At 72.4% G+C, this 114729-nt stretch carries 90 protein-coding genes, 1 tRNA gene and 2 pseudogenes (1 of these 93 only partly in view); 39 read left to right on the top strand and 54 right to left on the bottom strand.

Annotated elements, in window-relative coordinates:
- The 8 genes from ACZ7MG_RS36940 to ACZ7MG_RS36905 form a co-directional block, all read left to right on the top strand.
- Nucleotides 1-2233: the 3' portion of a S9 family peptidase gene (locus ACZ7MG_RS36940; RefSeq protein ID WP_471384030.1), read on the top strand. 626 nt of this gene lie to the left of the window's left edge; 2233 of the gene's 2859 nt are visible here — the last part of the coding sequence; its start codon lies off the left edge, out of view; the stop codon is at nucleotides 2231-2233.
- A gap of 199 nt (nucleotides 2234-2432) precedes the next feature.
- Nucleotides 2433-5327: an AAA family ATPase gene (locus ACZ7MG_RS36935; RefSeq protein ID WP_471383736.1), complete on the top strand. Its 2895-nt coding sequence runs from the start codon at nucleotides 2433-2435 to the stop codon at nucleotides 5325-5327.
- Nucleotides 5320-6639: a serine/threonine-protein kinase gene (locus ACZ7MG_RS36930; protein WP_471383739.1), complete on the top strand. Its 1320-nt coding sequence runs from the start codon at nucleotides 5320-5322 to the stop codon at nucleotides 6637-6639. Before ACZ7MG_RS36935 ends, ACZ7MG_RS36930 begins: the two co-directional genes overlap by 8 nt.
- Before the next feature lie 10 nt (nucleotides 6640-6649).
- The gene (locus tag ACZ7MG_RS36925) at nucleotides 6650-11275 is read left to right on the top strand and encodes a hypothetical protein (RefSeq protein WP_471383742.1); all 4626 of its coding nucleotides are present in this window, start codon (nucleotides 6650-6652) and stop codon (nucleotides 11273-11275) included.
- A 42-nt stretch (nucleotides 11276-11317) separates the two neighbouring features.
- Nucleotides 11318-11761, top strand: coding sequence for a hypothetical protein (locus ACZ7MG_RS36920; protein ID WP_471383745.1), 444 nt, complete (start codon nucleotides 11318-11320; stop codon nucleotides 11759-11761).
- Entirely contained in the window at nucleotides 11745-12317 is a 573-nt protein-coding gene (locus ACZ7MG_RS36915) for a hypothetical protein (RefSeq protein WP_471383748.1), read from the top strand. Before ACZ7MG_RS36920 ends, ACZ7MG_RS36915 begins: the two co-directional genes overlap by 17 nt.
- Nucleotides 12314-14956, top strand: coding sequence for an Hsp70 family protein (locus tag ACZ7MG_RS36910; protein ID WP_471383751.1), 2643 nt, complete (start codon nucleotides 12314-12316; stop codon nucleotides 14954-14956). Before ACZ7MG_RS36915 ends, ACZ7MG_RS36910 begins: the two co-directional genes overlap by 4 nt.
- Entirely contained in the window at nucleotides 14956-15453 is a 498-nt protein-coding gene (locus ACZ7MG_RS36905; RefSeq protein WP_471383754.1) for a hypothetical protein, read from the top strand. Before ACZ7MG_RS36910 ends, ACZ7MG_RS36905 begins: the two co-directional genes overlap by 1 nt.
- Here ACZ7MG_RS36905 and ACZ7MG_RS36900 read toward each other — a convergent pair.
- Nucleotides 15376-17532, bottom strand: a complete 2157-nt coding sequence (locus ACZ7MG_RS36900) for a CHAT domain-containing protein (protein ID WP_471383757.1) — start codon at nucleotides 17530-17532, stop codon at nucleotides 15376-15378. The genes ACZ7MG_RS36905 and ACZ7MG_RS36900 overlap by 78 nt on opposite strands.
- Nucleotides 17529-17945 carry an effector-associated constant component EACC1 gene (locus ACZ7MG_RS36895; RefSeq protein WP_471946557.1) on the bottom strand — a complete coding sequence of 139 codons (417 nt, stop codon included), beginning with the start codon at nucleotides 17943-17945 and terminating at the stop codon, nucleotides 17529-17531. Before ACZ7MG_RS36895 ends, ACZ7MG_RS36900 begins: the two co-directional genes overlap by 4 nt.
- Before the next feature lie 376 nt (nucleotides 17946-18321).
- Between ACZ7MG_RS36895 and ACZ7MG_RS36890 the strand changes: the two genes are divergently transcribed.
- On the top strand, nucleotides 18322-19110 hold the full coding sequence (locus tag ACZ7MG_RS36890) for an MBL fold metallo-hydrolase (RefSeq protein WP_471383763.1): 789 nt from the start codon (nucleotides 18322-18324) through the stop codon (nucleotides 19108-19110).
- A 98-nt stretch (nucleotides 19111-19208) separates the two neighbouring features.
- Here the strand turns inward: ACZ7MG_RS36890 and ACZ7MG_RS36885 are convergent.
- The 4 genes and pseudogenes from ACZ7MG_RS36885 to ACZ7MG_RS36870 all read right to left on the bottom strand — a co-directional run.
- Nucleotides 19209-19454 (bottom strand): annotated as a pseudogene (locus ACZ7MG_RS36885) (alpha/beta fold hydrolase); the annotation flags it as partial.
- 32 nt (nucleotides 19455-19486) lie between these two features.
- Entirely contained in the window at nucleotides 19487-20404 is a 918-nt protein-coding gene (locus ACZ7MG_RS36880; protein WP_471383766.1) for an alpha/beta hydrolase, read from the bottom strand.
- Between the two features lie 164 nt (nucleotides 20405-20568).
- The gene (locus tag ACZ7MG_RS36875; RefSeq protein WP_471383769.1) at nucleotides 20569-21402 is read right to left on the bottom strand and encodes a VOC family protein; all 834 of its coding nucleotides are present in this window, start codon (nucleotides 21400-21402) and stop codon (nucleotides 20569-20571) included.
- Between the two features lie 86 nt (nucleotides 21403-21488).
- Nucleotides 21489-22154, bottom strand: a complete 666-nt coding sequence (locus ACZ7MG_RS36870) for an SDR family NAD(P)-dependent oxidoreductase (RefSeq protein WP_471384032.1) — start codon at nucleotides 22152-22154, stop codon at nucleotides 21489-21491.
- 213 nt (nucleotides 22155-22367) lie between these two features.
- Between ACZ7MG_RS36870 and ACZ7MG_RS36865 the strand changes: the two genes are divergently transcribed.
- Complete coding sequence (locus tag ACZ7MG_RS36865; RefSeq protein WP_471383772.1) at nucleotides 22368-23243, top strand: PaaX family transcriptional regulator; 876 nt, start codon at nucleotides 22368-22370, stop codon at nucleotides 23241-23243.
- Here ACZ7MG_RS36865 and ACZ7MG_RS36860 read toward each other — a convergent pair.
- The 3 genes from ACZ7MG_RS36860 to ACZ7MG_RS36850 form a co-directional block, all read right to left on the bottom strand.
- Complete coding sequence (locus ACZ7MG_RS36860; protein WP_471383775.1) at nucleotides 23240-23875, bottom strand: TetR/AcrR family transcriptional regulator; 636 nt, start codon at nucleotides 23873-23875, stop codon at nucleotides 23240-23242. The two genes, ACZ7MG_RS36865 and ACZ7MG_RS36860, sit on opposite strands and share 4 nt — an antisense overlap.
- A 211-nt stretch (nucleotides 23876-24086) precedes the next feature.
- Nucleotides 24087-26696 carry a SpoIIE family protein phosphatase gene (locus tag ACZ7MG_RS36855; RefSeq protein ID WP_471383778.1) on the bottom strand — a complete coding sequence of 870 codons (2610 nt, stop codon included), beginning with the start codon at nucleotides 26694-26696 and terminating at the stop codon, nucleotides 24087-24089.
- A gap of 84 nt (nucleotides 26697-26780) precedes the next feature.
- Entirely contained in the window at nucleotides 26781-27212 is a 432-nt protein-coding gene (locus tag ACZ7MG_RS36850; RefSeq protein ID WP_471383781.1) for a PPOX class F420-dependent oxidoreductase, read from the bottom strand.
- On the opposite strand from ACZ7MG_RS36850, the pseudogene ACZ7MG_RS36845 reads away from it, so the two are divergent.
- Nucleotides 27148-27402: pseudogene (locus tag ACZ7MG_RS36845) on the top strand (MerR family transcriptional regulator); the annotation flags it as partial. The gene ACZ7MG_RS36850 and the pseudogene ACZ7MG_RS36845 overlap by 65 nt on opposite strands.
- A gap of 62 nt (nucleotides 27403-27464) precedes the next feature.
- Here ACZ7MG_RS36845 and ACZ7MG_RS36840 read toward each other — a convergent pair.
- On the bottom strand, nucleotides 27465-28757 hold the full coding sequence (locus tag ACZ7MG_RS36840; protein ID WP_471383784.1) for an MFS transporter: 1293 nt from the start codon (nucleotides 28755-28757) through the stop codon (nucleotides 27465-27467).
- A gap of 521 nt (nucleotides 28758-29278) precedes the next feature.
- On the bottom strand, nucleotides 29279-30349 hold the full coding sequence (locus ACZ7MG_RS36835; RefSeq protein WP_471383787.1) for a LysR family transcriptional regulator: 1071 nt from the start codon (nucleotides 30347-30349) through the stop codon (nucleotides 29279-29281).
- Nucleotides 30350-30458: 109 nt separating this feature from the next.
- Here ACZ7MG_RS36835 and ACZ7MG_RS36830 point away from each other — a divergent pair, with 109 nt between their 5' ends.
- The 6 genes from ACZ7MG_RS36830 (at nucleotide 30459) to ACZ7MG_RS36805 (ending at nucleotide 37412) form a co-directional block, all read left to right on the top strand.
- Nucleotides 30459-31484, top strand: coding sequence for a fumarylacetoacetate hydrolase family protein (locus ACZ7MG_RS36830; RefSeq protein WP_471383790.1), 1026 nt, complete (start codon nucleotides 30459-30461; stop codon nucleotides 31482-31484).
- On the top strand, nucleotides 31481-32512 hold the full coding sequence (locus ACZ7MG_RS36825) for a cyclase family protein (RefSeq protein WP_471383793.1): 1032 nt from the start codon (nucleotides 31481-31483) through the stop codon (nucleotides 32510-32512). The genes ACZ7MG_RS36830 and ACZ7MG_RS36825 overlap by 4 nt, the downstream gene beginning before the upstream one ends.
- A gap of 23 nt (nucleotides 32513-32535) precedes the next feature.
- Nucleotides 32536-33666, top strand: a complete 1131-nt coding sequence (locus tag ACZ7MG_RS36820) for an FAD-dependent oxidoreductase (RefSeq protein ID WP_471383796.1) — start codon at nucleotides 32536-32538, stop codon at nucleotides 33664-33666.
- A complete protein-coding gene (locus ACZ7MG_RS36815; RefSeq protein WP_471383799.1) occupies nucleotides 33663-34661 on the top strand; it encodes an amidohydrolase family protein in 999 nt (332 codons plus the stop codon). Before ACZ7MG_RS36820 ends, ACZ7MG_RS36815 begins: the two co-directional genes overlap by 4 nt.
- Nucleotides 34662-34669: 8 nt before the next feature.
- Complete coding sequence (locus ACZ7MG_RS36810) at nucleotides 34670-35602, top strand: VOC family protein (RefSeq protein WP_471383802.1); 933 nt, start codon at nucleotides 34670-34672, stop codon at nucleotides 35600-35602.
- Between the two features lie 112 nt (nucleotides 35603-35714).
- Nucleotides 35715-37412 (top strand): serine/threonine-protein kinase, encoded by a 1698-nt coding sequence (locus ACZ7MG_RS36805; protein WP_471383805.1) that lies wholly within the window; start codon nucleotides 35715-35717, stop codon nucleotides 37410-37412.
- A 12-nt stretch (nucleotides 37413-37424) separates the two neighbouring features.
- Here the strand turns inward: ACZ7MG_RS36805 and ACZ7MG_RS36800 are convergent, their stop codons facing one another.
- On the bottom strand, nucleotides 37425-38912 hold the full coding sequence (locus tag ACZ7MG_RS36800) for a hypothetical protein (RefSeq protein WP_471383808.1): 1488 nt from the start codon (nucleotides 38910-38912) through the stop codon (nucleotides 37425-37427).
- 217 nt (nucleotides 38913-39129) lie between these two features.
- Between ACZ7MG_RS36800 and ACZ7MG_RS36795 the strand changes: the two genes are divergently transcribed.
- Entirely contained in the window at nucleotides 39130-40863 is a 1734-nt protein-coding gene (locus ACZ7MG_RS36795) for an acyltransferase (protein ID WP_471383811.1), read from the top strand.
- A gap of 118 nt (nucleotides 40864-40981) precedes the next feature.
- Here the strand turns inward: ACZ7MG_RS36795 and ACZ7MG_RS36790 are convergent, their stop codons facing one another.
- Genes ACZ7MG_RS36790 through ACZ7MG_RS36780 form a run of 3 tightly spaced genes read right to left on the bottom strand, consistent with a single transcriptional unit; the run spans nucleotide 40982 to nucleotide 43989 of the window.
- Nucleotides 40982-41878: an ATP-binding cassette domain-containing protein gene (locus ACZ7MG_RS36790; protein ID WP_471383813.1), complete on the bottom strand. Its 897-nt coding sequence runs from the start codon at nucleotides 41876-41878 to the stop codon at nucleotides 40982-40984.
- Between the two features lie 7 nt (nucleotides 41879-41885).
- A complete protein-coding gene (locus ACZ7MG_RS36785; protein WP_471383816.1) occupies nucleotides 41886-42962 on the bottom strand; it encodes an ABC transporter permease in 1077 nt (358 codons plus the stop codon).
- 7 nt (nucleotides 42963-42969) lie between these two features.
- Entirely contained in the window at nucleotides 42970-43989 is a 1020-nt protein-coding gene (locus ACZ7MG_RS36780) for a sugar ABC transporter substrate-binding protein (protein ID WP_471383818.1), read from the bottom strand.
- Between the two features lie 642 nt (nucleotides 43990-44631).
- Here ACZ7MG_RS36780 and iolD point away from each other — a divergent pair.
- Nucleotides 44632-46509, top strand: a complete 1878-nt coding sequence (gene iolD / locus ACZ7MG_RS36775; protein ID WP_471383820.1) for a 3D-(3,5/4)-trihydroxycyclohexane-1,2-dione acylhydrolase (decyclizing) — start codon at nucleotides 44632-44634, stop codon at nucleotides 46507-46509.
- An 87-nt stretch (nucleotides 46510-46596) separates the two neighbouring features.
- Complete coding sequence (locus ACZ7MG_RS36770) at nucleotides 46597-47367, top strand: GntR family transcriptional regulator (RefSeq protein ID WP_471383823.1); 771 nt, start codon at nucleotides 46597-46599, stop codon at nucleotides 47365-47367.
- A 28-nt stretch (nucleotides 47368-47395) separates the two neighbouring features.
- On the opposite strand, the gene ACZ7MG_RS36765 is transcribed toward ACZ7MG_RS36770, so the two are convergent.
- The gene (locus ACZ7MG_RS36765; RefSeq protein ID WP_471383826.1) at nucleotides 47396-48547 is read right to left on the bottom strand and encodes a Gfo/Idh/MocA family protein; all 1152 of its coding nucleotides are present in this window, start codon (nucleotides 48545-48547) and stop codon (nucleotides 47396-47398) included.
- Nucleotides 48548-48658: 111 nt separating this feature from the next.
- On the opposite strand from ACZ7MG_RS36765, the gene ACZ7MG_RS36760 reads away from it, so the two are divergent.
- On the top strand, nucleotides 48659-49684 hold the full coding sequence (locus ACZ7MG_RS36760) for a LacI family DNA-binding transcriptional regulator (protein ID WP_471383829.1): 1026 nt from the start codon (nucleotides 48659-48661) through the stop codon (nucleotides 49682-49684).
- Between the two features lie 41 nt (nucleotides 49685-49725).
- Here ACZ7MG_RS36760 and ACZ7MG_RS36755 read toward each other — a convergent pair whose 3' ends face one another.
- A complete protein-coding gene (locus ACZ7MG_RS36755) occupies nucleotides 49726-50226 on the bottom strand; it encodes a MarR family winged helix-turn-helix transcriptional regulator (RefSeq protein ID WP_471383832.1) in 501 nt (166 codons plus the stop codon).
- 127 nt (nucleotides 50227-50353) lie between these two features.
- Between ACZ7MG_RS36755 and ACZ7MG_RS36750 the strand changes: the two genes are divergently transcribed.
- Complete coding sequence (locus ACZ7MG_RS36750) at nucleotides 50354-50728, top strand: DoxX family protein (protein ID WP_471383834.1); 375 nt, start codon at nucleotides 50354-50356, stop codon at nucleotides 50726-50728.
- A gap of 307 nt (nucleotides 50729-51035) precedes the next feature.
- Here ACZ7MG_RS36750 and ACZ7MG_RS36745 read toward each other — a convergent pair whose 3' ends face one another.
- The 4 genes from ACZ7MG_RS36745 to ACZ7MG_RS36730 are packed head-to-tail and all read right to left on the bottom strand — an operon-like array spanning nucleotide 51036 to nucleotide 54746.
- Nucleotides 51036-51638: a hypothetical protein gene (locus tag ACZ7MG_RS36745; RefSeq protein ID WP_471383836.1), complete on the bottom strand. Its 603-nt coding sequence runs from the start codon at nucleotides 51636-51638 to the stop codon at nucleotides 51036-51038.
- A 5-nt stretch (nucleotides 51639-51643) separates the two neighbouring features.
- Nucleotides 51644-52516: a carbohydrate ABC transporter permease gene (locus ACZ7MG_RS36740; protein WP_471383838.1), complete on the bottom strand. Its 873-nt coding sequence runs from the start codon at nucleotides 52514-52516 to the stop codon at nucleotides 51644-51646.
- A complete protein-coding gene (locus ACZ7MG_RS36735) occupies nucleotides 52513-53454 on the bottom strand; it encodes a carbohydrate ABC transporter permease (protein ID WP_471383840.1) in 942 nt (313 codons plus the stop codon). Before ACZ7MG_RS36735 ends, ACZ7MG_RS36740 begins: the two co-directional genes overlap by 4 nt.
- Nucleotides 53451-54746 (bottom strand): ABC transporter substrate-binding protein, encoded by a 1296-nt coding sequence (locus ACZ7MG_RS36730; RefSeq protein WP_471383842.1) that lies wholly within the window; start codon nucleotides 54744-54746, stop codon nucleotides 53451-53453. The genes ACZ7MG_RS36735 and ACZ7MG_RS36730 overlap by 4 nt, the downstream gene beginning before the upstream one ends.
- A gap of 65 nt (nucleotides 54747-54811) precedes the next feature.
- On the opposite strand from ACZ7MG_RS36730, the gene ACZ7MG_RS36725 reads away from it, so the two are divergent.
- On the top strand, nucleotides 54812-56161 hold the full coding sequence (locus ACZ7MG_RS36725; protein WP_471383845.1) for a Gfo/Idh/MocA family protein: 1350 nt from the start codon (nucleotides 54812-54814) through the stop codon (nucleotides 56159-56161).
- 56 nt (nucleotides 56162-56217) lie between these two features.
- On the opposite strand, the gene ACZ7MG_RS36720 is transcribed toward ACZ7MG_RS36725, so the two are convergent.
- Complete coding sequence (locus ACZ7MG_RS36720; RefSeq protein WP_471383848.1) at nucleotides 56218-57480, bottom strand: cytochrome P450; 1263 nt, start codon at nucleotides 57478-57480, stop codon at nucleotides 56218-56220.
- A 159-nt stretch (nucleotides 57481-57639) separates the two neighbouring features.
- Between ACZ7MG_RS36720 and ACZ7MG_RS36715 the strand changes: the two genes are divergently transcribed.
- Together ACZ7MG_RS36715 and ACZ7MG_RS36710 are read left to right on the top strand one after the other, a co-directional pair.
- Nucleotides 57640-58113, top strand: coding sequence for an SRPBCC family protein (locus tag ACZ7MG_RS36715; protein WP_471383850.1), 474 nt, complete (start codon nucleotides 57640-57642; stop codon nucleotides 58111-58113).
- Between the two features lie 69 nt (nucleotides 58114-58182).
- Complete coding sequence (locus ACZ7MG_RS36710) at nucleotides 58183-58836, top strand: class I SAM-dependent DNA methyltransferase (protein WP_471383853.1); 654 nt, start codon at nucleotides 58183-58185, stop codon at nucleotides 58834-58836.
- A 38-nt stretch (nucleotides 58837-58874) separates the two neighbouring features.
- On the opposite strand, the gene ACZ7MG_RS36705 is transcribed toward ACZ7MG_RS36710, so the two are convergent.
- From ACZ7MG_RS36705 to ACZ7MG_RS36680, 6 genes are all read right to left on the bottom strand, one after another.
- Nucleotides 58875-59915 (bottom strand): hypothetical protein, encoded by a 1041-nt coding sequence (locus ACZ7MG_RS36705; protein WP_471383856.1) that lies wholly within the window; start codon nucleotides 59913-59915, stop codon nucleotides 58875-58877.
- A gap of 374 nt (nucleotides 59916-60289) precedes the next feature.
- The gene (locus tag ACZ7MG_RS36700; protein ID WP_471383859.1) at nucleotides 60290-61453 is read right to left on the bottom strand and encodes an XdhC family protein; all 1164 of its coding nucleotides are present in this window, start codon (nucleotides 61451-61453) and stop codon (nucleotides 60290-60292) included.
- Between the two features lie 54 nt (nucleotides 61454-61507).
- A complete protein-coding gene (locus ACZ7MG_RS36695; protein WP_471383862.1) occupies nucleotides 61508-62953 on the bottom strand; it encodes an NCS2 family permease in 1446 nt (481 codons plus the stop codon).
- Between the two features lie 387 nt (nucleotides 62954-63340).
- Nucleotides 63341-65728, bottom strand: coding sequence for a xanthine dehydrogenase family protein molybdopterin-binding subunit (locus ACZ7MG_RS36690; RefSeq protein ID WP_471383865.1), 2388 nt, complete (start codon nucleotides 65726-65728; stop codon nucleotides 63341-63343).
- Between the two features lie 2 nt (nucleotides 65729-65730).
- Entirely contained in the window at nucleotides 65731-66333 is a 603-nt protein-coding gene (locus ACZ7MG_RS36685; protein WP_471383866.1) for a (2Fe-2S)-binding protein, read from the bottom strand.
- Nucleotides 66333-67223 (bottom strand): FAD binding domain-containing protein, encoded by an 891-nt coding sequence (locus ACZ7MG_RS36680; protein ID WP_471383869.1) that lies wholly within the window; start codon nucleotides 67221-67223, stop codon nucleotides 66333-66335. The genes ACZ7MG_RS36685 and ACZ7MG_RS36680 overlap by 1 nt, the downstream gene beginning before the upstream one ends.
- Before the next feature lie 264 nt (nucleotides 67224-67487).
- On the opposite strand from ACZ7MG_RS36680, the gene ACZ7MG_RS36675 reads away from it, so the two are divergent.
- Nucleotides 67488-69173, top strand: coding sequence for a PucR family transcriptional regulator (locus tag ACZ7MG_RS36675; protein ID WP_471383871.1), 1686 nt, complete (start codon nucleotides 67488-67490; stop codon nucleotides 69171-69173).
- A 161-nt stretch (nucleotides 69174-69334) separates the two neighbouring features.
- Nucleotides 69335-70111 carry a hypothetical protein gene (locus ACZ7MG_RS36670; RefSeq protein ID WP_471383874.1) on the top strand — a complete coding sequence of 259 codons (777 nt, stop codon included), beginning with the start codon at nucleotides 69335-69337 and terminating at the stop codon, nucleotides 70109-70111.
- 309 nt (nucleotides 70112-70420) lie between these two features.
- Here the strand turns inward: ACZ7MG_RS36670 and ACZ7MG_RS36665 are convergent, their stop codons facing one another.
- The 8 genes from ACZ7MG_RS36665 to ACZ7MG_RS36630 all read right to left on the bottom strand — a co-directional run bounded on the left by ACZ7MG_RS36665 (nucleotide 70421) and on the right by ACZ7MG_RS36630 (nucleotide 79130).
- Nucleotides 70421-71284, bottom strand: a complete 864-nt coding sequence (locus tag ACZ7MG_RS36665) for a GntR family transcriptional regulator (RefSeq protein ID WP_471383876.1) — start codon at nucleotides 71282-71284, stop codon at nucleotides 70421-70423.
- A 319-nt stretch (nucleotides 71285-71603) separates the two neighbouring features.
- Entirely contained in the window at nucleotides 71604-72611 is a 1008-nt protein-coding gene (locus ACZ7MG_RS36660; protein ID WP_471383879.1) for an NADP-dependent oxidoreductase, read from the bottom strand.
- Between the two features lie 60 nt (nucleotides 72612-72671).
- The gene (locus ACZ7MG_RS36655; RefSeq protein WP_471383881.1) at nucleotides 72672-73418 is read right to left on the bottom strand and encodes an SDR family NAD(P)-dependent oxidoreductase; all 747 of its coding nucleotides are present in this window, start codon (nucleotides 73416-73418) and stop codon (nucleotides 72672-72674) included.
- Nucleotides 73419-73457: 39 nt separating this feature from the next.
- A complete protein-coding gene (locus ACZ7MG_RS36650) occupies nucleotides 73458-74636 on the bottom strand; it encodes a cytochrome P450 (RefSeq protein WP_471383884.1) in 1179 nt (392 codons plus the stop codon).
- A gap of 13 nt (nucleotides 74637-74649) precedes the next feature.
- A complete protein-coding gene (locus ACZ7MG_RS36645) occupies nucleotides 74650-75801 on the bottom strand; it encodes a serine hydrolase domain-containing protein (protein ID WP_471383887.1) in 1152 nt (383 codons plus the stop codon).
- A 30-nt stretch (nucleotides 75802-75831) separates the two neighbouring features.
- The gene (locus ACZ7MG_RS36640; protein WP_471383890.1) at nucleotides 75832-76776 is read right to left on the bottom strand and encodes a PDR/VanB family oxidoreductase; all 945 of its coding nucleotides are present in this window, start codon (nucleotides 76774-76776) and stop codon (nucleotides 75832-75834) included.
- On the bottom strand, nucleotides 76773-77612 hold the full coding sequence (locus tag ACZ7MG_RS36635; protein ID WP_471383893.1) for an SDR family NAD(P)-dependent oxidoreductase: 840 nt from the start codon (nucleotides 77610-77612) through the stop codon (nucleotides 76773-76775). The genes ACZ7MG_RS36640 and ACZ7MG_RS36635 overlap by 4 nt, the downstream gene beginning before the upstream one ends.
- A gap of 72 nt (nucleotides 77613-77684) precedes the next feature.
- Nucleotides 77685-79130, bottom strand: coding sequence for an aminomethyl transferase family protein (locus tag ACZ7MG_RS36630; protein WP_471383894.1), 1446 nt, complete (start codon nucleotides 79128-79130; stop codon nucleotides 77685-77687).
- Nucleotides 79131-79382: 252 nt separating this feature from the next.
- Between ACZ7MG_RS36630 and folD the strand changes: the two genes are divergently transcribed.
- The 3 genes from folD to ACZ7MG_RS36615 are packed head-to-tail and all read left to right on the top strand — an operon-like array spanning nucleotide 79383 to nucleotide 82182.
- Nucleotides 79383-80246, top strand: a complete 864-nt coding sequence (gene folD, locus ACZ7MG_RS36625; protein WP_471383897.1) for a bifunctional methylenetetrahydrofolate dehydrogenase/methenyltetrahydrofolate cyclohydrolase FolD — start codon at nucleotides 79383-79385, stop codon at nucleotides 80244-80246.
- Complete coding sequence (locus tag ACZ7MG_RS36620) at nucleotides 80243-81115, top strand: dioxygenase family protein (protein WP_471383900.1); 873 nt, start codon at nucleotides 80243-80245, stop codon at nucleotides 81113-81115. Before folD ends, ACZ7MG_RS36620 begins: the two co-directional genes overlap by 4 nt.
- On the top strand, nucleotides 81112-82182 hold the full coding sequence (locus ACZ7MG_RS36615) for a maleylacetate reductase (protein ID WP_471383903.1): 1071 nt from the start codon (nucleotides 81112-81114) through the stop codon (nucleotides 82180-82182). The genes ACZ7MG_RS36620 and ACZ7MG_RS36615 overlap by 4 nt, the downstream gene beginning before the upstream one ends.
- 98 nt (nucleotides 82183-82280) lie before the next feature.
- On the opposite strand, the gene ACZ7MG_RS36610 is transcribed toward ACZ7MG_RS36615, so the two are convergent.
- From ACZ7MG_RS36610 to ACZ7MG_RS36575, 8 genes are read right to left on the bottom strand one after another with little or no spacing between them, the layout of a single operon-like run.
- Complete coding sequence (locus ACZ7MG_RS36610) at nucleotides 82281-83369, bottom strand: NADP-dependent oxidoreductase (protein WP_471383905.1); 1089 nt, start codon at nucleotides 83367-83369, stop codon at nucleotides 82281-82283.
- A gap of 1 nt (nucleotide 83370) precedes the next feature.
- Complete coding sequence (locus ACZ7MG_RS36605) at nucleotides 83371-83703, bottom strand: nuclear transport factor 2 family protein (protein WP_471383908.1); 333 nt, start codon at nucleotides 83701-83703, stop codon at nucleotides 83371-83373.
- Nucleotides 83700-84596 (bottom strand): LLM class F420-dependent oxidoreductase, encoded by an 897-nt coding sequence (locus ACZ7MG_RS36600; RefSeq protein WP_471383911.1) that lies wholly within the window; start codon nucleotides 84594-84596, stop codon nucleotides 83700-83702. The genes ACZ7MG_RS36605 and ACZ7MG_RS36600 overlap by 4 nt, the downstream gene beginning before the upstream one ends.
- A 36-nt stretch (nucleotides 84597-84632) precedes the next feature.
- Entirely contained in the window at nucleotides 84633-85391 is a 759-nt protein-coding gene (locus ACZ7MG_RS36595; RefSeq protein ID WP_471383913.1) for an SDR family NAD(P)-dependent oxidoreductase, read from the bottom strand.
- Nucleotides 85388-86341 (bottom strand): alpha/beta fold hydrolase, encoded by a 954-nt coding sequence (locus ACZ7MG_RS36590; protein WP_471383916.1) that lies wholly within the window; start codon nucleotides 86339-86341, stop codon nucleotides 85388-85390. The genes ACZ7MG_RS36595 and ACZ7MG_RS36590 overlap by 4 nt, the downstream gene beginning before the upstream one ends.
- Nucleotides 86338-87549, bottom strand: coding sequence for an FAD-dependent oxidoreductase (locus ACZ7MG_RS36585; RefSeq protein WP_471383919.1), 1212 nt, complete (start codon nucleotides 87547-87549; stop codon nucleotides 86338-86340). Before ACZ7MG_RS36585 ends, ACZ7MG_RS36590 begins: the two co-directional genes overlap by 4 nt.
- Before the next feature lie 22 nt (nucleotides 87550-87571).
- Complete coding sequence (gene purU, locus ACZ7MG_RS36580) at nucleotides 87572-88477, bottom strand: formyltetrahydrofolate deformylase (RefSeq protein ID WP_471383922.1); 906 nt, start codon at nucleotides 88475-88477, stop codon at nucleotides 87572-87574.
- A 47-nt stretch (nucleotides 88478-88524) separates the two neighbouring features.
- A complete protein-coding gene (locus ACZ7MG_RS36575) occupies nucleotides 88525-90042 on the bottom strand; it encodes an FAD-binding oxidoreductase (RefSeq protein ID WP_471383925.1) in 1518 nt (505 codons plus the stop codon).
- A 157-nt stretch (nucleotides 90043-90199) separates the two neighbouring features.
- Here ACZ7MG_RS36575 and ACZ7MG_RS36570 point away from each other — a divergent pair, with 157 nt between their 5' ends.
- Nucleotides 90200-92539: an ATP-binding protein gene (locus ACZ7MG_RS36570; protein WP_471383928.1), complete on the top strand. Its 2340-nt coding sequence runs from the start codon at nucleotides 90200-90202 to the stop codon at nucleotides 92537-92539.
- A 261-nt stretch (nucleotides 92540-92800) separates the two neighbouring features.
- On the opposite strand, the gene ACZ7MG_RS36565 is transcribed toward ACZ7MG_RS36570, so the two are convergent.
- On the bottom strand, nucleotides 92801-94084 hold the full coding sequence (locus tag ACZ7MG_RS36565; RefSeq protein WP_471383930.1) for an aminomethyl transferase family protein: 1284 nt from the start codon (nucleotides 94082-94084) through the stop codon (nucleotides 92801-92803).
- A 136-nt stretch (nucleotides 94085-94220) separates the two neighbouring features.
- Nucleotides 94221-94895 carry a GntR family transcriptional regulator gene (locus tag ACZ7MG_RS36560; protein ID WP_471383933.1) on the bottom strand — a complete coding sequence of 225 codons (675 nt, stop codon included), beginning with the start codon at nucleotides 94893-94895 and terminating at the stop codon, nucleotides 94221-94223.
- A 214-nt stretch (nucleotides 94896-95109) separates the two neighbouring features.
- Between ACZ7MG_RS36560 and ACZ7MG_RS36555 the strand changes: the two genes are divergently transcribed.
- From ACZ7MG_RS36555 to ACZ7MG_RS36540, 4 genes are all read left to right on the top strand, one after another.
- Nucleotides 95110-95457, top strand: a complete 348-nt coding sequence (locus ACZ7MG_RS36555; protein ID WP_471383935.1) for a carboxymuconolactone decarboxylase family protein — start codon at nucleotides 95110-95112, stop codon at nucleotides 95455-95457.
- Nucleotides 95450-96385 (top strand): NAD(P)-dependent oxidoreductase, encoded by a 936-nt coding sequence (locus tag ACZ7MG_RS36550; RefSeq protein WP_471383938.1) that lies wholly within the window; start codon nucleotides 95450-95452, stop codon nucleotides 96383-96385. Before ACZ7MG_RS36555 ends, ACZ7MG_RS36550 begins: the two co-directional genes overlap by 8 nt.
- Entirely contained in the window at nucleotides 96378-97157 is a 780-nt protein-coding gene (locus tag ACZ7MG_RS36545; protein ID WP_471383940.1) for an N-acyl homoserine lactonase family protein, read from the top strand. The genes ACZ7MG_RS36550 and ACZ7MG_RS36545 overlap by 8 nt, the downstream gene beginning before the upstream one ends.
- A 78-nt stretch (nucleotides 97158-97235) precedes the next feature.
- On the top strand, nucleotides 97236-99299 hold the full coding sequence (locus ACZ7MG_RS36540; RefSeq protein WP_471383943.1) for a hypothetical protein: 2064 nt from the start codon (nucleotides 97236-97238) through the stop codon (nucleotides 99297-99299).
- 7 nt (nucleotides 99300-99306) lie between these two features.
- Here the strand turns inward: ACZ7MG_RS36540 and ACZ7MG_RS36535 are convergent.
- Nucleotides 99307-99380, bottom strand: a tRNA-Trp gene (locus ACZ7MG_RS36535).
- Between the two features lie 122 nt (nucleotides 99381-99502).
- Here ACZ7MG_RS36535 and ACZ7MG_RS36530 point away from each other — a divergent pair.
- Nucleotides 99503-100372, top strand: a complete 870-nt coding sequence (locus ACZ7MG_RS36530; protein WP_471383946.1) for a (2Fe-2S)-binding protein — start codon at nucleotides 99503-99505, stop codon at nucleotides 100370-100372.
- 355 nt (nucleotides 100373-100727) lie between these two features.
- A complete protein-coding gene (locus ACZ7MG_RS36525; protein WP_471383949.1) occupies nucleotides 100728-101786 on the top strand; it encodes a DUF2637 domain-containing protein in 1059 nt (352 codons plus the stop codon).
- Between the two features lie 155 nt (nucleotides 101787-101941).
- Here the strand turns inward: ACZ7MG_RS36525 and ACZ7MG_RS36520 are convergent, their stop codons facing one another.
- Together ACZ7MG_RS36520 and ACZ7MG_RS36515 are read right to left on the bottom strand one after the other, a co-directional pair.
- On the bottom strand, nucleotides 101942-102388 hold the full coding sequence (locus ACZ7MG_RS36520; protein WP_471383952.1) for an ATP-binding protein: 447 nt from the start codon (nucleotides 102386-102388) through the stop codon (nucleotides 101942-101944).
- A gap of 474 nt (nucleotides 102389-102862) precedes the next feature.
- Nucleotides 102863-104473, bottom strand: coding sequence for a protein phosphatase 2C domain-containing protein (locus ACZ7MG_RS36515; RefSeq protein ID WP_471383955.1), 1611 nt, complete (start codon nucleotides 104471-104473; stop codon nucleotides 102863-102865).
- 1814 nt (nucleotides 104474-106287) lie between these two features.
- Here ACZ7MG_RS36515 and ACZ7MG_RS36510 point away from each other — a divergent pair.
- Together ACZ7MG_RS36510 and ACZ7MG_RS36505 are read left to right on the top strand one after the other, a co-directional pair.
- A complete protein-coding gene (locus ACZ7MG_RS36510; protein WP_471383958.1) occupies nucleotides 106288-107271 on the top strand; it encodes a winged helix-turn-helix transcriptional regulator in 984 nt (327 codons plus the stop codon).
- A 78-nt stretch (nucleotides 107272-107349) separates the two neighbouring features.
- A complete protein-coding gene (locus ACZ7MG_RS36505; RefSeq protein ID WP_471383961.1) occupies nucleotides 107350-107832 on the top strand; it encodes a DUF456 domain-containing protein in 483 nt (160 codons plus the stop codon).
- Nucleotides 107833-107988: 156 nt separating this feature from the next.
- Here ACZ7MG_RS36505 and ACZ7MG_RS36500 read toward each other — a convergent pair whose 3' ends face one another.
- From ACZ7MG_RS36500 to ACZ7MG_RS36480, 5 genes are all read right to left on the bottom strand, one after another.
- Entirely contained in the window at nucleotides 107989-108483 is a 495-nt protein-coding gene (locus ACZ7MG_RS36500) for a methylated-DNA--[protein]-cysteine S-methyltransferase (RefSeq protein ID WP_471383964.1), read from the bottom strand.
- Nucleotides 108480-109871, bottom strand: a complete 1392-nt coding sequence (locus ACZ7MG_RS36495; protein WP_471383967.1) for a DNA-3-methyladenine glycosylase 2 family protein — start codon at nucleotides 109869-109871, stop codon at nucleotides 108480-108482. The genes ACZ7MG_RS36500 and ACZ7MG_RS36495 overlap by 4 nt, the downstream gene beginning before the upstream one ends.
- Nucleotides 109872-110016: 145 nt before the next feature.
- Nucleotides 110017-111144 (bottom strand): ribosome small subunit-dependent GTPase A, encoded by a 1128-nt coding sequence (gene rsgA, locus ACZ7MG_RS36490; protein WP_471383970.1) that lies wholly within the window; start codon nucleotides 111142-111144, stop codon nucleotides 110017-110019.
- A 290-nt stretch (nucleotides 111145-111434) separates the two neighbouring features.
- A complete protein-coding gene (locus ACZ7MG_RS36485) occupies nucleotides 111435-112949 on the bottom strand; it encodes a cellulose binding domain-containing protein (RefSeq protein WP_471383973.1) in 1515 nt (504 codons plus the stop codon).
- Between the two features lie 226 nt (nucleotides 112950-113175).
- Nucleotides 113176-114501: a radical SAM protein gene (locus ACZ7MG_RS36480; protein ID WP_471383976.1), complete on the bottom strand. Its 1326-nt coding sequence runs from the start codon at nucleotides 114499-114501 to the stop codon at nucleotides 113176-113178.
- Between the last annotated feature and the right edge of the window lie 228 nt (nucleotides 114502-114729).

Below are 114729 nucleotides of genomic sequence, written 5' to 3'. Positions count from 1 at the left end.
GGCGGGCTGGACCACCCGGGACGGCCGCGCCGTACTGCTGGGCGGCCCCCGCCACGGCGACGCGGCCCCGACGGGCCGCGCACGAGGAGAAACCGGCCCCGGGAACGAGCCCCCGCACCCTCCGGCCGGCACCCCACCCACCGAGCCCGGCGGCGCGGACCACGGCTACGGCCGAGAGCCGGTCCCGCCCGGAGCCCGCGAGGACGAGGGCGCCTGGGCGGTCCCGGACGGAACCGACGTGCCGCTGCCGAAGGACGCCCCCGCGAGAGACAGCGGCACGGACGAGAGCCACAGCCAGGTCGGCAAGGCACCCAGCACCCACGACCGGACAAGCGACCAGGCGCCCCCCGAGGCCCCCCTCGGCGAACCGCCACCGGACGCACCCGCCGAGCGAAGCAGCGCCGACACGCCCGGCACCTACGACTCAAGCCCCAAAGCAACCCCCGACCCACAGCCGCCAGCCGCACCCCCCGAGCGAAGCGGCGCGGACCACGGCTACGGCCGACCTGCCGAAACGCCCCGCACCTACGACGCACCCCCCGAAACAACCCCCGACCCACAGCCACCAGCCGCACCCCCCGAGCGAAGCAGCGCGGACCACGGATACGGTCGGCGGGCCGGGACGGCCGGGGCCTATGGCGTGCCCCCCGCAGCAACCCCCGGCGGACGGCTGACGGACGTGCCCGGGGTGCGCGGCATGACGGTGAGCGAGGGCGCGCCCAGGCGGTCCCGGGCGGGCGCGGCAGGTGGGCAGGCGGCGCATGAGGGGCGGGGGGAGGGTGGGCTCGCTGCGTACCTCGTTGATCCGGTGGGCGTCGCGGCGCCCGTTCTCGTGGCGGTCGAGCGGGGCGCCGCCACGCTGCGGGTGTGTGACATCAGCCGGGACGGGCGGCTGGCGCTGGTGCGGCGGGGGCCGCGGGGGCGGCGGGAGGGGCTGGTCGTGCGGACGGCCGATCTGCGGACCACGGTCGCGCTGCATGTCGCCGACGGGGATCCGTGGATCGGCCGGTTCTCGCCCGACGGCACGACCGTGTGGCTGCGCAGCGACGCGGCACGCGAGTTCGCCGCGCTGTTCGCCATAGGGCTGGACGAGGAAGGGGAGCAGCAGGGCCTGACCGTGGCCGCGGAGCGGGCGGACTGCGGGCTGGAGCTGCTGGCCTTCGGGCACGACGGCCGCACCGCCGCCCTGTCCTGGAACGTGCGCGGAGCCACCGAGCTGGAGGTCGTCGCCGTCACGACGGAGGACGGCGAGCCCCGGGTGGGGCCCCAGCAGACCGTGCCGCTGCCGCACGAGGTGGTGACCCGTATCCCCCGGGTCGGCGGCCGCGCCGGACTCGTGCTGGCGCTGTCCGGCTCGCAGCGCCGCCCCGGGGTGTGGTGGTGGTCCGAGGGCACCGCGCGGCGCACCGAGTGGTCGTCGCGGGACGAGGACGCGGTCCCGCCGGGCCGCCCGCCCGTGCGCCCCGTGCCGCAGCGGCTGACGGCCCGCGACGGCCTGCCGCTGAGCGGCTGGTACTACCGGGCGCCGGGCCGGCCCCCCGGAGTGCCCGCGCCCTGTGTGATCCATCTGCACGGCGGCCCGGAGGAACAGGAGCGGCCGGTGTTCAACCCGCTCTACCACGAGCTGCTGGGCCGGGGCCTGGACGTCTTCGCCCCGGATGTGCGCGGCTCGTCGGGGCACGGCCGGTCGTTCGTCGACGCCGACCTCGGCACGGGACGGTTCGCCGCGATCGAGGACGTCGCCGACTGCGCGGCCCACGCCGTCGTGGCCGGTCTCGCCGATCCGCGGCGGCTGGCCGTCATGGGCCGCTCGTACGGCGGCTACCTGGTGATGGCCTCCCTCGTGTGGCACCCGGACCTCTTCCGCACCGGGGTCGCGGCCTGCGGGATGTCCGACTTCGCGACCTTCTACGCCGGCACCGAGCCGTGGATCGCGGAGTCTGCGGCGCACAAGTACGGGCACCCGGAACGCGACCGTGACCTGCTGCGGGCGCTGTCCCCGATGACCCGCGTCGACGCGCTGCGCGTGCCCGTCCTCACGGTCCACGGCGAGCACGACACCAATGTGCCGCTCGGCGAGTCCGAGCAGTTCGTCCGGGCGGCCCGCGAACGCGGGCTGCAGGCCGCGCTGTTGATGCTGCGCGACGAGGGCCACGACTTCCTGCGCGCGGACAGCCGGAAGATCTTCCGCCGGACCGCCGCCGACTGGATCGAACGCCATGTGGCCGGCTGACCCCCTGGCACGGGCGGGGCGTGGACCGTAACGGCCGGGCGGTACCGGGGTGTTGTGAACCTATCGAGGTGATGTCCGGCATTGGCCATTGGTGTCGTCGTGCCGCGTGCCAGACTGTGAGGGCAACGGGGAAACTGCCACTGGCTCCGGCCGGCTCCGCGAAGGCGGACGCGCCGGGAACGGGTACGGGGATGCTGTCGTGCTGTCGCTCTTCTCGGAGGGGATCTTCACTCCGCACACCCTGCTGGACGAACGGGTGATCGATGTCCTGTCGGCGGCGACGCAGCGCTGCGCGAAGACGGTCCGCCCGAGCGACATCCTCTCCTGCGCGATCGACTCCGGCGACCAGGCGGTGCTGTCGGGCCTCGCGCTCGCGCTCACCGAGGGCGCCCGGCCGCGGCATCTGCTGGAGACCATCGCCGCGTACAACCCGCCGAACCCCGACGGCCAGGACTTCGACTTCGACGGGCGGCGGGAGCGGTTCGCCCCCGAGACACTGGCCGCCCTCGACGCCTTCGCCACGGAGTTCGGCCAGGACGTCGACCGGCTACGGCCCGTCTGCCTCGAACTGCTCGTCGCCCATGTCCTGGACCATCCCGACGCCGGTGACCGGCGGTTCCTGCGGCTCCTCGACACGACCACCGCCGCGCGCACCCTGCGGGAGCAGGTGCGCGTCGCGACGGAGCCGCCCCCCTCGCTGCTGGACGACGCCGGGCGGCTGCGCTCCGAGGAGTTCTCGGCGGACGCCTGGGCCGTTCTGGAGCAGGCCGCGGAGCGCGCGGGCGAGCTGGGCTACGACCGGCTGCTGCCCCCGCACTGCTTCCTGGCGCTGCTGAGCGAGACGGAAGGGCTGACCGAGCGGCTCTTACGGCTGCAGCTCCCGCCCCAACTGGGCCTGGCAAAGGTCGCGGAGCTGCTCGGCGGCGCCTTCCGGCTCTCCCAGCACGGCAAGGAGGCACCCCCGCTGCACCGGGACGGTCTGGGCGAGCCGATGCTCGACCTGCTGCTGCGGGCCCGGCGCGCCGCGACTGTCGGGGCCGCCGAACAGGTCGACACACCCCATCTCCTGGACGCCCTGCTGGCGGACCCGCCGCCACGGCTCGCCTCGGTGTTCCGGACGGATCCGCTGCGGGTGGACCTGGCGCGGATGCGGGAGTTACTGGCCCAGTCCGTCAGGGAGACCCGTACCTCGGGGCCGCGCGAGATCGCGTTCCGGTTGCCGGCCGACTCGCCCCCCGCCGAGGACCTGACGTGGCTGGCCCGGACCCAGGGCATCCCCGCCGCCCGGCATCTGGAGCGCTACTTCGACGCCCTGGGCCGCGCCCTGCACCGTACGACCGACAACCATGTGCTGATCACCGGCCCCGCCGGAGTCGGCACCACCACGCTGGTCCGTGAACTGGCCAGACGTGCGGCGGCCGGAGAGCTGCCCTTCCTGCGGCGCAAGCGGCTGCTGCGCGTCGACTGCCGTGACGTACCGGCCTCCGACAGCGGCGCGAAACTCGCCCGGATCATCGCCCACGTGGCCGGCCGTACCGATCTCATCGTCTGCCTGGACGGGCTCGGGGCGATGCTCCGCGGCCCCCACGGCACCGACCACGTACAGGCCCTGCGCAGCGCGCTCAAGGAGCGCCGGATCCATCTCATCGGGATCCTCTCCGTGCAGGAGTACGACGATCTGCTGGCCGCCGACCACGCGCTGCGGGAACTGACCACCCGTATCGACATGACCGAGCCGGACCGGGCCACGGCCCGGGACATGGTCCGGCAGGCGGCGGACGCGCTGGAGGCGGAGTTCGGCGCCGAGGTCTCCGACCGGGTCGTCGACCGGGCGGTCGTCCTGTCCGGGGACTACATCCTCAGCCGGCGGCTGCCGCTGGCCGCCGTCAAGGTGCTCCGCCGGGCCTGCGAGGACCTGGACTACCGCCGTACGCAGCTCGGGGAGACCCGGGCCGTCGTGGACACCGAGGACGTGGTGCGGGTCATCGCCGAGGTGTCGGGCGTGCCCGCCGGGCAGATCGGCGGGACGGGCGACGACGGGATCGACTACGAACAGGCGCTGGGCGGTTCGGTGTTCGGGCAGCGGGAAGCGCTGGAGGTGGTCGCGAACGAGCTGCGCCGGATCAAGGCGGGTGTGGCCGGGGCGAGCGGCGGCCCGGCCTCGGTGATGCTCTTCGCCGGGCTGACCGGGACGGGCAAGACCGAACTGGCGAAGACCGTCGCCGGGTTCTACTCCTCCTCCAAACGCCTGCAGACCTACCCCATGGAGAACTTCTCCGAGGCACACAGCGTGGCCGGGATCATCGGCTCCCCACCGGGATACATCGGCTTCGAGCGCGGCGGCCGGCTCATCAACGAGCTGAACGCTGACCCGTACTGCGTCTTCCTGCTCGACGAGGCGGAGAAGGCGCACTCCGAGGTCTGGCGGCCCTTCCTCAACCTCTTCGACGAGGGCTGGATCATCGACCAGCGCGGGGTCAAGGCCCATGGCGACCGGGCGATCTTCATCCTCACCACCAACGCGGGCCAGGAGATCATCTCCCGGATGAGCCGGGAGGGACGGCCCGAGGAGGAGATCGTCGCCCGGGTGAAGGAGGCGCTGCTCCAGGTCGGCAAGGGCGCGCACGGCGGGCCGGTCTTCTCCCCCGAGTTCCTGGCGCGGATCCGCCGGATCATCGTGTTCCGGCCACTGGACCTGGACGCCATGACCGCGATCTGCCGCAAACTCGTCGACCGGCAGCGGGCGTTCTGGCGGGACAAGCGGGAGAAGGAGCTGGTCGTCCCGGAGGAACTGATCCACTACGCCGCCGGGCAGGGGCATCTGCGGAACGAGAGGTCGGGCGGCAAGGAGGGCGGCCGTATCGTCGCGAAGATCCTGTCGGACCTGATCGAGAGCCCGGTCCTGCTCGAACAGCAGCGCCGGAAGGACGAGTTCCGGCAGTGCGCCCGTATCGAGCTGGACTTCCGTCCCGAGGGCGGCGGTACCGACGGACGCGCGCCCCGGACGGACGTCCGTTTCGTCGCCGCCGATGACGCCCTCGCCGACCCCGCCGACCCCGCTGCCGACGACTCCACCGGAGCGGGCCATGGGTGACGGTGGAGGCGGGGCCCCGGCGCCGCAGCCGGTGACGGGGGCGGACCTGCGGTCGTTCGAGGGGCGGGTGATCGACGACCGGTATCTGCTCACGGAGTTCGTCGGCGGCGGCGCGTTCGGCGCGGTGTTCCTCAGCGAGCAGCGCATCCTCGGCCGGCCCGTCCGGCGGGTCGCCTGCAAGATCTCCCGGGAGACGGGGATGACCGAGGAGGACGCGCGGCACCGGTTCTCCGACGTCCTGCGGCTGGCCGAGGCGATGGACGGCATGACCGACGCCGAGGCCCGCCGCCACCTCGTCCACGTCTACGACGGCGGGCTGGCCCACGACGCCGGGGGCCGGGCGTTCCTGGTGATGGAGTACGTGCAGGGCACCACGCTCGCCGATGAGTTCCGCAGCCGGCGGACGGTCGCCGCGAAGCAACTGTTCCTCTGGGCACGGCAGATCTGTGTGGCGCTGCGCGGACTGCACGCCCTGGACGTGCCGTTGCTGCACCGCGACCTGAAACCGGACAACGTCCTGCTGGGCACGGACCTGACCGTACGGCTGATCGACTTCGGTCTCGCCGCCAGACTGGTGGAGTCCGGGACCGTACCGGGCGTCGCCGGCACCCTCACCTACATGGCACCGGAGACCTCGCAGGGCGAGAGCGTGCCCGCCTCCGACCTGTACTCCCTCGGGGTGCTGATGTACGAGGGGCTCACCGGCCGGCTCCCCTACGAGCACCTGGTGCCGCCCCACGACCTGCCCGACGCCCTGCACGGCGACTGGCTGTACCGGCGGAAGAAGGAGGGCCGCGCGCCGGCCCCGCCGTCCCGGCTGAACAACACCGTGACCCGCGAGATCGACGCCGTCGTGCTGCGCTGTCTGGAGTTCGATCCCGCGCGGCGCTTCCGCAGCGCCACGGAACTCCTGGGCGCGCTGGCCGAGGCCGAGGCCGGGCCCCGCCGTCCGCCGCCCGGCACGAGCGCGCTGGACCGGGCCCGTGAGCAGGCCGCCGAAGGGGACACGGCCGGGGCCTGCGAGACCCTGCGCGTCTGTCTGGACTCCGGTGCGGAGACCCCGTCGCCCGCCGTCCGGCTGGCGCTGCTGACCGAACTGGCCGGGCTGCTCGACACACTCGGCGACCCGGCCGGCGCGGCACGGCGGCTGGCCGAGTCCTGGCAACTGGTGCGCGACAGCGCGCTGCTGCGCACCCGCAAGGAGCGGTGCGCCCTGCTGGCACGAACGGCCGACACCTACCGACGGGCCGGAAACGCCTACCAGGCCCGGCACTTCGAGGATCTGCTGCGACGCGAGAGCGACAGGGGGTGAGTACGGCGGCATGAGTGCGCCCGCGTCCTTCGGTGACTTCTTCTCGTCCTCCGGGCGACTGCGCAGACAGTGGCAGACGGCTCTCCAGGACCCCGATCCGCACAGTGGTCTGACGAAGCTGCGCAGGATCTGGGCGCAGTGGGAGAAACGTCCCGAGACGGCCGCTCCGTTCTACGTCGACTTCCTGCGGTCCGTGGCCGGGCCGCCGTACCGGCCGCTGCTCACCGAGGACGACTTCGCGGCACTGGAGGCGCTGTCCGGGCGGGTGGCGGAGGCCGCTGACGACGTCGCCCTCGACGAGGCCGTACGGCCGCTGGCCGCCGCGCGGTTCGGGCGCGGGGAGGAGTCACCGGCCTGCGAACTGCTGACCCGGCTGTACTGGACGGCCTCGCTGCGGGACACGGCGAGAGTCTCGGTGGCGGACGAGCTGGCCCGCTCCGGGCTGCGGGACGCGCCCCGGATCGAGGTCTGCGCGGACCTGCTGGGCCGCTCCGGGCCACGGCCCCCGGCGGTGCTGGCCCTCGCCGCCGAGGTGCTCCGGGTGGACCTCTCCTCGGACGCGGAGCGGTTACGGCAGGCGGCCGCCCTGTCCTCCACCGGGCTGCCGGGGGCGGACCGCGCGGCCGGGCTCCACGCTCTCCAGATCACCGGCGACCTCGACGCGGCCCTCGCGCACTTCCTCGCGGCCCGCACAGCCGACCCCCACGACACGACCGCCCTCCTGGGGCTCCTGCTCGCGTACATCCGGGCCGGTCGGGCCGCGGACATTCCGGGGTGGGCGTTCACCGCGGCCGAGGAGGGCGGCGCGGGGGGCCGTGGGGTGGGGGGCCATGTGGGGGCCGATGTCATGGGGTCCGGGGCCGATGTCACGGGGCCCGGTGCCGCCGCCGCATCCGGCCCCGCCGCGCCCGGGCTCGCCGCGACGGCTGCGCTCGGGCGGGTGCTGGCCTGGTTCGACGAGGGGTCCGACCGGCCGCCTCCCGTCCCGGTCGCCCGGCTGGCCGCGCTCGCCCCGCCCCGCCAGGTGGGGCCCTGGCTCGACTACGCCCGGGGCCGTCTGTTCCTGCTGGACGGTGACGCCGAGCGGGCCCGGGATCTGCTCGTCCCGATCGCCCGGGGCGAGTCTTCGGTCGCCGCCTGGCGTTACCACGCCGCCTGGTCGCTGTATCTGACCGGCGACCGCGGCGGACTCTGGCTGCTCATCGAGCGGATGACCCGGGACCCGGACGACTGGGCGCTGGCCTGTCTGCTGCTGGACACCGAGCCGCACGCGGTGACCGCCACCGCCGCCGAACACGCGGCAGCCGCCGTACCGCCCGGCTACGAGCGGATCGCCCGGGTCCGCCGTGACCTGGCCGAGGGCCGCCGGCGCCCCGACACCCCGGACCGGGGCGCGGCGGCGCTGCCCACGGCGGGCCGGGGTGCGCCGGAACGGCTGGAGGCGCTGCGTACGGCCCTGGGGGCGGCGTACGGCCGGTCGACGGGGGCGGCGGACATGGCCGGACTGCTCGCGGAGCCGCTGTACCGGCGGCTGCCACGGGCCGACCGGCTGCTGTGGTCGGGGCTGCTGGCCCTGCGCCGGGATCCGGAGGAGGGGCGACGGCTGCTGGAGGCCGCCCGCTCGCTCGGACACGGGCGGGCGGCGCTGGTGCTGGCGGCGCACCATCTGGAGGAGCTACGGCCGGCCAGGGCGGGGCGGTTGCTCGCCGAACTGAGCGGTGAGAAGGCCGAGTTGCTGCGGGTGTGGGCCGAGGCGGTCGGCGGTGCGGCGGACGAGGTGGTCGAGGAGGGGCTGGGGCGGCTGACGGCCCACCGGCTGCCGCAGGTGCCGTACGCGCTCGGCGCGCTGCGGCTGCACCTGTTCGCCGGGGAGGGCAGCACGCGGGATCCCGAGGACGCGGCGTACCACGCGCGGCGGGCGGCCAGGGAGCTGGGGCGGGCGCTCGCGACCGCGCCGGACGCGGTGCCGGCGGACGCGGCGGTGCTGGAGCGGGCCGCCAGGGCGGTCGCCCACGCCACCGCCGTCGGGTCCGGCGACGGGCCGGCCGTGCTGTCGCCCTCCGTGCGGCAACACCCCTGGGCGGAGTGGGTCCTTGGGCTGGCGCGGCTGGCCCAGGACCCCGGGTCCGCCGACCCGGAGCTGTGCCGGCGTCTGGTCGCGCTGCTGGAGGAGACCGACGACCCGCCCGCCGAAGCCGTGACCGTATTGGCCACCGCCCTCACCGCGGCGAGCATGCGCGGCACGACCCCCTACCACCGTGACACCCTGGCCCACCTGGTCCGCACCCTCGCCCACCGCCACCCCCGCCCCGAGCTCCACCCCCTCGCCGACCGAGCCACCGCCGCGGCCCTGGCCCACTCCCCCACCGGGCGCCCATCGATACCGGCGGCCCAACCGCCGGACGAGACGGTGCGATTCGACGACACGACACGCTTCGACGAGCCGGGACCATCCGGCACGGTACGGCCGACGGACGCGGCGCGGCCGACCGAAGGGGGTCGGCGGACAGCAGAGGAGCGGCCGTCCGCGGAGGGGCGACCGACCGGCGAGGTGCAGCCGTCCGACACGGGGCAGCCGCCCCCCGGCGAACAACCACCGCCTGACGAGCGGCCGTCGGCCGAAGGGGCGGTGGCGCGGCAAGGGCTGGGGCGTGGGGCGCAGCCGGTGTTGGCGCTTGCCTCGGCCGTGGGGGAGTTGGCGCGGGGTGATCGGGCCGCTGCCGTACGGGAGTTGAGGGCGGCGTCGGCCGGCGGTGATCTGTGTGGTCTGCTCGCCGACGCGCTGGAGGGGCGTCCGCCCTTGGCGCCGCCGCCGGTCGGGGCCGGGGAGCGTGCCGCGCTGGTCCGGGTGGTCCACGCGGCGGGCCTCGTCGAGAGCGACCCCCTGCGAGCCCTGGAACTGCTCTCCGCGGCGGCGCCCCACTACGACCTGTCCACGGTCACCGACCTCGCCCGCCTCCTGCCGGCGCTCTTCGCCCACGCCGGGGAACGCGGGGCGGGAGCGGGCAGGGCCGACGGTCGCGGCGTCGGCGGTCGCGGGGCCGGCCGCGCCACCCGACGACGCGGCACGACGCCGGGCGCCACGGCGGACGGCACCCCGGCGCGAGGCGGCGGCACCGCGGGGCGCGGCGCGGCCGGTCGTAGGGCCGGTGGTGCGGCGGGGCGGTCGCAGGGTGGTGGCGCGCGGCGGCGGGACGGGCGGGAGCAGGGGTTGATGGAGTGGGTGAAGGGGCTGGCGGGGGCCGAGCCGGCTCCGGTGGGCGCGGGGGTGTTGGGGGAATGCGCGGTGGCCGTCGGGGACTTGGCGACGGCGGCGGAGTTGTGGGAGCGGGCGTTGCGGGAGGCGGAGCGGGAGGGGCGGGACGACCGTGAGGTCCGGGCCCGGTACGCCCTGCTGCTCTGCCATCGCGCGGTGGCCGCCCACAAGGCCGGGGAGCTGTTGCGGAGCGCCGAGTTCCTGCACCGGGCCGCCGCCGTGCTGCCGGCGGCCGGGCCCGCGACACGTCGCCTCCCCTCCCGCGGCAGGACCGAGGCACTCGCGCGGGGCCTGGAGCTCGACACCCTCGTCCGCCGCCTCCTGGACCGGCTCTTCCCCGGCGGGGAACGGGAATCCGTCCCCTGGGAGCGCCCCGGCCGCTACGCGGCCCTGGAGGCGTCGGTCCGCGCGGACCCCGAACTGACCGACGCCCTGCGCACGGCCGACGCCCCGCGCGTCGAACGGCGCTGGGCGACCGGCCTGCGCACCTGGCCGTACGACGTCCGCCTCCACCACACCCTCGCCCTGCTGCACCGGGACACGGCCCTGGGCGGACCGGCGCCCGTCGCACGCGGCGGCGGCCATCTCGCCCGCGCCACCGTGCTGTGGACCCTGCTGCTGGGCTCGGAGCGGTTCTGGGAGCAGCACGGCGAGGAGCCCGCCGGGCCGGAGGCGGAGACCCGGCTGCGCGCCGGCGTGTGCCGGGACCTGTTCGCCCTGCACCGCAGACTCGGCGCCGAGGCGCTCCAGGCCGGGGAGCGGGACACCGCCCGGCTGCATCTGCGCGTGCTGACGGCCGTACGGACGGGCGAGTCCGAAGTCCACGCCCTGCTGGACGAGTTCGGCTTCGGATGGTCCGTGACGGTCGACGAGCGGCGCTGGACCGAGATCTCCGCGCTGGCCGGCACGGTCACCGACGAGTGGTGCGCCGAGGCCGTCCTGACCGCCGAGAAGGCGCTCAGGGACCCGGCCGCCATCGCGGGACTGGCCGAGGGCATCGACCAGGACTACGAGTCCGCCATCGACGCGCTGCGGCCCCTGACCGGCCTCGATGTGCCGCTCCCCCGGCTGCTGCGGACCGCGCTCGACTGGCACAACAGTCTGCAGAACTGCCTCTACCAGATGAAACGGACCGAGGAACTGTGCACGGTCATCGGAAAGGCACGGGTCTTCGCCGACCAACTGGTCCCGTTCTGTACGCCCGGCAAGGGCCATCTACCGGGCAACCGGGCGCTGTGCATCCACTTCAAGTACCGCGGACTGTTCGTGGCGACCGACAGGGCCTCCGCCTCGCGCATGTACCGGCAGGCGCTGCGCTGGGATCCCGGCGACGACAACGCGGCCGAACTGCTGGCCCAGGGCGCGTACACACCACGGTGACGTCCGCAAGCGAACGAGCGAACGAGCGAACGAAGGAGCGCTATGAAGCCGAATCCCTTTCATGTCCTCGGGCTTCCCGTGTCGGCGGGCGACGAGGAGGTGGCGGAGCGTTTCCGGGAGCTCTCGCTGACCGGGGCGCAGGACGCGGGCGCGCTCGCCGAGTGGGCCAAGGACGAGCTGATGGGCCTGCCCGAGACGCGGGAGCTGCACACGCTGCTGGAGGCGCCGGGCGCGGACTACCGGGGCGACCGGTGGGAGGACTTCGCCAAGCAGTACGGGCGCCGTCCGGTCGCGTTCGCGTCACGGCCGGACCCTGCTCGGGCGCCACGGGCGGCGGACTTCGACCTCGCCGCGGTGGCCCGGCGGTTGCTCGACGGGATGCTCACCCCACCGGAGGTCGACATCCGGCCCGCCCTGGACCACCCCCCGGTGCCCCTGCACCTGGAGCGCCCCCCGCTGGAGGTACGCGATGTCCTCTTCGGCTGACACGGCCCCGACGGCCCCGACGGCCCCGGTCGACTGGGCGGAGTTCGAGCCGCGTCCCGTACCGGAGGGCGCGCGGGGGCCGGAGGGGGTGGATCCGCCGAGCCCCGGCCGGGAGATGGCCGTACTGCTCCAGCGGTACTGGTCCGATCTCCAGGACGAGGGCAACCGGGTGCGGAAGGAGACCGCGGCGGCCCGTCAGGTCCTCGTCGAACTCGCCGTGCACGTCGCGCGGTTGGGGCAGCTGCTCGGGGAGGCCGCCGGTCCGCTGGAGGCCGCGGGCGACAGGTCGCTGGGCCGCCGGCTGGGCGTGGCCGGGAAGCAGGTGCTGGAGCCCCTGCACACGATGGGCATCACCACCCGGGACCCGGTCGGCGAGCCGTACGAGTCGGTCGCCGACGTCGTCGACATCGCCGGGTGGCGGTACGGGCCCGAGTTCACCGCCGAGGTGGTGGCGGAGACCGTGGAGCCGATCGTGCTCGACCGCGGCACGGTCGTACGGCTGGGACAAGTGATCATGGGCGCCCCGTCGAGCGCCGGAGCGGAGGACGACGCATGACGCAGTACGTGAGCAAGGCCGTCGGGATCGACCTGGGGACCACCAACAGCGCGGTGGCGGTGATGAATCCGACCGACACCGACATCGTGATCCACCGGGACGCCATGAACGCCCGTACGACCCCGAGCTGTGTGTGGCGCAGCCCCCGCGGCGGTGAACTGGTCGTCGGGCGCAAGGCGTTCGCGCGGGTGGGCAGCGAGCCGGAGCCGGTGACCTCCGTCAAGCGCCTGATGGGCTCGCGCCGGACGGTGACGCTCGCGGGCGAGGAGCGCACCCCCGTCGAGATCTCGGCCGAGATCCTGAAGGAGATGAAGCGGCAGATCGAGCGGGACGTCGCGGAGTTCGACACCCCGGACGTACGCTGGGTCGTCGACCGTGCCGTGGTCACCGTACCGGCGTACTTCGACCAGCCGCAGATCGACGCCACCCGCAAGGCGGCGGAGAGCGCCGGACTGCGGGTGGTGGACCTGCTGCACGAGCCGACGGCCGCCGCGAGCTACCACTGCTGGCGCACCGGCATCCGGGACGGCGTCTTCCTCGTCTACGACCTCGGCGGCGGCACCTTCGACGTGAGCGTGGTGCGCTGCAAGGCGGCCGACTTCAAGGTGCTCGGCATCAGCGGCAACACGATGCTCGGCGGGGACGACATCGACACCGAACTCGCCCACCACCTCCGGCAGTTGATCCTCGACGACGACTGGGCCATGGATCTGGACCTGGAGGACGACGCGGAGGACCGGCTGCGCTTCCGGCGGCTGAAGTCGCTCGCGGAGTCCGTGAAGAAGGGGCTGTCGGACCGTACGGAGTTCATGCTCCGCGACTCCGGCGGGCTCACCGACAAGGAGGGGCAGCGGGTCGTCATCGACACGGTCGTGGACCGCGCCCAGCTGGAGGCGATCGCCCGGCCGATCCTGGAGCGCACCTTCCAGTACTGCGACGAGGCCCTGGACCAGGCGACCAGGGAGGCCGGGATCACGCTGGCCGACGTGGACCAGATCATCCTGGCCGGCGGCTCCACCCATCTGCCGCTGGTCCGGGAGATGGTGCGCAGCCGGTTCTGCGCACTCGCCCCCGGCGCCCCCGACCCCGATCCGGGAGCGCCGCGCGCCAAGTGCGCCGAGCCGGTGTACGAACAGGTGGACACGGTCGTCGCACTGGGCGCCGCGGTGCGGGCCTCGGCGGTGGGCGGCCTGGACATCCTGAACGAGGAGCGGACGGTCCGGGTGAGTTTCCGCGGCACCGTGGTCACCGCCTCGGACCGTACCGTGGTCGGCGGGACGGTCGAGGCGCTCGACCCGGGTCTCGATCTCACGGACGGCTCCGTGCGGCTCAGCACCGAGGAGTACGAGGACGAGGCGCCGATCAAGGCGGACGGCAGTTTCGCGTTCACCCGTATTCCGGTGCAGCCGGACGCGCAGGGCCTGCTCACCGTGGAAGTGTTCGACGCCGACGGGGAGTTGCTGGCGACCGTCGGACGCGCGGTGGTCCACGACCGGGTCACCGCGGCCAAGCCCGGGGGCAGTACGACCAGCGCGGCCATCAACGCCAAGCCGATCCTGCTGGAGGTGACCAGGGAGGGGCGCACCCAGCGCGACGTTCTGGTCCCGGCGCTGCGTCCGCTGCCGTTCAAGGACCGCTACGACTTCAGCCACCCCGGTGACACCACCACCGTGGAGTTCCGGCTCTTCCAGCACTCCCGGCAGATCCAGGTCATCAAGGTGCCGGTGCCGTCCTCCACGCCCCGGGGCACGGCCATCGACCTCGATGTGGAGATGGACGTGCACGCGCTCATCACCGTACGCGGTTCCATCGGCGACCATCCGTTCGAGGCGGTCGTCGAGGTGCCGCCGGAGGCCGGGCTGCCCGGCAGCGCGGAAGTGGCCGAGCTGCTGCGCCGCTTCGAGGAGGACGTCGAGTTCCTGCCCGCCGGCGAACGGCACGTCAAGCAGGTCCAGATGGACATGGCGAAGGAAGCCTTCATGACGGCCGTCGACCGGGGCGAGACCGCGATCGCGTGCCATGAGTTCGAGCAGATGCAGGCGATCGCCGACTCCGTCCGCAAGCACGACGGCGGGGAACTGCAGCCGCCCAGGGCCGACTTCGAACGGCTCGTCAAGGACTGCACCGAACTCAACCGGTACGTGACCATGGTCGGCGCCGAGACCGGCACCCCGCACGACGAAAGGGAGATCGCCCTGGCCATCGAGGCCCAGCGCGAGCACGGCGAGGGGGCGTTGACCGCCGGGGACCAGCGGTCGTACTCGGAGGTCATCACCCAGCTCCAGCACATCTTCGACCATCTGCGGACCGTGGCGTTCCGGCAGCAGCGGAAGGAACAGCCGATCAGTGAGACGGAGCGGGCCGAGGCCATGCTGCGGGCAGCGGAGGAGGCCCTGACGGAGGTGCGTACGCTGGTCCAGGCGTCCCTCGCCGCCACGCCGGAGCACCGCGTGGAGGTGGAGGAGATCGGGCAGCGGCTCGCCGGGCTGGGGGCCCTGATCGCCCGGGACCCGCAGCAGGTCCAGCAGCAGGCCGCGCAGGAACGGCAGCGGCTGCTCCAGCTGAAGAACATCTGCATGGGCTCGCCCGGCGGCTGCACCGGAGTTCCCCAAAGCGGCGCCCTCCCCGAGGCCACCTGATGACGTCCACGACGGAGGGCGTCCGCTGCCCGGTGCTCCTGTGCCGCCGGGAGAACGCGTACGGGGCGGAGTTCTGCGCGGGCTGTCGTACGCCCCTGACCGGCTATGCGCGGCTCTCCACCCACCCCGCCCTGCTGTTCAACGAGGGGCTCGCCGCCGCGCGTGAGGGCCGCCTCGCCGCGGCGCGGGACTGTTTCGCCGCGGTCGTGCACTGGTGCCCCGCCGACACCGAGGCCCGCAACGCCCTGGCCCTGGCCGCCCTCGCCCTCGACGACCCCGCCGAGGCCCACCGCCAGTGGACCCGGGTGCTGGGCCTCAGACCGGACGACCCGAAGGCCACCCGAGGCATCGCCCATCTCGCGCACCAGGTCGCGCCGGGCGGGGCCGGTGAGTCGGCCGAGCCCACGGACGGTGCGGGGTCAGGGGGTTCGGCGCAGGTACTGGGTGAGGAGGGTGGGGTCGAGGCCGAGTCTTCGGATCAGTTTGCGGCCGGATGAGCGCTCGTCCTCCAGGAGGGCGAGGAGGAGCGCGGTCTCCTCGACGTGACCGGGCGGGGCGCCGTCGGCGGCGGCGCGCCGCCCGGCCTGGGCCAGGATGTCGTGGACCCGGGGAGACAGGTCCGCGCGGCGGGGCGTGAGCATGCCGGAGAGCCGCTGGAAGGCGCGCTCTCCGGCCGGCCCCTGCTCGTACATCCCGCTGCGCAGCGCCTCGCTGTCCAGCGCGCCGAACGCCGCCAGCAGGGTGTAGGTGCTGACGATCTCGCCGCGTGTCTTGGCCAGCAGGTGCGCGAGCCGCAGTATGCCCATGGTGCTGCGGCCCAGGCCGTCCATGGGCAGCCGCTCGTCGCCTTTCACCTGTCCGTTCGCGCTCGCGTTCGCGCTGCCGTTCGCCGCCTCCCCCACTCCCGGTACGGCCGGGGCCGGAGTGTCCGGGGGTGGGGTGCCCCGCGCCGGGGTGTCCTGCGGTGGGTTGTCCTGCGGTGGGTCGTCCCGGCCGGAGGGGTACGGGCCGGAAGGGTGTGCGCCGGAGTCGTCCTGGCCGGAGTCGTCCTCGTCCGGTGGCAGCAGGTGGGACAGCGGGACGCCGCACATCTCCAGGAGGCGGGAGGAGATGCCGCCGCCGACCGCGACGAAGGCCGCCGCGATGTCGGCGGTGGTGATCGTGCCCCGGCCGTCCGCGGCGGCCCGGGTGGCCGCGTCCGCGAACACCCGGTTGACGGTGTCGGAGAGGACGGGTCCTCCCTCCGGCGAAGGAGGGTCGCCGTCCGCGGCGGCGCTGCGGCTGAAGACCTCGTTGATCAGCTGATTGAGGGCCTCCGCGGAATCCGCCCCGATGCTCTCCTCGATCCGCTCCCGGATGTCCGCCTCGCCGAGCAGCCCTTGCAGCAGATCGACGGAGGCGACCACACCCCGTTCCGCGGCCGACGCGAACACCCGCAGCATCAGCCGCTCGGCGTCGGGGGAGAAGGGGACCGGCAGGTCGTCGTCCTCGACCGCCTCCTCCCGCCGCGGGCCGCCCGACCGCGCGTCCCGGGTGATGCTCGCGGCCGGGTCGCCGTACAGGATGAACGACGCCCAGGCCGCGTCCGGCCGGGTGCGCAGCGCCGCCCGGGCCGCCCGGACCGCGGCGCCCGCCGGTGCACCGGCGAGCAGCCGGTCGTAGAACTCGGCGGCGAACCGCCAGGCCCCGTCGTCGGCCACCTCGGTACGGGTGCCGACGACGCTCTTCGCGCCCATCATCATGAAGGACATGCAGATGTTGGCGAGTTCGCCCTCACCGGCGGAGGCACAGCCGTTGATGAAGGTCACGGGCGGCGCGCCGGCCGTCGAGAGGCCCTGCAGGGCGACCTCGCTGAGCATCTGCCGCCCGTGCATCAGCAGCGCGGTCGTACCGGCGTCGTTCCCGACATGACCACAGAAGTGGAAGAGGTCGTACGGCGCCTCCTCCGAGGCCAGTTCGGCGACGACGTCGATCAGGTTGGCGTCCCGCCCCACCATGACCGTGCACTCGATGCCCCGGCCGCGCAGCCACTCGGCGACCCTGGTGACCTCCTGGCGGGCGGAGGGGAGGTCGCCGTTGGGGTCGCCCACGACGAGGGCCCGGCCGACCCGGCTGACGCTGCGTCCGCCGAGCACGGGGCGTTTGCCGACCATACGGCGCCCCAGGTCGTACTTGAGGCCGAGGAAGTCCTCGCCGTCGTGCAGCAGTTCCCAGGGGACGCCCTGTCTGTTGGTGCGCACCAGGACCGGGCCGGTCGACGCGCGCAGCCTGGTCACCAGTTCGGCCGCGTTGCCCTGCACCGGCGGGAACAGCGAGCCGTAGAGCAGTTTGCCCCACCGCTCCAGGTCCTTGAGCAGACCGGGGCGCGGGTCGGTGCCCCAGGCCGCCGCCTCCGTCAACGCGTCGTCGATCCGGTCGCGGTAGCCCATCACCAGCTCCCGGGAGACGGGGATCGTGTACTCCATCTCCAGGGGCGGACTGTCGCGGCCGGTGCCGCCGACCCGTAGTTCGTACTCGTAGCGGTCGTTGGGGCCCTGTTCGGTGACCCGGACGTTCAGGGTGGCCGGCTCGCTCATGAGTTGCTGTGGCGCCGGACGAAGGCGTCGACGAGCCGCTGTTCGGCGGCGGTGGAGGGCTGGATGATCTCCACCTTGTCGTCCCCCATGATGACCGTGATCGAGGCGACGCGGCCGGCGCCGTCCGTCTCCTCCGCCGCAGGGGTGTTGCGCTCCTGGGAGAGCCAGCCGCGGATCGTGTCGATGATGGCGACGAGGGCTCCGGCCGAGGTCACCGCCAGGGTGGCCACCTCGACCATGCCGCTCGAACGCCGGCCGGGGGCGGGCCGTCCGGCATAGACCGGCACGACCCGCGCCGCCCCGCCCTCAGTCAGCCTCCGGCCCAGGGCGGCGGGTGCGTCCGCCCGTACGCTGCCGCCTCTCCCATGGAGAACCAGTTCGCATGCGAACCCCCCGCCAGGCTCCCGCTCCACCACGTGCGACCTCCGTCTTCCGGACCCCCACCAGCCTATGACGCACCGTCACTGTAGGGCAGCGCTTCGGCCGGATGCCTGCGGATGGGGAGGGCCCGGCGCGGGGGGCGCGGGCGGAGGGGGTGGCGGGCGAGGGGGCGGGGCGACGGGGCAGTAGCCAAAGCGGAGGGCCGGCGGAGGAAGCGGCGGGCCAACCGGGCCGTGGTCAAGGTGGAGGGGGTGGCCAGGTGGCGGGGCGCGGGCTGGGGCGGGGGCTTTGGGGTTGCGGCCGTGTGGGGGGGGCGGGGCGGGTCGTACGCTGTGCGCGCGGTCTCCTGGAGGGGGCCGGGAGCGAGTCGTGTCCGTATCTCGTCGACATCCCGAAAGCGGTGCTGCCGTGAAGGTCCACCACCTCAACTGCGGGACCATGCTCCCGCTCACCGGCGCCCTGGTCTGCCACGTCCTGCTCGTCGAGGCGCCGGGCGGACTGGTCCTGGTGGACTCCGGGTTCGGGCTGCGCGACATCGCCGATCCCGGACGCCGCCTGGGCCGGGCCCGGCATCTGATCAAGCCCGTGCTCCGGGCCGAGGAGACGGCCGCGCGTCAGGTCGAGGCCCTCGGGTTCCGGCGTGAGGACGTCCGCCACATCGTCGTCACGCACTTCGACTACGACCACATCGGAGGGCTCGCCGACTTTCCCGGCGCACAGGTCCACACGACCGCGGCCGAGGTCCTCGGCTCCATGACCGCCCCCTCCCGGCAGGAGCGGTTCCGGTACCGGCCGGCCCAGTGGGCGCACGGTCCGAAGATCGTCGAGCACACCCCGGACGGCGAGGCCTGGCGCGGATTCGCCGCCGCCAGGGAACTCGACGCCGTCGCCCCGGGGATCGTCCTGGTCTCCCTGCCGGGCCACACCCGGGGCCACGCCTGCGTCGCGGTCGACACCGGGAGCCGCTGGATCCTGCACGCGGGCGACTCCTTCTTCCACCGCGGCACACTCGACGGCCGCGCCCCGGTACCGCGCGCCCTTCGCGCCATGGAGAACCTGCTGGCGTACGACCTCAAGAAGGTCCGCGACAACCACGCCCGCCTGGCCGAGCTGTACCGCCGCGACGACGCCGGCCTGTTCGTCGTCAACGCGCACGACCCCGTCCTGTACGAGCGGGCGCGCGGGACGGCGGCGTAGGGGTGGGCGGGGAGCCGTCGGGGGCGGGCGGGGGGGTGAGCGCGGTGGTCCAGGTATAGGGGCGCGCTTGAAGGAGGCGAAGACCTCGGGGTCCGTGGGCCGAGGGAGTGGCCGACGGCCAGGTCGGCCCTCTGCGGCAGGGTGTCGACCAGGTCGCCGGCGAACAGCTCCGGGCTGTACGCGCCGCGCGGCGAGACGCCGTGGACGCGCAGATCCACGGCGATCACCCGGTAGCCGCGCTCCACCAGCGCCGGGGCCACCCGTCGCCAGGTGCGGGAGTCGGACATGATGCCAAGTCTGCCTTCCAGAAGGGCCGTTGGCTTCAGGAGGGGCCGGGCTGACACGTGGTCGCGCGCCACCTGGGGCCCATCGTCGTTCAGGCCGCGTCCGGCACTGCCGTGCCGAGGGTGGTGCGCAGGGTGTCGGCCATGAGTGCGATCGCCTCCTTGCCGGCCGGTACCGGGCCGGTGTGGGTGAAGTAGTGGTCGACGCCCTCGAAGACGCGGTGGGTGACCGGGACGCCCGCCGCCTCCAGCGCCTTGGCGTACGCGTCGCCCTCGTCGCGCAGACGGTCGTTCTCGGCGGTGATGACGAGGGCGGGCGGCAGTCCGGCGAGGTCGTCGGCCAGTCCGGGTGAGACCAGCGGGTCGGTGAGACCGGCCGGATCGGGGACGTAGGCGGCGGTGAAGATCCGCATCAGCTGGGGGCTGAGCAGCGGCTTGGCGATGCGGGACCGCTTGGTGGCGGGGTCGGCGGCCTGGTCGAGCGGCGCGGAGTCGATGATCTGGAGGCGCGGGGTGAAGGTGCCCCGGTCGCGGGCCGTACGGCAGATCCCGGCGGCCAGGTTGGCGCCCGCGCTGTGGCCGCCCACGGCGATCCGCGAACCGTCCCAGCCGTGGGCCTCGCCGTTCTCGACGACCCACGCGGTGACGTCGTAGGCCTGGGTGACGGCGGCGGGGAAGACGCGCTGCGGGGCGACGGCGTAGTCCACGTTGACGACCACGCAGCCGGCCGTGGCGGCTATGTAGCGGCAGAGGTGGTCGTCCTGCTCGGGGTGGGCCACGATGAAGCCGCCGCCGTGGAAGTTGACGTAGACGGGGGCGGGGGTGGTCGTCTCGGTGTCGGCCGGGGGGCGGTAGACGGTGCAGTCGACCGGCCCGGCACCGGTCTCCACCCGGAGGGTTTCCGTCCGCTTCGGGATGTCGGTGAAGCGCAGCTCCTTGTGGACCCGGGTCATGACGCCGCTGAGCAGCAGCTGAACGCCTCTGGCCTGGATTCTGGCACTGAACGGCATGATCGGACCCGCCCATCCCTACAACGTTGAATTAACAGGATTCCTGTTAATGGGGTTGGAGGGATGATGGCCGCTGATTCCGTTTCGCGCAACGGTCGGCGCGCCACCGCCGCCGATACGCGCGCGTATCGGCGGCGGTGCGAAGCCCTCTCGGGCGCCGGGGGTCAGGCCTGAGTGGAAGTCGGGTTCGGGGCCGGGGTGAGGAGGACGAAGTCCGCGCCGGACGGGTCGAGGCAGACGGCGAGCCGGCCGACACCCTCCGCGTCCTCGGGGCCCATCTGCACGCTGCCGCCGTTCCCGGTGACGGCGGCGACCGCGGTGTCGCAGTCGGTGACGGCGAAGACGGGGTGCCAGTAGGGGCGCCCGTCGGCCAGGGAGAGGTCCTCGGTACGGAGTTCCATCACGCCGCCCTGCATCCGCTCCTCGGGGAGTCCGGCGGGCGTGATGAGGCTGTACGCGCCTCCGCCGCCCGGCAGCGGCATGTCACCGAAGGTCCAGCCGAAGACGCCGCCGTAGAACTCCTTGGCCGCCGCCGCGTCGGTCGTGTACAGCTCGGTCCAGGACAGGGAGCCCGGCTCGTCCGCCAGCTCGAAGCCCTCGTTGTCGCGCGGCTGCCAGGCGGCGAACTGGCCGCCCAGCGGGTCGCTGTACTGGGCCATGCGCCCCCACTCGCCGAGGTCCCTCGGCGGTACCCGTACCGTGCCGCCGGCGCGCTCCACGGCCTGGGTGGTGTCGTCCGCGTCGGTGACGGTGTAGTAGATCATCCAGGCCGGCCGCGCGCCCTCCTCGGTGAGCCTGCCGAGCCCCCCGATGATCTTCCCGTCCTTCCGGAAGACTCCGCCCTCGCCCTCCGTCTCCTCCCCTTCGCCGCCGTCGCCGCCCATCGGCTCGAACTCCCACCCGAGCACCGCGCGATAGAACGCCGCCGTGGCCGGTACGTCCCGGGCGCCGAGGTCCAGCCAACAGGGGGAGCCGGGAGTCAGGTCAGTGGTGATCACGGGATTCCCCTTCGCATCGACGATTCCGTTCCGCCCTGCCAGCCTGACACCGGCCCCGCGCACCCGCGCGCCGACACCGGGCGTCCTCAGGCGTCCAGGTCGTCCGCGAAGTGTCGGAAACCCTGGCGGTCGCGGTGGATGCGCCAGAGGGTGTCGGCGAGGACGGCCGGGTCCTTTCGAGGGTGCCCGGGGACGATCGCGCCGGGGACCACCAGCTGGGCCACGTGAACGCCCTCGCCGGCGAGCGTGTCGTGCAGCAGCCGGCCGTACGCGCTCTCCGCCGCGAACGCGACGGACGTACCGGCCCGATCGGGGTGCGGGACCACGGCCGTGCCGCCGTTGACCAGGAGGATCGTGCCGCGGCCGAGGGCGCGCATGCCGGGCAGCACCTGCCGTACGGCGGCGACCGTGCCGTAGACGGAGAACTCGATCGGGCCGACCAGGTCGGTGTGGCTCGTCTCCAGCACCGGCCGCATGAAGTCCCGGTGCGGCAGCGGGCTGTACTGCAGGACCTCGACCGGGCCCAGCGCCGAGCGCGCCGCGTCGAGCGCGGTGGTCAGGCCCTCCGGGTCGCGGACGTCGGCCGTGAACCCCTGGGCGGTGACGCCCTGGCCGGCCAGTTCGGCGGCGAGCGCCCGCGTGCGCTCCGGGTCGCGGGCGACGAGCGCCACGGCGAACCCCTCACGGCCGAAGCGACGGGCGACGGCCGCGCCGAGCCCCGGCCCGGCTCCGATGACGGCGATGGTGGTCATGGCTTCCTCGCTCTCCTCGCCCACGTAACGCGTGCGCACGGCGGCGAGGTTCCACGGGGCAGCCCGGACCGCGTCTGTCCCGGAGCTGTCCGCCATGTGCCGTACCGGCCGGCGCCCTGCCCGCGGCCGTACGACCTCGCGTACCCCGCCGACCGGCGGTGACCTGGTACGCCGCGCGCCGGAGCGTCGGCGGGCGGCCGTACGCTTGCCCCCGTGGAGGACTACGACATCCTGGACACCCCGGACGGTGACGCCCCGGACGGCCCGCAGCCGCGCCCGCAGTCGCTCATGCTCGCCTTCTTCGGCAACCATGTGCTGGAGGAGGGCGACCGTGACCGGTGCGTGTACTCGGGCAGCATCATCGACGTACTGGGCCGGGTCGGTGTCGGGGAACAGGCCGTACGCTCCACGCTGACCCGGATGGTCAACCGGGGGCTCCTGCGGCGCCAACGGGAGGGCCGCAGGATGTACTTCGGCCTCACCCCGCAGGCGACGCGCGTCCTGGGGGACGGCCGTACCCGTATCTGGGAGCAGGGTGCCGTCAACGACGACTGGGACGGCACCTGGACCCTCCTCGGCTTCTCCCTCCCCGACTCCTGGAAGCGGCAACGGCACGACCTGCGCTCGCGGTTGACCTGGTCCGGGTTCGGGGCGCTGTACAGCGGGCTGTGGATCGCGCCGGGGAACGTGGACATCGCCGGTACGGTCGCGGAACTGGGCCTCACCGAGCATGTCAAGGTGTTCCACGCCCGGGCGGACGTCGCCACCGACATCGCGGTGATGATCCGTGACACCTGGGACCTGGAGTCCATCGCGGCCCGCTATGTCGCCTTCGACAAGCGCTGGACGGCCCATCTCGGCACGGCCTCCGGGGACGACCCGATCGGGACCCGGCTGCGGCTGGTCAGCCAGTGGCTGTGGACCATCCGCACCGACCCCCGGCTCCCCGCCCGGCACCTGCCCCCGGACTGGCCGGCCGGCCCCGCCGAGGACACCTTCCGTCAGGTCGCCGGCCGCACCACGGAACCGGCCCGTCTGATGGCCCGCGACCTGCTGGACACGGTGCCGACGCGGACGGACACGGTCTAGCGCGGGTCTAGCGCTGGTCTAGCGGGCCTCGCCTCGCCCGGGGTCCCCGTTCCCAGCAGCCCGTCGAGGACGAGGGAGGCCAGTGACTCGGCGGTGGCGGCGATGCGTTCCGGGGAGGCGGGGTCGGGGCGGCCGAGGCGGCGGGCGAGGGGGACGTCGAGCATGCCGGAGACGGTCGGGACGACGGCGAAGAAGAGCACGTCCATCGGGATGGGCGCCATGCGTCCGGCGGCGACCAGGCCGTCGATGCTGGACGCCATGTTCCGGACGATGACCCCGATGTAGTTCTCGTAGAGGTAGTCCAACCGCTCGGTGTCCTGGTTGAGTTCGTCGACGAAGAGCCGGGCGACCAGGGGCGTGTCCGCGGCGACCCGGTAGAAGTCCGTGATGAGGCGCCGCAGGTTCTCCGCGTCGTCCGCGTCGGGGTCGGGCTCGGGCAGGAGCGCCAGCTGCGCGCCCATCGCGGAGTCCACCACCGCGCGCCAGAACGCCGCCTTGGAGCCGTAGCGGTCGTTGATGAAGTTGTGGCTGACGCCCAGGCGGCGGGCCAGTTCACGGGCGGACGCCCGGTCGTAGCCCAGCTCCGCGAAGGCCTCCAGCCCGCCCCGCAGGATGCTCTCCTCCTCGGGCACCGCGGGGGTCCCCGCACCGGGACGCCCCGGCCGCCGAGCGGCTCCGGCCCTTGCTCCCACCGTCTGTCTCCTCACGTCCGACCCGGGTACGGCCCATGTCCGGCCCATGTCCGACCCATGCCCGGCTCGCTCATCTTAGGGACCCCGACCCGCTACCGACCGGTCCCGACCCCATCTTATTTGACACATGTCAGATTGCCGCTGATCTGGATCAGAGGGTGGCCAGGGCCGGGAACGCGGTGGTGGCGGAGTCGTTCAGTTCGGCCCAGACCGTCTTGCCCCGGCGGGAGCGGCGGGTGCCCCAGTGGTCGGCGAGCTGGGCGACGAGGAGCAGGCCCCGGCCGCCCTCGTCGAAGACCCGGGCCCGGCGCAGATGCGGGGTGGTGCCGCCGGAGTCGCACACCTCGCACAGGAGGGTGCGGTCGTGGATGAGGCGGAGCTTGACGGGGGGCCGGCCGTAGCGGATGGCGTTGGTGACGAGTTCGCTGACCACCAGCTCGGCGGTGAACTCCAGTTCCTCCAGGCCCCAGTCGGCCAGCTGCCGGATGACATGCGCCCGTGCCTGCGCGACGGCGGCGGGTTCGGCCGCCAGGTCCCAGGCGGCGACCTGGCCCGCGCCGAGGGCATGGGTCCGGGCCAGCAGCAGGGCGACGTCGTCGGGTGGCTTGGCGGGCAGCAGCGCCTCCAGTACGGCGTCGCAGGTGGCCTCCAGGGACGGGGCAGGCCGGGCGAGGGCGTCGCGCAGCCGGTCCAGGCCCGCGGCGATGTCGTGGTCCCGGGCCTCGATCAGACCGTCGGTGTAGAGCGCCAGCAGACTGCCCTCGGGCAGTTCGATCTCCGCCGACTCGAACGGCAGCCCACCCAGCCCGAGCGGCGGCCCCGGAGGCAGATCCAGGATCTCCACGGCCCCGTCCCCGGTCACCACGGCAGGCAACACATGTCCCGCCCGGGCCAGGGTGCAGCGACGCGACACGGGGTCGTACACGGCGTAGAGGCAGGTGGCCCCGAGATCCCCGCCACCGCCTCCGGCGACCTCGGCCGCTCCGGTGACCTCGGCCGCTCCGGTGACCTCGGCCTCTCCGGTGACCTCGGCCTTTCCGGTGGTGGCGGCCTCTTCGGTGGTGGCGGCTCCGGGAACGGCGGCTGGGGCGGCGGCCTCTGTGGTGGAAGCGTCCGGGGCGGCTTCCACGCGCTCGGTGGCCGGGGCGGCGGGGGCGGCCTTCGCGTCCGCGCCCCCGACGCTTCCGGCATCCGCGCCCCCGACGCCCGCTCCCCCGGCCGCTCCGGTCACCGTGCCCCCGGCGGCGGCGGTCTCGTCGTCGGTCCCGGCATCGTCGTTCTCCTCCACCTCGGCGGCCAGGCGGATGACCACGTCGTCGAGGTGGGTGAGGAGTTCGTCGGGGGGCAGGTCGATGTCGGCGAGGGTGCGGACGGCGGTTCTGAGGCGGCCCATCGTGGCGGCGGCGTGGATGCCGTGGCCGACGACGTCGCCGACGACGAGGGCGACCCGGGCGCCGGAGAGCGGGATGACGTCGTACCAGTCGCCGCCCACACCGCCGTGGGCGTCGGCGGGAAGGTAACGGAAGGCGACGTCCACGGCGGACTGCCGTGGCGTACGGCGGGGCAGCAGGCTGCGCTGCAGCGTGAGGGCGGTGGCGCGGGCGTGGGTGTAGCGGCGGGCGTTGTCGACGGCGACCGCCGCCCGCGCCGCGATCTCCTGGGCGAGCAGCAGATCCTCGTCGTCGAACGCGTCCGGGTTGCGGTCCCGGCAGAACTGCGCGACACCGAGCGTGGCGCCCCGCGCCCGCAGCGGCACCACCAGCGTGGAGTGAACCGGACGGGCACCGTTCACGCCCCCGCCGCCCCCCACGACTGCACACCCGTCCAGCGCATCGACGCGCTCACCGGTACCAGTACCGGCACCGGCACCGCCCACCGAGCCGCCGCCACCCGCCCCGCCGCTCCCGGCGCACGCTCCCGCCGAGGGGACCGAGGCGTCCGAGGCCTCGCGCGCGCCCCGGTGGGCACCGTCGAGGTGGTGCCTGGTCGGCTGGCCGGTGGCGAGGGCGCGGGACTGCGGTGAGCCGGGCGGGAAGGTGTGGGGCCGGCGGCGGCCGGGCGCCGGGTCGGGGCGCGCGGCCGAGCGCTGGGCGATCCGGTGCAGCACGGGCGTCGCGGGCGGATCGTCCGGCGGGGCGTCGTGGGCGTTGAGCGCGGAGTCGAGCAGATCGACGGTGACGAGGTCGGCGAAGTGCTCGGTGGCGAAGTCGGCCAGTTCCTGGCTGGTGCGGACGATGTCCAGGGTGGTGCCGATGCGGACGCTCGCCTCGTTCACCATGGACAGCCGCCAGCGCAGCCGCCGGTCCCGTTCCTCCTGGTACGCCACGACCCCCTGCTCGGAGGTGCGGTCCACGTACCCGGTCGCCGTGGCGATCAGACTGCGCGCGGCCTCGCTGATCAGGGCCGCGTCGTCGGTGCGCCGGGACATCTCCTCCAGCAGACGGTCGAGGATGATGCCCTGGCCCAGCCGGAAGGCCCGCAGTACCGCGCTGACGGGGATACCGTGCCGGGCCACCCGGCGGACCCGCTCCAGCTCGGCGGCCGGGACCTCGATACCGCGCGGGTCGACGCCGTACTGGAGGGCGGAGAGCACGGCGACGACGTGCTGGGCGACGTTGTCGGAGGCCATGGCGTCGGGGTGTTTCCAGAGGTCGGGCATCTCGCTGCGCAGGCACTGTTCCACCTCGGCGATCAGCTCGTCCGCCCTGGGGACGAGCTCCCGCGCGACCTGGGACACAAGGTCGTCAGCCGTGGAGTCCACAGTTTCGACGGTACGCCGAACCACCGCCGACGCCCTACCGCTGATGCCCTGCCGCTGACGCCCTGCCGCCGGCCGCTGGCGCCGTCAGCCGATCGCGGCGCCGTACACGTGGTCGACCGTGAGGGTGATGAGGACCCGGCGGTCGGAGACCATCACCGCGCGGTACTCGTCCCAGTCCGGGTGCTCCCCGGCGGCGGCGCGGTAGTAGTCGACCAGGGCCTGGACCTCCGGGCCGGCGGGGTCGGTGCCCGGTCCGGTGAGGTGGACCGTGCCCTCGGCGGTGGCCCAGGACAGTCCGTCGGAGCTGGTCACCTCCAGGGCGGCGCGCGGGTCCCGGCGCAGGTTGGCGGTCTTGGCGGTCGCCTCGGTGGTGGAGATACGGATGACTCCGGCCTCCTCGTCGTAGGAGGGTTGGACGGGCGACAGCTGGGGGCGCCCGTCCGCCTTGAGGGTGGCGAGAACGCCGAGCCGGCTCTTCGCCAGCAGGGCACGCGGGTCGAACGGTGTGGCGGTCATACGGACATCATCGACCTTCACACCGGGCTACCGCCGGTACACCGACGACGCCGTCCTCACCGTGGGGCAGATCAGAAAGCTGCTCGGAGCCGGGCTGTCCACGCGGGAGATCGCCGTCCTGCTGCCCTGCGCGACGGGCGGGGCGCCGGAGCTGGAGCCCTGCCCGGAGCTGCTGGACGTGCTGCGGGCCCGGCTGCGGGAGTTGGACGAGCGCATCGACACGCTCCAGCACTCCCGCCGGGCCCTGCACGGCTATCTCGCCTCCGCTTCCGCCTCCACCGCCGGCACCCGGCGCCGCGCCAGCAGCAGCCCGGCCGCCACCAGGGCCGAGGCGAGGCCGAGCAGTCCGACGGCGCCGGCCAGGCCGCCGGTCGCCGCGGCGACACCGAGCAGCACGAGCGGGCAGACGAACTCGCCGAGGAAGAACGCGGCCGTCCACAGGCCGGTGCCGCGGCCCCGGTCGGCGTAGTCCAGCCGGGACATCGCCGCGGTGAGGAGCGAGGGCAGCAGGATGCCGGTGCCTACGCAGTTGAGGATGCCTCCCGCGATCAGCGGCGCGGGGCTGTTCGCGAGGCCCATCACCAGGAACCCGGCGGCGCACAGGGCGAACACGGCGGGCAGCCGGCCCTCGGGTGTGCCCGGCAGCCTGGTGAACACGACCGAACCGGCCACGGTGGCGGCGCTGGCGAGCGCGGTGCCCAGACCGATGACCCCGGTGGAGGTGACGCCGAGGTCGTCGAGCAGATACGCGGTCTCCACGGGCACGGTGTAGAAGACCATGCCGCCGAAGACGGTCAGCAGACAGATACCGGCGAGCCGACGGAAGGGGAACGGCCGTGCCCGGCCCGGGAGTTCACCGGCACCGACGGCCGGTCCGGTCACCCCTGGAACTCCGGCCGCTCCGGCCGCCGCGGCCTCCTCGCCCGTGTCGGTCGCACCCGGGCGTGGCTGGGGTAGGGCGGTGGCCATCAGCGGTGCGAGCAGCAGGCCGACGGCGTAGATCCAGAAGGGGGCGCGCCAGCCGGCGGAGCCGACCGCGCCGCCGATGACGAAGAACGCGGTGGCGGAGGCGGAGGCGCACACGGTCTGCAGGGCGAGGTAGCGCTCCCGGGTGCGGCCGGAGTAGTAGTCGCCGATGAGCGTGGTGCAGCAGGTCATGATGGCGCCCTCGACGACGCCGACCAGGACCCGGCTGGCGACGATCGCGCCGAGCGAGTCCAGCCAGAGCGGGGCGGTGCCGAAGACGGCGTACAGCGCGGTGGCGACGACCAGCAGCCGTTTGCGCCCGAGCCGGTCGACGACGACTCCGGCGAAGGGGGCCAGCAGGGCGAGAGCGAGGGCCGGGACGGTCAGGACGACAGGGACGAGGATCTCGGCGCCGGGTACCGAGGCGAAGTGGTCCTGCATCCTCGGCAGCACGGGCGCGATGAGGACGGCGCCGAGCACGGGCAGACAGCTGCCGGCCATGAGCAGCGCGGCCCGCGGCCGGCTCCCGCCGGTGGACGTACCGGTGGCGGACACGGGCAGGGACAGGGATTCGGGCATACGGGAACTCCACGAGCGGTGGCGGAAGGATGCGGGGCCGTACCGCCGCCGTGGCCGTCACCACGCCGCGGGGCACCGGCACACCCGGGAAACACCCCGACGCCCGAGCGGCGGGCCCCGAGGAACTTGCCCCGACTATGAGCCACCCCCCGCCCCACGCCCACCCCCCAGCTGATCGAACTCCCGGATCCCCTCCATCGGCCCGACAGATACCGACACCCGGGGGCAGTGCAGCGGGGGTCCTGCGGCCGGGGGCCGAGGGGCCGGGGCCGCAGGCCGGGGCCACAGGCGGGGGCCGCAGGCCACAGGCCGGGGCCACAGGCCGGGGTCGGGGCCACAGGCCGGGGCCGGGGCCGGGAAGCTCAGTCACCACACCGACCGGCGGCTACGAAGCCCGGCCCCCGCATGCGCCCTGGTGAGGCGCGCGGCTGCCCCCAGGAAAGCTCGGCCTCTCCGATGTGCGGCAGAACCTGCCCCGAGCGCCGAGTTCACGCCGGGCGCGGCCAGGTCGGCGGCTACGGCTACGCCTGCGGCCCCCTCGGCGGCAGCCCTCCCCCTTCGGCGCCCGCCGCGCCGCCCCATGAGCCGGTTTCGGCCCCCGGCGCGGCCTCCTGGCCCCGCCCGGCCCCCGAACTCAACACAGCCCCCGACCCCGGCCCGGCCCCCGGCCGGCCCCCCGGCTTCGCCGGTTCACCCACCGTCGCTCCGACGGCCGCCGCCGTCTCCCGTAGCCAGATGTGGGCCGCGTCGTGGGTGTGGACCGGGTGCCACCAGAGGGCTTCCTGGAGGGGGACGGTCTCGTAGGGGGCCTTGAGGATGCGGACGGGGGCGACGTCGCGCAGGCGTTCGGCGAGGAGGTGTTGGACGAGGGCGATGCGGCGGGTGCCGGCGACGAGGAAGGGCAGCACGGCGAAGCTGTCGGCGGAGACCTCGACCCGGGGTTCGATGCCGAGCATGCCGAGCTGCCGGACGGCCGGGGCGTCGTACGTGCGCTGGTACGTCACCCAGGGCAGCCGGATCAGGTCGTCCCGGGTCAGGTGGTCGCCGACGTCGGGATGGTCCTCGGCGACCAGGTAGACCCACTGGTCCTGGTACAGCTCGGTGGCCGGGAAGTCGCTGATGATGCCGTGCGGGATGAGCAGCCCGTCGGTCGTGCTCAGCAGCGTGCCGAGCCCCTCGACGATGCCGGGCGGTGTCTGGGTGAAGCGCAGCCGGATGCCGGGCGCCTCCCGGTGGATCACCCGGGCGAGTTCCGCGCCGAAGACGGCCACCGCGTAGTCGGAGGCGACCAGGGTGAACTCACGGGACTCCACCGCCGGATCGAAGTCGGCCTGGCTGCTGAAGAGCCGTTCCAGCAGGTCGCACGCGGCGGAGGTGCGGTCGAGGAGGACCTGTCCGAGCGCGGTCAGCTCGTAGTGGCCGCCGACCCGGGAGAGCAGGTCGTCGTCGAAGTGGCGGCGCAGCCGGGCGAGGGCGGCGCTCATCGCGGGCTGGCTCAGCCCGACCCTGCGCCCGGCCCGGGTGACGTTGCGCTCCTCCAGCAGCGCGCGCAGGGCGACGACGAGGTTGAGGTCGAGGCTGGCCAGGTTCACGAGACGCTCCCGCATCAACGGCGTGGATGATCCGCATCCACAGAATCGATTTCCCAGATTACGAGATGCCGGGCCAGATTAGTCGCATCGCAACGAGGAGGACACGTTCGTGAAACCCCCAGCCGCGTCCGCCGCCACCTTCGCCGGACCCTTCGCCCTCGGCACCCTCTCCGCCCCGGACGGGATCCCTTCCGCCCCCGACCAGGCCCCTTTCCCCGCCCTGGTCACCCCGGACCGCCGCGCCCTCGACCTCCGCCGGGCCCTTTCCGCCCCGCAGCTGACGATCCGCGCCCTCCTGGAGCGCTGGGACGAACTCCTGCCCCACCTCCACGAGTTGACGGCGACGGCCCCCTCGGACACCTGGCGGCCGCTCGACGGACTGCGTGTGCACGCCCCCGTCGAGCCCCGCCAGATCTTCCAGTCCGGCGCCAACTACCGCCAGCATGTGATCGATCTGGAGGTCGCCCACCGCTCACCCGACGACCCCCGCACCGCCGAGGAGGCCCGGGCGGAGATCGCCGCGGTGATGGACCGCCGGGCGGCCGAGGACCTGCCGTACGTGTTCATCGGGCTGCCGAGCGCGATCACCGGCCCGTACGACGATGTCGTGCTGCCGTCCTGGGCCGAACAGCCGGACTGGGAGCTGGAGTTGGCGGCCGTGATCGCCCGGCCCGCCTACCGGGTGTCCGTCGAGGAGGCCCTGGACCATGTCGCCGGGTACACCATCGCCAACGATCTGACCGACCGTGCCACCGTCTTCCGCCGGGACATGAAGGCCATCGGCACGGACTGGCTGCGCAGCAAGAACGCGCCCGGGTTCACCCCGCTCGGCCCGTGGATCGTGCCGGCCGGGTCGATCGCGGACCCCGGCGACCTGCGGGTCACACTGCGACTGAACGGCGAGAGCATGCAGGACGAGACCACCAAGGACATGCTCTTCGGTGTCGCCCGGCTCGTGTCGTACGCCTCGCGGACCGCGCGACTCCTCCCCGGAGACCTGGTGTTGACGGGCTCACCGGCCGGCAACGGCATGCACTGGGGGCGGCTGCTGCGGGACGGCGACGTGATGGACGGCTCGATCACCGGACTGGGCGCCCAGCGCACCCGCTGTGTCGCCGAAGAGCCCACGCCATGACCGACACCACCGCCACCACCACCATCACCGGCCCCGGCAACTCCGCCGTCTCCCCCGACACCCCCTTCCCCCACGACCCCGCCGACCCCGAGGCCGCGATCGCCGCCACCGCCAAGTCGGTCTCCAACTGGGGTCGTTGGGGCGAGGACGACGTGCTCGGCACGCTCAACTTCCTCGACGAGGCCAAGCGGCGGGAGGGCGCGGCCCTGGTGCGGCGCGGGGTGAGTTTCTCGCTGTCGCAGTCCTTCGACATGAACGGCCCGCAGAAGGGCTGGCGGCGCCGGACCAACCCGGTGCACACCATGCTGGACACCGGCACGGACGCGGCGCTCGGCAACCAGGGCTTCCCGCACGGCATCGGCGGCGCCGACGACGTGATCGCGATGCCGTTGCAGTGCTCCACCCAGTGGGACGGCCTCGGGCACATCTTCGACCACGGCCACGCGTGGAACGGGCGGCGGGCCGAGAAGGTCGTCACCTCCGACGGCGACCTCGTGACCGGCATCGAGCACATGGCCCCGCACGTCGCCGGTCGCGGCGTCCTCCTGGACGTGGGCCAAGTCCTGGGCGAGGGAGGGGAGTTGCCGGACGGGTTCGCGATCACCGAGGAGCATCTCACCGCGACCGCCGAGGCCCACGGGGTGAGCGTGGGACGGGGGGACATCGTCGTCGTACGGACCGGGCGGCTGGCGCGGGCCCGGCGCGAGGGCTGGGGCGACTACGCGGGCGGTGACGCGCCGGGGCTGTCGTTCACCACGGCCGGCTGGCTGCACCGTACCGAGATCGCGGCGATCGCCACCGACACCTGGGGCTTCGAGGTGCGGCCCAACGAGTTCGAGCGCGCCTTCCAGCCGCTGCACCAGATCGCCATCCCGCACATCGGGCTGCTCATCGGCGAGATGTGGGACCCGGACGCCCTCGCGGCGGACTGCGCGGCGGACGGCGTGTACGCGTTCTGGCTCACCGCAGCGCCCCTGCCCATCACCGGGGCCGTCGGCTCCCCCGTCAACCCGATCGCCGTCAAGTAACCGGCGGAACAAGGGAGTTCCCCATGAGCACCACCCGCAGAGTCCTGGTCGTCGGCGGCGGCGCCTCCGGCAGCGCGGTGACGATCCTGCTGCGCCGCGCCGGCCTCGCCGTCGACCTGATCGAGGCCAGACCCGACTGGAACGCCACCACCGGCTCCGGCATCACCCTCCAGGGCAACGCCCTGCGCGTGCTACGCGAACTCGGCGTCTGGGAGCAGGTCGAGGCCTCCGGGTTCGCCTTCGGTTCGCTGGGCGTGACCACCCCGGACGGCACCCTGCTGCATGTGGCCGAGGACATCCGGACGGGCGGCGAGGACCTGCCCGCCACCCTCGGTATGCGCCGCCCGGGGCTGCAGCGGATCCTCATCGACGCGGTCCGCGCGTCCGGCGCCGACGTACGTCTCGGCACGACCGCCGAGCAGTTCGCGCAGGACGACGAGGGCGTGTCGGTGCGGTTCAGTGACGGCACCGACGGCCGCTACGACCTGGTGATCGCCGCCGACGGCCTCAACTCCGCCACCCGCGCCGCCATCGGTATCGCCGACCGGCCCGAGCCCACGGGCATGGCCATCTGGCGCACCCCGGCCCCGCGTCCCGAGGGCGTGGTCCGCACGGATCTGGCGTTCGGCGGCCCGGCGTTCATCGCGGGCTTCTGTCCGACCGGCGAGGACACGATCTACGCGTACGTGGTCGAGGCGGGCCGCGACCGCCACGCCGTCCCGCCGGAGTCGTACGCGGACGAGATGCGCCGCCTGGCCGGGCGGTACGGCGGCCACTGGCCCGAGATCACCCGGCACATCACCGACCCGGAGCAGGTCAACTACACCTGTTTCCACCGGCTGTTGGTGGAGGGCTCCTGGCATCGGGGCCGGGTCGTGCTCGTCGGCGACGCCGCGCACTGCTGCCCGCCGACCCTCGCGCAGGGCGCGGCGCAGTCCCTGGAGGACGCCTCCGTGCTGGCCGAACTGCTCAGCGGTGGCCGGCCGTGGGACGACGCGCTGCTGCGGGAGTACTACGAGCGCCGGATCCCGCGCGTACGGACCGTCGTCGAGGCGTCCGTACAGCTCGGGCAGTGGCAGCTGGACGGTGTCCGGGACGCCGACGTACCCGGTCTGATCGGCCGCACGATGACGTTCCTCAAGGATCTGCCATGACCCCGCCCACCGTCGACGTCCACGCGCACCTCCTGATCCCCGAGGTAGAGGAGGCGGTGGCCGGACTCCCCGGACTCGCCGAGGCCAGGGCGCTGGAGGCCCGGCGCAACGGTCCGGCCTCCCTCGCCGTCAGCGGCCCCATGGTCCGCGCCCTGCTGCCGAGGGCCACCGACGTCTCCGTACGGCTGGCCGCGATGGACGCGCAGGGCGTGGATGTGCAGCTGGTCAGCCCGTCGCCCTCGCACTACCACTACTGGGCGGACGAGGAGACGGCCGAGAAGGTGTACCGGCTGGCGAACGAGGCGACGGCCGCGCACCGTGACCGGGCCCCCGACCGGCTGCGCGGCCTCGGCCTGGTCCCCCTCCAGCACCCGGACCAGGCGGTCCACGCCCTCGAACACGCCCTGGAACTGGGCCTGTCGGGCGTCGAGATCTCCTCGCACGCGCCCGGCCGGGAGCTGTCCGACCCGGCCTACGAGCCCTTCTGGGCCCGGGCGGCGGAGACCGGCGCGCTGCTCTTCCTGCACCCCTTCGGCTGCACGCTCGACGAGCGCCTCGACCGGTGGTACCTGTCCAACGTCGTCGGCCAGCCCACCGAGAACGCCGTAGCCCTGTCCCATCTGATCTTCTCCGGCGTCCTGGACCGCCATCCGCGGCTGCGGCTGATCGCGGCGCACGGCGGCGGCTATCTGCCGACCCACATCGGCCGCTCCGACCACGCCTGGCGGGCCCGCGCCGACGCGGGCGCGGGCTGCGCCCACCCGCCCAGCAGCTACCTCCGCCGCATCCACTTCGACTCCCTGGTCCACGACCCCCATGTGCTGCGGGAGTTGATCCGGGTCGCCGGTGCGGACCGGGTGCTGCTGGGCTCCGACTTCCCCTTCGACATGGGCACCGAGGACCCGGTCGGCGCCCTGCGCGCGGCCGGGCTGCCCGAGCCCGACTTCGACGCCGTCCGGGGCGGCAACGCGACCGCCCTCCTCCGGAAGGACTGACTGACCCCATGCGCCTGCTCACCCATCTACGGCACGTCGACCTCGCCGTCCCCGACTACGCCAGGCAACTCGACTTCTACGCCGGCGTCTGGGGCCTGACCAAGGTCGCCGAGGACTCCGGTATCGCCTTCCTGGCCGCCGAGGGCAGCCCGGAGCAGTACGTCGTACGCCTGCGCGAGGCCGACGAGAAGCGGCTCGACCTCGTGTCGTACGGTGCCGCGAACCCCGGGGACGTCGACACGCTGGCCGAGCGACTCCTCGCGGGGGGCGTGGAGTTGATCTCGCGGCCGGGCAAGGTGGACACCCCCGGCGGCGGTTACGGCTTCCGGTTCTTCGACGTCGACGGGCGGACCATCGAGGTGTCCGCCGAGGTCGAGGTGCGGCGGCACCGCAGGATCGAGGAGAAGGAGTCGATCCCGGTCAAGCTGTCGCACGTCGTCCTCAACTCCCCCGATCTGAACCGGACCCGGGAGTGGTACGAGCGCCATCTCGGCTTCCGCCACTCCGACACGCTCAGCTCGCCGCACATGGGCGAGGTCATGCACTTCATGCGGATCAGCAACCAGCACCACTCCATGGCCATCGCCCAGGGCCCGCACACCGCCCTGCACCACATCTCCTTCGAGATGCGCGGCCTCGACGAGTACATGCGCGGCTCCGGCCGGGTGATCCGGGCCGGCCACCGGAAGATCTGGGGCCCCGGCCGGCACATGGCGGGCGACAACACCTTCACCTACTTCCTCGACCCGCAGGGCAACACCGTCGAATACACCACCGAGCTGGAGGTGCTGGACGAGGACACCTGGCATCCGCACGTCTACGACTTCTCCCGGCCCGAGGTCACCGACCAGTGGGGCACCGCCAACCCGATGAACGAACTCATCGCCAAGGAGTCCTTCAACGACGTGGACCGGGGGGTGTTCGTCGCCCCACCGGTGTGAGGCCACCGATACCCCTCCCCCATCCTCGGACCGGTCCTCCTGCCGGGCGCTTACCCCGGGCCGGTTATGGTGACGGAGCGAATCGAACGTATGCGGGGCTGGCGGAGGGCACGTGGTGTCGGACGTAGGGCGGCTCGTCGCCGGGCGTTACCGGCTCACGGAGCAGATAGGCCGTGGCGGCATGGGCACGGTGTGGCGGGCCGGGGACGAGGTCCTCGACCGCCAGGTCGCGGTGAAGCGGCTGCACGTCCAGCCGCATCTGTCCCCCGACGACCTGGTCACCCTGTACGAGCGCACGCGCCGCGAGGCGCGGAGCGCGGCCCGTATCGCGCACCCGAACGTGATCGTCGTCCACGACGTCGTGGACGACCGCGTGGACGGCTCCGCGCACGGCGCCGCGTACGGGGTCCAGGGCGGCGTCGGCACCGGTGACGGTCGGCCCTGCATCGTCATGGAGTACGTCCCGGCGCCCACGCTCGCCGACCTCCTCACCGACGACCGGACGCTTCCGCCCGAGGAGGCGGCCCGGATCGGTCTGGGCATGGTCGCCGCGCTGCGCGCCGCGCACGCCGCCGGCGTCCTGCACCGCGACGTCAAGCCCGGCAACGTGCTGCTCGGCGCCGAGGGCCGGGTGGTCCTCACCGACTTCGGCATCGCGATGACGGCGGACGCGTCGACGCTCACCAAGACCGGTGAGATGGTCGGCTCCATCCACTACATGGCCCCGGAGCGGATCCGCGGCCAGAAGCCGGGCCCCGCCTCGGACCTGTGGGCCCTGGGCGCGACCCTCTACCAGGCCGTGGAGGGCCGCCCGCCGTTCCGCCGCCTCACCGCGATGGAGGCCGCGTACGCCATCGCCGTGGACCCCTTCGAGCCGCTGAAGCGGGGCGGCGCCCTGGAACCCCTCATCGAGGCCCTCCTCGCCAAGGACCCCGCCGACCGCCCCACGGCCGAGGAGACGGAACGCGCCCTCCGCGCCGTCGTCTCCGGCCAGCCGACGATCGCCCAGCCGCGCCCGGCCGCCGGGAGCCGGACCGACGGGATCGGCGGAGTCGGCGGGGGCGGCGGAGTCGGGGGGCACACCGGCTCGTACGACTACGGCCGGGACACAGGCGGCGCGGGCCCCGGAGCAGCAGCGATACCGGTCGACGCGGAAGGGCCCGAGGGCAGCGGGCGCTCCCCCCGGGGCCGGAGGAAGCGCCGGATCCTCGTACCGATGACCGTCGCGGTGACCGTGGCCGCTCTGGCCGTCGGGGCCGCGCTGTACGTGACGGCGAAGCCCGACAGCGGCGCCGCCGCACCGGGCGGCGGCGCCGCACCGGGCGGCGGCGCCACGGCGAGCCCGTCCTACTCCCCCTCCCCCGTCCCGGACGGCTTCCACCTGGTCACGGACGAGACCCTCGGCGTCGCCTTCCCCGTCCCGGACGGCTGGACGGAGGGCAAGCGGACCGCCGAGTCGATCACCTACACCGACGAGACGAAGCTGGCCGAACTCACCATCGGCATCGTGGACCCCGCCGGCTCGCACCCCATGACCCACTTCGAGGACATCGAGGCCAACACCAAGGTCAACTACCCGTCGTACCGGCGGCTGCGGATGCAGAAGACCACGTTCCGGGGGCAGCCGGCGGCCGTCTGGGAGTTCACGTTCCAGGGCCGCGCCCGCGCCTTCCGCGCGATCGACCTCGGATACGGCCGCGAGGGCGAACGGGAGTACGACATCTATCTGTCGGCCCCGGACCTCGACTGGGACACCTATCGCCCGGTCTTCGACAAGGTCAGGGACGGCTTCGTCACCGACGTCTCCTGATCCCTCCCCCGGTCACCGGGACCCGGGAGCGCCCGTTCCCCCCAGGGGCGCCACATGCAGCCGGAACCCGGCGACCCGGTGGACGGGCCAGGACCGGGCGAACCCGGGCGGGCCGCCGCCGGGTGCGACGAGGGCGGCCACGGGCATCCGTTCGGCGGTGCGCAGGATGCCGTCCGTGGTGGTGTTGGCGTTGTTGCCGCGGGTGTGGGCGGAGGCGCAGCCCGCGTAGTAGGCGATGGGGATGGCGTAGTCGCCGGTGAGCAGACAGGGCGGCCGTACGCCGAGGCGGCGCAGTTCGGCGGCGGCACGGTCCCAGTCGCGGTGGAACGCGGTGGTGCGCTCGACGGTGCGCGCCAGCACCGCGTACTGCACCGCCAGATGCCCCACGACCCCGAGCACCACCACCGCCCCCACGACCGGCCGCCAGGCGCCGCCGGGCCCCCTGACGAGGCTCAGCAGCGCGTCGGCGACGGGGATCGCGAGCAGGGCGTACGCGGGCAGCAGGAAGCGCGGGGCGGCGTACCCGATCAGGAACAGATACGGCACGGCGGCCGTGGCGGCGCAGACCAGCGCGACCACCGTGGGCGTCGCCCGCCCGGCCCGGACGGCGACGGCCAGCCCGAGCGCGGCCAGGACCGGCAGCGCGAACCACCACGCGAGGATCGCCGGATGGGGCATGTCCCCGGTGCACGGCCGGCACAGCGTGCGCCCCACCAGACTGCGCAACTGGTCGTCGACGGCGATGTTCCAGCCCAGTCCGCCCTGCACCCGCGACGCGTCCGCCAGCCGCCGCGCCGGGCCGCCGTACCGGTCGTACGCCTCGACGACCCAGGCCCCCGCTCCGGTGCCGAGCCCGACCGCCATCGCGCCGAGGAGCCGGGGCCGCCGCCATCGCCGTACGCCGACCAGCAGCACGAACAGCGGGAGCGTCACCCAGACGGTGTCGGTGGGCCGCATCCAGGCCATCAGCGCGGTGCCGGCGCCCGCGCCCCACAGCGCCGCCCGGTCCCCGGGGTCGTTCCGCACCCGCAGGAAGCAGCCCACGCAGCCGAGCGCGCCGATCGCGACCCAGTAGTTGGGCATGGCCTGCGGGCCGTAGAAGAGGGTCACCCACAGGGACGCGAACAACGCTCCCGCGACCGCCGTCACCCGCTCCGGGAACAGGCCCCGCCAGGCGCGCAGCGCCAGGTACAGCCCCACGCCCGCCAGCACCGCCAGATACACCCGCAGCACCACGGTCGACGACGACCACACGGCGACCGGCGCCACCAGCAGCGGCACGCCCCGCGCACGCGGCGCACTGAAGAACGCCGACGGCGCATACGGGCTCACCTGACTGACATACACCGCCTCGTCCCAGCCGAGCCCCATCCCCGGTGGTACGAGCAGGAGCTGCGCCAGAGTGAAGGCCGCCGCCACCCCGGCAACCGGGCCGAGCACCGACGAGGGCGCCCCCGGAACGGTGACGGGGGTGACGACCGGAGCGATGTTCGAACCCATATGCGTGAACCCATCTTCGGCGCAATGCCGATAAGCCTCCAAAGAGACAAAAGGATGAGATATTGGCTCGACGCGGCAGACGCGACGCACCGCACGAGGGCTCACCCTCACTCGCCCGGCCCAGCCCGCCCGGCCCGGCCCAGCCCGTCCGGCTCCCGCTCCCCTCGCGTGACGGCCCTCTTCCGCGCAGGCCCGCGGCCTGCCTAGCGTGCGTGTCATGGATCATCGACAGGAGCCGTTGCCGAGCCGTTTCGATCACTGTCCGTGGCTGTTCGAGGCGGAGGCGACGTCGGAGCAGCGGGTCGCGCAGGAGGAACGGCAGGGGGCGCTCGACGGGGAGAGTGAGGTGGGCGCACGGTGCTATGTGGCCGGGTCCGCGGCGGTCCACCCCGATGTGCTCCGGCTCGGCGACGACTCGTACATCGCCGCCCACGCCTATGTCACCGGCACCCTCACCACCGGCACGGACTGCACCCTGAATCCCTTCACCGTCGTACGCGGCACGGTCTCGCTGGGCACCGGCGTACGTATCGGCGCCCACACCTCCCTCCTCGGCTTCAACCACTCCACCGCCCCCGACCTGCCGGTCTTCCGCCAGCCCCAGACCAGCCGGGGCATCACCGTCGGCGACGACGTCTGGATCGGCTCCCATGTGGTCGTCGTCGACGGCGTCACGATCGGCGACCACTGCGTGATCGGCGCGGGGGCGGTGGTGACGAAGGACGTTCCGGCGTGGACGGTGGCGGCGGGGAACCCGGCGCGGCGGATCCGGGACCGGCGGGAGACGGGGAGTGGGGAGCGGAAGCCAAGCGTGCGCACCGGGGGCCGTGGCGGTGCCCGTGACCCCCTGACCCGGTTCGCCGACACCGCCCGCGCCCAGGCCGCCGGCATCCTCGCCCGCTCCTGGAACGGCGCCCACTACACCGACCGCCCAGGCGCGGCCCCCACGGTCCGGGCGCACTGCGACGCCGTGGAGATCGCCGATCTGCTGCTGTCGTCCGCGCCCGGGCAACTGGACGCGACCGAACACATCGAGCGTCTGGCCTCCCTCCAGGACCGGGAGACCGGCCTGGTGCCCGAACTCGGCGAGCGGCTGCCGCCCATGGACGCCGACGGCTTCACGGGCGAGGGCCCGGCGCTGTACCACGTCCTGTCGGTGGGCTACGCGCTGGACCTCCTGGGGGCGTCCTTCCGCCAACCTGTCTCCGGTGTACGGGACATGACGGTCGATCAACTCATGGCCCGGCTGGAGCGGTTGCCCTGGCGGGACGGTGCGTGGAGCGCGGGCGCCTGGATCGACTCCTGGGCCACCGCCGCCCATGGGAACCTCCGGCACCCCACCGCCCCCGCCGACCCCACCACCCCGGGCACTCTCGAAGCCCTCTTCGGCTGGCTCCTGACCCGGGCCGACCCGTGGACCGGCATGTGGGGCATCCCCTCGCCCACCGCCGGCCGCCTCCAGGTGGTGAACGGCTACTACCGGCTCACCCGTGGCTCCTTCGCCCAGTTCGGGCTGCCCGTCCCGCACCCGGAGCGGGTCGTGGACGCGGTCCTGGACCACGGCCGCGACCCCCGGTACTTCGGCGCGGGCCGCGAGAACGCCTGCAACGTCCTGGACGTCGCCCACCCGTTGTGGCTCTGCACCCGGCAGTTGGGCGGCATGGGCGGCATGGGCGGCTTGGGCGGCTTGGGCGGCGACGGCTACCGCTCGGCCGAGATCCGGTCCTGGGCCGAGGGCCAGTTGAGCGCCGCCCTGGAACGGTGGCACGACGGCCGGGGCTTCGCCTTCGGACCGGGCGCCACGGGGCCGGGACCGGAACCGGGGCTCCAGGGAACGGAGATGTGGCTCGCCATCATCTGGCTGCTGGCGGACCTGCTGGGCCGGTCCGACAGCCTCGGGTACCGCCCGCGCGGGGTGCATCGCCCTGAGCCGAACCCGATGCCGGGCTGACGTAACCACAAGCCGTACCCACACACGTCGTACCGACAAGACGAACGGCCGCGGTCGTCCTGACGACCCGGCCGTTCTCGTCCGCGTGGCCGCTCCCGGGGAGCGGCCGCCCGAGGCGTTACGCGGCCCCGTCCTTCGAGGAGGCCACGGGTGCGGTGAGGTCTTCCGCTTCCGGGAGTTCCTCGACGTCGACACCCCGAACCTGGGCCAACTCGTGCTTGAGCGCGGCGAGTTCGGTGCCGCCTGCCATGTGGTTGGTCAGCTCTTCGAGGGTGACCTGGTCGCGGGCGGCGCTCAGTTCCATGGTGCCCAGGCGCAGGACGCTGAAGTGGTCGCCGACCATGTAGGCGTGGTGGGGGTTGTGGGTGATGAAGATGACGCCGAGCCCCTTGTCGCGGGCGGCGGCGATGTACTTCAGGACCACACCGGACTGCTTGACGCCGAGGGCGGCCGTGGGCTCGTCGAGGATGAGGACGCGGGCGCCGAAGTACACCGCGCGGGCGATGGCCACGCACTGGCGCTGGCCACCCGACAGCGTGCCGATGGGCTGGTCGAGGTCGTCGAGGACGATGCCCATGTTCCGCAGTTCCTCGTCCGCGGTCTTCTTCATCTTCTCGATGTCGAGACGGCGGACGGGCCAGGGGCCCTTCGTCATCTCGGAGCCGAGGAAGAAGTTGCGCCACACCGGCATCAGCGGGACGGTCGCCAGGTCCTGGTAGACGGTGGCGATCCCGGCGTCCAGGGCCTCACGCGGGGTCGAGAAGCGCACCGGCTTGCCGTCGACGAGGAACTCGCCCTCGGTGTGCTGGTGCAGCCCCGAGATGATCTTGATGAGGGTGGACTTGCCGGCACCGTTGTCGCCGAGGACGCAGGTGACGCGGCCGGGGTGGACGGTGAGGTTGACGCCGTGCAGGGCGCGGATGTTGCCGTACGCCTTGCCCGCGTCACGCAGTTCGACCACGGGCGCCTGGTCGGTGGATGCCGCTTCGGGGGTGGTGGTGTTGCTGGTGGTCATGGGTGGGTCACCTCCGGGTGGCCTGGGCGCGGACCCACAGGTTGACGAGGGCGGCGATCAGGAGCATCACGCCGAGGAAGGCCTTGAACCAGTCGGGGTTCCAGTTGGCGTAGACGATGCCCTGGTTGACCATGCCGAAGATGAAGGCGCCGATGACCGGGCCGATCGCGGAGCCGTAGCCTCCGGTCAGCAGACAGCCGCCGATCACCGCGGCGATGATGTACAGGAACTCGTTGCCGACGCCCTCGTTGGACTGCACCGTGTTGAACGAGAACAGCAGGTGCATGCCCACGAACCAGGCCCCGAGCCCGACGCCCATGAACAGCGCGACCTTGGTGAAGTTCACCGGCACACCGACCGCGCGGGCGGAGTCCTTGTTGCCGCCGACCGCGAAGATCCAGTTGCCGAACTTCGTGCGCAGCAGCAGCCAGGTCGCGATCGCCGCGAACACCAGCCAGTAGAAGATCGTGACCTTGAAGTCGACGCCGCCGATCGACACCTCCGACGCGAAGACGCTCTTCGCCTGGTCGAAGCCGTCCATGTCGGCGATCGAGTCCGACGCCACGTTCTCGGTGAAGATCTTCGTGACGGCGAGGTTGGAGCCCTGGAGGATCAGGAACGAGCCGAGGGTGACCAGGAAGCTCGGCAGACCGGTCTTGATCAGCAGCCAGCCGTTGAACGCGCCCACCGCCAGCGACACGATCAGGGCGACGATCACGCCGGTCCACACGTTCACCGTCAGCTGGAAGCTGAGGATCGCCGCCGTCAGGGCGGAGGTGGTGACCGCGACACCGGCGGACAGGTCGAACTCCCCGCCGATCATCAGCAGCGCCACCGGCAGCGCCATGATGCCCATGACGGAGGCCTGGTAGAGCACGGTCGCCAGGGAGCCGGCCTCACGGAAGGAGGGGGCGACGGCGAAGAAGAAGACGTAGACACCGATCGCGGCGATGAGCGCGCCGACCTCGGGGCGGGCCAACAGCCGTCGGCCCAGGGAGCGTTGCGCGGTCCGGCCGTCCTTCTGGGCGGCCGGCGGAGCCGGCGACGAGGAGGAACCCGTCGCCGGTGCCGTTGCATGGGTCATGATCGGATCACCGGGTGCCCTTCGCGGCGAACGAGGCGATCTGCTCGACGTTGTCCTTGTCCACGAACGCGGGACCGGTCAGCACCGGCTGCTCGCCACCGCCGCTGTAGTTGCCGTTGTTCTTGTAGAGCCACATCGAGTCCACGGCCAGGTAGCCCTGGAGGTACGGCTGCTGGTCCACGGCGAACTCGATGTCACCGGCCTTGATGGCGTCCGTCAGCTCCTTGTTGAGGTCGAAGGTCGCGACCTTCGCCTTGCTGCCCGCGTCGTCCACGGACTGCACGGAGGTGAGGGCGATCGGGGCGCCGAGGGTGACGACCTCGTCGATGGAGGTGTCCTGCTTCAGCTTGGCCGTGATGGTCGACTTCACCGACGGCATGTCCGTGCCGTTGACGTAGAGGTTCTCGGTGTCACCCTCGAAGGTCTTCTTCACACCGGCGCAGCGCGCCTCCAGGGAGACGTTGCCCTGCTCGTGGATGACACAGACCGCGTGCTTCGCGCCGGTCTCGTTGAGCTTCTTGCCGAAGGCCTCGCCCGAGACCTGCTCGTCCTGGCCGAAGAAGGAGAGCAGCCCGTACTCCTGCCACACGTCCATACCGGAGTTGAGACCCACGACGGGGATGCCGGCCTTCTCCGCCTTGGCGATGACGTCCTTCATCGCGTCCGGCTTGGCGAGCGTGACCGCGATGCCGTCGACCTTCTGGTCGATCGCGTTCTGGACGAGGTTGGCCTGGTTGGCCGCGTTCGGGTCGTTCGAGTAGACGAGCTTGACGTTGTCCTTCGCGGCGGCCGTCTCGGCGCCCTTGCGGACGATGTCCCAGAAGGTGTCGCCCTGACCGGCGTGGGTCACCATCGCGACGGTCATCTGCGGGGTGTCGGCCTTGCCCGCGGAGGCGTTCGACCCGCCCTCCTCGGCCTCCTTGCCACCCGAATCGCTGGAGCAGCCGGCTATCAGCAGCGCGGACGCGGCCGCCATGGCGAAGAAGGGGGCCACTCTGCGCGAGCGGGAGTGAAGCATGCGGTCCATCTTTCCAAGCACCTCACTGTGCGACGGGGAAAGGGAACGGGACAGCGTCGGGCGGAGTGCCCGCGCGGGCCCGGACTACGAAAGTCCGGATCATTGTGCCGGTAGGCCGACTGCGCTGTTTCGTTGGGACGGGATACAAACCCCTGACAGACCCCTCTGTCAAGACTTTGTTAAGACATCATTTCACGAGGTGGTCAGGATGTCCGTACAAACTCTTGACAGAGGGTCGCTTCGGGTCCTACACCTGGGATACATCCGGACCCGAGTGCGCGCATCCCCGCGCGCCGCGAGGCTCCGGTGGCCCGCATCCCCCACCCGAGGAGCGACGCGCATGCCCGTTGGGCCGTATCGGAATCGATCTCTATCCGTTGCAAACCGGTGGCCGCCAGGTGGGGTGCGATGTCGGCTGCCGGCCCGGTGGGGCTTCTCGCGCAGTTCCCCGCGCCCCTGAAAAGCCGGGGCTGCGCCCCGTGCTTTCAGGCCCGCATGCTTTCGAGCCCGCACGGGCCTGTGGCTTTTCAGGCCCGCAGGGGCCTGTGTCCTTTAGGGGCGCGGGGAACTGCGCGAGAAGCCCCACCGGACCCGCACCCGACAACGCACCCCCACCCTCCACCCCACCCCGTTCGACAAAGCGAGGCCCCGATGCCCCAGTCCCCCACCCGCCGTCTGACCGTCGCTCAGGCGCTGGTGCGGTTCCTGTCCGCGCAGTACACCGAGCGCGACGGCGTGCGCCACCGGCTGATCGCCGGGACGTGGGGCATCTTCGGCCACGGGAACGTGGCGGGCATCGGCCAGGCGCTCCTTGAGGCCGGCGAGGAGACGATGCCGTTCCACCAGGGCCGCAACGAGCAGTCCATGGTGCACGCGGCCGTCGGCTACGCCCGCCAGCTGAACCGGCTCTCGGCGCAGGCCGTCACCACCTCCATCGGCCCCGGTGCCACCAACCTGGTCACCGGCGCCGCCCTGGCCACCATCAACCGCCTCCCCGTACTGCTCCTCCCCGGCGACTACTTCGCGACCCGCACCGCCGACCCGCTGCTCCAGCAGCTGGAGCACCCCACCGAGGCCGATGTCTCGGTCAACGACACCCTGCGCCCCGTCTCCCGCTACTTCGACCGGATCACCCGCCCGGAGGCGCTGATCCCGGCCGCCCTGAACGCCATGCGGGTGCTGGCCGACCCCGTGGACACCGGCGCCGTCACCCTGGCCCTGCCGCAGGACGTCCAGGCGGAGGCGTACGACTGGCCGGAGGAGTTCTTCGCCGACCGCGTGTGGACCGTACGGCGTCCCCTCCCCGACCCGGTCGAGCTGGCCGAGGCCGTACGGGCCGTCCGTGCCGCCCGGCGTCCCCTCGTCGTCGCGGGCGGCGGTGTCCACCACAGCGAGGCCGAGGCGGCGCTGAAGGCGCTGGTGGACGCGACGGGCCTGCCGGTCGCGTCCACGCAGGCGGGCAAGGGGTCGCTGCGCCACGACCACCCGGCCGACCTCGGCGGCATCGGCCACACCGGCACCGCGGTCTGCGACGACATCGCCCGCACCGCCGACCTGATCATCGGCGTCGGCACCCGCTACACCGACTTCACCACCGCCTCGAACACCCTCTTCCAGCGCCCGGACGTCCGGTTCGTCAACCTCAACATCGCCGCCTTCGACGCCCACAAGCTGGCCGCCCGCACGCTGGTCTGCGACGCGCGGGCGGGGCTCGAAGCGCTCACGGACGCGCTCGCCGGCCACCGGGTGGACGAGGCGTACGAGGCGGAGTACCGCGCCGGGAAGGAGCGTTGGGAGGGGGTCGTCGAGGCCGCCTTCACCGCCGCCGACGAGCACGCCGTGCCCACCCAGACGCAGGTGCTCGGCGCCCTGGACGCGGTCGTCGGCGACACGGACGTGGTGATCAACGCGGCCGGTTCGCTCCCCGGCGACCTGCACAAGCTGTGGCGGGCCCGGAGCCCCCGCCAGTACCACCTGGAGTACGGCTACTCCTGCATGGGCTACGAGATCCCCGCCGGGATCGGTGTCCAGCAGGCGGCGCCGGGCACGGCCGTGTGGTCGCTGGTCGGGGACGGCACGTATCTGATGATGCCGACGGAGATCGTGACGGCCGTCCAGGAGGGCCTGCCGGTCAACCTGGTCCTCATCCAGAACCACGGCTACGCCTCCATCGGCGGCCTCTCGGAGTCGGTCGGCGGCGAGCGCTTCGGCACCGCCTACCGCTACCGCGCCGCCGACGGCACCTTCTCCGGCGCCCCGCTCCCGGTGGACCTCGCCGCCAACGCGGCCAGCCTCGGCATGGACGTCCTGCGCGCCGAAACCGTGAAGGAGCTGCGGGAGGCGCTGGCGACGGCCCGTGCCTCGGACCGGCCCACCTGTGTGTATGTCGAGACGGACCCGGCGCCCACCGCTCCCCCGGCGGAGGCCTGGTGGGACGTCCCGGTCGCCGCGACCGCCTCCCGCCCGGCGGCCGTGGAGGCGCGCGCGACGTACGACCGCGAGGTGGTCAACCAGCGCCGCCACCTCTGACGCGGCCGAGGGCCCTTGGTCACGAACGATCATGTAAGGACAATGCGATGACAGGGGTTCCTGTCATCCGGACGGACGGATACCCTCATGGGCGTGACCAGCGCGACTACGGGGAGTACAGGGAGTCTCGACCTCAGTGTCGACCGGAGCAGCCCGGTGCCGCTGTACTACCAGCTGGCCCGGCAGCTGGAGTCGGCGATCGAGCACGGCGCGCTCGGCCCGGGCAGCCTCCTGGGCAACGAGATCGAGCTGGCCGGCCGTCTCGGCCTGTCCCGGCCGACCGTACGGCAGGCCATCCAGTCGCTCGTCGACAAGGGCCTGCTCGTCCGCCGCCGGGGCGTCGGCACGCAGGTGGTGCACAGCCAGGTCAAACGGCCGCTGGAGCTGAGCAGTCTCTACGACGACCTGGAGGCGGCCGGGCAGCAGCCCACGACCCAGGTGCTGTTGAGCGAGATCCGCCAGGCCTCCGCCGAGGTCGCGGCGGCCCTGGGCATCGCCGAGGGCGCCGAGGTGCACCTCTTCGAACGGCTGCGCCTCACCCACGGCCAGCCGGTGGCGTTCCTGTCCAACTTCGTCCCCGCCGGACTGCTGGACCTCGACACCGAGCGCCTGGAGGCGACGGGCCTGTACCGGATGATGCGCAACGCCGGCATCACCCTGCACAGCGCCCACCAGAGCGTCGGCGCCCGGATCGCCGCCCCCGAGGAGGCCGAGCGCCTCGGTGAGCCGGAGGGCGCCGCACTCCTCACGATGCAGCGCACGGCGTACGACGACACCGGGCGCGCGGTCGAGTACGGCACCCATGTCTACCGGGCCTCGCGCTACTCCTTCGACTTCCAGCTGCTCGTCCGCAACTGACGTTCGCCCAGGGGCTGTTGAACGGCCCTCAGAGGTTCACCCACGCCCCGGTCTCCGCCGAGCGGCTCATCGCGTCCAGCGCGGTGGCGCTGTGCACGGCGTCGGCCAGGGTGGTGCCGTGCGGGGTGCCCTCGGCGATGGAGGTCAGGAAGTTGTACGCCTCGATCACCTTGAGGTCGTCGTAGCCCATGGCGTTGGCGGAGCCCGGCTGGAACGCGGCGTAGGTGCCGTGGCCGGGGCCGACGTAGAGGGTGTGGACGGACTGGTCCTGGTAGGCGTCGCCCTTGCTGACACCCAGTTCGCCCATACGGCGGAAGTCCCAGAAGAGGGCGCCCTCGGTGCCGTGGATCTCGAAGCCGTAGTTGTTCTGCTCGCCGACGGAGACCCGGCAGGCCTCCAGGACGCCCCGGGCACCGGAGGCGAAGCGGAGCAGGCAGTTGACGTAGTCCTCGTTCTCGACGGGGCCCAACTCGCCGCCGGAGGCGCGGGTGTGGCCGGCGGTGGCGCCGGTGGGGCGGGCCCGCTCGGGGACGAAGATCGCGGTGTCGGCGGTGAGGGAGGCGATGTCGCCGAGCAGGAAACGGGCGAGGTCCACGCCGTGCGAGGCGAGGTCGCCGAGGACACCGCTGCCGCCGCGCTCCCGCTCGTACCGCCAGGTCAGAGCACCCTCGGGGTGGGCGGCGTAGTCACTGAAGAGCCGGATGCGGACATGGGTGACGGTGCCGATCTCCCCGGCGGCGATCAGTTCACGGGCGGCGGAGACGGCGGGCGCGTTGCGGTAGTTGAAGCCGACGGTGCCCTGGACGCCGGCCTTGGTGACCGCGTCGGCGACGGCGCGGGCGTCGGCGGCGGTGAGCCCGACCGGCTTCTCGATCCAGAGGTGCTTGCCGGCCTCGGCCATGGCGACGCCGATCTCCCGGTGCAGGAAGTTCGGCGCGGTGATGCTGACCGCCTGGATCCGCGGGTCGGCGACCACCTCGCGCCAGTCCCGGGCGGTGGTGGCGAACCCGAACTGCCGGGCCGCCTCCTCGGCGCGTCCCGGCACCTCCTCGACGACGGTGACCAGCTCGGGCCGTAGGGCCAGCCGCGGGAAGTGGTGGGTCACCCGCGCGTACGCCTGGGTGTGCACCCGTCCCATCCACCCGAACCCCACGACGGCGACACCGAGCCCACTCACCATGACTGCCCTTCTTTGGACCGTTCCAAATCCGTACGCCGCTCACACTGGGGGCATGCTCCGGCACTGTCAAGCCCTTTGACACGGGCACCCCGCTGTGGAACGGTCCAGGCCATGAGACCACCCGGACCCGCGTCCCCGACGATCCGCGATGTCGCCGAGCGGGCCGGTGTGTCCAAGTCACTGGTCTCGCTGGTGCTGCGCGGCTCGGAGCAGGTGCGCGAGGAGAAGCGGCGGGCGGTGCTGGCCGCCGTGGACGAGCTGGGCTACCGGCCGAACGCCGCCGCGCGCAGCCTGAGCGAGCGCCGCACCCGCACGGTCGGCGTCCTCCTCCACGACATGCGCAACCCCTGGTTCGTGGAGCTGCTGGACGGCCTCAACTCCCGGCTGCACGACAACGGTCTGCGCATGCTGCTGGCCGACGGCCATCTCAACCGGCGGCTCGGCGAGGACCTCACCCGCACCTTCACCGAGCTGCGGGTGGACGGCCTGATCGCGGTCGGCACGCTCCCGCCGTCCGAGGCGCTGCGTACGGCGGCGGGGCTCATCCCGACGGTGGTCGCGGGCGCCCGGGAGCCCACGCTCCCCCGGGTGGACGTGGTCGCGGGCGACGACCAGCTGGGCGCCCGGCTCGCCACCGAGCATCTGATCGGCCTCGGGCACCGGCGGATCGCGCACATCGCCGGGGACGGGGTGGTCGGGGCGCTGCGTCGCCGCAGCTTCGAGTCGGTGATGCGCGAGCACGGGCTGGGCGGGTCGGCGGCCGTCGAGCGGGGCGATCTCACGGAGGAGGGCGGCTATCGCGCCACGGTCCGGCTGCTCGGCGCCCCCGCCTCCGAACGCCCCACCGCGATCGTGGCGTTCAACGACATGGCCTGTGTGGGTGCCCTCTCCGCCGCCGAGGAACTGGGGCTGAAGGTGCCGCGCGACCTGTCCCTCGTCGGCTACGACAACACCTATGTCTCCCGGCTGCGCCACCTCTGGCTCACCACGGTGGACAACGCCAGCCACGACGTCGGCCGCACCGCCGCGCAGTGCCTCCTGGACCGCATCGCCGACCCGGGCCGCCCCGGCAAGGTCGTCCTGACCACACCGACGCTGGAGGTCCGGGGCACGACCGGCCGGCCGGGCGACGGCTGAGTGGACGGCCGGGCCCCGGGGCCGGCCCTTCCGTTCCTCTCTCAGCTCTTGCAGTTCGCCGGGGGCAGGCAGTGGTCGTCCGGCGCGACGCTCTGCCAGATCCGCCGGCCGATCTCCCGCAACTGCCGCTGCTGGGTCTTGCTGAGCGCGTCGAACACCAACCGCCGTACGGCGTCGGCGTGGCCCGGGGCGCTCGCGACGATCTTGGCGTGGCCGGCGTCGGTGAGCACGGCCAGGGTGTAGCGGCCGTCGGAGGGGTCGGGCTCGCGGCGCACCCACTCGCTCTTCTCCAGCCGCTTCACGAGGTGGGACAGCCGGGACAGCGACGAACCGGAGTACCCGGCGAGGTCGCTCATCCGCAGGGTGCGTTCCTCGGTCTGGGACAGCATCGCCATCACCAGGTACTCGACGTGGCTGAGACCCGAGTCCCGCTGCAGCTGCGCGTCCAGCGCGCTCGGCAGTCTGACCATCACACCCGCCAGCGCGTGCCAGGTCTCCATCTCCTCGTCGGTCAGCCAACACGGCTGCTGCGGTGTCTCCATGGCGCCCACTCTACGTGCAGCTTCAACCGACCGACCGCCGGATGGCTTGACGCTTCAAGTCGAGCGCCCCTACGTTGACCTCCTGACTTCCCTTGAACATTCAACTCACACACCGGAAGAGCCTGCCATGAACGTCACTCTGTGGATCATCGCGAGCCTCCTCGCGGCGGCCTTCCTCGCCGCCGGTCTGATGAAGACCCTCCAGTCGAAGGAGAAGCTGGCCGCTTCCGGCATGACCTGGGTCGAGGCGTTCTCCCCCGGCATGGTCAAGACCATCGGCGCACTGGAGGCGCTGGGCGGCATCGGTCTGGTCCTCCCCGCCGTCCTCGACATCGCCACGGTCTTCGTCCCCCTCGCCGCGACGGGTCTCGCCGTCACCATGCTCGGCGCGGTCGTCTTCCACGTCCGCCGCGACGAGACCAAGGAGTCCGCCCCGGCGCTGGTCCTGCTGATCCTGGCCGCGGTGGTGGCCTGGGGCCGCTTCGGCCCGTACGCGTTCTGACCCTCAAGGCACGGTTCGTTCGTCGGGCGCGGGCCCGGTGGGGGCTGGTCGCGCAGTTCCCCGCGCCCCTAAAAAACCAGGCTCTGCGGGCCTGAAAGACCAGCCCTCCGCGGCCCGAAAGACGACCGCGGGCGGGCCTGAAAGCGACCGGCGGCGGGCCTGAAAGCGACCGGCGGCGGGCCTGAAAGCGACCGGCGGCGGGCCTGAAAGCGACCGGCGGCGGGCCTGAAAAGCTCGGGGCGCAGCCCCGGCTTTTCAGGGGCGCGGGGAACTGCGCGAGAAGCCCCACCGGCCCGCACCCGCCGAATCAGCGAACCCCCACCCCCCTCACGCGCACCTCGACCGCGGTCAACGCCAGCGCCAGCAACCCCGGCACGAGAAACGCCAAGGGCAAAAGCATCCACGCACACAACACGGCCGTCGCCACAGCGAGCACCACCAACCCACTGCCACCCAGATCCCGCCCCGCATCCCGCGCAGCACCCCGCACCGCCCCCGGCCAGTCGACAACCGACTCGGGCCGCCCACAAGCCCGCAACCCCACCACAACACCCACCACCCCGATGGCCGCGGCGAGCAACGCGAAGGCCCGCCCCCCGGGCAGCCCCGCCCCGGCGAGGGCCACATCGACGAGGGCGAGGGCCAGCCCGAAGCCGGCCACGACCCCGGCGACGAGGTCACCGACCCGCAGCCGTCGCCGTAGCGCCACCAGGAACCCCCTGGCCGTGACCGGCCGCCCCTCCCCCACACCCCGCAACACCGCACAGGCCGTGGACAGCGCCGCAGGCAACGTCACCAGCGGAAGGCTCACCACCGCCACGGCGACCCCCACGCTCAGCACGTCCGCGAACAGCGTCATACGGGGGCCGAAGATCTCGCCCGCTTCCGTGTTCGTCCGCACGGGGCGCATGCCGATCACCCCTTGATCCCGGAATTGGCCATGCCCTCCACCAGGAACCTCTGGAACGCGAGGAAGAACAACACGATCGGAAGGAGGGCGATGACGGACATGGCGAACATCGGCCCGAACGCCGAGGTGCTGGACGCGTCGACGAAGGACCGCAGGGCCAGCGTCGGGGTGAACTTCTCGGGCGAGAAGAGATAGATCAGCTGGGTGAAGAAGTCGTTCCAGGTCCAGATGAAGGTGAAGATCGCGGTGGTGATGAGAGCCGGCCGGGTGAGCGGCAGAATCACCGAGAAGAAACTCCGGAAGGGCCCGCAGCCGTCGATCCGCGCCGCCTCCTCCAGTTCCCTCGGCAGTCCCCGCATGAACTGCACGATGAGAAAGACGAAGAACGCTTCCGTGGCCAGGAATTTCGGCAGGATCAGCGGCCAGTAGGTGTTCACCATGCCGAGCTGGTTGAAGATGATGTACTGCGGGATCAGCACCGCGTGATGCGGCAGCATGATCGTCGCGATCATGAACGCGAACAGCGGTCCGCGGAAGCGGAACCGCAGCCGCGCGAAGGCGTACGCGGCCAGAGAGCAGGACAGCACGTTCCCGACGACCGCGCCGCCCGCGATCAGCAGCGAGTTGCCGAGCAGCCGCCCCACCGACACGTCGTTGACGCCGTCGAGCGCGGTCTCGTAGTTGGACCATTCCAGCCGGCTCGGCAGCAGATCGAGGCTGGCGATGACCTCGTTGGCCGGCTTCACGGAGGTCGCGAGCAGCCAGGCCAGCGGATACAGCATGACCAGGAGCGCGGCCAGACAACCCGCGTGCAGGGCCACCCGCCGCCAGGCAACCGGCTTGCGGGCTACGGGAGTTGAGGGTGTACTGGTGGTCATCGGTCCCCCTCGGAGGCGTAGAAGACCCAGGAGCGGGACGTGCGGAACAGGATCGCGGTGACCACGCCGATGGCCAGCAGCAGGACCCAGGCCATGGCGGAGGCGTAGCCCATGTGGGAGGCGACGAAGCCCCGGTCGTAGAGGTAGAGGGTGTAGAAGAGCGTGGAGTCGGCCGGGCCGCCCTTGCCCGCGCTGATCGCGAAGGCGGGGGTGAAGACCTGGAAGGCCTGGATGGTCTGGAGCACCAGGTTGAAGAAGATCACGGGCGACAGCATCGGGACCGTGATCGACAGGAACCGGCGCCAGGCACTCGCCCCGTCCACCTCGGCCGCCTCGTACAACTCCCCCGGGATCTGCTGCAGTCCGGCGAGGAAGATGACCATCGGGGCGCCGAACTGCCACACCGTGAGCAGGGCCACCGCGAGCAGCGCCCAGCCGGGCCGGTTGACCCAGCCGCCGGTGCCGAGGAGGTTGTCGACCGTACCGCCGTCGTTGAAGATCGCCCGCCACACCAGGGCGATGGACATGGACGCGCCGAGGAGGGAGGGGGCGTAGAAGGCGGAGCGGTAGAAGCCCCGGCCGCGCCTCATGTTCTTCAGGGCCAGCGCGACCAGGAGGGCGAGGGCCAGTTGGAGGGGTACGGCGATGACGACGTACATGAGGGTGGTCGCCACCGAGCGCCAGTAGCGGGGGTCCTCGGTGAACATCTGGGTGTAGTTGCGCAGGCCCACCCAGTTCGGGGAGTTGAACAGGTCGTAGTCGGTGAAGGAGAGGTAGAGCGAGACGGCCATGGGGAGCAGGGTCAGGACGCAGGCCCCGAGCACCCAGGGGGAGAGGAACACCCAGGCCGCGCCCTCACGCCGACGCGGGCGGTTGGATCGGTCCGGCTGCTGAACTCCCTTCTTCCGTACGGTCGTCGGCAGCTGTGTGGTGGTCATGACCTCAGCTCCGCCTTCGCCTCGGTGACGTAGTCCTCGGCGGCCTCGCGGGGGGACATCCGCTCGTAGGAGACCTGGTCGTAGTCGCGCTGGAAGGTGGTCTGCAAGGCGCTGTCGCCGGAGGGGGGTGCCTGGGGCGGCGGGTCGAGTTTTCCTTCGACGGTGGCCTGGTAGTCGTAGATGGTCTTGTCAAAGTCCTTGAGGCCGGCGGCGATGTCCTGGCGGATCGACTCGTTGACGGGGATGCCCCGGGTGGCGCCGAGGATCTTCGCGGCATCGTTGTCATTGAGCAGGAAGTCGACGAGCCGGGCGGACTCCTCGGGGTGGCCGGAGTCGGCGGCCACGCCCATGAACATGGAGGGCTTGAAGTACTGGCCGGGGGTGCCATCCTCGCCCGCCGGCATGGGGGCTAGGGAGATCCCGGTGGGCACGAGGGCGAGGTAACCGCTCGCGGGGGCGTCCCAGTTGACGTCGGAGGCGGCCTTGCCCCGGCCGAGCGGGGTGTTCTCGACCGTGCCGTCGATCTGGGTGGTCTGCTCGGCCGCCGAAACCGCGCCCTCCCGGCGGAGCTTGTCGGTGAAGGTCCACCAGCGGGTCAAGTCGTCGGCGTCGAAGCCGAGTTGTCTGTCCTCGGTGTAGAGGGACCTGCCCTGGCCGCGCAGCCAGATCTCGAAGGCGTCCTCGCTCTGCCCGGGATCGGTACCGCCGGGCGCCCCCGTCTTCTCCGCCACCGTCCGCATGGCGTCGGCCCATTCGCTCCAGGTCCAGCCCACGCGGGGTGGTTCGAGACCGGCGGCCCGCCACTTCTCGGTGTCGTAGACCATGGTCTCGGTGCCGCGCCCCTGCGGTACGGCGTACTGCTTGCCGTCGACCTTGCCGGTGGCGAGCAGTCCGGGCTCGAACTCGGCGGTGTCCAGGGCCTGTTGCTGCCCGGCCAGGTCGAGGAGCACGCCACCGGAGGCGTACTGGTCGATCATGCGGTAGTCGAGCTGCATCACATCGGGCGCGTCACCGCCGGCGGCCTGGGTGGCGAGCTTCTGCTTGTAGGCCTCGTAGCCGGCGAACGAGGTCTGGACCTCGATCCCCGGGTTCCGCTTCTCGAAGAGGTCGACGGCCGCCTGGGTTCTGGCGGCCCGGTCCGGGTTGCCCCACCAGGTGTAGCGCAGGACGACCTCGCCGCCGCCACCGCCCGACCCGTCCGGTCCGGAGCAGCCGGTGAGCAGCGCGGAGAGCGCCAGCGCGGTGGCCGCCGCACGGGGTTTCCAGGACTTCCTCGTCCTGATTCGGGGCATGAGTGGGTCACCTCTTTCACTAGAAAGCGCTTCCACCCCCCTGTACGACCCTAGGGAAGGTCCGGATGTCAGAACAAGACCCCTGCACCACCTCCCTTCGCCGCCGCCGGGCCGCCGTGGTGGGGCTCGGGGCCCGCGCGCGGATGTTCACCGAGGCGCTGACGGGACCCTTCGCGGACCGGATCGACCTGGTGGGCTTCTGCGACACCAACGCGCACCGCATGGCCGTCCACAACGCCTGGATCGCGGCCGACCACCCGGACCGCGCGCCCGTACCGGTGTACGCCGCCGAGGACTTCGCGGAGATGCTGCGCCGTGAGCGGGTCGACCTGGTCGTGGTCTGCACGGTGGACCGGTTCCACGACGAGTACATCGTCCGGGCCCTGGAGGCGGGCTGCGAGGTCGTCACGGAGAAGCCGATGACGACCGACGCCGAGCGCGCCCGCCGCATCCTGGAGGCACGACGGCGAACGGGCCGCGAGGTGCGCGTCTCCTTCAACTACCGCTACAACCCGGTCCATTCGGCCGTACGGGAGCTGCTCGCGAGCGGTGAGATCGGCGAGGTCGGCTCGGTGCACTTCGAGTGGCTGCTCGATCTGCGGCACGGCGCCGACTACTTCCGCCGCTGGCACCGGGAGAAGACGAACTCCGGCGGCCTCCTCGTCCACAAGTCGACCCACCACTTCGACCTGGTCAACTGGTGGCTCGGCTCCCGCCCCGAGACCGTCTTCGCCCAGGGCGGCCTGTTCTTCTACGGCGACGAGGCGGGCCGCCGCCGGGGGCTCGCCCGGGACTACGGCCGCGCCCACGGCTCCCCGGCGGCCGTGACCGACCCCTTCGCCCTGCACCTCCAGGACTCCCCCGTCCTCACCTCGCTCTACCTGGACGCCGAGCGGGAGGACGGCTACCACCGCGACCGGAACGTCTTCGGCCCCGGCGTGACCATCGAGGACGACATGGCGGTCCTCGTCCGCTACTCCTCCGGCGCCACCCTCACCTACCACCTCACCGCCTACTCCCCCTGGGAGGGCTACCGCATCGCCTTCAACGGCAGCGAGGGCCGCCTCGAACTACTCGTCGAGGAGTCCACCTGGACCCGGCCCCACGTCCGTACGACCGGCGCGAGCCCGGTGCTGCACGGCGCCGAGGCCGGTGAGGAGCCCGGCCGGACCGAGCTGTTGGTCCGCCGCTTCTGGGAGCGCCCGCGCGAGGTGAAGGTACCGGCGGGCGAGGGCGGTCACGGGGGCGGTGATGTGCGGATGCTGGCCGATCTGTTCGGGGAGCGGGTGCCGGACGCGTTGGAGCGGGCGGCCGACGCGGTGGACGGGGCGCGGTCGCTGGTGACGGGGCTGGCGGCGAACCGGTCGCTGGAGACGGGGATGCCGGTGGCGGCGCGGGAGTTGCTTGATGTGTAGCTTTGTGTGGCTTTCGCCTGAGGCGCGCCCGCCCGGGCCCGTGATCGGTGCGTCGGTCACCAGATGAGTTCGAGGCGCTCCGGGGCGCGGTGGATCAAGGTCGGGCGCATGGTGATCCGTTGGTCCTGGGCGAGGTGCAGGCCGGGCAGGCGGCTGGTCAACTGCTCCAGGGTGAGGCGGAGTTGTTCCCGGGCGAGCAGGGAGCCGGGGCAGGTGTGGGTGCCGAGACCGAAGGAGAGATGGCGGGCGGCGGTGGTGCGGGCGATGTCGAAGTCGTCGGCGCGCGGATGGCGGGAGGGGTCCCGGTTGGCGCTGCCGAAGGCGAGGAACACCGGTGCCCCGGCGGGGAGTTCGGTACCGGCGAGGGTCACCGGGCGGGTGGTGACACGGCGGAAGCCCTGCAGCGCGGTGTCGTGGCGGAGGGCCTCCTCGATGGCGGCCGGGATGCGCTCGGGCTCGGCGCAGAGCAGCTCCCACTGACGGCGGTCGCGCAGGAGGTGGAGCAGCGTGGTCCCGATGAGGGCGGTCGTGGTCAGGTGCCCGGCGATGAGCAGGTTCTGCAAGTGGGCGACGATCTGGTGGCGGTGATCGAGCGTCAGCTCGGCGGTGTCCGTTCCGGCGACGGAGACGATGAGTTCGGTGCCCAGGTCCTCGCGCGGGTCGGCGTGCCGGGCGCGGACGAAGGCGTCGAGTCGGTGGGCGGTGGCGACTACGTCCTCGGCCGCCGCGATCTGTTCGGCCTCCGTCATGGGCCGGAACAGCAACTGCTCGGCCCGGTGCCCGCCGTGCACCAGCGCCGGTACGTCGTCCGGGTCGAACCCGACGAGCCGCCCGATGACCTCGCCGGGCAGCCGTCCCGCGTACGCGGACATCAGCTCGACCCGACCGCCCTCGCTCTTGCCGTCCGCCTCCTGGCCGTCCTCGGCGTTCTTGATGAAGCCGTCGACCAGGGCGGCGGCCCGCTCGGCGGCGTACGGCAGGACGGCCGCGCCCCGGGCCGGCGACAGCCCCCGGACGATGGGCGCGCGGAGCTCCTGGTGCAGGGTGCCGTCGGAGGTGACCACGACGGGCCGGCCGCCGAAGCCGCCGCCGAGCACGGCCAGCGCGGCGGGCGCGGGCATCACGTCCGGGCGCAGCGCGTTGGCCGAGGAGAAGTCCTCCGGGCGCCGCAGCGCCTCCCGTACGTCGGCGTCCCGCGCGACCAGCCAGGAGTCCAGCTCGGGGACGTACGTCAGCCCCTCCGCCGCCCTGGCGCGCGCGTAGTGCGGATACGGGTCCCGCTGCAACTCGTCCAGCCTGCCGTGCAGTTCAGAGTCCACGGGAGCACCTTCCGGCCTGGGGCGGGCGTGCGGTCGCGCTCATCGTGCCGTACGGGGCCGTGGGGCGGTAGGGGCCGGGCGGTGGGCCCGCAGCATGGCCTTCCTGACCCGTGGCTGGGTCGCCCGCCCCGTCCGTGATGGCTCGCCTACGATCACCCCGTGGTTCTCTTCCGCCTCGAACGGCTCTCGCGGCTGCCCGCCGACCGCGTCTGGCAGCGCCTCACCGACTGGCCCCGGCACGCCGACGTCGTCCCGCTGACCCGCGTCACCGTGCGCACCCCGCCGCCGGCCGGTGAGGGCACGGTGTTCGTGGCGCGCAGCGGGGTCGGGCCGCTCGGCTTCGACGACCCGATGGAGGTCACGGTCTGGCAGCCGCCGGAGGGGGCCGCCCCCGGGAAGTGCCGTCTCGTCAAGCACGGTTCGTTCGTGACCGGGTGGGCGGAGATCGAGGTCCATCCGTACGGGGACGGCGCGTCGCGGGCGGTGTGGCGGGAGGATCTGCGGGTGCGGGGGCTGCCGGGGCTCTTCGACCGGCCGCTGGGGTGGCTGGCGCGGCGGATGTTCGGGCGGGCGATGGACGCGCTGCTGGCGGGCGAGGACCAGGGGACGTGCGAAGTCCGGAGGGTGGACTGATCCCCGACAGGCCATGGTCCGGCCGGTGTTCGGGATAGTTGTCAGACCCACCGACTACCGTCCCGGACCATGACCACACACCAGCTGCGTACCACCCGGGAGTCCTACGACACCGTCGCCGCCGACTACGAGAGGCTGTTGAGGGACGAGTTGGCGAACAGCCCGTTCGAGCGGGCCACGTTAGGGGTGTTCGCCGAACGGGTGCTGGGCGCCGGAGGTGGACGGGTCGCGGATCTGGGGTGCGGGCCGGGGCGGGTCACCGGGCATCTGGCCTCGCTGGGGCTCGACATCTGCGGTGTGGACCTCTCGCCGGAGATGGTCGCCGTGGCCCGCTGGGCGCACCCCCGGCTCCGGTTCGACGTGGGCACGATGGCCGCGCTCGACTTCGAGGACGGCTCGCTGGCGGGCGCCGTCGCCTGGTACTCCACGGTCCACACCCCGCCGGCCGAACTCCCGCCGCTGTTCGCCGAGTTCCATCGGGTGCTCGCCCCCGGCGGCCTCCTCGCGCTCGCCTACAAGGTCGGCGACGACTCCGTCCACCTGTCCCACGCGTACGGCCACCCGCTCGACCTCGACGTCCACCGCTTCCCGCCGGAGCGGATCGCCGGGCTGCTGGGGGACGCCGGGTTCGTGGAGTCGGCGCGGCTGGTGCGGGAGGCCGACGGGCCCGGCACCACGGCGAGCACCCCTCAGGCGTACGTGCTGGCGCGCAAGCCGGGGTGAAGCGCCGGGGTGCCCCGGGCGTGAGGCCCTGGGCCCGGTCAGGACGCGCCCGGGTCCCCGTTGCGGGCGGCGGCGGCCAGGCCGTCACGGCGGTCGCGGTCGCCGTCGCCCGTGGTGCTGAGGAGGGTGTCGCAGATCTCGCGGAGCTTGTCGGTGGCCTGCTTGGAGAACAGTCCGCAGAGCCCGGCGATGCCGGAGAAGCCGTACGGGTTGGTCGCGCCCGCGCCGGAGCTGCCGGCGAACAGACCGCCGCGCAGCAGGAAGTAGACCAGCAGGGCCAAAGCCACCCCGATGCCGGCGCGCAGCAGGTACCACCACAGCCAGCTCGCGTAGAGCCGCCGGTTGCCGACGTACGTGGCGAAGGACGTGGCCGCGTGCACGAAACTGCCGAGCGCGCTGCACACCACCACGGCGAGCAGCATCGCGGTGTCGGCGGTCAACGCCCAGTCCCCGAGCCCGAACGGCGACCACCGCGCCGTGGCCGTGGGCTCCGCCCCTGGCTCCACGGTCGCCAGCACCGCCGGCCAGAGCGTCACGAGAGCCCCGCAGACGAAGACGACGTCGGCGAGGAGGAAGAGGCCGAGCAGGGTCGTCGAGAGGGCCGACAGCCGCCGCCGATCACGTGTCTCGCCGGCCTCGGCACCGGCCTCGCCATCGGCTCCGGCATCAGCACCGGCCCCGGCCCCGGCATTCACCTCAGCATCGGCATCGGCATCGGCGGCCGGACCGTGGTCCACGCCGGGGTCAACGCCACCGCCGTCCGGCCCCGCGTGGGCCCCGTCGCGGCTCCCGCCGGAACCCGCCAGATCGTCGTGCGGACTCTCGCCCGAACCGGCGTGGCCGACGTCCTGGCTCGCGTGCATGGCCGCGTCGCTGTTGTCCGGATGCCCACCGGAGTGCGGGACGCGGCCCGAGCCGCCGGCCGACTCCGCGGCATGCCCACCCGAGACCGCGACTCGGCCTGTCGGAGCAGCGCCCGCACCGGCACCCTCGCCGCCCTGGCCTCCACCCAGCTCCGAGTCACCGTCGTCCGAGGCTCCGGCCGACTCCACAGCCCCGCCGCCCGGGCTTCCGCGCAACCCCGAGCCACCGCCCGAAGCCACGGTGCCGCCACCGCCACCGCCACCAGCACCAGGACCGCCACCCGAACCAGGATCGCCACCCGAACCCGCGGCCCCACGACCCGTGTCGCCACCCGGCCCGGTGCCACCGGACGCCACCCCGCCGGGCGGACCTGCCCCCGGCGCGCCTCCGGCCGTTTCCGGGGCCATACCACCGTCCCGGCGGCTCGCGCCCCCGCTCACGCGCCCGCTCGTACCCTCGCCCGCGCTCTCGTCGTTCGGGCGCTCCCCGCTCGTCCCCGTGCTCAACTCTTCGCCCCCGTACTGCTGTTGCCGTACCGCAACGGTCGGGCCTGGGGGGCCGGGGGTCAAGCCGGTGGGGTGGGTCGGGGTCAGGAGACGCGGAGGCCGGGGAGTTGGCGGAGGTCGGGGGAGGTGAGGGAGGTGTCGTGGTGGATGGGGGTGTGCGCGCCGGTGAGGGAGACGCCGGTGCCGCCGCGGCGGTCGGCGACGATCTCGGCGGCGATGGAGAGCGCCGTCTCCTCCGGTGTGCGGGCGCCGAGGTCGAGGCCGATGGGTGAACGGAGGCGGGCCAACTCCAGTTCGGTGACGCCGACTTCGCGGAGGCGTTCGTTGCGGTCGAGGTGGGTGCGGCGGGAGCCCATCGCGCCGACGTAGGCGACGGGGAGCCGTAGGGCGAGTTGGAGAAGGGGGACGTCGAACTTGGCGTCGTGGGTGAGAACGCAGAGGACCGTGCGGGCGTCCACGGAGGTCCGCTCCAGGTACTTGTGGGGCCACTCGACGACGATCTCGTCCGCCTCCGGGAAGCGCGCCCGGGTCGCGAAGACGGGGCGGGCGTCGCAGACGGTGACATGGTGGCCGAGGAACTTGCCGACCCGGACCAGCGCCGACGCGAAGTCGATCGCCCCGAAGACGATCATCCGGGGCGGCGGGACGGACGACTCGACGAGCACCGAGAGGGGTGCCCCGCAGCGGGAGCCCTGCTCGCCGATCTCCAGGGTGCCCGTGCGGCCGGCGTCGAGGAGGGCGCGGGCCTCGGCGGCGACCGTACGGTCCAGTTCGGGGTGGGCGCCGTAGCCGCCGTCGTACGAGCCGTCCGGGCGGACCAGCAGCGCGCGGCCCCGCAGTTCCGCCGGGCCGGAGACGATCCGGGCCAGGGCCGCCGCCTCCCCGCGCGCGGCGGCGGAGAGCGCGGCGGCGGTCACCGGGCGGACGGGGTCGCCGGCCCGCACCGGGGTGACGAGGATGTCGATGACGCCGCCGCAGGTCAGGCCGACGGCGAAGGCGTCGTCGTCGCTGTAGCCGAAGCGTTCGAGGACCGTCTCGCCGTCGGCCAGGGCCTGTTGGCACAGGTCGTAGACGGCGCCCTCCACGCAACCGCCGGAGACCGAGCCGATCGCCGTGCCGTCGGCGTCCACCGCGAGGGCGGCGCCCGGCCGGCGAGGCGCGCTGCCGCCCACGGCCACCACGGTGGCCACGGCGAAGTCACGCCCCCGCTCGACCCACCGGTGCAGTTCTTCGGCGATGTCCAGCATGTCTCTCGGTCTCCTCGTACGGCGGTTGCGCGGACGTTACGTGCCGGGCGGGCGCTAGTGCACGCCCATCCAGCTCTCGATCGGGTTGAGGGCGAAGAAGACGACGAAGACCACCGTCAGGCCCCACATGAACGCGCCGATCTCCCGTGCCCGGCCCTGGGCGAGCTTGATGGCGACGTAGGAGATGACTCCGGCGGCGACGCCCGCGGTGATGGAGTACGTGAACGGCATGATCACGACGGTCAGGAAGACGGGGATCGCGGTGGCCCGGTCGGACCAGTCGACGTGCCGGGCGTTCATCATCATCATGGCGCCGATGACGACGAGCGCGGCGGCGGCGACCTCGCCGGGCACGATCGCCGTGAGCGGGGTGAAGAACAGACAGGCCGCGAAGAACAGGCCGGTGACGACGGAGGAGAGGCCGGTACGCGCGCCCTCCCCCACCCCCGTCGCCGACTCGACGAACACGGTCTGGCCCGAGCCGCCGGCCACACCGCCGATCGCGCCGCCCGCGCCGTCGATGAACAGCGCCTTGGACAGCCCCGGCATCCGCCCCTTGTCGTCGGCGAGCCCGGCCTCCGTGCCGACGCCGATGATGGTGGCCATCGCGTCGAAGAACCCGGCGAGCACCAGGGTGAAGACGATCATGCCGACCGTCATCGCGCCGACGTCGCCCCAGCCGCCGAACTCGACCTGCCCGAAGAGCGAGAAGTCGGGCATCGAGACGGCGCTGCCGTGCAACTCCGGTGCGCCGCTCGCCCATTGCCTCGGATCGATGACGTCGAGGGCGTTGAGGATGACGGCGAGGACCGTGCCGCCGACGATGCCGAGCAGGATCGCGCCGGGGACGCCACGGGCCTGGAGCATGAAGATCGCGAGGAGGGTGACCGCGAAGAGGAGGACGGGCCAGCCGGCGAGTTCTCCGGCGGGGCCGAGACTGACCGGGGTCGCCTCGCCCTGGTGCACGAACCCGGCCTTGTAGAAGCCGATCAGGGCGACGAACAGGCCGATGCCCATGGTGATCGCGTGTTTCAGGGCCAGCGGGATAGCGTTCATGATCATCTCGCGGAGGCCGGTGACGACCAGCAGCATGATGATCACGCCGTACATCACACACATGCCCATCGCCTGCGGCCAGGTCATCTGCGGGGCGACCTGCGAGGCGATGACCCCGGAGACGGAGAGACCGGCGGCGAGGGCGAGCGGGACCTTGCCGACGAAGCCCATCAGCAGCGTGCTGACGGCCGCGGCGAGGGCGGTCGCCGTGATCAGCGCCCGCTGGCCGAGCGTGGCGCCCGCGGCGTCCGGGCCGGACAGGATGAGCGGGTTGAGCAGGAGGATGTACGCCATCGCCATGAAGGTGGTGACGCCACCGCGGACCTCCCGGGCGGCGGTCGATCCTCGCCGGGTGATGTGGAAGTACCGGTCGAGGCGGGACCGGCCGGCCGGGGCGGGGGTGCCTTCGGCGGCCGTCCTCGGCTTCAGCGACTGTTGGGTCATGGGGCCTTCTCCCAAGGTTCACAGGGACACCCGGCCGTTGCTCTGGGCTTCGGCGGGATTTGGAAGGTGCCCGACCCGGGGGACGGCCCGAGACGAACGTGGTGTGTGCGCTGGTGAGGTGCGTTGTCGAGTGCGGGTCCGGTGGGGCTTCTCGCGCAGTTCCCCGCGCCCCTAAAAGACCAGGCCCCTGCGGGCCTGAAAGACCAGCCTCCCGCGGACTTGAAAAGCGACCGGCGGCCGGACTGAAAGGGCCCGGTGGCGGGTGAAAAGCACGGGGCGCAGCCCCGGCTTTTCAGGGGCGCGGGGAACTGCGCGAGAAGCCCCACCGGACCCGCACCCGCCACAGATCCCGCACCCCCGAGCTCATAGGCGCCCGGCGGTCACGGACTACGCCGTGCCGGTCAAGTGCTCCGGCCGTACCGGCGTCCTGTTCAACTCCAACCCCGTCGCGGAGCGAATCGCCGCGAGCACGGCCGGAGTCGAAGACAGGGTCGGAGCCTCCCCGACCCCACGCAACCCGTACGGCGCGTGATCGTCGGCGAGTTCGAGCACGTCGACAGGGATGGTCGGCGTGTCGAGGATCGTGGGGATGAGGTAGTCCGTGAAGGACGGATTACGCACCTTCGCGGTCTTCGGGTCGACGACGATCTCCTCCATGACCGCGATGCCCAGCCCCTGGGTCGTACCGCCCTGGATCTGGCCCACCACGGACAGCGGGTTGAGCGCCTTGCCGACATCCTGCGCGCAGGCCAGTTCGACGACCTTGACCATGCCCAGCTCGGTGTCGACCTCGACGACGGCCCGGTGCGCGGCGAAGGAGTACTGGACATGCCCGAAGCCCTGCCCGGTCCGCAGATCGAACGGCTCGGTCGGCCGGTGCCGCCACTCCGCCTCGACCTCGACGGCCTCGTCACCGAGGACGTCCACCAGGTCGGCCAGCACCTCACCTCCGTCGGTGACGACCTTGCCGCCCTCCAGGAGCAGTTCGGCCGTCGCCCAAGCCGGGTGGTACGTACCGAACTTGCGGCGGCCCAGCGCCAGCACCTTCTCGCGCACCAGCTCGCAGCTGTTGCGGACCGCGCCCCCCGTGACGTACGTCTGCCGGGACGCGGAGGTCGAGCCCGCCGAACCCACCTGTGTGTCGGCGGGGTTGATCGTCACCTGGGCGACGCCCAGCTCCGTGCGGGCGATCTGCGCGTGGACGGTGATGCCGCCCTGGCCGACCTCCGCCATGGCCGTGTGGACGGTCGCGACCGCCTCACCGCCGACGACCTCCATCCGCACCCGTGCCGTCGAGTAGTCGTCGAACCCCTCGGAGAAGCCGACGTTCTTGATGCCGACCGCGTAGCCGACGCCCCGGACGACGCCCTCGCCGTGCGTGGTGTTGGACAGGCCGCCCGGCAGCTGCCGTACGTCCGCGGCCTCGCCCGCCGTGCGCCACTGCTGCTCCGGCGGCAGGGGCATCGCCTTGACGCGGCGCAGGAGTTCGGCGACCGGGGCAGGGGAGTCGACGGGCTGGCCGGTGGGCAGGAGGGTGCCCTGCTCCATGGCGTTGAGCTGCCGCAGCTCCACCGGGTCCATGCCGAGTTTCGCCGCCAGCTTGTCCATCTGTGCCTCGTAGGCGAAGCAGGCCTGGACCGCGCCGAAGCCGCGCATCGCGCCGCAGGGCGGGTTGTTGGTGTAGAGGGCGATCGCCTCGATGTCGACGTCGTCGATGACATACGGCCCGGCGCCGAGCGAGGCCGCGTTGCCGACGACGGCCGGGGAGGCGGAGGCGTAGGCGCCGCCGTCCAGGACGATGCGGGCCTTGAGGTGCGTGAGCTTGCCGTCGCGCGTCGCCCCGTGCTCGTAGTGGAGCTTGGCGGGGTGGCGGTGGACGTGGCCGAAGAAGGACTCGAAGCGGTTGTAGACGATCTTGACCGGTTTGCCGGTGCGCAGGGCCAGCAGACAGGCGTGGATCTGCATGGACAGGTCCTCGCGGCCGCCGAAGGCGCCGCCGACCCCGGCCAGGGTCATGCGGACCTTGTCCTCGGGCAGGCCGAGCACGGGCGCGATCTGGCGCAGGTCGGAGTGGAGCCACTGGGTGGCGATGTAGAGGTCGACACCGCCGTCCTCGGCGGGCACGGCGAGCCCGGACTCGGGGCCCAGGAAGGCCTGGTCCTGCATGCCGAAGACGTACTCGCCCTCGACGATCACGTCCGCCCGCTCCCGGGCCGCGGCCACATCGCCGCGGACGATCGGCTGGCGGTGGACGATGTTCGGGTGGGCGACATGCGTGACGTGGTGGTCGTCGCGGCCCTCGTGGACGAGGACGGCGTCCGGCGCGGTCGCGGAGGCCTCGTCGGTGATGACCGGCAGTTCGCGGTACTCCACCTTGATCTTGGCGGCGGCGCGGCGCGCGGTCTCCGGGTGGTCGGCGGCGACGATCGCGACGGGCTCGCCGTGGTGGCGGACCTTGCCGTGGGCGAGGACCGGGGTGTCCTGGATCTCCAGGCCGTAGTTCCGCACCTCGGTCGGGAGGTCGTCGTATGTCATCACGGCGTAGACGCCGGGGGTGGCGAGGGCCTCGGCGGTGTCGATGGAGAGGATCTCGGCGTGGGCGACCGTGGAGCGCAGGATCTGGCCCCAGAGCATGTCCTCGTGCCACATGTCGGAGGAGTACGCGAACTCGCCGGTGACCTTGAGGGTGCCGTCCGGGCGGAGTGTGGACTCGCCGATGCCGCCCTTGGTGCGCGAGCCCTGGGTGAGGTGGACGGGCAGGCCGGTGGTTCCCATGGTCAGACCCCTTCGGACTGCCGGGCGGCGGCCAGGCGGACCGCGTCCATGATCTTCTCGTAGCCGGTGCAGCGGCACAGGTTGCCCGACAGCGCCTCGCGGATGTCCGCGTCGCTCGGGTTCGGGGTGCGCTCCAGCATCTCGTCGGCGGCGACCAGCAGACCGGGGGTGCAGAAGCCGCACTGCACGGCGCCGGCGTCGATGAACGCCTGTTGGACGGGCGACAGTTCGCCGCCCTCGCCGGTCTGCGAGTCGGTGCCCCGGGCCGCCCACCGCTTGGCCTCGTCGAGCGAAGTCCCGCTCCCCGCAGGGGAACCGCACCCACCGGACGCGCAACCACCCTGCTCCGCCCGCTGCTTGGCGAAGTCGGCCAGCCCCTCGACCGTGACGACCTCCCGTCCCTCCACCTGTCCGGCGGCGACCAGGCACGAGCACACCGGGACGCCGTCGAGGCGGACCGTGCAGGAGCCGCACTCGCCCTGCTCACAGGCGTTCTTGGAGCCGGGCAGGCCCATCCGCTCGCGCAGCACGTACAGCAGGGACTCGCCCTCCCACACGTCGTCGGCTTCCTGCGGACGGCCGTTGACCGTGAAACTGACGCGCATTACGCGACTCCCTCCGTGGCGCGGGCGGTGCCGCGGTAGGACTCCCAGGTCCACATCAGCGTGCGGCGGGCCATGACGCCGACCGCGTGGCGGCGGTAGCTCGCGGTGCCGCGTACGTCGTCGATCGGGTTGCAAGCTCCGGCGCAGAGGTCCGCGAACTGCTTGGCGACGGACGGGGTGATGATCCGGCCGTCGTCCCAGAAGCCGCCCTCGTCGAGCGCCGCGTTCAGGAACTCCTCGGCGGCCCTGGCCCGGATCGGGGTCGGGGCGGCCGAGCCGATGCCGGTGCGGACGGTGCGGGAGGCCGGGTGCAGGGCGAGCCCGAAGGCGCACACGGCGATGACCATGGCGTTGCGGGTGCCGACCTTCGAGTACTGCTGCGGGCCGTCCGCCTTGTCGATGTGGACGGCGCGGATCAGCTCGTCGGGCGCGAGCGCGTTGCGCTTCACGCCGGTGTAGAAGTCGTCGATGGGGATGAGCCGGGACCCCCGTACGGACTCGGCCTCGACCTGGGCGCCCGCCGCGAGGAGGGCCGGGTGGGCGTCGCCGGCCGGGGAGGCGGTGCCGAGGTTGCCGCCGACGCCGCCGCGGTTGCGGATCTGCGGGGAGGCGACCGTGTGCGAGGCCAGGGCGAGGCCGGGCAGCTCGGGACGGAGGTGCTCCATGATCTGTGTGTAGGGGACGGACGCGCCCAGCCGCACCGTCCTCTCCCCCACCTCCCACTCGGAGAGTTCGCCGATGCGGTTGAGGTCGAGCAGATACTCGGGCCGACGGTGGTCGAAGTTGATCTCGACCATCACATCGGTGCCGCCGGCGATCGGCACAGCGGTGGGGTGCTCGGCCTTCGCGGCGAGCGCCTCCTCCCAGCTGGCGGGGCGAAGGAAGTCCATGGAACCGGCTCTCTTCTTCGTCTGGAGTCGTTCTCTTTGAGCCAGATCGTGTGCGGCGGGCCCGGCTCGTTCATGTGCTGTTCACGTGTCCTGAGCTTCAGTACACCGTCCCCTCCTCCGCCCCGGTCAGTCACGGAAAACATGAAGGAGTTGGCTGGCCAGGGGGCGCATCTTGTAGATTCGTATGAACGGAGGACATCTGCAACCTCTTGGTCTTCCCCTGGAAACATCCTTGTTCCCGAGACAGGAACGGCGGCGACGAGAATGCGCCTGCGCGCACTGCTGGACACCGACGCGCTGGGGCTGCGGCTGCTCGGCGGCGAGGACGAGCTGGACCGCACCGTGCGCGGTGTGATGACCACCGACCTCAGGGACCCCAGCCGCTACCTCTCCGGCGGTGAGCTGGTGCTCACGGGCCTCGCCTGGCGCCGTGACGCGGCCGACTCGGAGCCCTTCGTACGGCTGCTGGCCGCCGCCGGGGTCACCGCGCTGGCCGCCGGCGAGGCCGAGCTGGGCGCCGTCCCCGAGGACATCGTCGTGGCCTGCGCCCGGCACCGGCTGCCGCTCTTCGCGGTCCACGAGTCGGTGGCCTTCGCGACCATCACCGAGCACGTCGTACGGCAGGTCTCCGGGGAGCGCGCCGGGGATCTGGCCGCCGTGGTGGACCGGCACCGCCGGATGATGACCTCGGGCCCGGCGGGCGGCGGCCCGGACGTCGTCCTGGACCTGCTCGGCTCCGACCTGGACCTGCGCGCCTGGGTGCTCTCCCCCGCCGGCCGCCTCGTCGCGGGCCCCAAGGTCGCGGGCCCCACCCCGCCCGCCGGGCTGCCCCCCGAGCTGTGCGCCCGGCTGGCCGCCGAGCACCTGGCGGCGGCCCGCACCGGGCGGCGCGGCCCGCACCGGGTGGCCGTCGGCACCACCATGTACTCCCTCTTCCCGATCAGCAGCGCGGGGCGTACGCCGGGCGCCGCCCGGGACATCCGCGAGACCGTGCTGTCCGACTGGCTCCTCGCCGTCGAGGCCGACGCCGGGGACTGGCCCGCCGAGCGGCTCGACCTGCTGTACGGCGTCACCCAGCTGATCGCGGTCGAGCGCGACCGGCGCGACGCGGCCCGTACGGTACGGCGCCGGCTCGCCCAGGAGATCCTGGAGCTGGTGCAGGCGGGGGCGGCCCCGGCCGAGATCGCGGCCCGGCTGCGGGTCGCCGCGCCGGTGCTGCTGCCCGGCCTCGGGTCGGCACCGCACTGGCAGGTCGTCGTCGCCCGGGTCGAGTGGGACGGCAGCGAGGTCGACAGCGGCCCGGTCACCCAGGCGCTCCTGGAGGAGATCCTCGTCGACCCCCTGGCGACCGGCCCCGAACCGTCCGACCGGATCGCGGTGGCCCACACGGGTGAGGAGGCCATCGCCCTCGTCCCCCTCCCGGCGGTCTCCTCGGAGCCCGACGGCTCGGAGGCCGGTCTCCACGCCGACGCGCTCCTCGCGGCCGTACGGGGCCCGCTGGCCGCCGGTCTCGACGACGACGGGCGGCTCACGCTGGGCGTCAGCGCGGCCGTGCACTCGGCGGAGGGGCTGCGCGGGGCGCTGGAGGAGGCCCGGCACGCCCGTCGGGTGGCGGCGGCCCGCTCCGGGCGGGTCTGCGCGGCCGGCCACCAGGAGCTGGCCTCGCACGTGCTGCTGCTCCCCTTCGTCCCCGACGACGTCCGCCGTGCCTTCACGGCGCGGCTCCTCGACCCGCTGCGCGACTACGACCGCCGGCACCGCGCCGAGCTGATCCCGACCCTGGAGGCGTTCCTCGACTGCGACGGCTCCTGGACGCGCTGCGCCGCGCGGCTCCATCTGCACGTCAACACGCTGCGATACCGGGTGGGCCGCATCGAGCAGCTGACGGGCCGGGACCTCTCCCGGCTGGAGGACAAGCTGGACTTCTTCCTGGCCCTGCGCATGAGTTGACGTCAGGGGGTGGTGGACGAAGATCCAAGTGCGCCGTCCGCACGCCGTCCGCACCCCATGACTTTGTGAATTCCTTCACCCACCCCCTTGGCCGGGCCCCGTGATCCGTGTTGAGATGCCGCCACCACTCAAAGCTCAATGGTGTGCTCGGGGAGGGCAACGTGGCGCATCCCGCCATGTCTGGTGAGGGAACGACCGCCGGTGACGAACCGCTCCAGACCGCGGTGTGGCGGCTGCGTTCACGCGCCTGCTGGGTCGACGCGGCGGCCCTGATCGAGCCCGACACCCCACAGGCCTCGCTCCAGCGGACCTCGCTGCTGGTCGAGCGCTGCCTCTACACCGAGCAGGGCTGGGAGGACGCGGAGGACGCGCTGCGTACGGCGGAGGCGCAGGCGCGGACCGACGACGAGCGGGGTGCGGCGGCTTGTGAGCGCGGTCAACTGGCCTACGCGGCCACGCTGCTGGGTGTCCGGGACCGCGCCGACGAGGCGCGGGCGGCGCTCGGGCGGGCGGCGGCGCTGATCGCGCCGGGGGCGCCGGGGCGGGCCCTGCTCGACTTCCGCCGGGGGGTGCTCGCCGAGAACCTCGCCCGCTCCCCGCAGGCGGCTCGCGCCGCGTACCGGCGGGCGCACGCGGGGGCGACAGCGCACGACGATCTACTCCTGCAGTCCTTCACCTGGCGTCATCTCGCCGGACTCGCCTTCCGGGACGGGGAGTTGGCCGAAGCGCGGCACGGCTTCGCCGAATCCCTGCGTATCCGGGAGGAGTTGGGCTATCTGGTGGGCACGGCGCCGGCGCTCGTGTCCCTGGCCGACACGGAGTCCGAACCGGAGGCGTCCCGCCTTCGCGAAGAGGCCGGGCGGTTGTTCCGGCTCCTGGGCGGCGTACCGACGTGGCTGGCCCGCCAGTTGGCCCCACCGCCGGCCGCGACGGCGTGACGGGGCGCCTGATAGCTCGGGGGGTGCGGGGTGCGTTGGCGGCTGCGGGTGCGTGGGGCTTCTCGCGCAGTTCCCCGCGCCCCTGAAAAGCCGGGGCTACGCCCCGCGCTTTTCAGCCCCGCCGCCAGTCACCTTTCAGGCCGCGGAGGGCGGGTCTTCAGGCCTGCGGGGCCTGCTCTTTCAGGCCCGCCGCCGGTCGCCTTTCGAGCCGCGGAGGGCTGGTCTTTCAGGCCCGCAGGGGCCTGGTCTTTTAGGGGCGCGGGGAACTGCGCGAGAAGCCCCACCGGACCCGCACCCGCCGACGAACCCTCAGCCCGCCACCCCGAAGTGGCGCTCCACCAGACAACAGGCCGCCTCCAAGTCGCCCGCCACCAACGCGTCCAGCAACGCGATGTGCTCCGCGGCGTCAGCCATCAGTTCCACCCGGCCCCCACTGCCGAAGGCACCCACCTGGCCACCCCCCAGCGGCAGTTGCGTACGCCGGTGGAGGTCGTCCGTGATCTGCAGCAGCTGCTCGTTCCCGGCCAGCCCCAGAACCCCCCGGTGAAAGGCCCGGTCCGCCTCGCCGTACGCGGCCCGGCACCCGGAGGACGCCGCGCGGGCCGTCTCGTCGGCGAGGGGCCGCAGTTCGGCCCACCGCTCCGCCGGCACCGTACGCACGAGCCGGGTGACCACCGGCACCTGGAGCAGCGCCCGCACCTCGGCCAGTTCGGCCAGTTCGCGGGCGCCCCGCCGGACGACCCGGAAGCCCCGGTTGGGCACGACCTCGACCGCGCCCTCGATGGCCAGTTGCTGCATCGCCTCGCGCACGGGCGTCGCGGATACCCCGAACCGCTCACCGAGGGCCGGCGCCGAGTACACCTCGCCGGGTGTCAGCTCCCCGCCCGCGAGCGCGGCCCGCAGCGCGTCCAGGATCTGCCCGCGCACGGAGGCCCGCTGGACGACGGGCCGCCCCTGGGCGCGCGGCAACGGGATCGGCGTCTCGCTGTGCGTGTGCTCGCCCCGGGCCGCGTCGGCACCGGGCCGGCCGTCGGCGGCGATACCCCGCTCCCGGTCGACGTCCGCGACTCCGGGCTGCGCGGGCACACGGTAGGCCGACGCCGGACGGGCGGCGGCGACGTCCGGCACACTCGCGGCGGCGGCCTGGCGCGAGCGCGGTACGGCCTGCTCCACGGGTCCTCCTGCGAGCCGAGTCGGGTGTCGGGCGGGCCGAGCGGGGCGGCCGACGGGTACATGGGGGCGCTTACATCACTACTGTGTTGTTACCACACAGTAAACGCCCTTTTCGCAATCGCCCACATCACCCCAGGTCAGGGGGCCACCCGTCACCTCGGACGCTACGGCACATCGAATCGGCGGCTCTACGAGCAAGCCTCCCGGCGGTCTCCCGAGCCGGGCCGACTCCATCGCGCTTTAGAATATATCTATGTATAGATGGTCATGACACCCTCCTTGCACGACCGGTGTCGACGTTACTGCTTGAGATCCCCCGTCACACCCTCACCATCAGCTTTCCGTCGTTGCCGCCGTCGAGCAGCAGGGAGATGGACTCCGGCGCGTTCGCCAGACCCTCGATCACGTGGGAGCGGGCGACGAGGGAGCCGTCGAGGTACAGGCCCCGGAGGATGTCGTCGAACTCCGCGTAGCGCTCGGCGTACGCGGCGGCCACGTAGCCCTCCATGCGGGCGCACTTGTACAGCAGGCGGGGGACGTTGGTCAGGCCGTAGGCCGAGTCGGCGTCGGGGAGGTCGTACTGGGACATCGCGCCGCGGACGACGATCCGGCAGTTCCACGCCATGTTCGCCAGGACCGCGTCGAGGATCGGGCCGCCGACGTTGTCGAAGAACAGGTCCACCCCTTGCGGGCACTTCTCGGCGATCGCCGCCCGTATGTCCGCGGTCCGGTAGTCGATGGCGTCGTCGGCGCCGAACTCCTCCACCACCTGGCGGCACTTGCGCTCGCCGCCGGCGATGCCGATGACCCGGCAGCCCTTCGCCTTGGCGATCTGCACGGCGAGCGACCCGGTCGCCCCCGCCGCCGCGGAGACGACGACCGTGTCCGAGGGCCTGACCCGGCCGATCTCGACGAGACCGATCGCGGCCGCCCGGCCGACGTGGGAGAAGACGGACGCGTACGCCTCGTCGGGGATGCGTGCGTCCCGGTCGTGGCGCTGGATGTAGCGCGGGTCGGCGAGGGAGTGCTCCGCCCAGCCCCAGAGGCCGCTGACCAGGTCGCCGGGCGCGAACCCCTCGACGCGTGACTCCACCACATCTCCCACGGCCACGCCGATCATGACGTCGCCCACGCCGATCGGGATGAACGTCGTCTCGGGGTCGAGCTTGAGCCAGTTGCGGGAGGTGGGGTCGATGGAGAGCAGGGTGGTTCTGACGAGGACCTGGCCGTCCGGCACTTCGGGGACGTCGCGTTCCTCCCAGCGCAGGCACTTGGGGTCGTACTTGCCTACGGAGGCTTCCGCGACGACCCAGGCATGAGTCTTCATGGGCATCTGCTTTCTTCGTGGGCGTCACCGTTGACGCCCGGCTCAGGTGACGCGCCCCGCTCAGGTGACGCTGAATCCCCCGTCCGCCGCCAGCACGTGTCCGGTGACGAAGCCGGCGTCGGCGGAGACGAGGAACGCGACGGCCGCGGCGATGTCCTCGGGGCGGCCGAGGCGCCCGACTGGCGTACGGGTCTTGCGGAGTTCGAAGCCGGAGTCGTCGACCACGGCCCTGGCACCCTCCGTCGGCACGGAGCCCGGCATGACCGCGTTGACCCGGATCCCGTCCCGGCCCAGCTCGCCCGCCGACTGCAGGGTGAGACTGGTGACCGCGCCCTTGACCGCCGAGTACAGGGCGCCGCCGGGAACACTGCGTACGGCGGCCGGGGAGGAGAGGTTGACGATCGCCCCGCCGCCCTGTGCCTTCATGAGGGGGATCGCGGCCTGCATGGTCCAGATCGCCGACTTCACGCCGATGCCGAACATGGCGTCGACGGCGTCCTCGTTGAAGTCGACGAGGGGCGCGTATTTGATCCACATGGCGTTGTTGACGAGTGCGTCGACGCGTCCCAGGCGCTGGTGGATGTCGGCGAACGCGGCCCGCACGGCGGCGCGTTCGGTGACGTCCAGGAGCAAGGCCTCGGCCTGTCCGCCCGAGTCCCGTACCGCCTCGGCGCAGTCGTGCGCGCCCGGCGCGTCCAGGTCCGCTGCCACGACGTGGAAGCCGTCCTTTGCCAGCCGGGCGGCGACCGCACGGCCGATCCCGCGTCCGGCACCGGTCACCACGGCGACCTTGGAAGTGAGGGTCATTGATCGTTTCCTTGAGAAGATCTTCGGCAGAGAGGGGAATCAGACGAGCGAGACCTGGAGCCGCGTGACCTCCGTGACCGCGTTGCTCTCCTGAGTGGCGAAGTCGTCGGTGAGCCGCAGTCCCGGGAAGCGCTGGGCGACCGCCAGTACCGCCTCGTTGATCTCCAGGCGCGCCAGGTGCTGGCCGAGGCAGTTGTAGGGGCCCGCGCCGAACATCATCTGGCGTACGGTCGGCCGGTCCAGGCGCCAGGTCCCGGGGTCCTCGAACACCTCGGGGTCCCGCATCGACGCGCGGACCGAGACGTAGACCCAGGCGCCGGCCTCGATCGGGAACCCGTCGATCTCCAGGTCCTTCTCGGCGAGCCGGAAGATCGTGTTGAAGCGAGGGCGCAGCCGGACGGCCTCTTCACCGGCGGCCGGGATCTTCGACGGGTCGGCGACGACGGCCTGCCAACGGGAGGGATTCTCAAGGAGTTTGCCGAAGGTGATGCCGATCTGGTGGACCGTGTTGTCGATGCTGGCCGTCAGGATCGCCACCGCTTCGGCGTGGACCTCCTCCTCGGTCAGGTCACCGGCCGCCTCCTGCCGGATCATCGCCGAGGTGAAGTCGTCCCCGAGGTCCTCGCGCCGGGCTCCGATGTGGTCCCGGGCGAGAGCGATCGCCTCCCAGGTGGCGTCGATGAACTCCTGCCTGCGGTCGAGTTCGTTGTTGAGCAGTGGGCCGAGCACGCTGTCCGAGAGCCGGGCCACCGTCGGGGCCAACTCGACGGGTGCGGAGACCAGATGGCAGTAGAGGCGGGACGGGATCTTCCACGCCAGCGCGTCGAGGAGAGCGACGTCGGTGGGGTCGTCGATCTCGTCGAGGAGGTCGTGGACGGTCTGCCGCACGGTCTCTTTCAGTTTCGAGATCTGCATCGGTCGTAGGAGCTTCGCCAGCGGCACCCGCATCCGTTTGCGCTGGTCGCCCTCGGTGGTGGTGACGACCTGGTTCCAGAACCGGCGGAGTTCACCGTCGACGATGCCCAGGTCGTCGAGCCGCTTCAGGAACGAGGGGCCCTTGAGCAGGGACGGATGCTCCAGCACACCCAGGCCGGGGCCGTACCTGAGCACCTCGTAACCCCGGTCGCTGCGCGCGATCCAGCTCCGGTCGCGGGCCTCTTCCAGTTCGCGCAGATCGGTGGTGCCCGCGGTGATCCACGGCACGTCGGTGAGGGTCATCGGTGGCTCCCGGTCACAGTGCGGCGCCGACGACGATGTCGGCGAGTCGTTCGAAGCGTTCGATGTTGCGCGCCTGGGTCAGCAGACCGGCGGTCAGGCCGACGAACGTGATGTCCAGCTCGGGATCGACCCAGAACACCATGCTTCCGGCGCCGTAGTTGCCGAAGGTCTCCGGCGAAGTCAGCGTGCCCAGCTGATGGTTGACGAGTTCGGGGCCGCGCACGTTGAAGCCCAGGCCCATGTTGGCCGGGGGCGGCGGGTAGCCCGCGCGCAGGGCGACCGCCTTGTACAGCTCGTTGGGCAGGTCCCCGGTCCATACCCGCCGGGCCATGCGCACGGTGCGGGGGGAGAGGACGCGCGCGCCTTCGAGGGTGCCCTCGTTCCGCAGCATCTCCGCGAGGCGGAACAGGTCGCGAGAGGTGGACGAGGCGCCCGCCCAGGTGCACTCGTTGTGCTCCGCGGTGAACAGCCCGAACTCGTCGTCGTTCTCGTGGGAGAGCACCTTGATCGGGACGGTGCCGCGCGGATCGGGGACGAGGTGCCGGGCGCGGGACCCGGGGCGGATGCCGAGGGTCGTGTCGCGCATGTCGAGCGGCGCGAAGAGGTCCTGGTGCAGGATCTCGGTGATGGACCGCCGCTGCGGGTCGGTGCGGACCAGTGCCGTGGCGAGCAGGGCGTGGTTGGCCATGGGGGCGTAGTCGCAGCGGGTGCCGGGCTCGCTGGTGCCGTGGATGATCTCGCACACGGCGGCGACCGTCTCGTCCAGGCGGTCCCAGGGCTGCCCTGCCTTCGGCTCCCAGACACCCGGCATGCCGGTGGTGTGGGTGAGGAAGTGCAGGATCGTGGCCCGCTCCCGGGGCGGGCCGGCGAACTCGGGCACCAGGTCGACCATCTTCGTGGTCAGCCCGAACTGGCCCCGCTCGACGGCGCGCAGCACGAGGACGTTGATGAACGCCTTCGTCACCGAGAACACCGAGAACACCGAGTCCGTACGGACCGGAAGGGTGCCGTCGGCGTCGCCGTGGCCGATCGCGACATCGAGAGCGGTCTCTCCGCCCCGCGCGATGCGGAAGGCGCCGCCGTAGTAGAGGCCTGACCGCACGTCACTTTCGACGACCTCGCAGAAGTGGTCGAGGCGGTCCTGGGCGAAACCTGTCTGGCCCATGGGTGGGTGTTCTCCTCACAAGTTCCGGAGCTAGAGGTCGAGTTCGAGCTCGGCGGTCAGGGCCCTGGAGACGCAGATCAGCAGCGTCTCGCCGGCTTCCTTCTCCTCGGGCGACAGCACCGCGTCCCGGTGGTCCGCCCGGCCGCGGAGGATCGCCGTCTCGCAGGTGCCGCAGGTGCCCTCGCGGCACGAGTAGTCGACGGGCAGCCCGTGGCGCTCGGCCACGTCCAGGATCGACTCGTCGGCGGGCACCTCCGCCGTGATCCCTGAACTCGCGAAGGTCACGGTGAAGGGCCGGTCGGCGGAAGGACCGGGCTCCCGGGGCGCGAACCGTTCGACGCGCAGGCTCCCCGCCGGGCGAGAGGCCATGGCCCCCTCCACGGCCCGCAGCAGGCCTTCCGGCCCACAGGCGTACACGAGGCAGTCCTCGTCGGTGCCGTCGAGGAGCTTTTCGATGTCGGCGACGCCGGACTCCTCGTCGACATGCACCCGCACACATCCGTCGAACGGCCCCAACTCGTCGAGGAACGCCATCGATGCACGGGACCGGCCCAGATAGGTGAGCCGCCAGTCCGTGCCGCGCGCCACGCACTCCCGCACCATCGGCAGGATCGGTGTGATCCCGACTCCGCCCGCCACGAAGTGGTGGCGGGTGGCCGGGGCCAGCTCGAAGTTGTTGCGCGGCCCGGTGACGGTGATGTGCTCACCGGGGTGGAGGTGTGCGTGCACCCAGGCCGACCCGCCGCGCCCGGCCGGTTCGAGGAGCACGCCGAGGCGGTACGTGCCGCGGTCGGCCGGGTCGCCGCACAGCGAGTACTGCCGTTCGACACCGGTCGGCAGCCGCAGCGTCAGATGCGCGCCGGGAGCCCAGGCCGGCAGTTCGGCGCCCTCCGGGTGTTCCAGCACGATTCCGGCGACGGTGGACGAGGCGGAGAAGCGGGCGCGTACCCGCAGGAGCACCTTGTCGGCGGTCACGGCTTGGCCTGCTCGGGTGCCGGGCCGCCCCTCAGCCATGCGATGCGCTGCTCCAGCGCGGCGGCGGAGTCCTCCGGCCGTACGACGACGAAGAACCGGTTCTCGTGGAGCGCGTCCACGACCAGCTCGGCGAACTCCGCCGGTTCCAGACCGATCTGGGCGGTGACCGCGCGGATCGTGTCCAGCACCTTGCCGCGCAGGGCGTCTCCCTCGCTGGAGGGGACGTTCTCGGGCCGGTTGCGCTCCGCCTCCGGCATCCGGGTCTTGGCGATCGGCGCGAGGAACGACACCCGCACGGATTCGTGGTTGGCCCGCAGCTCCATGTCCAGGCTCTCGCTCAGCCCCAGAACGGCGAACTTCGACGTGATGTAGGGCGCGAAGGTCGGCAGCTGGGCCGAGAAGGAGGCACCGGAACCGGTGTTGACGATGTGCGCCTCCTCCTGCTGCCGCAGCAGCGGCAGGAAGACCCGGCAGCCGTGGATGACCCCCCAGAGGTTGACGTCCAGGACCCACTTCCAGCTCTCCGCCGCGATGTCGGAGAACTCCGCGCCGGTCTCGACGCCGGCGTTGTTGCACAGCACGTGTACCCCGCCGAAGGCCTCCACGGCCGCGTCCGCCAGCCGCTGGACCTCCTCCTCGAAGCGGACGTCGGTGCGGACCGCGATCGCCTCGCCGCCCCGGGCGCGGATCCGCTCGGCCGCCTCCCTCAGGGGCGCCTCCTCGACATCGGCGAGGACGACCTTCATCCCCTCCTCGGCGAACCGCTCGGCCAGGCCCAGGCCCACCCCGCTCGCGGCCCCTGTCACGACGGCGACCTTGCCCCGCAACGACTTCATCGTCTTCCTTCCGTCCTCACCCGGTGGTGAGCCGATCATCGAATTCCTGCCGCACGGCGCCGTAGCGCAGAACTACGCGTTCGCGGTACGCGTTTCGCCCGCGGCGACCGCAGCCCCCGCGGCCCCCGTCGTCGCCGGCTCGTACTTGCTCGGGATCGTCGACACGTCGAACTTCTCGTTGCGGACCGGCTCGACGAGGTAGGGGAAGCGGGCGACGGTGGCCCGGATCTCCTTCTGCCGGGTGCCGGGATCGCCCCAGAGCACGACGACCTCGGTGCCCTCCTGGGCGACGGCGGTCTCCACCGTGGCGAGCGAGAGCATCTCGCCGGAGTGCGCGCTGAAGCACCGGCCGGACGACGTGCCGACGTCCCGCCCGTCCACCAGGACCCGGTCCGCCCACAGGCTCTGCCGGTGCTCGCGGTCGCCGACCTCGTACATGAAGTGGTTGGGCATGTTCATGTAGGGGTGCTCGGCGCCCTTGCGGAACTGCGACTGGTAGACATCCGCGATGTCCTCGGGGTTCCAGACCAGCGTGACGATGGTCCTGGCGGCTTCCGCGGCCTCCCGCTCCAGCGCCTCGCGCCCGATGAAGTCGTGGTCGAACTTCACCATGTGACCCCAGCCCAGCTCGTACGGGGTGCGGTAGCGGCGGTCCATGTCCGCCCCCACGCTGCCGTGCAGCCGCAGGTCCTTGCCGATCGGGGGGAAGCCCAGGCCGGCGAAGAACGCCTGGAGGTTCTCGTCCTCGCCCCAGGGCAGCGGGAAGTGGTAGTACGACTGCCCGAAGCCGCCCTGGGTGTGCTGGCACATGTAGGCCTGCACGCCCATTTTGCGGATCCCGTACTCCTCGCCGGCCGCCATCAGCGCCTCGTACACGGGGACGGCGTGTTCCACCGGCCCGTGCACCTCGTAGGCGAGGGTGCCCGACATGCCGATCCGGATGACCCGGACCTCCGCGCCGGCGATCGACGCCAGGCGGTGCCGGAGGAACCTGACGTCGTGCAGGTTCTCCCCGGCGGCGCCCTCCAGGACCTCCAGCGACCGCGGGCCGCTGAGCTGGAAGAGGAAGACCTGGCCGGTGAGGTCCTCGGCGGTCACATCCAGGTCGGGGCGCTGGGCCAGCCGGTAGCCCAGGTAGGGCGAGAGCCAGTACGTGACGAAGTCGTCCTCGGCCAGCCGCAGCAGCATCCCGTGCGAGGCGACCCGCCCCTGCTCGTCCGTCATGATCGCGTGCCGGGACGCGCCCACCTGGAAGTTGGCGAGGCTGTTGACGCACACACTGGAGAGGAAGGCCGGCGCGTCCGGTCCCGTCAGGCGCAGCGTGGGCGAGGGGTTGAGGTGCCCGTGCAGCGACGCGGTCGTGGTCGCGGCCAGCACCTCGTCCCGCCAGCCCGTGTACTCCCACGCCTCCGCGTCGCCGCCGAAGCACCAGGCCGCCGTCTCGTGGAACTGGACGACCGGGTCGTACGGCACGAACGGGGAGTGGGGGAAGACCTTGCTCTGCGGCATCTCGGCCATGTCGAACCTCTCTGGTCGGTGCGGCACGACGCTGTAGTCGGCACCGGTGAATTCCCGTGGATGCTGCGCCCGGCCAGGGACGACGACATAGGGCAGAACTACGCGTTCGCGCTACCTGCTCCACGTCGGAGGCCGCTTGGGCGCCTCGGGATCGGTTAGCGTGCGAAGGCAGACAGCCGTCGGCTATCAGCTGTCAGACAGAGCTGCGCACCGCTGGGCAGGCCGACGCGGGGACACTTCGAAGGACGACGTATGACTGCAGTACGACTCGACGGCACCGCCCTGGCCCGCCAGGTACGCGAAGAGGTCGCGAAGGGGGTGGAGGCGTTCCGGGCCGCGGGCGGCACGACACCCGGGCTCGCCACCGTCCTCGTGGGCGACGACCCGGCATCGGAGGTGTACGTCCGCAACAAGCGGCGGCAGTGCGTCGAGGCGGGCATGCTCGACCTCCACCGCCGCCTTCCCGCCACCGCCGCGCAGGCCGAAGTCGCCGCGACGATCGACGAGTTGGCCGTGGATCCGGCGGTCTCCGGCATCCTGCTCCAGCTGCCGCTCCCGGCGCACCTGGACGCCCAGGCGCTCATCGAGCGCATCCCGGCAGGCAAGGACGTCGACGGTCTGACCACGACTAGCGCCGGTCTGCTGGCCCAGGGCCGCCCGGGCCTGCGCCCGTGCACCCCGGCGGGCGTGATGCGGATCCTCGACGCCTACGACGTGCCGCTCGAAGGCGCCCACGCCGTGGTCGTGGGACGGTCGGTGCTCGTCGGGCAGCCCATGGCGCAGTTGCTGAAGCAGCGGAACGCCACGGTCACCGTGTGCCACTCGCGCACCCGCGACCTGCCCGGAATGTGCCGGCTGGCCGACGTTCTCGTGGTGGCCGCCGGCAAGCCGGGGATCGTCGGTGCCGACGCCGTCGCCCCGGGCGCGACCGTGATCGATGTCGGGATCCACCGCGGCCCCGACGGCCTGATCGGAGACGTGGACGCACCGGCCGTCGCCGAGGTCGCCGGACTGCTGACCCCCGTGCCCGGCGGAGTCGGCCCGATGACCATCGCCATGCTGCTGTCCAACACCCTGGCGGCCGCGACCGCCGCGTACGGGGGGACCGACCGATGACACTGTTCTCCGCCGAACGTTCCGCCGAGGTCGTGGCCGAGGCCTTCGCCGACACCCCGGACCCGCGCCTGCGCGCCGTCGTCACCTCGCTGGTGGAGCATCTGCACGCCTTCGCGAAGGAAGTCGGCCTGACCCAGGCCGAGTTGGACACCGCGATCGACTTCCTGACCCGGACCGGACACGCCTGCACGGACGTACGGCAGGAGTTCCAGCTGCTCTCCGACGTCCTCGGCATGTCGATGCTCGTCGACTCCCTCGACCACGGCGGCTCCGGCCCCGCGGCGACCGAGTCGACGGTGCTCGGCCCGTTCCACATGGTCGACTCGCCGCCGCGCGCCCTCGGCGACTCGATCTCCCTCGCCGAGGGCGGCGAGCCCACCCTGGTCACCGGCCAGGTCCTCGGCGCCGACGGCCGGCCGCTCGGCGGGGCGCTGGTCGACGTGTGGCAGGCGGACGAGAAGGGGTTCTACGACGTCCAGCGGCCCGGCGAGGTGCCCGACCTCAACCTGCGCGGGCTGTTCACCTGCGACGAGGACGGCCGGTTCCACTTCCGGACCATCCTTCCCGCGGCCTACCCGATCCCCGACGACGGCCCGGTCGGGCAACTGCTGAAGGCCACCGCCCGGCATCCCTACCGCCCGGCGCACATCCACTTCATCGTCGGCGCCGAGGGCCACCGGCCGCTGACCACCCATGTGTTCGTCGCGGGCTCCGACTACCTGGACTCCGACGCGGTGTTCGGGGTCAAGGAGAGCCTGGTGCTGGACTTCGAGGAGGTGAGTGGAGGCGAGCCGGCTGCCGCGCACGACCTCCCCGCGCCCTTCCGGCACGCGCACGTCGCAATCACCCTGCGCCCCGAGGAGGGATGACGGTGCCCGACCTCCCCGAGGACGGATTCGTCCACGAGCAGCGCCCGGTCCGGGTGGTCTTCCGCGACGGCGCGCTCGACGACCTGGCTGCCGAGACGGACCGGCTCGGACTGCTCAGGGTGGCGGCCGTCGCGGGCCCCCGATACGCCGCACGCACGGCGGAGATCCTCGGCTCCCGGCTGGTCACCGCCGTCGAGGACGCGCGGATGCACGTTCCCGTGGAGCAGGCCGAGGCGGTGCGGGCCCAGTGCGTTGACGCGGGGGCCGACGGACTCGTGGCCGTCGGCGGCGGCTCGGCGGTCGGCCTGGCCAAGGCCGTCGCGCTCGCGTCGAGGATCCCGATCGTCGCCGTACCGACGACGTACTCCGGCTCGGAGATGACACGCGTATGGGGCCTGACCCAGGACGGCGTCAAACGGACCGGCCGGGACCCCGTGGTCGCGCCGCGCACGGTCCTGTACGACCCGGCCCTGTTCGCGTCCTTCCCGGCCGAACTGGCGGTCCCCTCGGCCTTCAACGCGCTCGCGCACGCGGTGGAAGCCCTCTACGCCCCCGACCGTACGCCCATGACGGACCTGGTCGCGGCCGAGGCGGTCCGGCGGCTCGTCGGTGCGCTGCCCCGGCTCGCCACCGAGCCGGGGGCCCGGCACGAAGCCCTGTACGGGGCGTGGCTGTCCGGGGTCACCCTGGACTCGACCACGATGTCCCTGCACCACAAGCTGTGCCATGTGCTCGGCGGGCTCGGTCTGCCGCACGCCCCGGCGCACACCGTCGTACTGCCCCATGCGCTCGCCTACAACGCCGGCGCCGCGCCGCAGGCGGCGGAGGTGGTCGCCCTGGCTCTGGCCAGGCCGGGCGCGGAGGCCGGTGCCGCGCTGCACGAGTTCGCCGTGACCATGGCGGCCCCGACCCGGCTGCGCGATCTCGGACTGCGGGAGAGCGACCTCGACGAGGTGGTCCGCAGGGTGCTCGCCTCCCCGTACGCCAATCCGGCACCGCTGGAGGAGATGGCGGTCCGCGCCCTCCTCGAACGCGCCTGGCACGGCCGGGCTCCGGGCAGTCCGTGACCACCGCTGCCGCATCGGTGTGACGGACATGCCGCTGCGCCGCTGCCCACCGGGGCATCTCTCCGGTGGGCAGCGGCGCGTCCGAGGCGTGTGCCGGGTCAGCCGGGGACGGTGTCCCACGGGTCGTCCGCCACCTGAACCATCAGCTTGCCCTGGTTGCCACCGGTGAGGAGCAACTGCAGCGCGGACGCCACCTGTTCCATACCGGCCACGATGTGCGGGCGGTGCCGGACGGCCCCGGTCATGAACAGCCGGCCCAGTTCCGCGAAGATCGCCTCGTAGCGGTCGGCGTGGTCCGGCGGGATGAAGCCCTCCATCCGGGCGCTGGCCAGCACGAGGCGGAACGTGTTCTTCAGCCCGTGGCGCTGGGACGGATCGGGAAGGTCGTACTGCGACATCTCCCCGCACAGCAGCACCCGCGCCCGCTTCGCGAGGTGGAGCAGGACGGTGTCGAGCATCTCGCCCCCCACGTTGTCGAAGTACACGTCGACGCCCCCGGGGCACAGTCGGCCCAGTGCCTCGTCCACGCTCTCCGAGCGGTAGTCGATGGCGCCGTCGAGCCCGAGGTCGTCGAGCAGGAACCGGCACTTCTCCTTGCCGCCGGCGATCCCGATCACCCGGCAGCCGTAGGCCTGGGCGATCTGGGCCGCGATCGTCCCCACCGCCCCGGCGGCAGCCGAGACCAGGACCGTCTCGCCCGCCGCGGGCTTGGCGATCTCACCCATCCCGATCATGGCCACCAGGCCGATGTGGGAGAAGACGGTCAGGTGGGCACTCAGCGGCACCCCGGGCTGCCGCGCGATCCTGGTCGGCGGAATCGGTCCCCCGGCGCCGGTCGCGAGGACCGGATGCGTCGACCAGTCCGCCAGTGCGCTGACGACGTCGCCGGGCGCGAAGTCCGGTGCGCGCGTCTCCTCGACGACGCCCAGGACGACGCCCTTCATCACGTCGCCGACGTCGAGGGGCACGACGTACGCCGCGTCACCCAGGCGCAACTGCGTGAGATACGAGGGGTCGAGCGAGAGGTACACGGTGCGTACCCGGATCTCGCCCTCTTCCAGGGGTCGCTGCGGCCGCTCCTCCAGGCGCAGGCAGTCGGGTGCGTAGCGGCCCACCGAGGGCTTCTGGATGACCCAGGCCTGTTCGCGCGGCAGTTGTCCGGCGCTGCTCGCCGATGCGGTGGCCATCTCAGTCCACCATCTCAGCGGCATCGCGGAAGACCCGCAGCTCGTCGCCGAACCAGCGTGCGTGCGCGACCGTCCGCTCGTCGTCCTCGAAGTCGATGACCTGGTTGACGGAGATGTGGAAGACGTGGTCGAAGCCTTCGCCGGTGAGGAAACCGCCGCCCCTGGCCTCCTCCCAGGTGAAGGTGGTGGGCAGACCGGCGTCGGTGTAGTCGATCACGCAGTCCGGCAGGAACACCTCGTCGAGCAGGTCGGCCCGCTTGGCGTCCGCGGCGTGCACGTAGCGGCCGTAGAGCTCGATGATCTCGAGACGGTCGGCCAGTTCCTCAAGCCTCATGACGTCACCGCCTCGGGCTGCTCGGCGCCGATCTCCGCCATGACTGTCTCCGCGTAGCGCACCAGCCCTTCGCGCACCTCGTCCTGGGTGAAGCCGTTCGGGACGACGAAGACGCGGGAGACGCCGAGGTCTTCGTAGCCTCGTACGACGTCGGCGATGAGGTTCTGGGTGGCGCCGGCGCTGATCTCGATCTCTTCGTAGTCGCGTCCGAGCTTGTCGCACTCGGTCCGCAGGGTCTTCAGCAGCGGAGCCATGGCTTCCGGGCTCGGTACGGCGGGGAAGAACCCGTTGCCGTAGCGGGCGGCCCGCTTGGCGGCCAGTTCGGTGTGGCCGCCCACGTGGATCGGCACCCCGCCCCGCTGGACCGGCTTCGGTGAGGAGTGGACCGGCGGCCAGTCGAAGAACCGGCCGTGGAACTCGCTGGGCGACTCCGTCCACAGGGATCTCATCGCGGCTATGGATTCCCGCCCTCGCGCCGCACGGTCGTCGAAGTCGCAGTCGAGCGCCTCGTACTCCTCGCGCAGCCACCCCATTCCGACACCGAGCATCAAGCGTCCCCCGGAGAGCGTGTCGAGGGTTCCGCAGATCTTGGCCAGCTGGATCGGGTGGTACTGCGGAAGGATGCAGACGCCCGTGGCCAGCCGCAGCCGCGTGGTGACCGCCGCCGCGTACGCGAGCGGAGTGAAGGGATCGGGCAGCGGAGCCTCCGAAGGTGCCTCGATACGGCCCGTCGGGCTGTAGGGGTAGGTCGAGACGTAGTTCTCCGGGATGGCGGGATGCTCGACGGACCAGATCGACTCGTAGCCGAGCTCCTCCGCGGTCCGTGCGAGGCTCGCGAGGCCGCCCGGCTCCATCGACGCTCCGATGGTCGCGAATCCGATGGCGAATTTCATTCGTCCTCCTGCCGTGCTGGGTTCCGAAGGGGTGGATCAGTAGGCGACGACGCCGCCGTCGACGGCCAGGGCCGCGCCGACCATGTACGAGGCGGCGTCGCCGCACAGCCACACCACCGACTCGGCGACTTCCTCCGGCTGTGCGAATCGGCGGATCGGGGTCAGCGACAGGAGCTGGTCCTTGATCTCCTGGGGCAGGTCCTCGGTGAACGGTGTGGCGATCGGGCCCGGGAGCACCGCGTTGATGCGGATCCCGTCGGCGGCGTAGTCGACGGCCGCGGCCTTGGTCAGGCCGACGACACCGTGCTTGCTGGCGACGTAGGTCGACAGACCGCCGGGCCGCGCCACCAGCCCGGACGCGGAGGCCGTGTTGACGATCGCGCCGCCCTTGCCGCTCATGGCCTTGATCTCGGCGCGCAGGCACAGCCAGACGCCGGTCAGGTTGATGCCGATGACACGGTTCCAGTCGGCCTCGGTGACGTCGGCGAGGCGGGTCACCTCGCCCTCCACCCCGGCGTTGTTGTGCGCGAAGTCCAGTCGGCCGAAGCGGTCGACGACGGCGCTCACGGCGCTATCGACGGACGCCGCGTCGGACACGTCGACGATGAACACCTCGGCCGAGCCGCCGATCGCCTTGATCTCCTTGACCGTCCGCGCGGCCAGGTCGCCGTTGATGTCGAGCACGGCGACCCGGGCCCCACGGCGGGCGAAGGCGAGGGCGGTGGCGCGGCCGATGCCGCCGCCTCCCCCGGTGACCAGGGCGACCCGGCCGGTCATGTCCTGACTGCTGTTCATGAGGTGACTCCTATGCTGTTCAGCCAGTTCAGGACGGTGTCGAGAACCGCGCCGTTGTTGCGTTCGAGGACCATGCCGTGGCCGTTGCCATGGACCGCGTGGTCGGCGAGCCGGAGGTGCTCGGCGCGGGCACCCACCTCCGTCAGGTACGCCGCGACCGCGCCCGCTCCGCCGCCCAACGGCGACGCCTCGGCCTCGACGACCGCCACGGGCAGTCCCCGCAGTCCGGGCACGGTCCGTGTCCCCGCCTCCCGCAGCTCCTGCGGAGAGGTCACGGCCGGCTCGTAGGGGAGGGGCGCCGAGGTGAGGCCCCAGTCGAGGGACAGGCCCAGCTGCGGCGCGTTCAGGAAGGGCGGCCCGGGCGGTTCGAGGGCCACCACCGCCTTGACCAGGTCCGGGCGGTTGGCGGCGGCCAGCCAGCCGGCCGGGGCGCCGAGGGAGTGGGTGATCAGTACGGCGGGGCCGATGCTCTCCAGCAGTTCGACCAGCCGGTCTCCGTCCCGCTGTTGGGCGGCCGCCTGGTCCAGCGGGATGCTCGCCGAACTCGCGGCGAGCTGCACGACCGCGGGATCGTCGGGACCGCCCGGCCCCGGCCACTGGGTGTGCCGGGGGTCGGTGCCGGACGCGAAGATTCCCGCGGTCATCTCCAGCGTGGGCGCGGGGCCCCGCTTCTCCTGGTCGGTGCCCGAGGCCCGCCCGTAGCCGGGCCGGTCGACGACGTACACCGGCCGGCCGCGATCCACCAGCAGCCGGGCCCAGCCGGGGCGGCCGTCGGGCGTGCCGAGCCAGTCGGTGCCCTGTCCGCCGCCACCGTGGACGAGGACGACAGGACAGCCGCTGCCGGGCTCGTCGGGTGTCTCCCACTCGACGTACATCGCCCCGCTGGGCGCCGTACCCATGGGCGCGTCCGAACGGCCGCCCTCCACCCAGCGAAATCCCCGGCCGCTCATGACGTCACCGCCGTGGGGACGAGCTGGGGCGAACGCAGGTCGGCCATGCCGAGCTGGGCCGCCCGCACCTTCTCCGGGTCGCCCGCGACCGAGCGGGGACCGGCCAGGTCCGCCTCCAGCCGATCGGGATCGGTCGAGTGGTAGACGAGCCGCTTGAACTCGCTCGCCATCGGGGAGGCGATGTCGAGGAACTTCCGCCGCCGGTCCTCGGCCCACCGGTCGAGTACGTCCGCCTCGGCCTCGCCGTGTACGACGGCCGCCAGCGCCGGGTACAGCACGTACAGGTCGAGCAGGCCGCAGGTGAGGCCCAGGCCGCCGGTCGGGTTGGTGGCGTGCGCGGCGTCCCCGGCCAGCAGCACCCGGCCGACCCGGTACCGCTCGGCGGACCGCTGGTGCAGCCGGTAGGGAGAGTGGTGCACCAGCTCGAACTCCTTGGAGCCGGGCAGGAAGGTGTCGAAGAAGACGGACATCCGCTCGACGACCTGCTCGGCCGGGAGGTCCGCGTCCTCGGCGTACGTCACTCGCCACAGGCCCTCGTCGTCGATCTTCGCGACGACCGCGCCGTACCGCGGATCGACGACCATGTTGGCGTCGTTGAACCCGTACGCGTCGAACGGGTAGCGGACGTTGGTCGCCACGAACCGCTCCGGCCATGTGAGGCCGTCGAAGCCGAGGCCCAGCGCCTTGCGGACCGTGCTGCCCGCGCCGTCGGTGCCGACCACCCAGGAGGCGGTGAACTCGGCTTCCCCCTGCGGTGTTCGGGCCGTCACGCGGACCCCGTCGTCGTCCTGGACGAGACCGGTGACGGTGGTGTTCCAGTGGACCGAGACGCCGGGCTGCTTCTCCAGGTGGCGCAGCGTGATCCCGCCCAGCCGGTCCTGGCCCAGGTGGAGGTTGTTGTACGGGCGTCCGGTGGTCTCCTCCAGCGAGACCTGGCCCCACTCGATGACCTCGCCGGTGCCGAACACCCGCAGGGTCAGCCCGTCGAGGGAGCGCACGCCCTCGCGCTCCATGTCGGGCAGGACCCCGAGTTCGGCCAGTCCGTCGAGGACGAACCAGAGGTAGGTCATGGCGCGGGGCGAGTCGCCGATGGCGGCCTCGCGTTCGAGGACGGTCACGCTCAGGCCGGCCCGCGCGAGGCCGAGCGCGGTGAGCAGGCCCACTGGGCCCGCGCCGACGACCAGTACGTCGGTGGACGGTCGTGTCACTGTCGTATCTCCCAGCGGGCTCTCAGAAGACGATGGTCTGGTTCTCGTGCCGGACGATCCGGTCCTCGCAGTGCCAGCGCACCGCGCGGGACAGGACCGCCCGTTCGACGTCCGCGCCGAGCCGGACGAGGTCGGCGGTGGTGTGGTGATGGCCGACCCGGACCACGTCCTGGTCGATGATCGGGCCCTCGTCGAGATCCTCGGTCACGTAGTGCGCCGTCGCGCCGACGAGCTTCACGCCCCGCTCCTTGGCCCGCTTGTAGGGCGCCGCGCCGATGAACGCGGGCAGGAAGGAGTGGTGGATGTTGATCAGGGGTGCGCCGACCTCGGCGAGGAAACGCGGCGTGATGATCTGCATGTAGCGGGCGAGGACGACCAGGTCGACGTTGCCCTTCAACAGTTCGAGCTGGCGCTCCTCGGCCTCGGCGCGGTTGTCCCGGGTGGCCGGGATGTGCACGAACGGCACGCCGAACGGGCGGATCTCGTCGGCGAGATCGGGGTGGTTGCTGATCACCATCGCCACGGTCATGTCGAGTTCGCCGCGCCGGTTGCGCCACAGCAGGTCCAGGACGCAGTGGTCGGTCTTCGACACCATGACCGCGACGCGTTTCGGCTTCGACGCCTCGGTCAGCCGGAAGTCCATCGCGAGGTCGGCGGCGACCGTCTCGCGGAACTCCCGCTCGAACTCGGCGCGGGCGGCGGTCAGTCCGGGCAGCCGGAAGGTGGTGCGCTGCAGGAACGTGCCGCCCACCGGCTCGGTGGAGTACTGGTCGAGCGAGACGATGTTGGCGCCGGCCCCGGTGAGGAAGGTGCTGACGGCGGACACCACTCCGGGCCGGTCCGGGCAGCTGATGAGCAGACGGCCCAGGTCCTGGGTGGGTGCGGCGGACTGCGGCGGGGCGGCTGCTGCGGCCACGTCGACGGACATGACGGTCCTCCTTGACTGTCGTACGGGGGTGGTTCGTGCGCGGTGGTTCAGGCGCGGTCGCGCAGCCGGCGCGGCCAGATCCCGGACTTGCCGGGGGCGAGGATCCCGTTCGGGTCCATGGCGTCCTTGATCGTCTCGGCCAGCCTGCGCTGCGCGTGGTCGCCGAACGCGAACTGCTCCGCGACGAGATCCATGTGCTGGAGGTTGGTGCGGTACGGCGCGTAGCCGATGGCGGCCAGTTCCTTGACCAGGTCGGTGTAGCCCGCGTAGACGCCGCGGGTCTGCTCCTCGTCGCGGGGGTCGAAGAACGTGGTGCTGATGTGCAGTGCGCTGCGGGGGGTGAGGTACAGGCCGTTGACGTAGCCGTGGCCGTGGCGGGCGTAGAGGGAGCGGATGAGCTTCTCGGCCCGTACCACCGCGTCGCCCTGGCAGGGTCCGACCGGCGAGAAGTCGAGGTGGCCGGTCACCTCGCCGTAGGGCAGCAGCTTCGGGTCCAGCAGGTCCATGTCCGGGATGCCGCGCTGGACTCCCTCGTCGTGGTTGGCGGGGCCGGTGAGGTCCGTGGCGTCGAAGGTGCGGCGGACGACCTCCACGCCCGGTATCGCACGCAGCGTCTCCTCGACCACCGCGTACTGGGCGTCGACCATCGCCGCCCGGCCGTACAGGGCGAACCGCGCCGACCAGCCGTCGCCGTCCGGGTCGAGGGACATGGTGCCGTTCTCGTCGAACTCCAGACCCCGGTTGAGCATCGGCAGGTTCTCGATCGTGCGGTCCAGCATGAGCCCGCGCAGTGCGTCGACGACCTTGCCGAGGGTCTCGTAGCCGTGGAAGCGGGCCCAGCAGGCCGCGTAGGTCTCGGGGCGGCGCATGAGCGACCAGCCGGCGCTGGTGACGATGCCGAGGTTGGACTGCTGGAACAGCCCGCCGAAGGAGGGGCCGTAGCTGTGCGGGTAGGTGTAGCGGGCCGGGTTGCCCTCCATCGCGCCCATGCCGGTGCGCAGCAGGGACCCGTCCGGCAGGACCACCTCCAGGCCGCAGAGGTTGCGCGCGTGGTCGCCGTACGGCATGTAACCGATGCCGTACTCCAGGGAGTTGCCGATGACGCTGCCCCATCCCAGGTCGGGGATGGAGGTCCACAGGTCACCGCCGTCCTTCTGCAGGCCGTCGAACAGGTCCTGCCAGCGCACGCCCGGCTGGACGACCGCGTAGGCGAGATCGTGGTTGATCTCCAGGATCTTGTTCATCTGCCGCAGGTTCACCAGAACGCTGCCGCGCAGCCGGGGAGCCGGCCCGCCGTAGGTGTTGTTGCGGCCCTGGCTGAACGTCGACAGCGGCACCCCGTGCTCGTTGGCGATCCGGACGACGGCCTGCACCTGCTCGGTGCTGGTGGGCAGCAGCGCGGCCGAGGCGTCGAACTCGTCGGAGTCCCGGTAGGTGTAGGGGTCGCGGAACGCGCGCAGGGCCGAGGGTTCACTGATCACGGCGGCGTCGCCGAGTTCGGCGGTGAAGGCGGCGAGCGCCTTGTCGAGTGCGGCCGGGGTCGTCCCGTGGGGAACCGTCGTCATGCCAGTGCCTTTCTCAGGTATGGACTGTTGATATGTGCGGAGAAATTCATGGTGTCCGCCGGCCTTTTCCGCAGGCGTCGATATTGCTGTGCCGGAGTGACGGAATCGTTTGTCTTGGACTCTTCATCTGTCCGAAACAATTCGTTAGGGTGAGGCTGTGGCACGACTGCAACGAGGCAATCTGCCCGCCGAGGTGACGAGTTTCGTCGGCCGCCGAGCGGAGCTGCCCACTCTGAAGAAAACGCTGGAACGCTTTCGCGCGGTCACGGTGACCGGCACCGGGGGCGTCGGAAAGACCCGGCTGGCCCGGCGGGTCGCCGCGGAGGTGTCCGGTTCCTTCGCCGACGGGGCCTGGCTCATCGAGCTCGACGATCTCGCCGACGGTGCCCTCCTGCCGTCCACGGTGCTGCTCGGCCTCGGGCTGCGTGACGACGGTGACGCGCCCGTGGAGGCCCAGCTGGCCGACCACTTCCGCACCAAGCAGGCGTTGCTGCTGCTCGACGGGTGTGACGGGGTGGTCGACGCGTGCGCGAGGCTCGTCGCCGGCGTGCTGCGCGCCGCGCCCGGCCTCAAGGTGCTCAGCACCAGCCGCCGGCCGTTCCATGTGGCGGGCGAGGCCGTGGTGGCCGTCGGCCCGTTGCCGGTCCCGCCCGACGACGGACCGGAAGCCGAGGCCGCCGCGCTGATGGGCTACGACGCGGTGGCGCTCTTCGTGGAACGCGCCGCCGCCGTGCGCGCCGACGTCGTCGACTCGGACGCCCGGCTGGCCACGGTCGCGCGTATCTGCCGACGGCTGGACGGGTTGCCCATGGCGATCGAGTTCGCCGCCGACCGGCTCGACGTCCTGGCCCTCGACGAACTCGACGGCCGCCTCCACGACGCCTACCGCGTGCTGGTCTCCGCCAAGCGGGGCGCTCCGCAGCGGCAGCGGACGTTGCAGACGCTGGTCGAGTCGAGCTACGCGCTGTGCTCGTCCGAGGAGCAGCTGCTGTGGGAACGACTCACCGTGTTCACCGGCCGCTTCGACCTCCCCGCGGTCGAACATGTGTGCACCGACGCGGTCATCTCCGACGAGCGGGTGCTCGACCTCGTGGCCGGCCTGATCGACAAGTCGGTGCTCGTCCGTGAGGAGCGAACCGGCGGGTCGTGGTACCGGCTGCCCCGACTGCTGCGCGAGTACGCGCTGCAACGGGTGACCGGGGCGGGAGAACCGGGGGAATGGGACCGGCTGCGTCGACGCCATGCGCAGTGGTGTCTCTGGCTCGCGAGCCAGGCCTCCGGCGGTCTGCTGACCGAGCGTGCTCAGGACTGGGTCGGCCAGGTCCGGGGCCACCACGCCAATATCCGCGCGGCGCTCGACTACTGCTTCGAGGACAAGGGCAGAGCGGAGGACGGGTTCCAGCTGGCCTCGGCCCTCTGGTACCACTGGGTGATGACCGGCCTGGTCGCCGAGGGGCGCGCCTGGCTGGACCGGGGGCTGGGCATCGCACCGGCCGAGCCGACGGCCGGTCGTGCGCTGGCCCTCACGGCCGCCGCGTATCTCGCCGTCATCAGCGGCGACAGCGCGCACGACCTGCTGGCGGCGTCGAACACGACGGCGGCCGAGGTCGCGGACCCCTCCGTCACCGGAAATCTGCGGTTCGTCGAAGGGCTCCTGGCGATCCACCAGGGCGACCTCGCCACCGCCTGCGCCCGGCTGGACCTCGCGCTCGACGCGTTCCGGGTGGCCGGGAGCAGGATGAGCACCGGCAAGACGCTGTGCCTGCTGGGCATGGCCTGGACGCTGAACGGCGACTGGGAGCGTGGCCGGCGGTACTGCGAGGAGTTCCTCGCGGTACCCGGAGCGTCGAGCGAGAACTGGGGTTTCGGCTACATCCAGTGGACGACGGCCCTGGCCGAGTGGCAGCACGGAAGCTTCGGCAGTGCGCGTCTCGCCCAGGAGCACAGTGCCCGGCTGGCCTGCCGGTTCGACGACCGTTTCGGCATGGGCTCCTGTGTGCAGAGCGGCGCGCTGTACTTCGCCTCGACCGGACGCCACAAGGAGGCCGCGCTTCTCATGGGCGCCGCCGAGACCCACCGTTTCCCCGCGTTCACGGTCCTCGACGAGCTGCGACGCGGTTGCGTCGACGACGTCCGCGACGCGCTGGGCGGGGCCGCTTTCGCCGAACTGCTCCAGGAGGGAAGGGCGCTGACGCTGGCGCAGGCGGCCGAGGTCGTCGCCGGCGGACGACGTACGGCCGGCGGGACCCCCGTGGCCGCCCCGGACGTTCCGGAGGCGCTGTCGAAGCGGGAGTGGGAAGTGGCGCAGCTGGTGGCCGACGGCCAGGGCAACAAGCACATCGCCGCCGCGCTGGTCATCTCGACCCGCACCGCCGAAGGCCATGTCCAGCGCATCCTGGGCAAGCTGGGTTTCACCTCGCGTGCCCAGATCGCCGCCTGGGTGACCGAACAGCGCGCGCTCGCACGAGCGGCAGCGCGGGTCGGCCACGGCGGCTGAGCCGGTGAATCCAGGCATGAGCACCTCTTTCCGAAGTGCCCGCAGCCTGCCGCGCGGGGGCCGGTGGGCGAACGCGGAGAACTACCTGATCGGGCTACCTGTTTCCGCCGCGAGTCGGCCGTGATCCGGCCGCGCTTCCGCGGCGCTGCCGCAGCGCTTCTGCCGCGCGGACAGGTACGGCGGACGGACGAAACGGCGAAGGCCCACCCGGGCAGGGTGGGCCTTCGCCGTGCGGAGTTCGTGTGCGAGGGCTGTCGGGCCTCAGGCGGAACGCAGATCGATCCGGCTCCGGTCCTGCTTGTAGGGGGCCGGTGCCACGGTGGCGCGGATGGGCTTCTGGGGCCCGCCCGGGGTGCCCCAGTGCACGGTGAGCGAGGTGCCGATCTCCGCGTGCGCCACGTCGATCGTGGCCAGCGAGAGCATCTTGCGGAAGTAGTAGCTGTACCCGCGTGAGGTGGCCACGCCGACGAGGTCGTCCCCGGCTGTCACCTTGTCCGCCCACATGAACCCGCGCTGGTCCCGGGGCATGTCCATGAACGGATAGTTGGCGCCGGGCCGGAACAGCGACGCGAAGACGTCCTCGACGTCCTCCGCGTTCCATTCGAGCGTGCGCATGACCCGCTTCGGCTCCGCCTTCTCCCGTTCGAGGGCGGCCCGCCCCAGGAAGTCGTGGTCGAACCTGATGTTCCGGCCCCAGCCGAGTTCCACAGGACTGCGGTAGTAGTCCGAGATGTTTCTCCCGTCGAAACTCCCCGCGATATATGCCGGCTGCGCGTAAGCGGGCATCGAACTCCGGAAGATTTCCAGGTACTCGGCCATGTCCTCGTCGAAGATCGCCGGAATGTAATCCGTGGCGATCGTGGGAAAACAGGCCTCCAGGTGATTGATCATGGTGACGCGGGCACCCAGCCGTCGAATGCCGAATTCCTGCCCGGCCTCCATGACGGCCGCATGCACCTCGTCGCCGAATTCACGGGGCCCCTGGAGCTCGAAACCGATCTCGCCGGCCATGCCCTGACGCAGGGCCCATATCTCGCGTCCGGCGATCCTCAGCGGGGTCACATGCATGTACTTGGTGTCCCGGAGCCGGTTCTCCCCCGCCAGCCGGTCGAGCACCCGTACCGCGTTGGGCCCCGACACCTGGAAGACGAACCAGTCCTCCTGGGTGATCTTCGCGTCGTAACCCCCCTTGGCCAGCTGGTAGTTCACCCAGAAGCCACCGCGGCCGTGCATGACGTAGTCGTCGTCGCCGAACTTGGTGACGATCCCCTCGTGGATGACCTTGCCGTCGCGGTTCGTGTGGATGGCGTGCTTCGACTGCCCTGGGTGGAAGACGGCGAAGCTGTTCACCGTGGTGTCCGACAGCAGTCTGATCGCGTCCGGACCGCTGATCCGGTGCTGCCACAGGAACGACCAGTCGCCGATGTAGCAGGTCTCCTTCCACGACATCGACTCGTCGAGCCAGTCGGTGTACTCGGGGGCGCCGAAGCGGCTCCACGCGTAGGTCGCCGGCGGAGTACGCATCCCCGCCACTGTGAAAGCCATGTTTGCACCCTTCTTCACGGTTCATGCGTTCGGCTATGTATAGAACAGCTAGCAGCTGTCAGACAATAGGTAGGCGCAAGGGGCCACGACGGTAGGGCCCCGCTCCGGTCTCAGTGGCCGGTCTCAGCGTCCGGGCTCAGTGCGAAGGCGGGCCCTCGGCGGCCGTGAGCATGACGCGCGCGGCCTCCTCGACATGGGCCATGGCGGCGGCCTGGGCCGCCTCTCCGTCGCGTGCGTCGACGGCGTCCGCGATCGCGGTGACCTCGGCGGCGCTGCGCTCCGCCCGGCCCTCCTGGGCGAGGGTCAGCGCCCTCAGCCGGGTCACACGATGCTGGAGCGTCTGCACGGTCTGGTGCAGCACGGGATTGCCGCAGCCCCGGAACAGTACGTCGTAGGCCCTGGACTTGGCCTTCAGGAGGGCGGCGGCGTCCGCGCCCTTCGCGGCCTCCTCGGCCAGCTCGGTCACCGCCGCGCGGAAGGCGGCCCGGTCCGCGTCGCTGGCGCTCTCGGCGAAGAGGCGGGCGGCCAGTCCCTCCAGGGAGGACCGCACCTGATAGACGTGCCGGGCGGTCGCGGTGGAGATGACCGTGACGCTGGTACCGCGCCCGTTGTGCGACTCGACCAGACCCTCCGCCTGCAACTGCCGCAGGGCCTCGCGCACCGAGGCGCGGCTGGCCGAGGTCATCTCGCACAGCTCGCGTTCGACGAGGAGCTGCCCGGGCGTCAGCCGCTGATCGACGATGGCGTCCCGCAGGATGTTCGCGACCTGCTCGCGGATGGGGGCATGTCGTTGCACCTGCATGTCGGTCATGCGCCGAGGATACGTGAGACCGCAGCTGTCCGACAGAAGCTAGGTGACATCTCTCGCGCTTTGTCTGACAGCTGCTAGCTGCTTTCAGTCCACATCTCGGTTATCGTGCTGCCATCGATCCGCTCGACCGGAAGGCCCTGGCGTGACTGCGCACACGGATACACACACGGATACGCACACGGATACGACCGATCGACTGGCCGCGGGTGACGCCATGCGCCGCCAGGTGCTCGGTGACGCGCACGTGGATCGCTCACGTGCCAACGCCACCCCCTTCAGCCGACCGCTCCAGGACCTCGTCACCGAGTACTGCTGGGGAGCGGTCTGGACCCGCCCCGGCCTGGAACCGGCCGCCCGGAGCCTGCTCAACATCGGCATGCTGACCGCGCTGGGCAAGCCCGACGAACTGCGGCTGCACGTGCGCGGAGCGCTCAACAACGGCTGCACCGTGGAGCAGATCCAGGAAGTGCTGCTCCAGGCGGCCGTCTACTGCGGGGTCCCGGCCGCGCTGGAGGCCTCGCGCGCCGCACAGCAGGTCGTCTCGGAGCTGGGCGATGAGTGAGACGAGTGACGTGCCCGAGAAGACGCGGGTCGCCTTCGCGGGACTCGGCAAGATGGGCAGCCCGATGGCCCTGCGGCTGGTGGCGGCCGGCCACGACGTCCACGGCTACGACGTGGACGAACGGCTCCGTTCCCAGCTCGCGGCGGGAGGACTGACCCCGGTTTCGTCGGTCGACGACCTGGCGGACGCCGCGGAGGACGTCATCCTCATGCTGCCCAACAGCGACATCGTCGACGACGTCGCCGAGCGCATCGCCGCCGCCGTGCGGTCGGGCGCCCGCTGTCGCCGCATCATCGACATGAGCTCCTCCGAGCCCGGCCGCACCCGCCGGCTCGCCCCGCGACTGGCCGAGTCGGGCGTCGAACTCCTCGACGCACCGGTCTCCGGCGGCGTCGGCGGTGCCGTCGCCGGCACCCTCACCCTCATGGTGGGCGGGACGGCGGAGCAGTACGAGCGGGTCCGGCCGCTCCTCGAACCGCTCGGCTCGTCGATCGTGCACGTCGGCCCCGTGGGCGCCGGGCACGCGATCAAGGCGCTGAACAACCTCATGTCGGCGTGCAGCATGCTCATCACCGCCGAGGCCATGACCGTCGCGACCCGCTTCGGCATGGACCCCGCCACCGCACTCGCCGTGGTCAACTCGGCCAGTGGCCGCAGCGGCTCCACCGAGGCCAAGTTCCCCAAGTTCGTGCTGACCGGGACCTTCGACTCCGGGTTCACGGCCGCGCTGATGGCGAAGGACGTGGGTATCGCCACCCTGCTCGGCAAGGACCTGGCCGTCGAACTGCCGCTCGCCGAAGCGGTGGAGGCGCGCTGGCGCGAACTGGCCGCCGAACTGGCGCCCGACGCCGACCACACGGAGATCGTCCGCCCCTTGGAGGCGCGGCACCATGTCAGCATCCGCGCCGCCTCCCCCGACCGTGACTGACTCCTGGGAGGCCTTCGCCGTCCGCTTCGGCCGGCACACGCTGCGGCGGAGCGCCTTCTACCTGCACCACGCCGGGTACGGCGAGCCCGACGGCGACGTCACCATGGACTACTACCTCTGGGTGGTCCGCGGCCCCGCCGGAACCATCGTGGTCGACACCGGCTTCGCCCCGGAGGTCGGCAGGCGCCGTGGACGCGAGGTCCTGGCCGACCCGATCGAGTCGCTGGCTCGGCTCGGCGTGGACGCGTCGACCGTACGCACCGTGGTCGTGACCCACGCGCACTACGACCACATCGGCAACCTCGCCCGCTTCCCGTCCGCCGAGGTGGTGATGAGCCGCCGCGAACACGAGTTCTGGCAGGGGCCGCTCGCGCGCCGGCCGCATTTCGCGATCCCCACGGAGACCGCGGAACTCGCCCACCTGTCGGACCTGCGCACCACGGGCAGGCTGACGCTCGTCGAGGACGCCCGTCAACTGGCCCCCGGCGTCGAGCTGTTGGAGGTCGGCGGGCACACCCCCGGCCAGCTCGTCGTCCTGGTACGCGCAGCCCACGGCACCGTCGTACTCGCCTCCGACGCGATCCACACGTACGAGGAGTACGAACGGGACCGGCCCTTCGGGATCGTGGCCGACGTGCCCGCGATGTACCGGGCGTACGACCGCATCCGGGAGCTGGAGCAGCAGGGCGCGAGGATCGTGGCCGGGCACGATCCTGACGTCATGACGCGCTTCGCCCCTCACTCCGCAGACACGGTCTGCCGCCTGCTCTAGCAGGGGCTGGACCTCACGAACCCTGTTCCATGTTCAATGTCGCTGTTTGTGATCGGGCCGGCAGAAGGGTCAACTCCAGTGCAGCATCTCGGCGATACCGTCCCGAGCATCCTCGCCTTCGCTTCCGGACACGCGGTGCTCGACCCGCTCACCGGTGCCCCCGCCCAGTTCGTCGACGAGGCGGCCCCCGCCCGCCGATTCCTTCTCGACAACGTTGCCACCCCATGGCACTCGGTGGAGCACCAGTGGGGCTCGGGACACCTGGTCACCGACCGGGGCAGCGCCCGCTGGCACACGCCCGCCGCGCTGCGGGTGACGGACGACGGGACGGTCGAAGCGGTGCACACACCGCTCCCGCAGCTCCGTGTGGAGATACGCCGACGCGTGCGCGAGGGCCTGCTGTGCGAGCGATACACCGTCGTGAACACGGCCGGGGAACCGCTCGTCATCAGCGGCCTGGGCGTTCAGACACCCTTCGCCGACCTGTACGACGGCGCCGAGGCATCCCTGGAACAGGCCGTGCACGCGCACCTGTTCACCGGCGGGACGTGGGCATGGGCGCTCGCGCAGCCGATGTCCGGCGAGGGGCGGTGCCTGGGCCTGACGGTCCGGGAGGGGGCCGTACGCGCGTACTCGGTGGAGTCGCGCAACCAGTACTCCCAGTCCAATGCCCGCGGTCACCTGGTCCTGCTCGTCACCGATCACGCCCGCAACCCGGAGGCGTTCGGCGGCCAGCCGGCGCTCCGCCTCGGCCCCGGCGCATCGGTGTCGCTGGCGTGGGAGCTGGGCTGGTACGCCTCGGTCGAGGACTTCGTCGCGGCGACCCGCCCACCGGCCGTCCTCTCCACGTACGCCGCCGAGCTCGGGGAGGCGATCCTGGTCGAGGCGGCCTCGGTGAGCAGCCCGGATCCGGATGTGCAGGTGGAGCGCGCGGCGGAGGGCCGCTATCGCGTCCGGGCCTCCCGGCACGGCAGCTTCCGGCTGGACATCGCGGACGGGGCCCGCACCGAGATGCTGTTCCATCTCCCGCTGGAAGAGGTCGTACGGCGCCGGGTCGCCTACATCACGCGGCATCAACGGGCCCGGGAGCGGCCCGGGTTGCTCGCGCACGCCTTCGTGCCGGTGGACACCCGCACCGGCCTGACCCAGGCGACCAACGGCTGGGCGGACTGGACGGACGGCTCCGAGCGGATCGCCATGCCGCTGCTGCTCCAGGCCGCCGTTGTCCGCGGCCTCGCGGACCCGGCGGAGATCGACCCCCTGCTGGAGGGCTGGGCCGCGTTCGCCCGCGGCCACCTGCTCGACGACACCGCCGCCCCGCGCCGCGGCTCCCAGACCTGGCACACCGGGCCACGGCTCTACGACACCCCCTGGCTGGCCCGCTTCTTCCACGACCGGCACCGCGCCCACGGCCGACCGGACGACCTCGGCCTCGCCGCCCGGATCCTGGAGCGCGGCTTCGAACTCGGCGGCGCCGCCCATCTGTCCATCGGCCTCTCCCCGACCACGCTGGCCGTGTGCGCCGCTCTGGAGGCGGACGGGCAGCCCGACCGCGCCGACCTGCTGAAGGACCAACTCGTCGAAAGCGCCCGGGGGTTCGTCGCGGCGGGCCGTCGGCTGCCCGCCCATGAGGTCGCCTACGAGCAGTCCATCGTGACCCCCTTGCTCGACATCCTGACCGATGCCCACACCCTCACCGGCGATCCGGTCTTCCACGACGCGATCGCCGAACGACTGCCCTGGCTTCTGGCCTTCGGCGGCCCCCAGCCCCACGCCCGGCTGCACGGCATCGCCATCCGGCACTGGGACGGTTACTGGTTCGGCGCCAACCGGCTGTGGGGCGACGTCTTCCCGCACTACTGGAGCACGCTCACCGCCGTGACCCTGCTGCGTCTGCCGGCCGCGCTGCGCACCGACACCACCGATCACCTCGCCGACGCGATCCTGCGCGCGAACATGGCGAACTACTCCGAGGACGGCTCGGCCACCTGCGCCTTCGTCATGCCCTCGACCGTCGACGGCAGACCCGCCCACACCGCCGACCCACTCGCCAACGACCAGGACTGGCACCTGCTCCTGTGGATGCAGATGGATGCAGACCCTGGAACAGGCCGTGGCACCCCGGTGATGCCTGATTGCTGATCAGCAGCAGGGGTGGCAGGAGTCGAACCTGCGACATCCGGTTTTGGAGACCGGCGCTCTGGCCGGCTGAGCTACACCCCTTCGGTGGCGCCAGCGTGCCACACCCAGCCGTACGGCCACCACGGGTTTTCCCGGGCACAACCTCGACCACCTCGGGTAAGGTAAGCCTTACTTGGCAGCGATGGTGAAACGGCGGTCTCCGTATGCCCCACTCAGCTCCGGCACCGGCCCCCACTTCGCGCACGTCGCCCGTGACGGCGGCGTACGCGCGTCTCACCGAGGTCCTGCCGATGGTGAGCGTGACAGAACTCTCCCCCATGGAGCCCTTGCCCGTGGGTGAGGGGTGGGTCTCCGCCGCCGGACTCGCGGCGGCCGGGGCCGAGCTGGACGCGTTCCTCGCTTGGGACGAGGCCCAGATCCTGCGGGACTACGGCCGCGAGGGCCGCCCGGACGTGGTGGCCGCCTTCGGGCTGCACCGCTACGCCTGGTACGCCTGTCTGCTCTTCACTGTCCCCTGGTTCCTGCAGCGCCGGGTGCCGCGGTTCCCGGCGGCGCGGGTGGCGTTCCAGCGGGAGCAGAGCCGGCTGGTGGTGCGCGGAGAGACGTTCAGCTGCCTGCCGGACGATCCGGCGGCGGGCGAGCCGGGCGCCCGGGTGGTCCCGGACGAGGAGGCGCTGCGGGCCGAGGTGCGGGCGGCGTTCGCCGAGCACATAGAACCGGTCCTCGGCGGCTTCGGCCCCCGGATGCGACGGCGCGGACGCGCGCTGTGGGGCATGGCGACCGACGAGATCGTCGAGGGGATCTGGTACGTCGCCGAACTCCTGGGCCCCGACGAGCAGAAGCGCTGCCGGCGCGAGCTGGAGCTGCTGCTGCCGGGCACGACCAAGCCGTACGTGGGCGCCGCGGGCTTCCGCGAACTGACCGGCCCCGGTGGCGAGTCGCTGCCCACCCGGGACCGGGCAAGCTGCTGCATGTTCTACACGATCGACCCGGCCGACACCTGTGTCACCTGCCCGCGCACCTGCGAGGCGGACCGGATCACGAGGCTGACGGCCGCGGCCGGAGCAAGCTGACGGCCGTCTCCGGCAGTTGACGGAGGCGCGCGACCCGAGGATGCTTCTCGCCGGGCGCCCCCCGGCGATCGCCCGCGGCATGTGCCGTAAGATCAACTCCGGGTGGGAGCCTCGTTCGGTTACAACTGGTTCACAAATTCCTCACCAGTCGCAGGAACTTTCCGTTGAACCACTCGAACGGGTAATCTCACTCGCACTCAACTCCCGTCCCTCGCGCGGTAGTTCGAGCAGAATGCCGCCTGGCGTCACTCATTGCACTTCTTTGGCGGTCTCTTGCCCCGAAACCCCCTGAGGGCCGCGAGGATTGGGCCACTATGGCGGGCGTTACGCCCTATCCCAATGCAAGGGACCCCTGATGAGATTGACCGACATATCGCTGAACTGGCTGCTTCCGGGCGCCGTACTGCTCCTGGGCATGCTGGCGGCGGTTGCGGTGCTCGCGCGCGGCAAGCGCGCCGGGGAGCACGCGAAGACCGAGGACTCGTGGGAACGCAGCGAGGAGCGTCGCAGGCGCAAGGAGAGCCTCTACGGTCTCTTCTCCTACATCCTCCTCTTCTGCTGTGCCGCGGTCGCCGCCGCGCTCTCCTTCCGGGGCCTGGTCGGCTTCGGTGAGCAGAACCTGGGCCTGACCGACGGGTGGCAGTACCTCGTTCCGTTCGGCCTGGACGGCGCCGCCATGTTCTGCTCGGTGCTCGCGGTGCGCGAGGCCAGCCACGGTGACGCGGCGCTCGGCTCCCGGATACTCGTATGGACGTTCGCCGGTGCGGCGGCCTGGTTCAACTGGGTGCACGCGCCCCGGGGCCTCGGCCACGACGGCGCCCCGCAGTTCTTCGCCGGCATGTCCCTGTCCGCCGCGGTGCTGTTCGACCGCGCGCTGAAGCAGACCCGCCGGGCCGCGCTGCGCGAGCAGGGCCTCGTGCCGCGTCCGCTGCCGCAGATCCGCGTGGTCCGCTGGCTGCGGGCCCCGCGTGAGACGTACAGGGCCTGGTCGCTGATGCTCCTGGAGGGCGTGCGCAGCCTGGACGAGGCCGTGGACGAGGTCCGCGAGGACAAGCGGATGAAGGAGGAGAACCGGTCGCGCAAGCGCGAGCAGGAGCGTCTGGAGCGCGCCCACCTCAAGGCCATCAGCCGGGGCCACCGGGGTCTGCCCGGCCGGGGCGGCGGCGGTGGCGGCGGTGGACGCCAGGTCGACACCACCGTGGAGCGGGTACCGGCGGCCCAGGTGGCCTCGGACTCCGCCATATCGACGCCCGAGCAACTGCCCGTGCGTTCGCGTCCCTCCCTGCAGCCCGTCCGCAACGGCGCTGACAAGTCGATCACCGTCGACCTCACCGCCGAGGACGACACCATGGCCCTGCCGCGGCTCGACTCCCTGGAGCGCAAGCTCAAGGACCTGGAGCAGCAATTCGGCTGAGTGAGCGAGCGAGCGAGCGACAGCGGGCATCGAGCCTTGAGCCTTGAGCCTTGAGCATCGAGTGCCACACATCGGACAGGGGCGCGGCAGGAAGCCGCGCCCCTGTCCGTTGCCTGTTGCCTGTTGCCTGTTGCCTGTTGCCCGTCGAACTCCGGTCAGGCCGCCTCAAGGTCGAACCACACCGCCTTGCCCACTCCGTGCGGCCGCACCCCCCAGGCGTCGGCCAGGGACTGGACGAGCATGAGGCCGCGTCCGTTCGTGCTGTCGTCGGCGGGTGGCACCCTCGGCCGGGGTCTGCGCCCCACGAAGTCGCGTACCTCCACATGGAGTCCACGCGGTGAGACGGTCGCGGTCAGGACCGCGTCGTGGTCGGTGTGGATGAGCGCGTTGGTGACCAGTTCGCTCGTCAGCAGTTCCGCTATCTCCGATCGCTCCGGTCGCCCCCATTGCCGCAGCAACTCCCGCAGGGCCCTGCGGGCCTCGGGCACCGCTCTCAGGTCCGCCCGCCCGAGTCTGCGCCTGAGCTGTTCGGCGTCGTCGGCCTTGTCCACCGCGTCGCCGGCTGTCTCCTCCACCTCTGCCGAGGAGGCCCCGATCGCCATGGGACCGCCCCCTCGCGCCTGCCTCTTCATGACCCCCGCCCACAAGCCGATGACGATTCCCCTCTGCTCGAACACGTACACGGGGATCCATGCCCCGTCCGGATCGCGGCACTCATGTCGAATCGTCAACGACCGTCCGTACGCTTTCAAACGCACAGAGTCAAGCCAGCTGCCGGTACCTGTGACAGCGCTTCCCCTCCCACGAAACCACCGCACAGCCCGACGAACCCGGCGCCCCGCCCGCCCCGGGCCTCCTCGTTCCGGCCGCTGCCGCCGGGCCCAACTGCCCCTACGGGGCTGCCGATCCGGCCGTATGCCACCGGGACTCGACTTCCGTGGCCGAACCGCGTACCCCGTACGGACCCGCCCACTCACCCCGATGATGTTGATTGGCCGGAATCCTGCGCCGGTACCGGCCAACCCGGGCCCGCCCACGGCTGATTGACGCCCCCGCCCCTCGCTCCGGTGGTCCCCTCAGGCCTCCCACACGGCGGCGGCCGTACGGTCGTCCGCGTAGCCCTTGACCCTGACCTGGGCGTCGGCGAGGAAGGCGGCGAGACCGGGGGGCTCGGCGGCTCCCCAGCGCGCCGCCAGATGATCGGCGAGCGGCGCCTCGCCCCGCAGCGGTTCGGCCAGACCGCCGGTGCACAGGAGCAGGACGTCCTCCTCCCGGGCCACGGAGGCGCGGAACCGGAAGGGTTCGCGGGGCGGGGCGGGGGCGGGTTCGTACGGGCTCGGGGGTGTCGCGATGCCGAGGTCCATGGTGAGGCGGTCGCCGTCGGGGGTCTCGTGCGGCAGCGAGCCGAAGCCGACCACCGGCGCGCCCGCCGGCTCGGCGACCCGGGGCTCTATGTCCTGCCACTCCCCGTCCCGCAGCCGGAACAGTCCCCCGGCGCCGACCCCGAAGAAGACGCGCGTACGGCACCGGGGGTCGGCCGGGAGCAGCAGACAGCGCAGGCTCGCCGTGTACTCCTCGGGGTCGAGCCCCTGTTCGACGGCGCTGGCGCGGAGTTTGCCGAGGCTGCGGTCGGTGAGGCGGTGCAGCCCCGACTTCAGGTCGCCGCGCCGGGCGGCCCGGATGTCCTCCACCAGGCGTACATGGCTCAGCCCGATGGCCCGGCCGATCCAGCGGCACGCCTCCGCGGCGGCGCGGTGGGCGCCGGGGGTGGCGCGGGCGCCGGTCGCCATGGCGACGAGCACGAGGGCCTGTTCGCCCAGGCCGAAGCGGGCGGTGAGCAGCGCGTCGCGGCGTGGCTCGCCGCGGTAGCGCGCAGAGTCGCCGCGCAGGGATGCGGCGCGCAGCGTGCACGCCCCGTAGCGCGCGCCGTCCAGCACCGTGTCCGCCACCAGATCCCCCAGATCCTCCGGATCCGCCACCGGCAACGCGGTCGGCTCCGCGTCATACGTGGGCGGCCCCGACCCCACATACCCGACCCCACCGACGAGCGAGACCTCATCCGCCTGAAGAGTCGGAACATCGAGCGCGGTGGAGGGCCGGGCGTCGGAGGGTTCGGGCGTGGGGCGGGGGGCCGAGGAGAGGGCGGAGGGCAGGGGAGGTACGTCGGGCCGGGGGGAGGAGGGGGGCAGAGGGGGCGGTGGGGGTGGGGCGCCGTGGGGGGCGTCTTGCGGGGGTGCGGCGTCGTGGGGTGCGGCGTCGCGGGGCGCGGCGTCGCGGGGCGCGTTGTGCGGGGGTAGGGCGCCACGGAGTACGTCGCGCGCGGGCGGGCCGCTGTGGGGGGCGTCCTGTGTGGGTGTACTGGCGTAGGGGGCGTCCTGCGGGGGCGGGCCGCCGCGAGGGGCGTCCTGCGGGGGTGTGGCGCCGGGAGGCGCGTCCATCGGGTGCCTGCGGTCGTAGCCGCTGGGGGTGGGGGTGGGTGGTGTGTTGCCGGGGTCGTCCTGCGGAGGCGCGACGTCTCGACGCGGATCCGCCGGGCGCCGACCGCCGTAGGCAGGCGTGACGTCCGTCGGAGGGCGCGCGGGCGGCTGCGCAGGCGCGGGCGGCTGCGCAGCCGCCGGTGGCTGTGCCGGCGCGGAGGGCTGTTGCCCGAGAGGTGATGGCTGCGCGGGCACGGAGGGTGGCTGCACGGGAGGTGATGGCTGCGCCGGCGCGGAGGGCTGTTGCCCGAGAGGTGATGGCTGCGCAGGCGCAGAAGGTGACTGCACGGGCACCGGTGGCTGTGCCGGCGCGGAGGGCTGTTGCCCGGGAGGTGATGGCTGCGCTGGCACGGAGGGTGGCTGCACGGGAGGTGATGGCTGCGCGGGAGGTGATGGTTGCGCAGGCGCGGAGGGTGGCTGCACGAAAGCCGGTGGCTGCGCAGGCACGGGTGGCTGCCCGGCGGGTGGTGGTTGCGTCGGCGTGCGGCTCCATGGTGGGGCCGTGTGGAAGCCCGGCGGGGTGGGGCCGGGTGGGAAGGTCACCGGCCCCGATGGCTGGGCCGGCGGTGGTTCCCAGGGCGCGGGCTGCGGTGTGAGGCCGCTGCGGCGGAGGGAGTCCGAGGCGGGGTTGGCGGGCCGGATGGGATGGGCCGAGCCGGATGGCGAGCGGGGCGTGGTGTCGGTGGGTGTGGTGTCAGCGGGAGCTGGGGCCGAGCTCTCGGGGTTGCCCGGCCGGCCGCCCCGCCCGTGCCACCCTCGTTGCTCGTCCCACGCCCCTTGCCCGTCTCGCCCGCCGACTCCGCCTGATCCGGCGGCTCCGCGAGGTTCACCCGGTCCACTCCGTCCGCCGGGTCCACCAGCGCCTCCAGACCCACGGGTGCCATCGCCCTGGCCAGGTCCAACCTGGCCGCCCAGTCCGCCGGAACCGCCTGGACCCCCGGACGGATGCCCGTCTGATCCAACAGGTTCACTCCAGCTTCCCCGGCCGCTCGACGTGTCGACCCCGCCTCGGTCGCCGGGTCCCCCCGGTGAGCCCTGGGGAGGCACCCTGAACGACAAGGCGCCCGCCGGGCGTGGGCCGTCTGTCGCGTTCGGCCCGGGGGCCGATCCGCTCGCTCCGCCCGGCCTGCCCCCGCCGGCCCCTCCCCTGGCGGCCGACGTACCCGGTACGGCCGCCCACGCGCCCGACGTGCCCGGCACCGCCCCCCAGGCACCCCGCGGACCCGACGCACCCGGCGCGCGAGGTCCATCCGCCGTACTCGCCCCATCCGCCGTACTCGCCCCATCCGCAGACGCACCCGGAGTCGCAGACGCACCCGGAGTCGCAGGCGTCGTGGGCGCCGCAGGCGCCGTCGGCCTCGACGCACCCGCCCCGCCCACCGACCCCGCCGAAGCCCCCGGCGCTCCCGAAGCCCCCGGTGTCCGTGGCGCCCCCGATGCCCCCGGCACCCCCGGCGGCTTCCGTACCGTGTCCGCCGCTGAGGCGAAGCGGTCGTCGAGGGAATCGGCCGCTACTGAGGGGCCCGTGTCCCCGCTCGCGTCGTCGTACAACTGCCGCCACCAGTCGTCCTCTTGACCGGTCGGCCTCTCCCCCTGCTGGCTCATGCCCCTAATTGTCCACCTCAGCGGCCGTATGAAAACGGGGCATCCGGAAAATCGGCCCGCAGAGCCGACGCCCGCACGGCGTGTCGGACTACACGTCGAACTCCGGTGCGAGGCAAGGGAGTCGAGAGAGCGGAGGGAAGAGGGAGAGGGAGGAAGAGGCGGACGGTCGACTCGGCGGCGTATGGCGTGAAGAGACCGCCGGGCGGTGCCACCCCCCACAGGAGAAACCGCCCGGCGGCGCCGGAGTGACCGGGGCGCGGTGCGGGCGCGTGGGCCGGTCGGCCCGAGTGTGGGGCATGTTCCTGGGATTCCGCTGTGCACCCCGCCTCGCCCCCACGACACACGGTGCGGTGATGATGTGCCGAGGCGGAACGAGAAGCGCGCCGGGAGGCGCGGCACGAGGTGAGGGGCGGCGCCGCATGCTGGGAGCGATCGGTCTCGACGAGACGCACGAGGCGGCGTACCGGGCCCTCGTGTCCGTGGGCGCCGCCGACATACCGGACCTGGCGCGCCGGCTCACGCTCGGGGAGCACGACACCGAGCGCGCGCTCCGCCGTCTGGAGCGGCACGGTCTCGCCGCCCAGTCCTCCGCCCGCCCCGGCCGCTGGGTCGCCGCACCCCCCGGTGTCGCCCTGGGCGCCCTGCTCACCCAGCACCGTCACGAACTGGAGAAGGCCGAGCTGGCGGCGGCCCTGCTCGCCGAGGAGTACCGGGCGAGCGCGGCCGAGCCCGCCGCCCACGACCTGGTCGAGGTCGTGATCGGCTCCGCCGCGATAGCACAGCGCTTCCTGCAGCTCCAGCTCGGTGCCACGGAGGAGGTGTGCGCCATGGTCACCGGTGCCCCGATCGCGGTCTCCGGCCCGGAGAACAACCCCGCCGAGGAGCAGGCCACCGGCCGCGGCGTCGGCTACCGCGTGGTCGTCGAACGGGCCGTCCTGGACGAGGACGCCGGCCTCACCGAGCTGTCCGCCGCGCTGGGCCGGGAGGAGCGCGTACGGGTCATGGACGAGGTGCCGACGAAGCTCGTCATCGCCGACCGGACGCTCGCGATGGTCCCGCTCACTACGCACACCGCCGAGCCCGCCGCCCTCGTCGTCCACGCGAGCGGGCTGCTGGAGCTGCTGTCGGGCCTGTTCGAGTCGGTGTGGCGGCAGGCCCTGCCGCTGCGGCTAGGCGCCGGCCGCGTCACCGAGGACGTCCCCGACGGCCCCGACGACACCGACCTGGAGATCCTGTCCCTGCTGCTGGCGGGCATGACGGACGCGAGCGTCGCCAAACAGCTCGACCTGGGCCTCAGGACCGTACAGCGCCGGGTGAAACGCCTGATGGAGCTGACCGGGGTGACGACCCGGCTCCAGCTCGGCTGGCACGCGTACGAACGGTCCTGGGTCACCCGCGACTGACCCACCACGCGCCCCGCACCCGGCCCCGGCCCCTCCTCCTGACCTGCGTTCTCTCGCGCCGTCCTGCACCCTGGGCAGATGGGAGCGTGGGAACTCCTGCTGGTCGCGGTGGTGCTGCTGCTCGGCCTGTGCGGAGTGCTGGTGCCCGGCGTACCGGGGTCCTTGCTGACGTGGGCCGGGGTCATGTGGTGGGCGCTGGAGGACCCGCGGCCCATCGCCTGGTGGGTGCTGGTCGGCGCCACCGTCGTGCTGCTGGTGGCCCGCGCGGTCCGCTGGGTCCTGCCGCCCCGGCGCCTGGCGGAGAGCGGCGCCACGCCCCGGATGGGCGTCTACGCCGGTGCCGGCGCCCTCCTCGGTTTCGTGCTGCTCCCGGTGCTCGGCGCGATCCCGGGCTTCGTCGGCGGCATCTATCTCTCGGAACGCCTCCGCCTCGGCCGCTCCGGCGCCGCGAAGGACGCCACCCGCACGGCGATGCGCGCGGGCGGATCGAGCGTCCTGACGGAACTCTTCGCGTGCCTGCTGGTCGCGGGGGCGTGGGTGGGCGTGGTCTTCGGCGGCTGAGCCCGACCTCGCGCTCGGGGTGCCCTTGGTGTCGTTGATGCCCGCCAGGACGATCACTCCAGCGCCGGACGTCCGCCGCCGCGCCGGCGCGCGGGGAGCGCGCAGACGAGGACGAACGCGGCGGGCAGGGCGAGCGCGAGGGTGACGGCCGTGTCGCTAGAGCGTGCCCTCCAGACCGAGCAGGAGGCGTTTGCGGTCGAGGCCGCCCGCGTACCCCGTGAGCGCGCCGTCCGCGCCGATCACCCGGTGGCAGGGGCGCACGATGAGCAGGGGGTTCGCGCCGATCGCGCCGCCCACGGCCCGCACGGCGGCGCGGGGCGCGCCGATCCGCGTGGCGATGGCCCCGTACGTCGTCGTCGCGCCGTACGGCACGTCGTCCAGCGCGGCCCAGACCCGCCGCCGGAACTCCGTGCCCTCGCCGCGCAACTCCAGGTGGAATTCCTTGAGTTCACCGGCGAAGTAGGCGGCGAGCTGCTCCTCGGCCGCCCGGAAGGGCCCCGGATCGCGCACCCAGCCCGGCAGCGGGGCCCGGCCGCCCTTCTGCCCCGGCACGGAGAGGGAGGTGAGGGCGCCGGACTCGTCGGCGGTGAGAAGGAGTTGCCCGGCGGGGCTCTCGACGAAGGCGTAGCGCGCCCCCGGTTCGGTAATCACGACTGAACTCCCTTTTCCTGGAGGGGTGTTGATGTCCGTAGGTGGCGGAGGGCGTACGACCGCCAGGGCCGCCAGGTGTCGGGCGCGGTCCCGTCCGCCGGTGCCACGTCCGGGTCGCCGAGGGCGCGGGTGCGGATGGCGGCGACGGTCCGCGCGTCCAGGCCCGGCAGTGCCAGCAGCGCGGCCTCGGCGGTGTCCCGGTCGGCGCCCACGTCGAGGCGGACGGTGCCGTCGGCGAGGGCGGTGGCGAGCGCCCCGAGCGGGCCGTCCGCACCGGCCAGCGCGGCCGGTTCGGGGAACAGGTGGGTGAGTGTCCCGTGCGCGGAGTCCAGCCTCTTCCCGTACGCCTGTACGAGCCGGGCCGCCTCCTCGGGTCCCACGAGCGCCCGTACCGCGCACTCCTCCGGATCGGCCGTGCCCGGCGAGCGCAGCCCCGGCCTGGCGGCGACGAGCGGGGCGAGCCGCGCGTCCTCGCCGAGGCGCTCGTCCACGGCGTACGGGTCGGCGTCCAGGTCGAACAGCCGGCGCAGCCGCTGTACGGCGGTGGTGAGGTCCCGGGGGTCGGTGAGGTGCAGCCGGGCGTCGAGCCAGCCGCCGTCGGTACTCCCCCGGCGGCCGCCGCCCGGCCGCTCGTCGACCTCGGCGATGCCGGTGCCGTACGGCAGGCGGAGGGTGCGCCGGTAGGTGCGTCGGCCGGGTCCGCCGGTGGTCTCCTCGACGCCGGTGACGGCCTCGTCGGCGAGGACGTCGAAGAGGGCGGTGGCCTGGTACGGGCCCCGGTACGCGAGCCGGAGCGGGACACCGGCGGTCGGCGCGCCGACGGGCCGCCGGGGTGCGCCGGCGCGCAGGGCGCTCGGGGTCATGGCGTACACGGCCCTGATCGTGTCGTTGAACTGGCGCACGCTGCTGAAACCGGCCGCGAAGACGATCTCGGTGACCGGGAGTGCGGTGGTCTGCAGCAGGACGCGGGCGGTGTGGGCGCGCTGGGCGCGGGCCAGGGCGACGGGTCCGGCGCCGACCTCGGCGGTGAGCTGCCGCTGGACCTGCCGTGCGCTGTATCCCAGCCGCACGGCCAGCCCGGCGACGCCCTCCCGGTCGACCACGCCGTCCCCGATGAGCCGCATGGCCCGGCCCACGGCATCCGCACGCACGTTCCATTCGGCCGACCCGGGCACGGCGTCCGGCCGGCACCGCCGGCAGGCCCGGAACCCGGCGCCCTGGGCCCCGGCCGCCGACGCGTAGAACCGGACGTTCTCCCGCTTCGGCGTCACCGCCGGGCAGCTCGGCCGACAGTAGATCCCGGTCGTCTCGACGGCGAAGAAGAACTCCCCGTCGAACCGCCCGTCCCTGCTCCGTACGGCCTCGTACCTGGTGTCTTCGTCCTCCATGCCCTCAAGTGTCGACGACGCGGAAGCGCGGGGCTGGCGGAATTCGGACACGGGCCTGCGCCCCTGACCGGGAGAGGGCGCAGCCCCTGCCCGTCAGGGGCGCGGGGAACTGCGCGACAAGCCCCCACTCACCCGCACCCGGCATTCAACGGCGCCCACCCCTTTTGGCTTCCATGGCGGCGCGGCCCTCCGCCCCCTTCCGCTTCCACTCCTTACGGATCTCCGCCCGTACCCGCGCATCGCTCTTCGCCACGATCCGCTGGTTCTCGCGCAGCAGTTTCCGGTAGCTGTCGAGCCGTCGCTCGGGCAGTTCACCGGACTCGACCGCACCGAGGACCGCGCAGCCGGGCTCGGCGATATGGGCGCAGTCGTGGAAACGGCAGTCCGCGGCGAGTTCCTCGATCTCGGCGAAGACCTGTCCGACCCCGGTCTCGGCGTCCCAGAGGCCGACGCCGCGCAGGCCGGGGGTGTCGATGAGGACCCCGCCGCCGGGCAGGGCGAGGAGGTTGCGGGTGGTGGTGGTGTGCCGTCCCTTGCCGTCCACGTCACGGATGGCCTGGACGTCCATGACGTCCTCGCCGAGCAGCGCGTTGGCGAGGGTCGACTTTCCGGCGCCGGACTGTCCGAGGAGGACGGACGTGCCGCCGGAGAGCACCGCGGCGAGGACGTCGAGGCCCTCCCCGAGCGCGGAGCTGACCGTCAGCACGGCGACGCCGGGCGCGACGGTCTCCACGTCCTGCACCAGATGCCCCAGCGTGGCGGCGTCCGGCACGAGGTCGGCCTTGGTGAGCACGACGACGGGCTGCGCCCCCGACTCCCAGGCGAGCGCCAGGAACCGTTCGACCCGGCCGAGGTCGAGTTCCGTGGCGAGCGAGACGGCGACGACCGCGTAGTCGACGTTGGCGGCGAGGATCTGCCCCTCGGCCCGCTTGGACGAGGTGGAGCGGACGAACGCGCTGCGGCGGGTCAGGTAGGTCCTGACGTACCGCGGGTCCCCCGCCGGTTCGACGGCGACCCAGTCGCCCGTGCAGACGACCCGCAGGGGGTCATGAGGAGTGACGAACGCGGTGTCGGCCCGCAACGAACCGTCCGCGGTGACGACATCGCACTGCCCGCGATCGACCCGGACGACCCGCCCGACGACCAGCCCTTCGGCTTCGTACGGGGCGAAGGCATCCGCCCAGGAGTCGTCCCAGCCGTAGGGGACGAGGGGGTGCGAGGAAGAAGAAGACAGAGAAGACAGAGACGAGCCCGAGAAAGACGAGAGAGACAAGGGTGACCCTTCACAGGGGTGGCCCGGCACCGCGTCCACGGACGCGGGAGAAGAGAGGTCAGCCGGAGGCCACGGAGGTGGACTGGATGGATTCCTGGATGCGGGCAACGCCCATCGCCGTGACAGCCATCGGTCGACACCTCCTGTCTCACTCGTGATCGGCGACGGCGGCCGAAACGGCCGCCGTGCTCGGTGGTCTCACCCTAGCGGGGGCTCGGGGATCCCCGTCAACCGATTTAATCCACTCCCCGGCCCCCGCTTCGGCCCCCTCAGTTCCCCTCGGGCCCTCCTCAGTCCCCCTGCTCGCAACTGCGGCCGTTGAGGGTGAAGTTGACGGGTTCGGGGTTGTCGTAGCCCTGCCAGATGCCGAGGAAGCCGATGCCGAAGGTGCCGCCCGCGGTGACGGTTTTGTTGTAGTCGGCGGCGGTGGCGGTGACCTTGGAGCCGTCCTGGTCGAAGGTGCCGTCCCACATCTGGGTGACGCGCTGGTCGGCGGCGTAGGTCCAGCCGAGGCGCCAGCCGTCGAGGGCCTTGGTGGAGGTGACCGTGAGGGCCGCCTGGAAGCCGCCGGGCCACTCGTTGACGATCTGGTAGCGGACGTGGCAGGTGGCGTCCGGGGACTTGCCGGGGTCGACCGGCTCGTGGGTGACGCGGGCCGGCGTCGAGGCGTCGCCCTGGGGCTCCTCGTGGGTGTTGCCGTCGCCCTTGCCGCCCTCGGCGTCGTCGGAACCGGTCTCCTGGGGCCGTGTCGTGCTCTGCAGGTCGGAGTCGGCGCCGGACGGGGAGCCGGTCACCGGTGATCTCCGGTCCTGCTGCACGACCGACGACTCGCCGGCGGACGCGTCGGTGACCGTGTCGTCGTCACCGAAGGGCATGAGGGAGACGGCGAGCGCGAGCACGGAGACGAGTCCGGCTCCGGCGAGCAGCCCGTTGCGGCCGAACCGGGGCCTCGGCTCCTTGCCCGGCGAGAGTCCACGGTCGGTGCCGCTGGAGTCCGCGCGCCCGGGGAGCAGCCCGGCGTCGGCGGCGCGGCGGCGGCGTTCCAGGTAGGCGAGTCCGCTCCAGCCGATGACCCCGCCGGCGAGCGCGGCGGGCAGACCGCCGCCGTGCAGACCGAGGCAGGCCGCGGCCTCGGCGCACTCCACGCAGGTGGCGAGGTGCCGGGACAGGTCCTCGGGGGTGTCGGTGCCGGGCGAGCGGGTGACCGCGTCCAGCAGCCGGGCGTAGGTGCGGCAGTCGCCGTTCATGGGCGCGTCGAGCTGGCTGCGGTGGCAGCGGTCCCTGAACAGCGCCCGCACATGGTCGAGTTCGGTTCTGGCGCTCATCGGGTCGAGGCCGAGTCTGCGGGCCACCGAGCCCAGCGGCAGCGACTCGACCTCGGCCAGCCACAGCAGGGCCGCGTCGGGTTCCTGCATGTCCCGCAGGGCGCGCAGGGCGAGGGGGCGGTGCAGCGGCGGGCCGATGTAGCGCGCGGCCTTGTCCGAGTTGAGCCAGAGGCGAAGATCGGGGTCGAGCCGGTGGCCCTGGCCGTCCCTCTCCCAGACCGCGGCGGTGGTCCTGACCCAGGTCAGGAGGAAGGGTATTCGAGGCAGCCGCAGGGCGCGCCGGCCGGCGCCGCGTTCGGCCCCCGCCTCGGTCTCCACGGCGTGCGCCTCGTGCATGCCGTTGGTGAAGGCCTCGGTGGCCAGTTGGGTCGCCGCGGTCGAACCGGAGGTGCACAGGTCGGCGTACGACAGGACCGCGTCCCAGCACTCCGAGAACAGCGCGGCTTCGGCGGCGTCCTGGGGCTTCGGCAGGTCGGGCATGGGTCTCCTGCATCCACAGAGCGAGGGGGGAAGAGTGCAAAAGTGGTCAACTGCCCTTTGTTTCCAAGGGAGTTGGGGGGACCATCTTGCAGTGCCAGAGCTTTTCACGCTTCCCACACAACTGACAAGCGGCGTCTTCCCATGCGGTCACCAGGGCGGTTACCGGCGGTCACACACTATGGAGTTGTACGTACGCCGACCCCGATCGACTCAACCGTCACAGGAGTTACTGTGCGGGAACCTCTTCGGCCGCCGGGAGGCTGTCCATGAAGGAGCTGACGGAGAAGACGGCGTTGCCGGGGCCGGGCGGGCCGTATCCGGGCGGCGAGGACAGGCCGAACTCCTCCATCGTGGCGCGGTAGGCCTGCAGCAGCCGGATGTGGTACTCCAGCGGCGCGCCCTGCGGGTTGGCCTTGCCGAGCGGGGTGGTGGGCTCCGGGCACCAGGTGGTGAAGCGGGGCGTGATGCCCTGCGACATGAAGAAGCGCAGGCCCTCGGTGGTCGAAGCGATCGCCTCGTCGACCGTCTTGAAGCCGAACGGCTCGGCCATCTCCACGCCCGCCACGAAGTTGGGGATCACATTGCGCGCGCCGAAGACACCGGCCGAGTCCAGGATGCGCTTGTGCCACTCGTCGCGGCCGACGTACCGCTCCTTGCCGGGGCAGTACATCTTGAAGAGGTACTCGTCCCACACCTCGTAGTTGGGGTGGTAGATCTTCACGCCGTAGTCGTGGAACCGCTTGACGTCGTCCAGCGGCAGCGCCTGCGCGACGACCTTGCCGATCCAGCGGTCCGGGAAGCGCTCCTCGATGGCCTTGGCGTAGTGGCCGTAGAAGTCGGCCTCGTCGCGGCCCGAGACCGTCTTGGTGATGGCGCCGCCGGTGAGCGTGTACGCGGTGGACGTCTTCGCCGTGTCGTACCGGTCGATGATCTCCAGCGCTTCGAGGACCTCGTCGACGTCCTTCACACCCGTGTACGGGCGGCCCGCCGCCTTGTGCTGGCGCCAGTTGTGGTTGATGTCGCAGTACTGGCACTCCTCCTTCGCGCCGAAGTACTGGCAGACGCGGAAGACGGTGAGGTAGATCAGGTAGCCCCACTGGATGGTGGGGGCCACCTCCATCACGGACTTTCCGTTGGAGAGGGTGTGCTTGTAGTACTCCGGCATGGGCGGGACGCCGACGTCCGCGATGCGCTTGCCGTCGAGGTACAGGCCGAGGAGGCCGTCCTCGTCGGACGCCACGCGGTAGGGCGAGGACGGGTTGACCCGTACGGAGACGACCGTGCGCCGCAGGTCGTACGGGCCGCCGGTGAGGATGATCTCCTCCGGCGGGCGGCGCAGGGCGGCTTCGCCGAGTTCGGGGAGGGTGCCGTGGTCGAAGGAGAAGATGAAGTACGACTTCGGCTTGACCTCGCCCTTCTCGTTGTCGCTCAGCGCGGAGGGGTCGAAGGCCACCCCGCCCCTGAGCAGGTCCTCCTTGAAGACGGCCTCCCGTGGCACGTGCGGGAACCTCTCCATCAGGTCCTCCACCAGTGCGGTGCGGCTGCCATCCATCCCGTTGTCTCCTCGCTCCCGACGTCGCCCGGGGATCGCCCGCGCGCGACTCCCCACGGTATGCCTCCGGCGGTCGGGAGGAGGGGGCGGGGGGCGGTTCGGGGCGCGTCGTCGGGTGCGGCTCCGGTGGGGGCTGGTCGCGCAGTTCCCCGCGCCCCTGAAAAGCAGGGGCTGCGCCCCGTGCTTTTCGGCCCGAAAGTGCCGCAGGCCCGTCAGGGCCTGCGGCAC

It is taken from the genome of Streptomyces sp. NPDC107538, assembly GCF_055657445.1.
Note: the sequence above shows the minus strand (reverse complement) of the source record. Positions and strands in the feature narration are given on the sequence as shown.

Bases quoted from the DNA above. Each gene is read 5' to 3' on its own strand.
- ACZ7MG_RS36930 (WP_471383739.1), top strand. From the start codon at position 5,320: ATGGGTGACGGTGGAGGCGGGGCCCCGGCGCCGCAGCCGGTGACGGGG.
- ACZ7MG_RS36925 (WP_471383742.1), top strand. From the start codon at position 6,650: ATGAGTGCGCCCGCGTCCTTCGGTGACTTCTTCTCGTCCTCCGGGCGA.
- ACZ7MG_RS36920 (WP_471383745.1), top strand. From the start codon at position 11,318: ATGAAGCCGAATCCCTTTCATGTCCTCGGGCTTCCCGTGTCGGCGGGC.
- ACZ7MG_RS36915 (WP_471383748.1), top strand. From the start codon at position 11,745: ATGTCCTCTTCGGCTGACACGGCCCCGACGGCCCCGACGGCCCCGGTC.
- ACZ7MG_RS36910 (WP_471383751.1), top strand. From the start codon at position 12,314: ATGACGCAGTACGTGAGCAAGGCCGTCGGGATCGACCTGGGGACCACC.
- ACZ7MG_RS36905 (WP_471383754.1), top strand. From the start codon at position 14,956: ATGACGTCCACGACGGAGGGCGTCCGCTGCCCGGTGCTCCTGTGCCGC.
- ACZ7MG_RS36900 (WP_471383757.1), bottom strand. From the start codon at position 17,532: ATGAGCGAGCCGGCCACCCTGAACGTCCGGGTCACCGAACAGGGCCCC.
- ACZ7MG_RS36880 (WP_471383766.1), bottom strand. From the start codon at position 20,404: ATGCCGTTCAGTGCCAGAATCCAGGCCAGAGGCGTTCAGCTGCTGCTC.
- ACZ7MG_RS36870 (WP_471384032.1), bottom strand. From the start codon at position 22,154: ATGACCACCATCGCCGTCATCGGAGCCGGGCCGGGGCTCGGCGCGGCC.
- ACZ7MG_RS36850 (WP_471383781.1), bottom strand. From the start codon at position 27,212: ATGACCGCCACACCGTTCGACCCGCGTGCCCTGCTGGCGAAGAGCCGG.
- ACZ7MG_RS36840 (WP_471383784.1), bottom strand. From the start codon at position 28,757: ATGCCCGAATCCCTGTCCCTGCCCGTGTCCGCCACCGGTACGTCCACC.
- ACZ7MG_RS36825 (WP_471383793.1), top strand. From the start codon at position 31,481: ATGACCGACACCACCGCCACCACCACCATCACCGGCCCCGGCAACTCC.
- ACZ7MG_RS36820 (WP_471383796.1), top strand. From the start codon at position 32,536: ATGAGCACCACCCGCAGAGTCCTGGTCGTCGGCGGCGGCGCCTCCGGC.
- ACZ7MG_RS36815 (WP_471383799.1), top strand. From the start codon at position 33,663: ATGACCCCGCCCACCGTCGACGTCCACGCGCACCTCCTGATCCCCGAG.
- ACZ7MG_RS36810 (WP_471383802.1), top strand. From the start codon at position 34,670: ATGCGCCTGCTCACCCATCTACGGCACGTCGACCTCGCCGTCCCCGAC.
- ACZ7MG_RS36800 (WP_471383808.1), bottom strand. From the start codon at position 38,912: ATGGGTTCGAACATCGCTCCGGTCGTCACCCCCGTCACCGTTCCGGGG.
- ACZ7MG_RS36795 (WP_471383811.1), top strand. From the start codon at position 39,130: ATGGATCATCGACAGGAGCCGTTGCCGAGCCGTTTCGATCACTGTCCG.
- ACZ7MG_RS36790 (WP_471383813.1), bottom strand. From the start codon at position 41,878: ATGACCACCAGCAACACCACCACCCCCGAAGCGGCATCCACCGACCAG.
- ACZ7MG_RS36785 (WP_471383816.1), bottom strand. From the start codon at position 42,962: ATGACCCATGCAACGGCACCGGCGACGGGTTCCTCCTCGTCGCCGGCT.
- ACZ7MG_RS36780 (WP_471383818.1), bottom strand. From the start codon at position 43,989: ATGGACCGCATGCTTCACTCCCGCTCGCGCAGAGTGGCCCCCTTCTTC.
- iolD (WP_471383820.1), top strand. From the start codon at position 44,632: ATGCCCCAGTCCCCCACCCGCCGTCTGACCGTCGCTCAGGCGCTGGTG.
- ACZ7MG_RS36770 (WP_471383823.1), top strand. From the start codon at position 46,597: ATGGGCGTGACCAGCGCGACTACGGGGAGTACAGGGAGTCTCGACCTC.
- ACZ7MG_RS36765 (WP_471383826.1), bottom strand. From the start codon at position 48,547: ATGGTGAGTGGGCTCGGTGTCGCCGTCGTGGGGTTCGGGTGGATGGGA.
- ACZ7MG_RS36760 (WP_471383829.1), top strand. From the start codon at position 48,659: ATGAGACCACCCGGACCCGCGTCCCCGACGATCCGCGATGTCGCCGAG.
- ACZ7MG_RS36755 (WP_471383832.1), bottom strand. From the start codon at position 50,226: ATGGAGACACCGCAGCAGCCGTGTTGGCTGACCGACGAGGAGATGGAG.
- ACZ7MG_RS36750 (WP_471383834.1), top strand. From the start codon at position 50,354: ATGAACGTCACTCTGTGGATCATCGCGAGCCTCCTCGCGGCGGCCTTC.
- ACZ7MG_RS36745 (WP_471383836.1), bottom strand. From the start codon at position 51,638: ATGCGCCCCGTGCGGACGAACACGGAAGCGGGCGAGATCTTCGGCCCC.
- ACZ7MG_RS36740 (WP_471383838.1), bottom strand. From the start codon at position 52,516: ATGACCACCAGTACACCCTCAACTCCCGTAGCCCGCAAGCCGGTTGCC.
- ACZ7MG_RS36735 (WP_471383840.1), bottom strand. From the start codon at position 53,454: ATGACCACCACACAGCTGCCGACGACCGTACGGAAGAAGGGAGTTCAG.
- ACZ7MG_RS36730 (WP_471383842.1), bottom strand. From the start codon at position 54,746: ATGCCCCGAATCAGGACGAGGAAGTCCTGGAAACCCCGTGCGGCGGCC.
- ACZ7MG_RS36725 (WP_471383845.1), top strand. From the start codon at position 54,812: ATGTCAGAACAAGACCCCTGCACCACCTCCCTTCGCCGCCGCCGGGCC.
- ACZ7MG_RS36710 (WP_471383853.1), top strand. From the start codon at position 58,183: ATGACCACACACCAGCTGCGTACCACCCGGGAGTCCTACGACACCGTC.
- ACZ7MG_RS36700 (WP_471383859.1), bottom strand. From the start codon at position 61,453: ATGCTGGACATCGCCGAAGAACTGCACCGGTGGGTCGAGCGGGGGCGT.
- ACZ7MG_RS36695 (WP_471383862.1), bottom strand. From the start codon at position 62,953: ATGACCCAACAGTCGCTGAAGCCGAGGACGGCCGCCGAAGGCACCCCC.
- ACZ7MG_RS36690 (WP_471383865.1), bottom strand. From the start codon at position 65,728: ATGGGAACCACCGGCCTGCCCGTCCACCTCACCCAGGGCTCGCGCACC.
- ACZ7MG_RS36685 (WP_471383866.1), bottom strand. From the start codon at position 66,333: ATGCGCGTCAGTTTCACGGTCAACGGCCGTCCGCAGGAAGCCGACGAC.
- ACZ7MG_RS36680 (WP_471383869.1), bottom strand. From the start codon at position 67,223: ATGGACTTCCTTCGCCCCGCCAGCTGGGAGGAGGCGCTCGCCGCGAAG.
- ACZ7MG_RS36675 (WP_471383871.1), top strand. From the start codon at position 67,488: ATGCGCCTGCGCGCACTGCTGGACACCGACGCGCTGGGGCTGCGGCTG.
- ACZ7MG_RS36660 (WP_471383879.1), bottom strand. From the start codon at position 72,611: ATGAAGACTCATGCCTGGGTCGTCGCGGAAGCCTCCGTAGGCAAGTAC.
- ACZ7MG_RS36655 (WP_471383881.1), bottom strand. From the start codon at position 73,418: ATGACCCTCACTTCCAAGGTCGCCGTGGTGACCGGTGCCGGACGCGGG.
- ACZ7MG_RS36650 (WP_471383884.1), bottom strand. From the start codon at position 74,636: ATGACCCTCACCGACGTGCCGTGGATCACCGCGGGCACCACCGATCTG.
- ACZ7MG_RS36645 (WP_471383887.1), bottom strand. From the start codon at position 75,801: ATGGGCCAGACAGGTTTCGCCCAGGACCGCCTCGACCACTTCTGCGAG.
- ACZ7MG_RS36635 (WP_471383893.1), bottom strand. From the start codon at position 77,612: ATGAAGTCGTTGCGGGGCAAGGTCGCCGTCGTGACAGGGGCCGCGAGC.
- ACZ7MG_RS36630 (WP_471383894.1), bottom strand. From the start codon at position 79,130: ATGGCCGAGATGCCGCAGAGCAAGGTCTTCCCCCACTCCCCGTTCGTG.
- folD (WP_471383897.1), top strand. From the start codon at position 79,383: ATGACTGCAGTACGACTCGACGGCACCGCCCTGGCCCGCCAGGTACGC.
- ACZ7MG_RS36620 (WP_471383900.1), top strand. From the start codon at position 80,243: ATGACACTGTTCTCCGCCGAACGTTCCGCCGAGGTCGTGGCCGAGGCC.
- ACZ7MG_RS36615 (WP_471383903.1), top strand. From the start codon at position 81,112: ATGACGGTGCCCGACCTCCCCGAGGACGGATTCGTCCACGAGCAGCGC.
- ACZ7MG_RS36610 (WP_471383905.1), bottom strand. From the start codon at position 83,369: ATGGCCACCGCATCGGCGAGCAGCGCCGGACAACTGCCGCGCGAACAG.
- ACZ7MG_RS36605 (WP_471383908.1), bottom strand. From the start codon at position 83,703: ATGAGGCTTGAGGAACTGGCCGACCGTCTCGAGATCATCGAGCTCTAC.
- ACZ7MG_RS36600 (WP_471383911.1), bottom strand. From the start codon at position 84,596: ATGAAATTCGCCATCGGATTCGCGACCATCGGAGCGTCGATGGAGCCG.
- ACZ7MG_RS36595 (WP_471383913.1), bottom strand. From the start codon at position 85,391: ATGAACAGCAGTCAGGACATGACCGGCCGGGTCGCCCTGGTCACCGGG.
- ACZ7MG_RS36590 (WP_471383916.1), bottom strand. From the start codon at position 86,341: ATGAGCGGCCGGGGATTTCGCTGGGTGGAGGGCGGCCGTTCGGACGCG.
- purU (WP_471383922.1), bottom strand. From the start codon at position 88,477: ATGTCCGTCGACGTGGCCGCAGCAGCCGCCCCGCCGCAGTCCGCCGCA.
- ACZ7MG_RS36575 (WP_471383925.1), bottom strand. From the start codon at position 90,042: ATGACGACGGTTCCCCACGGGACGACCCCGGCCGCACTCGACAAGGCG.
- ACZ7MG_RS36565 (WP_471383930.1), bottom strand. From the start codon at position 94,084: ATGGCTTTCACAGTGGCGGGGATGCGTACTCCGCCGGCGACCTACGCG.
- ACZ7MG_RS36560 (WP_471383933.1), bottom strand. From the start codon at position 94,895: ATGACCGACATGCAGGTGCAACGACATGCCCCCATCCGCGAGCAGGTC.
- ACZ7MG_RS36555 (WP_471383935.1), top strand. From the start codon at position 95,110: ATGCGCCGCCAGGTGCTCGGTGACGCGCACGTGGATCGCTCACGTGCC.
- ACZ7MG_RS36550 (WP_471383938.1), top strand. From the start codon at position 95,450: ATGAGTGAGACGAGTGACGTGCCCGAGAAGACGCGGGTCGCCTTCGCG.
- ACZ7MG_RS36530 (WP_471383946.1), top strand. From the start codon at position 99,503: ATGCCCCACTCAGCTCCGGCACCGGCCCCCACTTCGCGCACGTCGCCC.
- ACZ7MG_RS36525 (WP_471383949.1), top strand. From the start codon at position 100,728: ATGAGATTGACCGACATATCGCTGAACTGGCTGCTTCCGGGCGCCGTA.
- ACZ7MG_RS36520 (WP_471383952.1), bottom strand. From the start codon at position 102,388: ATGGCGATCGGGGCCTCCTCGGCAGAGGTGGAGGAGACAGCCGGCGAC.
- ACZ7MG_RS36510 (WP_471383958.1), top strand. From the start codon at position 106,288: ATGCTGGGAGCGATCGGTCTCGACGAGACGCACGAGGCGGCGTACCGG.
- ACZ7MG_RS36505 (WP_471383961.1), top strand. From the start codon at position 107,350: ATGGGAGCGTGGGAACTCCTGCTGGTCGCGGTGGTGCTGCTGCTCGGC.
- ACZ7MG_RS36495 (WP_471383967.1), bottom strand. From the start codon at position 109,871: ATGGAGGACGAAGACACCAGGTACGAGGCCGTACGGAGCAGGGACGGG.
- ACZ7MG_RS36485 (WP_471383973.1), bottom strand. From the start codon at position 112,949: ATGCCCGACCTGCCGAAGCCCCAGGACGCCGCCGAAGCCGCGCTGTTC.
- ACZ7MG_RS36480 (WP_471383976.1), bottom strand. From the start codon at position 114,501: ATGGATGGCAGCCGCACCGCACTGGTGGAGGACCTGATGGAGAGGTTC.